Source organism: Glutamicibacter sp. NPDC088483 (genome assembly GCF_044753145.1).
In the GTDB taxonomy this organism is placed as follows: domain Bacteria; phylum Actinomycetota; class Actinomycetes; order Actinomycetales; family Micrococcaceae; genus Glutamicibacter.
This window is the reverse complement of record NZ_JBIVMP010000001.1, coordinates 513,303-625,959: the sequence shown is the minus strand read 5'-3', so window position 1 is coordinate 625,959 and position 112,657 is coordinate 513,303. Positions and strand designations below refer to the sequence as shown.

General features: G+C 58.8%; 119 protein-coding genes, 5 tRNA genes, 1 pseudogene and 1 riboswitch (2 of these 126 only partly in view). Of the genes and pseudogenes, 88 read left to right on the top strand and 37 right to left on the bottom strand.

The genetic code is table 11. The annotated features are described in order from the left end of the window. The 3 genes in view from ACIP6G_RS03055 to ACIP6G_RS03045 are tightly spaced (at most 18 nt apart) and all read right to left on the bottom strand, a layout consistent with a single transcriptional unit that may run on beyond the window. Positions 1-231 carry the 5' end (the start) of an HIT family protein gene (locus tag ACIP6G_RS03055; protein ID WP_332730741.1) on the bottom strand. 282 nt of this gene lie to the left of the window's left edge, so only the first 231 of its 513 coding nucleotides appear in the window; it begins with the start codon at positions 229-231; the stop codon falls past the left edge of the window. Then, entirely contained in the window at positions 231-665 is a 435-nt protein-coding gene (locus ACIP6G_RS03050; RefSeq protein WP_105656905.1) for a hypothetical protein, read from the bottom strand. Before ACIP6G_RS03050 ends, ACIP6G_RS03055 begins: the two co-directional genes overlap by 1 nt. Before the next feature lie 18 nt (positions 666-683). Continuing rightward, the gene (locus ACIP6G_RS03045; RefSeq protein ID WP_400288577.1) at positions 684-2,087 is read right to left on the bottom strand and encodes a PucR family transcriptional regulator; all 1,404 of its coding nucleotides are present in this window, start codon (positions 2,085-2,087) and stop codon (positions 684-686) included. Between the two features lie 114 nt (positions 2,088-2,201). Between ACIP6G_RS03045 and ACIP6G_RS03040 the strand changes: the two genes are divergently transcribed. The 3 genes from ACIP6G_RS03040 to gabT all read left to right on the top strand — a co-directional run bounded on the left by ACIP6G_RS03040 (position 2,202) and on the right by gabT (position 5,505). After that, entirely contained in the window at positions 2,202-3,809 is a 1,608-nt protein-coding gene (locus ACIP6G_RS03040) for a sodium-dependent transporter (protein ID WP_400288575.1), read from the top strand. A gap of 2 nt (positions 3,810-3,811) precedes the next feature. Next, on the top strand, positions 3,812-3,955 hold the full coding sequence (locus ACIP6G_RS03035) for a methionine/alanine import family NSS transporter small subunit (RefSeq protein WP_332487043.1): 144 nt from the start codon (positions 3,812-3,814) through the stop codon (positions 3,953-3,955). 206 nt (positions 3,956-4,161) lie between these two features. Continuing rightward, positions 4,162-5,505, top strand: a complete 1,344-nt coding sequence (gene gabT, locus ACIP6G_RS03030) for a 4-aminobutyrate--2-oxoglutarate transaminase (RefSeq protein WP_332727360.1) — start codon at positions 4,162-4,164, stop codon at positions 5,503-5,505. Between the two features lie 94 nt (positions 5,506-5,599). Here the strand turns inward: gabT and rarD are convergent, their stop codons facing one another. Continuing rightward, the gene (rarD, locus tag ACIP6G_RS03025) at positions 5,600-6,538 is read right to left on the bottom strand and encodes an EamA family transporter RarD (protein ID WP_400288572.1); all 939 of its coding nucleotides are present in this window, start codon (positions 6,536-6,538) and stop codon (positions 5,600-5,602) included. Between the two features lie 238 nt (positions 6,539-6,776). Here rarD and htpX point away from each other — a divergent pair, with 238 nt between their 5' ends. Then, positions 6,777-7,655 (top strand): zinc metalloprotease HtpX, encoded by an 879-nt coding sequence (gene htpX, locus ACIP6G_RS03020; protein WP_400288569.1) that lies wholly within the window; start codon positions 6,777-6,779, stop codon positions 7,653-7,655. Positions 7,656-8,121: 466 nt separating this feature from the next. Next, positions 8,122-8,469 carry a hypothetical protein gene (locus tag ACIP6G_RS03015; protein ID WP_400288567.1) on the top strand — a complete coding sequence of 116 codons (348 nt, stop codon included), beginning with the start codon at positions 8,122-8,124 and terminating at the stop codon, positions 8,467-8,469. A gap of 114 nt (positions 8,470-8,583) precedes the next feature. Here the strand turns inward: ACIP6G_RS03015 and ACIP6G_RS03010 are convergent, their stop codons facing one another. Continuing rightward, the gene (locus ACIP6G_RS03010) at positions 8,584-9,072 is read right to left on the bottom strand and encodes a YajQ family cyclic di-GMP-binding protein (protein WP_105656897.1); all 489 of its coding nucleotides are present in this window, start codon (positions 9,070-9,072) and stop codon (positions 8,584-8,586) included. Positions 9,073-9,254: 182 nt separating this feature from the next. Here ACIP6G_RS03010 and ACIP6G_RS03005 point away from each other — a divergent pair. Then, positions 9,255-9,336 (top strand) — tRNA-Tyr (locus tag ACIP6G_RS03005). 141 nt (positions 9,337-9,477) lie between these two features. Continuing rightward, positions 9,478-9,852, top strand: coding sequence for a thioredoxin (gene trxA / locus ACIP6G_RS03000; RefSeq protein ID WP_105656896.1), 375 nt, complete (start codon positions 9,478-9,480; stop codon positions 9,850-9,852). Positions 9,853-9,876: 24 nt separating this feature from the next. Here the strand turns inward: trxA and ACIP6G_RS02995 are convergent, their stop codons facing one another. Then, on the bottom strand, positions 9,877-10,839 hold the full coding sequence (locus ACIP6G_RS02995; protein WP_400288564.1) for a DNA-3-methyladenine glycosylase family protein: 963 nt from the start codon (positions 10,837-10,839) through the stop codon (positions 9,877-9,879). A 139-nt stretch (positions 10,840-10,978) separates the two neighbouring features. Between ACIP6G_RS02995 and ACIP6G_RS02990 the strand changes: the two genes are divergently transcribed. Then, positions 10,979-12,343 carry a pyridoxal-phosphate dependent enzyme gene (locus ACIP6G_RS02990; protein ID WP_400288562.1) on the top strand — a complete coding sequence of 455 codons (1,365 nt, stop codon included), beginning with the start codon at positions 10,979-10,981 and terminating at the stop codon, positions 12,341-12,343. Between the two features lie 27 nt (positions 12,344-12,370). Then, positions 12,371-13,528 (top strand): cystathionine gamma-synthase, encoded by a 1,158-nt coding sequence (locus ACIP6G_RS02985; protein WP_332487056.1) that lies wholly within the window; start codon positions 12,371-12,373, stop codon positions 13,526-13,528. 88 nt (positions 13,529-13,616) lie between these two features. Here the strand turns inward: ACIP6G_RS02985 and ACIP6G_RS02980 are convergent, their stop codons facing one another. After that, complete coding sequence (locus ACIP6G_RS02980; protein WP_133833604.1) at positions 13,617-14,033, bottom strand: hypothetical protein; 417 nt, start codon at positions 14,031-14,033, stop codon at positions 13,617-13,619. A 308-nt stretch (positions 14,034-14,341) separates the two neighbouring features. On the opposite strand from ACIP6G_RS02980, the gene ACIP6G_RS02975 reads away from it, so the two are divergent. Further along, positions 14,342-16,261 carry a DEAD/DEAH box helicase gene (locus tag ACIP6G_RS02975; protein WP_105662540.1) on the top strand — a complete coding sequence of 640 codons (1,920 nt, stop codon included), beginning with the start codon at positions 14,342-14,344 and terminating at the stop codon, positions 16,259-16,261. Between the two features lie 92 nt (positions 16,262-16,353). Here the strand turns inward: ACIP6G_RS02975 and thiC are convergent, their stop codons facing one another. Both thiC and ACIP6G_RS02965 read right to left on the bottom strand, forming a co-directional pair. Next, on the bottom strand, positions 16,354-18,096 hold the full coding sequence (thiC, locus tag ACIP6G_RS02970) for a phosphomethylpyrimidine synthase ThiC (RefSeq protein WP_365946137.1): 1,743 nt from the start codon (positions 18,094-18,096) through the stop codon (positions 16,354-16,356). Next, positions 18,093-18,200: riboswitch (TPP riboswitch) on the bottom strand. (Overlaps the previous gene by 4 nt.) Before the next feature lie 272 nt (positions 18,201-18,472). Beyond that, a tRNA-Thr gene (locus ACIP6G_RS02965) sits at positions 18,473-18,544 on the bottom strand. 533 nt (positions 18,545-19,077) lie between these two features. Between ACIP6G_RS02965 and ACIP6G_RS02960 the strand changes: the two genes are divergently transcribed. Both ACIP6G_RS02960 and ACIP6G_RS02955 read left to right on the top strand, forming a co-directional pair. Continuing rightward, positions 19,078-19,149: transfer RNA gene (locus tag ACIP6G_RS02960), tRNA-Thr, on the top strand. A gap of 47 nt (positions 19,150-19,196) precedes the next feature. Next, positions 19,197-19,273 (top strand) — tRNA-Met (locus tag ACIP6G_RS02955). An 82-nt stretch (positions 19,274-19,355) separates the two neighbouring features. Here the strand turns inward: ACIP6G_RS02955 and ACIP6G_RS02950 are convergent. After that, positions 19,356-20,132 (bottom strand): GTP pyrophosphokinase family protein, encoded by a 777-nt coding sequence (locus ACIP6G_RS02950; protein WP_286134123.1) that lies wholly within the window; start codon positions 20,130-20,132, stop codon positions 19,356-19,358. Positions 20,133-20,373: 241 nt separating this feature from the next. Between ACIP6G_RS02950 and ACIP6G_RS02945 the strand changes: the two genes are divergently transcribed. From ACIP6G_RS02945 to ACIP6G_RS02910, 8 genes are all read left to right on the top strand, one after another. Continuing rightward, positions 20,374-21,315, top strand: coding sequence for a DUF2797 domain-containing protein (locus ACIP6G_RS02945; protein ID WP_365946136.1), 942 nt, complete (start codon positions 20,374-20,376; stop codon positions 21,313-21,315). An 87-nt stretch (positions 21,316-21,402) separates the two neighbouring features. Further along, complete coding sequence (locus ACIP6G_RS02940) at positions 21,403-21,678, top strand: hypothetical protein (RefSeq protein WP_332487064.1); 276 nt, start codon at positions 21,403-21,405, stop codon at positions 21,676-21,678. Between the two features lie 101 nt (positions 21,679-21,779). Next, a complete protein-coding gene (locus tag ACIP6G_RS02935; RefSeq protein WP_105656888.1) occupies positions 21,780-22,226 on the top strand; it encodes a MaoC family dehydratase N-terminal domain-containing protein in 447 nt (148 codons plus the stop codon). Positions 22,227-22,228: 2 nt separating this feature from the next. Beyond that, entirely contained in the window at positions 22,229-22,669 is a 441-nt protein-coding gene (locus ACIP6G_RS02930; RefSeq protein WP_133833607.1) for a MaoC family dehydratase, read from the top strand. A 2-nt stretch (positions 22,670-22,671) separates the two neighbouring features. After that, positions 22,672-23,871 carry an MFS transporter gene (locus tag ACIP6G_RS02925; RefSeq protein WP_105656886.1) on the top strand — a complete coding sequence of 400 codons (1,200 nt, stop codon included), beginning with the start codon at positions 22,672-22,674 and terminating at the stop codon, positions 23,869-23,871. A 52-nt stretch (positions 23,872-23,923) separates the two neighbouring features. Further along, the gene (locus ACIP6G_RS02920; RefSeq protein ID WP_365946135.1) at positions 23,924-24,985 is read left to right on the top strand and encodes a UDP-N-acetylmuramate dehydrogenase; all 1,062 of its coding nucleotides are present in this window, start codon (positions 23,924-23,926) and stop codon (positions 24,983-24,985) included. 46 nt (positions 24,986-25,031) lie between these two features. Further along, positions 25,032-25,226, top strand: coding sequence for a hypothetical protein (locus tag ACIP6G_RS02915; protein ID WP_365946141.1), 195 nt, complete (start codon positions 25,032-25,034; stop codon positions 25,224-25,226). Next, positions 25,133-25,507, top strand: a complete 375-nt coding sequence (locus ACIP6G_RS02910) for a GNAT family protein (RefSeq protein WP_365946140.1) — start codon at positions 25,133-25,135, stop codon at positions 25,505-25,507. The genes ACIP6G_RS02915 and ACIP6G_RS02910 overlap by 94 nt, the downstream gene beginning before the upstream one ends. Positions 25,508-25,631: 124 nt before the next feature. On the opposite strand, the gene asd is transcribed toward ACIP6G_RS02910, so the two are convergent. The 9 genes from asd to ACIP6G_RS02865 all read right to left on the bottom strand — a co-directional run bounded on the left by asd (position 25,632) and on the right by ACIP6G_RS02865 (position 34,043). Beyond that, positions 25,632-26,750 (bottom strand): aspartate-semialdehyde dehydrogenase, encoded by a 1,119-nt coding sequence (gene asd / locus ACIP6G_RS02905; RefSeq protein WP_332594903.1) that lies wholly within the window; start codon positions 26,748-26,750, stop codon positions 25,632-25,634. Positions 26,751-26,862: 112 nt separating this feature from the next. Next, a complete protein-coding gene (locus tag ACIP6G_RS02900) occupies positions 26,863-27,090 on the bottom strand; it encodes an NF038396 family protein (RefSeq protein WP_105656882.1) in 228 nt (75 codons plus the stop codon). A 7-nt stretch (positions 27,091-27,097) separates the two neighbouring features. After that, the gene (locus ACIP6G_RS02895; RefSeq protein WP_365946134.1) at positions 27,098-27,673 is read right to left on the bottom strand and encodes a dihydrofolate reductase; all 576 of its coding nucleotides are present in this window, start codon (positions 27,671-27,673) and stop codon (positions 27,098-27,100) included. After that, the gene (locus tag ACIP6G_RS02890) at positions 27,670-28,479 is read right to left on the bottom strand and encodes a thymidylate synthase (protein WP_365946139.1); all 810 of its coding nucleotides are present in this window, start codon (positions 28,477-28,479) and stop codon (positions 27,670-27,672) included. Before ACIP6G_RS02890 ends, ACIP6G_RS02895 begins: the two co-directional genes overlap by 4 nt. A gap of 109 nt (positions 28,480-28,588) precedes the next feature. After that, positions 28,589-28,918 (bottom strand): GNAT family N-acetyltransferase, encoded by a 330-nt coding sequence (locus tag ACIP6G_RS02885; protein WP_332594902.1) that lies wholly within the window; start codon positions 28,916-28,918, stop codon positions 28,589-28,591. A 139-nt stretch (positions 28,919-29,057) separates the two neighbouring features. Next, positions 29,058-30,065 carry an NUDIX hydrolase gene (locus ACIP6G_RS02880; protein WP_332502983.1) on the bottom strand — a complete coding sequence of 336 codons (1,008 nt, stop codon included), beginning with the start codon at positions 30,063-30,065 and terminating at the stop codon, positions 29,058-29,060. Then, positions 30,065-32,281 (bottom strand): RNA degradosome polyphosphate kinase, encoded by a 2,217-nt coding sequence (locus ACIP6G_RS02875; protein ID WP_365946133.1) that lies wholly within the window; start codon positions 32,279-32,281, stop codon positions 30,065-30,067. Before ACIP6G_RS02875 ends, ACIP6G_RS02880 begins: the two co-directional genes overlap by 1 nt. A gap of 84 nt (positions 32,282-32,365) precedes the next feature. Beyond that, a complete protein-coding gene (gene mshD, locus ACIP6G_RS02870) occupies positions 32,366-33,322 on the bottom strand; it encodes a mycothiol synthase (protein WP_365946132.1) in 957 nt (318 codons plus the stop codon). Between the two features lie 52 nt (positions 33,323-33,374). Next, positions 33,375-34,043: a response regulator transcription factor gene (locus ACIP6G_RS02865; RefSeq protein WP_332487083.1), complete on the bottom strand. Its 669-nt coding sequence runs from the start codon at positions 34,041-34,043 to the stop codon at positions 33,375-33,377. Between the two features lie 126 nt (positions 34,044-34,169). Here ACIP6G_RS02865 and ACIP6G_RS02860 point away from each other — a divergent pair, with 126 nt between their 5' ends. The 3 genes from ACIP6G_RS02860 to ACIP6G_RS02850 all read left to right on the top strand — a co-directional run bounded on the left by ACIP6G_RS02860 (position 34,170) and on the right by ACIP6G_RS02850 (position 36,876). Then, positions 34,170-34,910: a hypothetical protein gene (locus ACIP6G_RS02860; protein WP_105656875.1), complete on the top strand. Its 741-nt coding sequence runs from the start codon at positions 34,170-34,172 to the stop codon at positions 34,908-34,910. Between the two features lie 266 nt (positions 34,911-35,176). Continuing rightward, positions 35,177-35,791 (top strand): FABP family protein, encoded by a 615-nt coding sequence (locus tag ACIP6G_RS02855; RefSeq protein WP_365946129.1) that lies wholly within the window; start codon positions 35,177-35,179, stop codon positions 35,789-35,791. 2 nt (positions 35,792-35,793) lie between these two features. Then, entirely contained in the window at positions 35,794-36,876 is a 1,083-nt protein-coding gene (locus ACIP6G_RS02850; RefSeq protein ID WP_133833615.1) for a folate-binding protein YgfZ, read from the top strand. Between the two features lie 74 nt (positions 36,877-36,950). On the opposite strand, the gene ACIP6G_RS02845 is transcribed toward ACIP6G_RS02850, so the two are convergent. The 4 genes from ACIP6G_RS02845 to ACIP6G_RS02830 all read right to left on the bottom strand — a co-directional run bounded on the left by ACIP6G_RS02845 (position 36,951) and on the right by ACIP6G_RS02830 (position 40,095). After that, positions 36,951-37,979: a 6-phosphofructokinase gene (locus ACIP6G_RS02845; protein ID WP_400288553.1), complete on the bottom strand. Its 1,029-nt coding sequence runs from the start codon at positions 37,977-37,979 to the stop codon at positions 36,951-36,953. A gap of 254 nt (positions 37,980-38,233) precedes the next feature. Beyond that, positions 38,234-38,476, bottom strand: a complete 243-nt coding sequence (locus tag ACIP6G_RS02840) for a PspC domain-containing protein (protein WP_105656871.1) — start codon at positions 38,474-38,476, stop codon at positions 38,234-38,236. Positions 38,477-38,511: 35 nt separating this feature from the next. Continuing rightward, on the bottom strand, positions 38,512-38,760 hold the full coding sequence (locus ACIP6G_RS02835; RefSeq protein WP_400288551.1) for a hypothetical protein: 249 nt from the start codon (positions 38,758-38,760) through the stop codon (positions 38,512-38,514). A 12-nt stretch (positions 38,761-38,772) separates the two neighbouring features. Continuing rightward, positions 38,773-40,095 carry a PspC domain-containing protein gene (locus ACIP6G_RS02830; RefSeq protein ID WP_400288549.1) on the bottom strand — a complete coding sequence of 441 codons (1,323 nt, stop codon included), beginning with the start codon at positions 40,093-40,095 and terminating at the stop codon, positions 38,773-38,775. Between the two features lie 126 nt (positions 40,096-40,221). Here ACIP6G_RS02830 and ACIP6G_RS02825 point away from each other — a divergent pair, with 126 nt between their 5' ends. Together ACIP6G_RS02825 and ACIP6G_RS02820 are read left to right on the top strand one after the other, a co-directional pair. Continuing rightward, the gene (locus ACIP6G_RS02825; RefSeq protein ID WP_400288547.1) at positions 40,222-41,475 is read left to right on the top strand and encodes a PspC domain-containing protein; all 1,254 of its coding nucleotides are present in this window, start codon (positions 40,222-40,224) and stop codon (positions 41,473-41,475) included. 4 nt (positions 41,476-41,479) lie between these two features. Further along, positions 41,480-42,148: a response regulator transcription factor gene (locus ACIP6G_RS02820; protein WP_133833619.1), complete on the top strand. Its 669-nt coding sequence runs from the start codon at positions 41,480-41,482 to the stop codon at positions 42,146-42,148. Between the two features lie 74 nt (positions 42,149-42,222). On the opposite strand, the gene ACIP6G_RS02815 is transcribed toward ACIP6G_RS02820, so the two are convergent. Continuing rightward, the gene (locus ACIP6G_RS02815) at positions 42,223-43,422 is read right to left on the bottom strand and encodes a pyridoxal phosphate-dependent aminotransferase (RefSeq protein ID WP_400288545.1); all 1,200 of its coding nucleotides are present in this window, start codon (positions 43,420-43,422) and stop codon (positions 42,223-42,225) included. Between the two features lie 268 nt (positions 43,423-43,690). Here ACIP6G_RS02815 and ACIP6G_RS02810 point away from each other — a divergent pair. The 8 genes from ACIP6G_RS02810 (at position 43,691) to ACIP6G_RS02775 (ending at position 49,314) form a co-directional block, all read left to right on the top strand. Beyond that, positions 43,691-43,763, top strand: a tRNA-Trp gene (locus ACIP6G_RS02810). Between the two features lie 114 nt (positions 43,764-43,877). After that, positions 43,878-44,126: a preprotein translocase subunit SecE gene (gene secE, locus ACIP6G_RS02805; RefSeq protein ID WP_038992215.1), complete on the top strand. Its 249-nt coding sequence runs from the start codon at positions 43,878-43,880 to the stop codon at positions 44,124-44,126. Between the two features lie 72 nt (positions 44,127-44,198). Beyond that, complete coding sequence (gene nusG / locus ACIP6G_RS02800) at positions 44,199-45,068, top strand: transcription termination/antitermination protein NusG (protein ID WP_332487099.1); 870 nt, start codon at positions 44,199-44,201, stop codon at positions 45,066-45,068. A gap of 130 nt (positions 45,069-45,198) precedes the next feature. Next, entirely contained in the window at positions 45,199-45,630 is a 432-nt protein-coding gene (gene rplK, locus ACIP6G_RS02795) for a 50S ribosomal protein L11 (RefSeq protein WP_105657674.1), read from the top strand. Positions 45,631-45,765: 135 nt separating this feature from the next. After that, the gene (rplA, locus tag ACIP6G_RS02790) at positions 45,766-46,470 is read left to right on the top strand and encodes a 50S ribosomal protein L1 (protein ID WP_105661540.1); all 705 of its coding nucleotides are present in this window, start codon (positions 45,766-45,768) and stop codon (positions 46,468-46,470) included. Between the two features lie 557 nt (positions 46,471-47,027). Beyond that, positions 47,028-47,549: a 50S ribosomal protein L10 gene (gene rplJ / locus ACIP6G_RS02785; RefSeq protein WP_105657672.1), complete on the top strand. Its 522-nt coding sequence runs from the start codon at positions 47,028-47,030 to the stop codon at positions 47,547-47,549. A 73-nt stretch (positions 47,550-47,622) separates the two neighbouring features. Continuing rightward, positions 47,623-47,997 carry a 50S ribosomal protein L7/L12 gene (gene rplL, locus ACIP6G_RS02780; RefSeq protein WP_133833621.1) on the top strand — a complete coding sequence of 125 codons (375 nt, stop codon included), beginning with the start codon at positions 47,623-47,625 and terminating at the stop codon, positions 47,995-47,997. 147 nt (positions 47,998-48,144) lie between these two features. Further along, entirely contained in the window at positions 48,145-49,314 is a 1,170-nt protein-coding gene (locus ACIP6G_RS02775; protein WP_400288541.1) for an acyltransferase family protein, read from the top strand. Here the strand turns inward: ACIP6G_RS02775 and ACIP6G_RS02770 are convergent. Next, the gene (locus ACIP6G_RS02770) at positions 49,268-49,765 is read right to left on the bottom strand and encodes an aminoacyl-tRNA deacylase (RefSeq protein ID WP_105657669.1); all 498 of its coding nucleotides are present in this window, start codon (positions 49,763-49,765) and stop codon (positions 49,268-49,270) included. The genes ACIP6G_RS02775 and ACIP6G_RS02770 overlap by 47 nt on opposite strands. A 614-nt stretch (positions 49,766-50,379) precedes the next feature. On the opposite strand from ACIP6G_RS02770, the gene ACIP6G_RS02765 reads away from it, so the two are divergent. From ACIP6G_RS02765 to ACIP6G_RS02670, 20 genes are all read left to right on the top strand, one after another. Further along, positions 50,380-53,886 (top strand): DNA-directed RNA polymerase subunit beta, encoded by a 3,507-nt coding sequence (locus ACIP6G_RS02765; RefSeq protein ID WP_400288538.1) that lies wholly within the window; start codon positions 50,380-50,382, stop codon positions 53,884-53,886. A 97-nt stretch (positions 53,887-53,983) separates the two neighbouring features. Next, on the top strand, positions 53,984-57,874 hold the full coding sequence (locus tag ACIP6G_RS02760) for a DNA-directed RNA polymerase subunit beta' (protein ID WP_400288537.1): 3,891 nt from the start codon (positions 53,984-53,986) through the stop codon (positions 57,872-57,874). A 269-nt stretch (positions 57,875-58,143) separates the two neighbouring features. Then, positions 58,144-59,361: a phosphatidylserine/phosphatidylglycerophosphate/cardiolipin synthase family protein gene (locus ACIP6G_RS02755; protein WP_400288535.1), complete on the top strand. Its 1,218-nt coding sequence runs from the start codon at positions 58,144-58,146 to the stop codon at positions 59,359-59,361. A 461-nt stretch (positions 59,362-59,822) separates the two neighbouring features. Next, positions 59,823-60,197 carry a 30S ribosomal protein S12 gene (gene rpsL, locus ACIP6G_RS02750; RefSeq protein WP_013349694.1) on the top strand — a complete coding sequence of 125 codons (375 nt, stop codon included), beginning with the start codon at positions 59,823-59,825 and terminating at the stop codon, positions 60,195-60,197. Then, the gene (gene rpsG / locus ACIP6G_RS02745; RefSeq protein ID WP_096256908.1) at positions 60,197-60,667 is read left to right on the top strand and encodes a 30S ribosomal protein S7; all 471 of its coding nucleotides are present in this window, start codon (positions 60,197-60,199) and stop codon (positions 60,665-60,667) included. Before rpsL ends, rpsG begins: the two co-directional genes overlap by 1 nt. Positions 60,668-60,736: 69 nt before the next feature. Beyond that, on the top strand, positions 60,737-62,851 hold the full coding sequence (fusA, locus tag ACIP6G_RS02740) for an elongation factor G (protein ID WP_105657667.1): 2,115 nt from the start codon (positions 60,737-60,739) through the stop codon (positions 62,849-62,851). Positions 62,852-63,093: 242 nt separating this feature from the next. Continuing rightward, positions 63,094-64,284, top strand: a complete 1,191-nt coding sequence (gene tuf, locus ACIP6G_RS02735) for an elongation factor Tu (protein ID WP_105657666.1) — start codon at positions 63,094-63,096, stop codon at positions 64,282-64,284. Between the two features lie 163 nt (positions 64,285-64,447). Continuing rightward, positions 64,448-68,185 carry a hypothetical protein gene (locus ACIP6G_RS02730; protein WP_400288531.1) on the top strand — a complete coding sequence of 1,246 codons (3,738 nt, stop codon included), beginning with the start codon at positions 64,448-64,450 and terminating at the stop codon, positions 68,183-68,185. A 398-nt stretch (positions 68,186-68,583) separates the two neighbouring features. Next, a complete protein-coding gene (gene rpsJ, locus ACIP6G_RS02725; protein WP_013349689.1) occupies positions 68,584-68,892 on the top strand; it encodes a 30S ribosomal protein S10 in 309 nt (102 codons plus the stop codon). 20 nt (positions 68,893-68,912) lie between these two features. Next, positions 68,913-69,563 carry a 50S ribosomal protein L3 gene (gene rplC, locus ACIP6G_RS02720; RefSeq protein WP_013349688.1) on the top strand — a complete coding sequence of 217 codons (651 nt, stop codon included), beginning with the start codon at positions 68,913-68,915 and terminating at the stop codon, positions 69,561-69,563. A 4-nt stretch (positions 69,564-69,567) separates the two neighbouring features. Next, positions 69,568-70,170: a 50S ribosomal protein L4 gene (gene rplD / locus ACIP6G_RS02715; RefSeq protein ID WP_105657664.1), complete on the top strand. Its 603-nt coding sequence runs from the start codon at positions 69,568-69,570 to the stop codon at positions 70,168-70,170. Then, a complete protein-coding gene (gene rplW / locus ACIP6G_RS02710) occupies positions 70,167-70,469 on the top strand; it encodes a 50S ribosomal protein L23 (protein WP_013349686.1) in 303 nt (100 codons plus the stop codon). The genes rplD and rplW overlap by 4 nt, the downstream gene beginning before the upstream one ends. A gap of 31 nt (positions 70,470-70,500) precedes the next feature. Next, complete coding sequence (gene rplB, locus ACIP6G_RS02705) at positions 70,501-71,340, top strand: 50S ribosomal protein L2 (protein WP_105657663.1); 840 nt, start codon at positions 70,501-70,503, stop codon at positions 71,338-71,340. 12 nt (positions 71,341-71,352) lie between these two features. Further along, positions 71,353-71,634, top strand: a complete 282-nt coding sequence (gene rpsS, locus ACIP6G_RS02700) for a 30S ribosomal protein S19 (protein ID WP_013349684.1) — start codon at positions 71,353-71,355, stop codon at positions 71,632-71,634. 59 nt (positions 71,635-71,693) lie between these two features. Beyond that, positions 71,694-72,059 carry a 50S ribosomal protein L22 gene (gene rplV, locus ACIP6G_RS02695; protein WP_013349683.1) on the top strand — a complete coding sequence of 122 codons (366 nt, stop codon included), beginning with the start codon at positions 71,694-71,696 and terminating at the stop codon, positions 72,057-72,059. Beyond that, the gene (gene rpsC / locus ACIP6G_RS02690) at positions 72,060-72,842 is read left to right on the top strand and encodes a 30S ribosomal protein S3 (protein WP_013349682.1); all 783 of its coding nucleotides are present in this window, start codon (positions 72,060-72,062) and stop codon (positions 72,840-72,842) included. It begins immediately after the preceding gene. Further along, positions 72,843-73,259, top strand: coding sequence for a 50S ribosomal protein L16 (gene rplP, locus ACIP6G_RS02685; RefSeq protein ID WP_105657662.1), 417 nt, complete (start codon positions 72,843-72,845; stop codon positions 73,257-73,259). Between the two features lie 2 nt (positions 73,260-73,261). Next, entirely contained in the window at positions 73,262-73,525 is a 264-nt protein-coding gene (gene rpmC, locus ACIP6G_RS02680) for a 50S ribosomal protein L29 (protein WP_105657661.1), read from the top strand. Continuing rightward, positions 73,525-73,812 carry a 30S ribosomal protein S17 gene (gene rpsQ, locus ACIP6G_RS02675; protein ID WP_105657660.1) on the top strand — a complete coding sequence of 96 codons (288 nt, stop codon included), beginning with the start codon at positions 73,525-73,527 and terminating at the stop codon, positions 73,810-73,812. The genes rpmC and rpsQ overlap by 1 nt, the downstream gene beginning before the upstream one ends. Positions 73,813-73,911: 99 nt before the next feature. Further along, complete coding sequence (locus ACIP6G_RS02670; protein ID WP_400288524.1) at positions 73,912-74,331, top strand: RidA family protein; 420 nt, start codon at positions 73,912-73,914, stop codon at positions 74,329-74,331. Here ACIP6G_RS02670 and ACIP6G_RS02665 read toward each other — a convergent pair. Then, entirely contained in the window at positions 74,328-75,116 is a 789-nt protein-coding gene (locus ACIP6G_RS02665) for a helix-turn-helix domain-containing protein (RefSeq protein ID WP_400288522.1), read from the bottom strand. The genes ACIP6G_RS02670 and ACIP6G_RS02665 overlap by 4 nt on opposite strands. Before the next feature lie 72 nt (positions 75,117-75,188). Here ACIP6G_RS02665 and ACIP6G_RS02660 point away from each other — a divergent pair, with 72 nt between their 5' ends. The 20 genes and pseudogenes from ACIP6G_RS02660 to rplQ form a co-directional block, all read left to right on the top strand. Continuing rightward, complete coding sequence (locus ACIP6G_RS02660; RefSeq protein WP_332730658.1) at positions 75,189-75,695, top strand: VOC family protein; 507 nt, start codon at positions 75,189-75,191, stop codon at positions 75,693-75,695. Positions 75,696-75,837: 142 nt separating this feature from the next. Further along, positions 75,838-76,755, top strand: coding sequence for an endonuclease/exonuclease/phosphatase family protein (locus ACIP6G_RS02655; protein WP_400288520.1), 918 nt, complete (start codon positions 75,838-75,840; stop codon positions 76,753-76,755). A 512-nt stretch (positions 76,756-77,267) separates the two neighbouring features. After that, positions 77,268-77,639 (top strand): 50S ribosomal protein L14, encoded by a 372-nt coding sequence (rplN, locus tag ACIP6G_RS02650; protein WP_013349674.1) that lies wholly within the window; start codon positions 77,268-77,270, stop codon positions 77,637-77,639. A gap of 2 nt (positions 77,640-77,641) precedes the next feature. Beyond that, on the top strand, positions 77,642-77,986 hold the full coding sequence (rplX, locus tag ACIP6G_RS02645) for a 50S ribosomal protein L24 (RefSeq protein WP_013349673.1): 345 nt from the start codon (positions 77,642-77,644) through the stop codon (positions 77,984-77,986). After that, a complete protein-coding gene (rplE, locus tag ACIP6G_RS02640) occupies positions 77,986-78,555 on the top strand; it encodes a 50S ribosomal protein L5 (protein ID WP_038992189.1) in 570 nt (189 codons plus the stop codon). The genes rplX and rplE overlap by 1 nt, the downstream gene beginning before the upstream one ends. 57 nt (positions 78,556-78,612) lie before the next feature. Next, complete coding sequence (gene rpsH, locus ACIP6G_RS02635; RefSeq protein WP_013349671.1) at positions 78,613-79,011, top strand: 30S ribosomal protein S8; 399 nt, start codon at positions 78,613-78,615, stop codon at positions 79,009-79,011. A 20-nt stretch (positions 79,012-79,031) separates the two neighbouring features. Continuing rightward, on the top strand, positions 79,032-79,568 hold the full coding sequence (gene rplF, locus ACIP6G_RS02630) for a 50S ribosomal protein L6 (RefSeq protein WP_105657655.1): 537 nt from the start codon (positions 79,032-79,034) through the stop codon (positions 79,566-79,568). Between the two features lie 2 nt (positions 79,569-79,570). Next, positions 79,571-79,942 carry a 50S ribosomal protein L18 gene (rplR, locus tag ACIP6G_RS02625; protein WP_105657654.1) on the top strand — a complete coding sequence of 124 codons (372 nt, stop codon included), beginning with the start codon at positions 79,571-79,573 and terminating at the stop codon, positions 79,940-79,942. Between the two features lie 29 nt (positions 79,943-79,971). Beyond that, positions 79,972-80,649 (top strand): 30S ribosomal protein S5, encoded by a 678-nt coding sequence (rpsE, locus tag ACIP6G_RS02620; protein ID WP_181148849.1) that lies wholly within the window; start codon positions 79,972-79,974, stop codon positions 80,647-80,649. A 3-nt stretch (positions 80,650-80,652) separates the two neighbouring features. Next, positions 80,653-80,859: a 50S ribosomal protein L30 gene (rpmD, locus tag ACIP6G_RS02615; RefSeq protein WP_073705901.1), complete on the top strand. Its 207-nt coding sequence runs from the start codon at positions 80,653-80,655 to the stop codon at positions 80,857-80,859. A gap of 2 nt (positions 80,860-80,861) precedes the next feature. Beyond that, complete coding sequence (gene rplO / locus ACIP6G_RS02610) at positions 80,862-81,314, top strand: 50S ribosomal protein L15 (RefSeq protein WP_105657652.1); 453 nt, start codon at positions 80,862-80,864, stop codon at positions 81,312-81,314. A gap of 256 nt (positions 81,315-81,570) precedes the next feature. After that, a complete protein-coding gene (gene secY / locus ACIP6G_RS02605; protein ID WP_105657651.1) occupies positions 81,571-82,875 on the top strand; it encodes a preprotein translocase subunit SecY in 1,305 nt (434 codons plus the stop codon). Beyond that, positions 82,872-83,444: an adenylate kinase gene (locus tag ACIP6G_RS02600; protein WP_105657650.1), complete on the top strand. Its 573-nt coding sequence runs from the start codon at positions 82,872-82,874 to the stop codon at positions 83,442-83,444. Before secY ends, ACIP6G_RS02600 begins: the two co-directional genes overlap by 4 nt. Before the next feature lie 145 nt (positions 83,445-83,589). After that, positions 83,590-84,423, top strand: coding sequence for a type I methionyl aminopeptidase (gene map, locus ACIP6G_RS02595; protein WP_105657649.1), 834 nt, complete (start codon positions 83,590-83,592; stop codon positions 84,421-84,423). Positions 84,424-84,653: 230 nt separating this feature from the next. Next, positions 84,654-84,875, top strand: a complete 222-nt coding sequence (gene infA, locus ACIP6G_RS02590) for a translation initiation factor IF-1 (RefSeq protein WP_013349662.1) — start codon at positions 84,654-84,656, stop codon at positions 84,873-84,875. Between the two features lie 125 nt (positions 84,876-85,000). Beyond that, positions 85,001-85,114, top strand: coding sequence for a 50S ribosomal protein L36 (gene rpmJ / locus ACIP6G_RS02585; RefSeq protein ID WP_013349661.1), 114 nt, complete (start codon positions 85,001-85,003; stop codon positions 85,112-85,114). Between the two features lie 148 nt (positions 85,115-85,262). Continuing rightward, positions 85,263-85,637 carry a 30S ribosomal protein S13 gene (gene rpsM, locus ACIP6G_RS02580; protein ID WP_105657648.1) on the top strand — a complete coding sequence of 125 codons (375 nt, stop codon included), beginning with the start codon at positions 85,263-85,265 and terminating at the stop codon, positions 85,635-85,637. 43 nt (positions 85,638-85,680) lie between these two features. After that, positions 85,681-86,082: a 30S ribosomal protein S11 gene (gene rpsK / locus ACIP6G_RS02575; protein WP_038992179.1), complete on the top strand. Its 402-nt coding sequence runs from the start codon at positions 85,681-85,683 to the stop codon at positions 86,080-86,082. A 170-nt stretch (positions 86,083-86,252) separates the two neighbouring features. Next, on the top strand, positions 86,253-87,254 hold the full coding sequence (locus ACIP6G_RS02570) for a DNA-directed RNA polymerase subunit alpha (protein WP_105657647.1): 1,002 nt from the start codon (positions 86,253-86,255) through the stop codon (positions 87,252-87,254). Positions 87,255-87,336: 82 nt separating this feature from the next. Further along, positions 87,337-87,777, top strand: a pseudogene (rplQ, locus tag ACIP6G_RS02565) (50S ribosomal protein L17); the annotation flags it as partial. Positions 87,778-87,943: 166 nt separating this feature from the next. Here the strand turns inward: rplQ and ACIP6G_RS02560 are convergent. Further along, the gene (locus ACIP6G_RS02560) at positions 87,944-88,384 is read right to left on the bottom strand and encodes a hypothetical protein (protein WP_400288514.1); all 441 of its coding nucleotides are present in this window, start codon (positions 88,382-88,384) and stop codon (positions 87,944-87,946) included. Positions 88,385-88,511: 127 nt separating this feature from the next. Continuing rightward, a complete protein-coding gene (locus ACIP6G_RS02555; protein ID WP_400288511.1) occupies positions 88,512-88,964 on the bottom strand; it encodes a hypothetical protein in 453 nt (150 codons plus the stop codon). A gap of 168 nt (positions 88,965-89,132) precedes the next feature. Here ACIP6G_RS02555 and truA point away from each other — a divergent pair, with 168 nt between their 5' ends. The 6 genes from truA (at position 89,133) to ACIP6G_RS02525 (ending at position 95,180) form a co-directional block, all read left to right on the top strand. Next, positions 89,133-90,068 carry a tRNA pseudouridine(38-40) synthase TruA gene (gene truA / locus ACIP6G_RS02550; RefSeq protein WP_286134203.1) on the top strand — a complete coding sequence of 312 codons (936 nt, stop codon included), beginning with the start codon at positions 89,133-89,135 and terminating at the stop codon, positions 90,066-90,068. Between the two features lie 325 nt (positions 90,069-90,393). Beyond that, entirely contained in the window at positions 90,394-90,837 is a 444-nt protein-coding gene (rplM, locus tag ACIP6G_RS02545; protein ID WP_400288508.1) for a 50S ribosomal protein L13, read from the top strand. A gap of 38 nt (positions 90,838-90,875) precedes the next feature. After that, positions 90,876-91,376, top strand: a complete 501-nt coding sequence (gene rpsI, locus ACIP6G_RS02540) for a 30S ribosomal protein S9 (RefSeq protein WP_060702200.1) — start codon at positions 90,876-90,878, stop codon at positions 91,374-91,376. Positions 91,377-91,545: 169 nt separating this feature from the next. After that, positions 91,546-92,892: a phosphoglucosamine mutase gene (gene glmM, locus ACIP6G_RS02535; protein WP_105657641.1), complete on the top strand. Its 1,347-nt coding sequence runs from the start codon at positions 91,546-91,548 to the stop codon at positions 92,890-92,892. Positions 92,893-93,040: 148 nt separating this feature from the next. Next, positions 93,041-94,414: a UDP-glucose dehydrogenase family protein gene (locus ACIP6G_RS02530; protein WP_400288504.1), complete on the top strand. Its 1,374-nt coding sequence runs from the start codon at positions 93,041-93,043 to the stop codon at positions 94,412-94,414. Positions 94,415-94,460: 46 nt separating this feature from the next. Next, positions 94,461-95,180 carry an SDR family NAD(P)-dependent oxidoreductase gene (locus ACIP6G_RS02525; RefSeq protein WP_400288501.1) on the top strand — a complete coding sequence of 240 codons (720 nt, stop codon included), beginning with the start codon at positions 94,461-94,463 and terminating at the stop codon, positions 95,178-95,180. Positions 95,181-95,193: 13 nt separating this feature from the next. Here ACIP6G_RS02525 and ACIP6G_RS02520 read toward each other — a convergent pair whose 3' ends face one another. The 3 genes from ACIP6G_RS02520 to glmS form a co-directional block, all read right to left on the bottom strand. Then, on the bottom strand, positions 95,194-96,642 hold the full coding sequence (locus tag ACIP6G_RS02520) for an NAD(P)H-hydrate dehydratase (RefSeq protein ID WP_400288499.1): 1,449 nt from the start codon (positions 96,640-96,642) through the stop codon (positions 95,194-95,196). 161 nt (positions 96,643-96,803) lie between these two features. Next, positions 96,804-97,154, bottom strand: a complete 351-nt coding sequence (locus tag ACIP6G_RS02515; protein WP_105657637.1) for a holo-ACP synthase — start codon at positions 97,152-97,154, stop codon at positions 96,804-96,806. Positions 97,155-97,241: 87 nt separating this feature from the next. Beyond that, positions 97,242-99,113 (bottom strand): glutamine--fructose-6-phosphate transaminase (isomerizing), encoded by a 1,872-nt coding sequence (gene glmS / locus ACIP6G_RS02510; RefSeq protein ID WP_332487181.1) that lies wholly within the window; start codon positions 99,111-99,113, stop codon positions 97,242-97,244. A 167-nt stretch (positions 99,114-99,280) separates the two neighbouring features. Between glmS and coaA the strand changes: the two genes are divergently transcribed. The 7 genes from coaA to tsaD all read left to right on the top strand — a co-directional run bounded on the left by coaA (position 99,281) and on the right by tsaD (position 104,898). After that, positions 99,281-100,240, top strand: coding sequence for a type I pantothenate kinase (coaA, locus tag ACIP6G_RS02505; protein ID WP_105657688.1), 960 nt, complete (start codon positions 99,281-99,283; stop codon positions 100,238-100,240). Positions 100,241-100,350: 110 nt separating this feature from the next. Beyond that, positions 100,351-100,749, top strand: coding sequence for a large conductance mechanosensitive channel protein MscL (gene mscL / locus ACIP6G_RS02500; protein ID WP_105657635.1), 399 nt, complete (start codon positions 100,351-100,353; stop codon positions 100,747-100,749). A gap of 144 nt (positions 100,750-100,893) precedes the next feature. Further along, positions 100,894-102,093, top strand: coding sequence for an alanine racemase (gene alr, locus ACIP6G_RS02495; RefSeq protein ID WP_133833636.1), 1,200 nt, complete (start codon positions 100,894-100,896; stop codon positions 102,091-102,093). Continuing rightward, positions 102,086-102,664 carry a tRNA (adenosine(37)-N6)-threonylcarbamoyltransferase complex ATPase subunit type 1 TsaE gene (gene tsaE / locus ACIP6G_RS02490; protein WP_105657687.1) on the top strand — a complete coding sequence of 193 codons (579 nt, stop codon included), beginning with the start codon at positions 102,086-102,088 and terminating at the stop codon, positions 102,662-102,664. Before alr ends, tsaE begins: the two co-directional genes overlap by 8 nt. Then, complete coding sequence (gene tsaB, locus ACIP6G_RS02485) at positions 102,657-103,331, top strand: tRNA (adenosine(37)-N6)-threonylcarbamoyltransferase complex dimerization subunit type 1 TsaB (protein WP_400288497.1); 675 nt, start codon at positions 102,657-102,659, stop codon at positions 103,329-103,331. The genes tsaE and tsaB overlap by 8 nt, the downstream gene beginning before the upstream one ends. Then, positions 103,331-103,822 (top strand): ribosomal protein S18-alanine N-acetyltransferase, encoded by a 492-nt coding sequence (gene rimI, locus ACIP6G_RS02480; protein ID WP_400288495.1) that lies wholly within the window; start codon positions 103,331-103,333, stop codon positions 103,820-103,822. Before tsaB ends, rimI begins: the two co-directional genes overlap by 1 nt. Next, positions 103,819-104,898: a tRNA (adenosine(37)-N6)-threonylcarbamoyltransferase complex transferase subunit TsaD gene (gene tsaD / locus ACIP6G_RS02475; RefSeq protein ID WP_400288494.1), complete on the top strand. Its 1,080-nt coding sequence runs from the start codon at positions 103,819-103,821 to the stop codon at positions 104,896-104,898. The genes rimI and tsaD overlap by 4 nt, the downstream gene beginning before the upstream one ends. Before the next feature lie 397 nt (positions 104,899-105,295). Here the strand turns inward: tsaD and ACIP6G_RS02470 are convergent, their stop codons facing one another. From ACIP6G_RS02470 to ACIP6G_RS02445, 6 genes are all read right to left on the bottom strand, one after another. After that, the gene (locus ACIP6G_RS02470) at positions 105,296-105,490 is read right to left on the bottom strand and encodes a hypothetical protein (protein WP_105657631.1); all 195 of its coding nucleotides are present in this window, start codon (positions 105,488-105,490) and stop codon (positions 105,296-105,298) included. A gap of 28 nt (positions 105,491-105,518) precedes the next feature. Further along, a complete protein-coding gene (locus ACIP6G_RS02465; protein ID WP_400288492.1) occupies positions 105,519-105,923 on the bottom strand; it encodes a hypothetical protein in 405 nt (134 codons plus the stop codon). 200 nt (positions 105,924-106,123) lie between these two features. Then, complete coding sequence (locus tag ACIP6G_RS02460) at positions 106,124-107,119, bottom strand: metallophosphoesterase family protein (protein ID WP_400288491.1); 996 nt, start codon at positions 107,117-107,119, stop codon at positions 106,124-106,126. Positions 107,120-107,353: 234 nt separating this feature from the next. Next, positions 107,354-108,652: an MFS transporter gene (locus ACIP6G_RS02455; RefSeq protein WP_133833644.1), complete on the bottom strand. Its 1,299-nt coding sequence runs from the start codon at positions 108,650-108,652 to the stop codon at positions 107,354-107,356. Between the two features lie 39 nt (positions 108,653-108,691). Further along, positions 108,692-109,597 (bottom strand): carbohydrate kinase, encoded by a 906-nt coding sequence (locus ACIP6G_RS02450; protein WP_400288489.1) that lies wholly within the window; start codon positions 109,595-109,597, stop codon positions 108,692-108,694. Continuing rightward, positions 109,594-111,066, bottom strand: coding sequence for a GH32 C-terminal domain-containing protein (locus ACIP6G_RS02445; RefSeq protein WP_400288487.1), 1,473 nt, complete (start codon positions 111,064-111,066; stop codon positions 109,594-109,596). The genes ACIP6G_RS02450 and ACIP6G_RS02445 overlap by 4 nt, the downstream gene beginning before the upstream one ends. A gap of 122 nt (positions 111,067-111,188) precedes the next feature. Between ACIP6G_RS02445 and ACIP6G_RS02440 the strand changes: the two genes are divergently transcribed. Together ACIP6G_RS02440 and ACIP6G_RS02435 are read left to right on the top strand one after the other, a co-directional pair. Next, positions 111,189-112,217, top strand: a complete 1,029-nt coding sequence (locus ACIP6G_RS02440; protein ID WP_400288486.1) for a LacI family DNA-binding transcriptional regulator — start codon at positions 111,189-111,191, stop codon at positions 112,215-112,217. A gap of 370 nt (positions 112,218-112,587) precedes the next feature. After that, a protein-coding gene (locus ACIP6G_RS02435; RefSeq protein WP_105657624.1) for a LacI family DNA-binding transcriptional regulator crosses the window boundary here: on the top strand, positions 112,588-112,657 show its start. It continues 956 nt past the right edge of the window; only the first 70 of its 1,026 coding nucleotides appear in the window; the start codon lies at positions 112,588-112,590; its stop codon lies beyond the right edge, outside the window.

Genomic DNA, 112,657 nt, shown 5'->3' with positions numbered 1-112,657 from the left:
GCCGGTCTGCTCGTCCAGATCGTAGAGCGCTTCCAGATGCGCGGTCGGAATGATCATCACGTGCCCGCCGTAATTGCCGAACCCATCACAAGCCATGATTGCTGCCACCAGATCTGTCTGGTAGATCAGATCCGTGGGCGCGCACAAGTTGTCCTGGCTGAAAGGCTGGTCGTTGACCAGCTCGCAGAAGGGACACTGGTAGTTGGCTGGTTCATGGGAACGGTGGAGCACTAGTCCTCCAATTCGGCGGCCAGCTCTTCAAACACCCAGGTGTACATGTCCAGGGTGAATTCGCTGAAGGTGCCTTCCTCGCTGGTCCATTTTCCCTTGGCATTGCTGCGGCGGTAGACGATTGGATCCGGAACATCGAGCTGGGATGCCTTGAAGCCCCACACGAACTTCTCTTCCTCATCTTCCAGGAACAGGAGGTAGCCGTCTTCGATTTCCAGTTCTTCAGGGTCGAAGAAGTAGTGGTAGGCCTCCATGAAATCCTCATTGTTGCCCAGAGCACGATAGAACTCTTCAAGGACAAATGGAATTGAAACCTCGGACTGCGCCAGCCCTTCGCGCAATTCTTCGGCGCTCAAGCCATCGGCTTCGTTCCACTGGTCTTCCAAGTACTTGGGAACCAGGGAACAGAACTTCTCTAGAAACATGTCTGCCATGTCTTTATCCTATCGAGATTAGCCCAGCTCAAGGGCACTCAACGCGATCCAGAGCTGGACTCGGTCGCTAGTCACATTAGGGTCGTAGCCAGAAAGATCGGAAATCTGCTGGATCCGGTAGCGCACCGTATTGCGGTGCAGGCCCAAGGACTCGGCCACTGCCCCCACCGAGCCATCGCGGTTGAGGTATTCACGCAAGGTCAGCAATAGGTCAGAATCGTGGGAGGCGTCGAATTCCTGCAACGGTCCCAGGGCTTCGATGGCCAAATCCTGCAGCGGAACATCGTGGGCGGCGAGCAAGAGCGAGGTGAGAGAAAGCTTGGTGGGTTCGTTGACCCGCTCTCCGTGGCGCAGGGACTCCAGGGCCTCGAAGTAGCTCCAGCGGATGCCGGTGGTATTCGGGTAGCGCCCGCCGTAGCCCACCCGAGCCGGAAGGCCGGCCGCGAGCAGATACTCATCGAGGTGCTTGATGGACAGCTGCAGCTTGCTGTGCGCGACAATGATCGCCAAGCGGCCATCTATGATGGCTGAGACCTGCGAGGACAGATCTGCGGGCAGTGGCAGAGTTTGCAAACGCTCGACCTGTGATGGAGCCTGCACCAGGATGACCGAGTGCTCACGCTGGGTATTCAAGCCAAGTGCCCCAAGGCGGCCAGCGGCATCGGCGCCAACCAGGGCGCCAGTGGCGAGGTCCTCGAGCACCTGGCCGTTGGCATGGCGCTGCGAGGCGCGCAGGCGGGATTTATTGGCCAGTTCCAGCCCGATCAGCGACTGCGCGTAATCGACTACTGGATGGTGGGCATAGGGTTCTGCAATATGCAGGGTGCACTTATCACGCAGGCCCGTGGCCACTGGGCGCTCATTCCAGGAACGTGCAGGGTCATAGTCCCCGCTGATCACTTCGCCGTGCAGGGTCAGCGCTACCTGGTTGCCGAGCATTCGCTCGAGTTCCTCGAGCATGCTGTCCAGATCCGAGGAAAGCAGTGTCTGGGCCAGCTTCTGGTGGGATTTCAGCAGACTTTCAACACGCTTGAGGTGGTCGGAATTCAGCGCTTCGGCGATCAGCCGGGTAATTGCGGCAAAGGGTATCTGATAGGGCACCTCGAAGACAGGAAGCCCTACTTCGCGGGCGGCTTCAACGGTCGCTTGCGGTACTGAAGCGTGTTCCAGACCTGTACCGAAACCCAAAGCGACGGCATCGTTGGCCGCAAGGACTTTGACGAACTGCCGCTGTGCGGCTTTTGTCTTCTGGCGCACGCCGGTGGTCAACACAATTTCTCGCCCGGTCAGGAACTGCGACGGGTCAAGCAGCTCGGTCACCGCGCCCCAGGTGATGACCATGCCATCGCGGTGGGTGTGTTCAGTCAGCGGTCGAAGATCGAGCTCGTCATGTTCCAGAAGACCGCGTAAACTAATTGCCATATAGCCATTCTAGAGGGATGGCGAAAAGTTCCCGATTTAGCAATATGCTCAAAATGTGGACACGCGACCCCTAGAAATGACCACAATGTGAAAGTTTTGCAGTAGCTTAGACACATGAGCACTCCATCTTCATCACAGGGCGCTCCACTCGCAACCGAGAAGCGTGAGACTTTCAGCTCCCGAAAGTTGTTCATCCTTTCAGCGATTGGTTCGGCCGTTGGTCTGGGAAACATCTGGCGTTTCCCTTACGTCGCCTACGAAAACGGTGGCGGCGCATTCTTGATCCCATACCTGGTCGCAATTCTCTGCGCCGGTATTCCGTTGCTGTTCCTCGACTACTCCATCGGCCACCGCTACCGCGGCTCTGCTCCGCTGGCGTACCGCCGGGCTAACCGCAAGGCCGAGGTCCTGGGCTGGTGGCAGGTACTGATCTGCTTCATCATCGCCATCTACTACGCGGCCATCATTGCGTGGGCGGCCATGTACTGCTGGTTCTCCATCACCAAGGCTTGGGACAAGAACGCCGACGGCGCCGCCGGGTTCTTCATGAACGACTTCCTCAAGGTCTCGGAAAACGTCAACGTCGGCTTCGACTTCGTCGGCAACATCTTCATCCCGATGTTCTTCGTTTGGCTGGTGACCATCGTGATCATGGTCGCCGGTGTGAACAAGGGTATTTCCCGGGCAAACGCCGTCTTCATGCCGCTGCTTATCGTCATGTTCCTGATCCTCGTGATCCAGTCGGTCTTCCTGCCAGGTGCTGTGGACGGCTTGAATACCTTCTTCACGCCGAACTTCGAGGCGCTGTCGAACCCTGCGGTGTGGGCTGCGGCCTTCGGGCACATCTTCTTCTCGCTGTCCGTGGCTTTCGGCATCATGGTGACGTACTCGTCGTACATGAAGCGCAAGAGCGATCTGACCGGTTCGGGCTACGTTGTTGCTTTCGCCAACTCCAGCTTCGAACTGCTTGCAGGTATCGGCGTCTTCGCGGCGCTTGGCTTCATGGCGTACAACGCCGGCAGCTCCGTCGACGAAGTGGCAACCAGCGGAATCGGCCTGGCCTTCATCGCCTTCCCGACCATCGTTTCGCAGGCTCCCTTGGGCGGCGTCATCGGCGTGCTGTTCTTCGGTTCGCTGGTCTTTGCCGGCATTACCTCGTTGATCTCGATCCTCGAGGTGATTGTTGCGGCTTTCCAGGACAAGCTGGGCTGGAAGCGCCAGTCGGCCACCCTGGTTGTTGTCGTTCCGGTGGCATTGATCTCCATGATCTTGTTCCCAACCACCACTGGATTGTATTTGCTGGACACCATGGATGCGTTCGTGAACCAGTTCGGCATCCTCGCTTGCGCACTGGTGATTGTGATCGTCTTCGGTGCAGGCCTGGGCATGCTGCCTAAGCTGGCCAAGCACTTGAACCGCCACAGCTCCATCAAGCTGGGTACCGGCTGGATGGTCCTGGTCGGCGGCGTGGGCCCAGCTGTCTTGGGCTACATGCTGATCAATGAAATCCAGACCAAGCTTGCAACTCCCTATGAGGACTACCCTGTTTGGTTCCTCGGGATCTTCGGTTGGGGCATGGCCGGGGCATTGATTGTCGGCGCGGTTCTGCTGTCCCTGGTCCCTTGGAGCAAGAACTCCAAGAAAAACGACCCCGAGTTCGATCAGCATCGTGCGAACGTCGAGGCAGAAGAAGTCCCTGAAGTGTCCAGGAAGGAATACTAGCCATGAGTCCTATAGCGATTGTCTTCATGATTATCTCCATGCTGACCATTTGGGGAGGCCTGGCCATCGCCTTGATCAGCCTGAATCGCCATCCTGAAAAGCACGATGACGATGTGATCGAGCCAGCTGGCTCGGCAGGCAACTAGAACCTGCAAGCAGCATCTGGATCGAAGGCCTCTTCGTTTCAAGCCCCGGCTTGGAATGAAGAGGCCTTTTCCTGTGCAAATGCACTATGCGACACGAAACGTGTTGTGCCGATCCGCGTAGTGGCCGGGCAGCCGGGAGAATACTCTCTAGTTATAGAGACAATAGGGCCAGTGAGCTCACGAATAAGTTCTGGAAGGACAATCACATGGACGTTACCTACCGCATTGACCAGAAGCGCAAGATCAACGGTCCGTTCCCCGGCCCGAAGTCGCAGGAACTGACCGCACGCCGAGCCAAAGCAGTTGCTGCCGGCGTAGCTTCCAGCCTGCCGGTGTACGCGGCAGAGGTTGATGGCGGCATCATTGTCGATGTCGATGGCAACCAGCTGATTGACCTGGGCTCCGGCATCGCCGTAACGACCATTGGCGCCTCGAATCAGGCAGTAGCCAAAGCCGTCGCCGAACAGGCCGCGCGCTTCACCCACACCTGCTTCATGGTCGCTCCGTACGAGAACTACATCGAGCTGGCCGAGAAGCTGGCTGCCATCACTCCGGGCAACTTCGAGAAGCGTGCAGTCTTCTTCAACTCCGGTGCCGAAGCGGTAGAGAACGCCATCAAGGTAGCCCGCATTGCCACCGGCCGCCAGGCAGTAGTCGCCTTCGACCACGCCTACCACGGCCGCACCAACCTCACCATGGGCTTGACCGCCAAGGCCGCCCCATACAAGCGCGGCTTCGGCCCACTGGCACCGGAGATCTACCGCATGCCAATGAGCTACCCATACCGCGAAGAGAACCCGAACATCTCCGGCAAGGAAGCAGCCGAGCGCGCGATCCTGGCCATGGAAAAGCAGATCGGCGGCGACCAGATCGCTGCGATCATCATCGAGCCGATCCAGGGCGAGGGCGGCTTCATCGTTCCGGCCACCGGCTTCCTGCCGCGCATCGCCGAATGGGCCAAGGAAAACGGCATTGTCTTCGTTGCTGACGAAGTCCAGGCAGGCTTCGCACGCTCCGGTGCTTGGTTCGCCTCGGACATCGAAGGCATTGAGCCTGACATCATCACCCTGGCCAAGGGCATCGCCGGCGGCATGCCGCTGTCTGGCATTATCGGCCGTGCCGAACTGCTGGATTCGGTGCACGGTGGCGGCCTGGGCGGCACCTACGGCGGCAACCCGGTTGCTGTGGCCGCGGCTCTGGAATCCATCAAGTTCATGGAAGAGCAGGACTTGGCGGGTCGCGCCCGCGAGATCGAAGAGAAGTTCTTCACCCGCTTCGGTGCGCTGCAGAAGGACATCAAGGAACTGGGCGACATCCGTGGCCGTGGCGGCATGGTTGCAATGGAATTCGTCAAGGCTGGTGGCAAGCAGCCGGACGCCGAGCTGACCAAGGCCATCGCAGCCGAATGCCTGGCCCAGGGCGTCTTGATCCTCACCTGCGGCACCTACGGCAACGTGGTTCGCCTCTTGCCTCCGCTGGTGATCGGCGACGAGCTGCTCGAGGATGCATTCAACGTATTGGAAGATGCGATCCGCAAGGCTGTCGCCTAAGTAGCTCAAAACTGGTCCTAAACAGCGAATGCCTCGAACCTCCCACGGGAGATTCGAGGCATTCGCTGTATCGGCGGTGAGTGCAACCGGGCGTTCAGACCAACTTTTTCGGTTCGGGCATGGAGCCAATGCGTGGAATTCGCATCATGTCCACGAGCACGAAGAGCACCGCAACCCATACCAAGGCGAAACCAACCCAGCGTTCGAATGGCATGTGCTCGCCAAAGACCAGCAGGCCCAGGATGAACTGCAAGAGCGGGGCGAGGAATTGCAATGAGCCCAGGGTGCTCAAAGGCAGGCGGCGAGCTGCACCCCCGAAGAGCAGGAGCGGTACTGCGGTGATGATGCCGCTCGCTGCCAAAAGCGAGAGGCCAGGAACATCAGCCGAGAACAGCGCAGACTTCCCGTCAACGGCCAGCCAAACCAGATAGCCGATGGCCAACGGGGTCAGCAAGACGGTTTCAATGGTCAAGGACCCCAGCGCAGTTCCGCTTTGGCCCACTTTGTTCTTCACCAGGCCATAGAAGCCAAAGGAGAAAGCCAAGCCGAGGGAAATCCAAGGGACCTGTCCCAAGCCGATCGTCAAGACAAGTACAGCAACGGTGGCTATGGCAACAGCGATCCATTGCAGCCGACGCAATTTTTCTTTCAGGACGACGACACCCAGAAGGATTGCCACAATTGGGTTGATGAAGTAGCCCAGCGAGGCTTCCAGCACATGTCCGGTCAAGACCGCCAGTGCGTAGAGAGTCCAGTTGGCTGCAATCAGAACACTAGCCAGTCCCAACTGCCAGATGGTCCTGGAATCCTTGAACATCGCAAGGAACTGCTTGACCTGGCGCGTGAACGCCAGCAGCAACAGGCAGAAAACCAGCGAGAAGATCACGCGAACGCCAACGAATTCGAAGGCCGAGATGTCAGGCAGCAATAGGAAGTAAGCCGGTAGCATGCCCCAAATCAGGTACGCGGCGGTGCCTTGGATCAGTCCGTAGCTATGTTCTGAACGGATCGGTTTAGCGGTACTTACGGACATGCAGGGCGCACACTTTCAGAAACAAAATGGATCAAGGGAGCGGCCCACCGGGAAATAAGTTGTGGAACCGCATCTTAAAACTACAACGTTCCCGCCGTCTGGATATTCCCCTGGGCCGGCGGTGCCTGCCATTCCACACGGCTCTGTGATATTTTCACCGGAACATAAATGGAATTCCAGTCGTTGACTAGACTAGAGAACACCAACTTGGTTTGCTTCATTGAGGGAGTGCATCGCCGTGCATGGACATAACAACGGACTCAAAACCGCCTTTTTGATGGGCGGAATGTTTGCCCTGCTGCTGGCCATTGGCTCGCTGATATCCGCGGGCACCGGCCATTCAATGTTCATTTGGATATTTGCCTTGATAGGCCTCGGAACTACTGCCTACAGCTATTGGAATAGCGACAAGCTGGCTCTGCGCTCGATGCATGCCTACCCGGTCAGCGAAGCGGAACAGCCGGGAATGTACCGAATCGTGCGTGAGCTGTCGATGAACGCGCAGCAGCCGATGCCGCGACTGTACGTTTCGCCAACCACTTCGCCGAACGCCTTTGCCACCGGCCGCAACCCGCAGAATTCGGCGGTGTGCTGCACCGAAGGCATCCTGCAGTTGCTGAACGAACGCGAATTGCGCGGGGTGCTGGGCCACGAGCTGATGCATGTCTACAACCGGGACATCCTCACTTCTTCGGTCGCCGCCGCGGTTGCGGGCGTTATCACCTCCGTTGCCCAGTTCCTGATGTTCTTCGGCGGCGGCAACAGCAATGACAACCGCGGGGTGAATCCGATCGCCTTGATTGCCCTTTCCCTGCTGGCGCCACTGGCAGCGTCGATCATCCAGATGGCCGTGAGCCGCACCCGCGAATATGATGCAGACGAGGACGGAGCCAAGCTGACCAATGACCCGCTGGCGTTGGCGAGCGCGCTTCGGAAACTGGAATCAGGGATTACGCAGGCTCCGCTGGCTTCCAACGACCAGAAGCTGGTCAACAGCTCGCACCTGATGATCGCCAATCCATTCGGCTCGCGCCTCAAGCGCATGTTCTCCACCCACCCGCCAATGGAGGATCGCATCGCACGGCTTGAAGCGATGGCTGGCGGACGCGGATACTAAGTGCAAAGCAGCTCCTGGGCTAAAGGCCGCATCTCATATGGAGATGCGGCCTTTAGCTTGTTTTGGGCCTTTACCGTTGAACTAATAGTTACTTCCCCTCCTACTAAAGGATGAGGCGATATTCTTCGTCTTCCCTAGTCAATCGAGGATGGGCTGATCGTAGCGGCACCGAAAAGAAGACCCTCTGCCGTCTGATGATGGAGCAAGGAACAAGGATGCGAGACGACGACGCGGCACTTCTGCCCAGGCTTGGGGATGCCATAGCCGGTCAACTGGCCACCGGAACGGTCAAAGGATTGGCTTGCCTGCTTGCGGCCTGGATTTGCTCATCATGGATTGCCCTCCACACTGCTTTCGGCACATTCGCTATCACGCTGGCGATCTCGTATCTCCTCTCGGAAATCCTCGGCGCCATCATCGTTCGACCGATTGTCCTGAAAGAACGCCGTCCCAACCCCGGGGGGGAGTGCTGTACGTCGTCCTTCCATTCGTGGTGTCCATCATGGTCAGCTTTGCTGCGGCCTATGCAGTTACCAGCTCATTGCGTGACAGCAGTTTTGTGACAGTGCTCGTTGCCGCATGCAACGCCGCTGAGATCCTCTGGATCAAACCATGGGTGCCGGGACCTTCGCCGGAAGAGATGGCCGCGAAGTTCAATGAATTCAAAGCCATGACCAAGGACCACTTCGCTGATGATGTGGCCGAGGTCAAGCGGCGGGCCAGGGAAAGGACTCGCGAACAGTACTACGCGAAGAAGGCCCGCGAAGAAGCAAAGAGGCTGAAGAAGCAGAAGCGCGACGAGGATCAGCGCTGATCCTTCCCGGGTCCATGATCCAGTGGTGCGCAGATGGCAGCGAGGGCTGTTTCCCATGGTGAATGGGAAACAGCCCTCGCTGTGTATCACGTGATTTCTAACGCTGGGTCAGTCCTAGCGGAAGTTCACGAACTGCAGATCCGCTTCTTCGAAGTCGCGCAGCAGAGCCATCGTGGCCTGCAGGTCATCGCGGGACTTGGAAGAGACGCGAAGCTCGTCACCCTGAATGGTTGACTTGATGCCCTTAGGCGCCTCATCGCGAATCAGCTTGTTGATCTTCTTAGCGACATCCTGGGCGATGCCCTCCTTGATGCTTGCTTCGATGCGGTATTCCTTGCCGGATGCAAATGGCTCGCCGGCATCCAATGACTTCAGGGAAATGCCGCGCTTGACCAGCTTGGACTGGAAAACATCCAGTACTGCGTTGACGCGCTCTTCCGAGTTGGCCTTCATCAGGATCTTCTCACCGCTGAAATCAACTTCAGCGCCAACGCCCTTGAAGTCGTAGCGCTGGGCAATTTCCTTCTGGGCCTGGTTCATCGCGTTGGCGACTTCCTGGCTATCAACCTTGCTTACGACGTCGAATGTGGAATCACTAGCCATGTGAATACTCCTAGTTGAAACGGGTCTGATTCGCTTCATAGCCTACCGGTTTTGCCCCCTGGATTTGGGGTGTGATCAGGCTTACAGCAAAAATGCCCCTCTCGATTTCACAACATCGAAAAACTCCTGTAGAGTTATTTCTCGTTCCGACAAGAGCAAATGTTCTTGAAGCGAACGTACTCGGCAGATTACCCGAGTGGCCAAAGGGGGCTGACTGTAAATCAGCTGGCAACGCCTTCACTGGTTCGAATCCAGTATCTGCCACAAAATAACTCCCGGATCCCAGGATCCGGGAGTTTTTTGCATGCGGAAGGAATGCACGGCAACCCGGATCTTTCCTATTCCCGGTTCCGAACAAGATCACCTTTCTACGTATTTCAAATAAGGATCGGCTACCGTATAACCATGGCAACGAAAAATGTGAGCGAAGACGACTTCGCGAAGTTGATTGAAGACAACGACATCGTCCTCGTGGACTTCTGGGCCGACTGGTGCGGGCCGTGCAAGCAGTTTGCACCGGTTTACGACCAGACCTCGGACAAGTTCAGCGACGTCGTTTTTGCCAAGGTGGATACCGAAGCTGAGCAGGGCCTGGCACGTGCAGCTAACGTGACCTCGATTCCTACCATCATGGCGTTCCGCGAACAGGTCCTCGTGTTCTCGCAGGCTGGTGCGTTGAACCAGACCCAGCTCGAAGATCTAGTCACTGCGGTCAAGGGCATTGACATGAGCGAAGTGCACAAGCAGATCGCCGAGGAAGCCGCGCAGGCTGATTCCTAAGAACCATTAGAGGCTTCGGGCTCCTTACCTCCGCCGGTGATCCAGCGGTGCGTAACGGGGCCCGAAGCTTTGTTTTTTCTGCCCCGAAAGCACCAGCAAGCGCACTACGCGTTGACGGTGCGGGGCGTATGGCGCCAATAGCTCCAGCATCTGCCCATCGCTGATTCGGGAACCGGTAAGCACCTGGCCCACGAAATCAGCCAGATGGAAATCTCCCACCGAAATATGGTCACTGGATCCGTGGGAGCGCTGCAGGGTTTCGGCAATTGTCCAGGGACCAATGCCCGGCACCGAACCCAAGGCGGCTTCCAAGGTGCCCGGAGCCTTGGCGGTGGGCCGTGCATGGTCCATTGGCTTCTCTGCCCACCACTGCAAACTGCCGGCAACCTGCAGCAGGCGTGCCATGGTGTTAGCCCGCTGTCCTTCAACGCGCGCCTTTTGCCAGTCCCAGCGCCTCATCGAGGCTAGCTTTTGCGATCCGGGGAAAATCATCAGGCCCTCGGGAGCCGGACCCGGAGCCCGCTGTCCCAAATGGCGGATCAGCCAGCGCCAGGCATAATTCGCTTCAATCCCGGTCACCCGCTGTTCCAAGATCGCCCCAGCGGCGTGCTCAAAGATCCTGCCGGTGCTGGGCAGAACGAAGTCCGGATGCAACGAGCGGGTGCGCGCGATAATTTCGGGGAACTGCCCTTCTTTGATCCTCGCGTCGAAATCGCTCCAGTCATCGAGCGCCCCTAGAAGGTTCGGAGCTGAGCCGATGGCCCAGTGGGCTCCGGGACCCCATGCTCGAAACGTTGCCGGGGCGGTGGGCGCGGGCTTGCTGATTTGCAGCGTGGCATCTCCGAACGGTGTTCCAAAGGCCAGCCATGCTTCGCTCTGGGACAGGCGGATGGTCGGATCTCCCAGTCCCCGGCGCAGGATTCCCAAAGTCTTGAGCAAGGACACGGGGCGGTGCGGATCGTAATCGGCGCTCAACGGCTTCTCCATGAATCGCATCCTATAGCCTCGTGCCTGCAGTAGCTTGCGGCAGGCTTGCCTAGCACTGATGAAAAGTGCCCGTCCACTGCGTGACGTTTCGCTACGTGCCGGAACGACATGTATGACAACCGCCGGTAAAGTTCTTGACATGAAGTATGCGTCCACAGTCCTAGATCTGATCGGCAATACCCCTTTGGTGAAGCTCAATCGAGTCACCGAGGGGATCAAAGCCACTGTATTGGTGAAGCTTGAATACTTGAATCCGGGTGGTTCCATCAAGGACCGCATCGCATTGAAGATGGTCGAGCGCGCCGAAGAATCCGGCCAGCTCAAGCCCGGCGGAACCATCGTGGAACCAACCAGCGGCAACACCGGTGTCGGCTTGGCCATGGTGGGCCAGCTCAAGGGCTACAACACCATCTTCGTCACCCCGGATAAGGTCGGCGAGGAAAAGCGCGACGTACTGCGCGCCTACGGTGCCAAGGTAGTAGTCACCCCAACCGCGGTGGCCCCGGATTCCCCTCAGTCCTACTACGGCGTATCGGACCGCCTGGTTACCGAGATCGACGGCGCCTACAAGCCCGACCAGTTCGCCAACCCGGCAGCACCCGACAGCCACTTCGAAACCACCGGACCGGAAATCTGGAACGACACCGACGGCAAGCTGACCCATGCGGTCATCAGCGCAGGAACCGGCGGCACCATCACCGGCACCGGACGCTACCTCAAACAGGTTTCCGCCGGCCGCGCCTCGGGCCCGGTCAAGATCATTGCCGCAGACCCGGATGGCTCGGTCTACTCCGGTGGCACCGGACGCCCATACTTCGTCGAGGGCGTCGGTGAAGATATGTGGCCAGGGAACTACGACCCATCCGTGCCGGATGCCGTGGAACCAGTCACCGACGCTGAGGCTTTTGAAATGACCCGCCGGTTGGCCAAGGAAGAAGGCCTGCTGCTGGGCGGTTCTTCGGGCATGGCAGTGGTCGCCGCGCTGCGTGCAGCCAAGGACCTGGGCGAAGACGACGTAGTTGTCGTGATCGCCCCGGATGGCGGCCGCGGCTACCTGGCCAAGATCTTCAACGACCAGTGGATGCTGGACCAGGGCTTCACCACTGATGAATACTCCGCCTTGGACTTCATCGGCGCGGCACTTGCCAAGCAGGGCACCACCACGGTGGCTTTGGATACCACCCTGGCCGAAGCGGCCAAGGCACTGCGCGAGCAGGGCGATGACGCGTTGGTCGTGTCGACCTCGCCGCTGCCAGCGCGTATCGGCGAGATCCGCGGTGTCATTGGCGCGGGGGACATCACCGACGCACTGCTGGCTGGCGCAGAACCAACCAGTACGCTCGCAGACCTGGGCGACTTGGCCAAGCCATTCATCGGCACCGCAGACACCCCGGAACATGCACAGGAACTGCTCAGGAGCCACCCGGCCGTACTGCTGACCAAGGGCGGCGAAGTGATCGCCGCGGCTACCGCAGCCGATCTCTTGGCCTACTCCACCCGCTAGAGACAACACCTCAAAGGATTGATATCGATGACTGAAAACCATCAGGGAGCAAACACCCGCTTTGTCCATGCGGGCCAGGAATTCGAACCGGTCACCGGCGCGGTAGTTCCGCCGCTGCATTTCTCCTCGACCTACGCGCAGGACGGCATTGGCGGCCTGCGCAACGGCTACGAGTACGGCCGCGGCACCAACCCGACCCGCGACGCGCTGCAGGCGCAGCTGGCCGGCGCAGAATTCGGCACCCACGCCTTCTCCTTCAGCTCCGGCCTGGCCGCCGAGGACTCGCTGATCCGTGCGATCCTGCGTCCGGGCGACCACATTGTGCTGGGCAACGACGCCTACGGTGGAACCTTCCGCCTGATTGACCGCGTGCTGGGCGACTGGGGCATCGGCAACACCCCGGTGAACATGGCTGACGAAGCAGCGCTGGCTGCCGCCATCGAAAAGAACAAGGCAAAGCTGGTGTGGGTTGAGACCCCTTCGAACCCGATGATGACCATCACCGACATCGCCAAGGTCGCTGAAATCGCCCATGCTGCCGGCGCATTGCTGGTCGTGGACAACACCTTCGCCAGCCCATTCCTGCAGCAGCCGCTGACCCTGGGTGCTGACATCGTGGTCCACTCGACCACCAAGTACATCGGCGGCCACTCCGATGTGGTGGGCGGTGCGGTGATCGTCAAGGATGCGCAGCTGGCAGAAAAGATCGGCTTCATCCAGTTCGCTGTGGGCGCCGTCTCGGGCCCGATGGACGCCTTCTTGACCACCCGCGGCCTGAAGACCCTGGGCGTTCGCATGCGCGCCCACTCGGAGAACGCTGCACAGGTTGCCGGGTGGCTGCGTGAGCGCAGCGAAGTCGAGCGCGTGCTCTACCCGGGCTTCGAAGACCACCCGGGCCACGAGATTGCCAAGAAGCAGATGTCCGGCTTCGGCGGCATGGTGTCCGTCCAGTTCACCGGCGGTGAAGCGGCGGCCCGCAAGATTGCCGAGAGCACCAAGCTATTCACCCTGGCAGAATCCCTGGGCGGCATCGAATCGCTGATGAACTACCCGTCGGAGATGACCCACGCTTCGGTGAAGGGTACCGAGCTGGCGGTTCCGGTGAACCTGTTGCGCCTGTCCGTTGGCATCGAAGACCCTGCGGATTTGATTGAAGACCTGGATAAGGCCTTCGCCAACCTGTAAGAACCAAGCGCAAAGGACCTGGGTTCCGCTGCCCGCAAAGGGCAACGGAACCCAGGTCCTTGGTGCTTTGAACGAAGTTCCGGATCGGCTACCGGCGGCGCTTGGCCGGTTTGGGATCCACGATCTTGAAATACCTGTTGCTCGCTGGCATCCACATCAAGGCCACGCTGAACATGATGATGGCCGCCAGCAGCGAATAGCGGCCGAATCGCAGCAACAGCGGCAGCGCGGTAATCAGGCCCAACCAGGACAGCTGGGCGCGCGCGGCCCGGTCCCCGGTGAATAAGCGGTAACCCAGCACACAGCAGGCAAGGCCGGCAGCGGCGAAAAAGATCATCAGCGCAATGGCTCCGAAATCCAGCGCGGAATCCTGGATATGCTCGTAAGCCAGGAAGCCTCCGAAGCCGAGAAAAAGCACTCCGGCTAGGAGCCATAGCATTTGGGCGATGAACAATCCGCCTGGGGTGGGCTCATCTGGACGTCGCGGAAAAAGTGGTTTCTTCACGTTCTCAACCCTACGTGCTTTGGTGCGGTGCCCGATCTCACACGCTCTCGACACTGACAATAGTGGCCTGTTCAAGCTAGCATTAAGTGTTCGCGAACATCAGGGTATCCCTCTCGCATCCAGCCCAATTTTTGAGGCCGGAGCCTTCTCGTGTTGTATTTTCCGCAAAGTGTGTGCGGGTCTTTATGTCATAGGGGAGCGCTTGATGAGCGTGACTTGTATCTGACTGTGCAGCCTATACGTCGTTTCTTTGGGGACGGCCAAGGCCTATCCCCTAACGAATGAGGTAATTCTTCGTGTCTTCTGACATGCCCGTAAACACCGACGACAACCAGACCCCGGAAGAGCCAACCGTGCTCTTCTCCGAACTTGGCCTGGATGCCCGCGTGCTTGCATCGCTTGCCGACCTTGGCTACGAAAAGCCATCGCCAATCCAGGCAGCGACCATTCCACTGCTTCTCGAAGGCCGCGACGTTGTCGGCCTGGCCCAGACCGGTACCGGCAAGACCGCTGCTTTCGCGCTTCCTGCCCTGTCCCGCATGGCAGAGCTGGCTGACACCAATGGTCCAGCCAAGACCCCGCAGATCCTGGTTCTGGCTCCAACCCGCGAGCTGGCCCTCCAGGTCGCCGAAGCCTTCACTTCCTACGCCAAGTACCTGCCGAACTTCACCGTTCTGCCAGTGTACGGCGGCTCGCCATACGGCCCGCAGCTCAACGGCTTGCGCCGTGGCGCCCAGGTAGTCGTTGGTACCCCAGGTCGCGTTATCGACCACATCAACAAGGGTTCCTTGGACCTGTCGAACCTGCAGTACGTTGTCCTTGATGAGGCCGACGAAATGCTGCGCATGGGCTTCGCCGAAGAGGTCGACAAGATCTTGGAAGCTACCCCAGAGGACAAGCAGGTTGCCCTGTTCTCGGCAACCATGCCACGCACCATCCGCCGCATCGCTTCGGAATACCTGCGCAACCCGCAGGAAGTTGCCGTGAAGTCCAAGCAGTCCACCGGCACCAACATCACCCAGCGCTACCTGCAGGTCATGGGCGCCCACAAGCTGGACGCCATGACCCGCATCCTGGAATCCGAGTCGTTCGAAGGCGTTATCACCTTCGTCCGCACCAAGATGGCTACCGAGGACCTGGCCGACAAGCTGAAGGCCCGCGGCTTCACCGCGGCTGCCATCAACGGCGACATCCCTCAGCAGCAGCGTGAGCGCACCGTTGAGAACCTGCGCTCGGGCAAGATCGACATCCTGGTTGCTACCGACGTGGCAGCTCGTGGCTTGGACGTTGAGCGTATTTCGCACGTTATCAACTTCGACATCCCGCATGACACCGAGTCCTACGTGCACCGCATTGGCCGTACCGGCCGTGCCGGCCGCTCGGGCGACGCGATCCTGTTCATGACCCCGCGCGAGAAGTACTTGCTGCGTGCCATCGAGAAGGCTACCCGCCAGCCGGTGACCCAGATGCAGCTGCCTTCGCTGGATTCGGTCAACGACCGTCGTATCCAGAAGTTCACCGATCGCATCGACAAGACCATCAGCGGCCAGGACCTGACCACCTTCCGCGAAATCGTGGAGAAGTTCGCTTCCGAGCACGAAGACCTGGACCAGCTGGAAATTGCAGCTGCACTGGCTCTGATGGCCCAGGGCGGCCGCCCGCTGCTGATGACCGAACCAGTCATGTCCCCTTCGAAGAAGGCACGCATGGATCGCCCAGAGCGCGGCGAGCGTAGCGAACGCGGTGACCGTGGCGATCGCGGTCCACGTGCCCGCAAGACCGCTGCCGAAGGCAACGCCATGTACCGTCTGGCCGTAGGCCGACGCAACCGCGTGCAGCCGGGCTCGATCGTTGGCGCACTGGCCAACGAGGGCGGCTTCGATTCTTCGGAAATCGGCGGCATCGAGATCCGTTCGGACCACACCCTGGTCGAGTTGCCAGCAGAGCTGAGCAAGGACCAGTGGCGTGCACTGTCCAAGACCCGCATCGGCGGCGAAGCCATCGAGCTCGAGCTCGACAATGGCCGCAGCCCGCGCCGTGACGACGAAGGCGACCGCGGTGGCTTCCGTGGCGGCCGTGGTGGTGGCTTCGGCGGCGGACGCAGTGGCGGCCGTGGCGGTTTCGGTGGCGGACGCGGCGGCGGACGTGGCGGCTTCGGCGGTGGCGGACGCGGCGGCAAGGATCGCTTCAGCGACTCGGGCCGCAGCGGTGGACGTCGCGACTACTAAGCCAGCCGCACGCAGCTGAACAGCATTGAATAACGCCCTTGGGGCAAGCCGAAAGCTTGCCCCAAGGGCGTTTTTCGTGCGCCGCAGGCTATTTACGGAGCAGGAGTTCCCACCGGGATCCCGTCCCCGAGATAGACCGTGCCGCCGCTTTCCAGGAACTGCCTGCTTTTCTGCGCCATCCCGGCCAGGGCGGCTTGCGCCTCGGCCGAGCCGTACTCGTCGCGGATATCCTGGGAGATGCGCATGGAGCAGAACTTCGGCCCGCACATGGAGCAGAAGTGGGCGGTCTTGGCCGGCTCGGCCGGCAAGGTCTCATCATGGAATTCCTGTGCGGTGACCGGGTCAAGGGACAACGCGAACTGGTCATTCCAGCGGAATTCGAAGCGCGCCTTGCTCAGCGCATCATCCCGCGCTGTGGCGCCCGGGTGGCCCTTGGCCAGATCGGCGGCGTGCGCAGCGATCTTGTAGGTGATCACCCCGGTCTTCACATCATCCCGGTTGGGCAGTCCCAGATGCTCCTTGGGAGTGACGTAGCAGAGCATCGCGGTCCCGTACCGTGCGATCTCCGTGGCGCCAATGGCGCTGGTGATGTGGTCGTAGCCCGGGGCGATGTCGGTGACCAGCGGGCCCAGGGTATAGAACGGCGCCCCATCGCACAGCTGCTGTTGGCGTTCCACATTCTCGCGCACCAGATGGAACGGGATATGCCCCGGGCCTTCGACCATCACCTGCACATCGTACTTCCAGGCGCGCTTGGTCAGCTCGGCCAGGGTGTCCAGCTCGGCGAACTGGGCGGCGTCGTTCGCATCTGCGATGGAACCCGGGCGCAGCCCGTCGCCCAGCGAGAAGGCCACGTCGTACTGCGCGAAGATCTCGCACAGCTGATCGAAGTGGGTGTAGAGGAAATTCTCCTGGTGGTGCGCCAAGCACCAGCCGGCCATGATGGACCCGCCACGCGAGACCATGCCGGTGACCCGGTTGGCAGTCAGCGGGATGTAGCGCAGCAGCACCCCGGCGTGGATGGTCATGTAGTCCACGCCCTGCTCGCACTGCTCAATGACGGTGTCGCGGAAGATCTCCCAGGTCAGTTCGTTGGCTTCGCCGTTGACCTTCTCCAACGCCTGGTAGATCGGCACGGTGCCGATGGGGACCGGGGAGTTGCGGATGATCCACTCGCGGGTGGTGTGGATGTCATCTCCGGTGGACAGGTCCATAACCGTGTCCGCGCCCCATTTGGCCGCCCACTGGAGCTTGGAGACTTCTTCTGCGATGGAGCTGGTCACCGCCGAGTTGCCGATATTCGCATTGATCTTGACCAGGAACGCCTTGCCGATGATCATCGGCTCGGATTCCGGGTGGTTGATGTTCGCCGGGATGATGGCTCGCCCGGCCGCGAGCTCGCTGCGCACCAGCTCGACATCGCATTCCTCGCGCAGGGCCACATAGCGCATTTCCGGGGTGATGATCCCGGCACGCGCATAGTGCATTTGCGTCACGCGGGCTCCGTCAACGGCCTGCAGCGGCGGGGCTGAGCGTCCGGCCCATTCCGCGCTGGCCGTGCCGCGGCGGACCGCTGAGCGTCCGTCGTCGTGCAGGTTGCGTTCGCGGCCTGCATAGGTTTCCACGTCCCCGCGTTCCAGGATCCACCGCTCGCGGAAGGGTTGCAGGCCTTGGGTGGGCTCGCTTCCCGGTCCGCTGGTGCGATATACAGCCAGCGGCTCGTTGGACTGTCCATTGGGGGAGTCTGCCAATTGGATCTGCGTGACGGGAACAGAAATTCCCGCAGATTCACGGTAGGCAAGGGTGTGGGCAGGGTGCTGTTCAATTTGTTCCACTGGGGAAACTCACTTCCTTCGCCGGCATTACCCGGACAGGTTCAACGGTCGCGGACGGCGATAGCCCGATCTCAGCCCTTGCCAGGGCACCCGTGTGGTCGCGAACAACTTAGCACGCTTGCGAGGGTTAAACGCAAACCCAGTGGTCAGGGCCTGACATCAAGGAAGTGGGAAGGGCCGGCTGTGGCGGGCCAAGATGCTTTTCATTGGCCGGAGACTCTTGCCGGGGGCACCTGGAATCCGGGGCGCAAGAAGCAGCCGGTAGCCGGTGCTGCAGCTTGGGTGTGCCCTGGGCCATGCTCGCAGTGGCTACACGGCATCTGCGGGATAAACGAAAAGAGAGGCAATCTGGAACCAGATTGCCTCTCTTATTTCGAGCCCCCTGCCGGAATCGATCCGGCGACCTCGTTCTTACCAAGAACGCGCTCTACCACTGAGCTAAGGGGGCAACAGGTAAATACTTTACACAGGTTTTTGAGGTTTGCAAAATCCGTCGGGAATTTGTTGCTGAGGTCACAATATTCCTACTCAAGACCGGAATGGGCGGCAAGGAGCTGTTGCCTTCCTGGCGGTTTCCAGCACCCCGGTTCGCGGCCTGGGATCCAACTGCCGGCCGCTGGAGCCGTGCCTGCGTGCCAGGGTGGATCGGGTGTTGCCCAAGTGCCGCTCGGTCACGGGTTCTGGAGCGGGAAAAGGTGGCAGCGTTCCGAAATTCCAAGCGGAGTAATTCGATGCTTGGCCACCGGGAAGAATCCGCGGGATTCTATCCTGCGCACCCGGGCAAATCCGCGATTGACCACGAGGAGCACTCCCGTGAGCATCGTCACCAGGGCACTTTTTGTCCCACCCTTCGTCCCCGGGGTGGCGAGTGAGGGGATAAATAGCCATTGACTAGTGGTTTTACAGAATTTTCCGGGTCTTTTCCGGGGTGATCCGCCGATTTTTCTTTGCCGGGAAATCCGTGTAGAGTATTTACTCGTTGCCCCCTTAGCTCAGTGGTAGAGCGCGTTCTTGGTAAGAACGAGGTCGCCGGATCGATTCCGGCAGGGGGCTCTGAGTGAGAAGCATTCTTGGCTTCTACTGGATTGCTTCTCACTTGTGGCGGCGTAGCTCAGCTGGTTAGAGCGCACGACTCATAATCGTGAGGTCCCGGGATCGAGTCCCGGCGCCGCTACCAAATCAAAGATCCTCGGCCTCGGCCGAGGATCTTTTTTGGTTTCCGGCCCCGAAGCAGCATTGTCCTTCGAGGGCATGAACGGCTAGTGATCCAAGTCCTTCTCCTGGTTCCCGTCCTTGGCTTGCTGAGCCAGCGACAGCAGCCCCTGGATCGCTGTCGTATCGAAATCCGCCTCTTGGCTCGGTGCCTGATTGGCATCATGGCCGTGGACTTCGGTATGCAAGCGCTGCATCTGCATGTCGAGTTTCGTCGCCATGGCCGCCGCGTCGGCAAGCTCTTGCACTAGATGTTCTGGAACTTCGCCCTCGTACTTGTAGAAGATCTTATGTTCCAGGCTTGCCCAGAAATCCTGGGCAATGGTACGGATCTGCAGCTCCACCACGACATCGACCGGGCCATCGGATAAGTAGACCGGGATCTGCACGATCGCATGGACACTTTTATAGCCGTTGGGCTTCGGGTTCTTGATGTAGTCCTTGATTTGGAGGACCTTCAGGTCATTCTGCGAGGTTAGCGTGTTCAGAACCTTGTAGATGTCCTTGACGAAACTGCAGGTAATGCGCACGCCGGCAATGTCGCTGATGTTCTCGCGAATGGCAGGCAGGGACGGGGAGATGTTCCGGCGGGAGACCTTGCGCATGATGCTCTCCGGAGTTTTCACCCGGGAAGTGACGTGCTCAATTGGATTGTAATTGTGCAAATACAAGAACTCTTCACGCAAGATCGAGACCTTGGTCAGCACCTCGTCCACCGCAAACTGGTACTCCATCATGAAACGCTGGAAATCATGGCGGAAAGCCTGCGTCAATCGCTGCAGCTCGGCCGGCGAAGGGGCGGTCTCGGCAGCTGCGATGGCCACTGCACGAGTCTTGTCATCAAATGGGACAGAAATCCTGGATCACCTCAGCAGATCATGGCCCGGCCCGCGGTACGGTTCCGGTGCAGTTCCAGCTTAAGGGCATCTCCTAGGAATTAGGCCAGAACGAATCGGGAATTCGTCCAGCAAACTTTCGGGCTGCAGGCGCCGGCCAACCTGCCTTGCAGGAGCTAGCCATGTCCGGTGAACTATCGTTAAAGAGGTAACTTCGAGGAAGGCATCGATGGAATTCGCCAGCGACCACCGGCAGCTCTGCCACGGCATCAGCTTCTCAGAGCATGAATGCGCCCCCATGCTCCGGCTTCGGCAAGCGGAAAAATGGAGCACCGAATACCTGGAAGCCAACCGTTCACTAAGCCTGCGCATCGGCGAACTGAAATTCTGCCTGGGCTACATCACGATGAACAGCGATGGCTCTCGCAACACCTTGCCTTGCCCGAAGAACAAAGCGCTGCGTACCGGAACCCAGTGCGAACGCTGCCGCCGGCTGGATCATTCAAAGTTCATGCATCATTTCCACAAGACCGGCGAAGCCCCGGAGGGCATGCGCAAGTACCTGGAGCAGCCGCACTTCTTGTATGTCGCAAGCTTCGCCCATGGGGCGACCAAGGTCGGTACCACCTCGACCCATAGCAAATGGACTCGCTTGGCGCAGCAGGGAGCGGTCATTGCCCGCTATGTTGCCCGCGCCGCTGATGGCGCCGCTATTCGAGTGCTCGAAGACCTGGTCACTGAACACGTGGGCCTGAGCCAGCAAGTCCGGCAGAAGTCCAAGATCAAGGGACTGGCCAGCTGGGAACTGGACTACGCCCAGCTGGACCAGATCAACTCCGAAGCGGCAAGCCGGACCCGGGTCTTCCTTGGCGCCCAGCGGGGCCTGGAGACCTACGGCGTGCAGCTGCGCGACGAGCTATGGAAACAACCGGCCTTCGCCCGCCCGGTCGTTGACGCCTGGGATACCCATGCGCTGCATGCCTGGAATGCGGCACTGGGCGGGAACACCGTGAATCTGCGCATCCGCGGCGTGCTGGGGCAAAGCATCCTCGCAGACAGCGGCGAAGGCACCACCGTGCGCCTGCTGGATGCCGCCGAGTTGAAGACCCGCGAGGTCGCCATCGTGGAGAACTTCGGAGATTTCAGGGAAGAGCAATCCGCCCTGTTCTGAATCAGGCCCAGCGTTGTCGGGGGAGTCACGGGGAAATGCCCCGGCCTCAATGAGCGGACACAGCCGGAGCTGAACTAGACTTGAACCATGACCAACACTCCTTGGGAATCGGCCTCATCACGCTATAAGAAGCTCGTCTTCGCTGCCATGGGCATCATGGGCGCAGGCATCATCTTGGCCATCATCGGCGCCAACATTCCATCGCTGCCAACGGTCTACACAGCAATCGGCATCATGGTCATCGGCATGCTCTGCCACATCGCCGGACTGGTTGTCCGCGCCAGGGATGCGCGCCAGTGGCGTATTGCCAATGGCCTGGCGGCCCCTCGAGCCAAGAAGCGCCCGGCGGACGGGCAGGACTAGGGCTCCGCAAGAATTCCACCGTGTGACCGCTTGGCTGCGCCCGGGTCCCGTATCCGGCGGCAGCCTCGCCTGGCCACTTCCAACAACGTTCAGGAGAATCCATGGGCATCAACCCCGACCTGGTAGGGCGCATCTACCCTGCCGGCGAGTCCTACCAGGTAGGCCGCGAAAAGATCCGCGAATTCGCCAAGGCCACCAAGGCCGCCAACCAGGCGCACTACGATGTGCAGGCCGCTCGCGAGCTGGGCTATAGCGATGTCGTTGCCCCTCCGACCTTCGCGATCATCATCGCCCAGCGCGCTGACGCGCAGCTGATTGCCGACCCGGCCAGTGGCATCGACTTCTCCCGCGTGGTGCACGCCGACCAGCGCTTCACCCATCACCGTCCAATCGTTGCCGGCGATGAACTGCTTGCCGAGCTCTACGTGGACCAGGTCCGTGAAATGGGTGCCGGTGCCATGATCACCACCCGCGCGGAAATAACCACCGTGGCTGGCGAGAAGATCGCAACCACCGTTTCATCGCTACTTGTACGAGCTGAGGACTAAGCATGATTGAATTCGAAAGCCTCGAAAAGGGCCAGGTCATTGGCTCGCACACGGTGCAGGTCAACCGCGCGGACCTCGTCCGCTATGCAGGTGCCTCGGGCGACTTCAACCCGATTCACTGGAATGAGCGCTTCGCCAAGGAAGTGGAACTGCCATCGGTGATCGCCCACGGCATGTTCACCATGGGATCGGTCATCGACCTGGTCTCCCAGTGGGTCGGCAACCCGGGAGCCATCATCGACTACCAGACCCGCTTCACCAAGCCGGTAGTCGTCGAAGATCCCGAAGGAACCAACCCGGCGAATCACGAAGGTACCACCATTTCGGTGGAGGGCAAGGTCGGCGCCTTGGACTCCGAAGCCCGCACCGCCCGCATCGATTTGGCAGTCTCGGCCCATGACAGCAAGGTACTGCTCAAGTGCCAAGCCGTGGTGCAGCTCTAGGCATGCAACTTCCCGGTGAAGCGCAGAGGCCTGTAACCCAGTGGCGCAACGCGCTGATGGCCGCCTACCTGGCCAGCGGCCTGCTGATCTCGGCCCTGGTTTCGCGCTTGCCCGCAGTGCGTGATGCCCTGCAGCTGGACCACGCCAGCGTTGGACTGCTGCTGCTGTGCATGAGTGCAGGATCCTTCCTGTCCGTCTCGGTCTCAGGACAACTGGTTCTGCGCCTTGGGGCCACCCGCGTCATGCGCATCGCCGCGACAATAGCCGGCTGTTCACTCATTCTTGTAGGCGTGGGCGCAGGAATCTTTGGCAGCGCCCTGATCTGCGGCATCTTCCTCTTCGCCCAGGGCCTGGGGACCGCATCATGGAATGTCGCCTCCAATGTCCAAGGTGCGGCCATGGAACGCGCCTTGGGCAAGAGCATCATGCCCGCCCTGCACGGTTTCTTCTCCATCGGCACCGTGATCGGTGCCGGCGCTGGTGCGCTAGGTGCCCGACTGCAGATCCCGTTGCAGTACCACTACGGCTTCATGGGCCTGGTTATCGTCTTCACCGTGCTCTACAGTGCCCGATTCTACGGAGAAGACTACAGCCGGACCCCGCGCACCAGCAGCGGGACCTCGCTGAAGAAGGCATGGACCGAACCGCAGACCGTCCTCTTGGGCGTTCTGGTTCTGGGCATGGCCCTGGCTGAAGGCGCAGCCGGCGACTGGGTGGCCATGGCACTGGTGGATGGATACCACACGAAGGAAGGCGTCGGAGCCATCGGCTACGGCGTCTTCGTTACCGCCATGACACTGACCCGGCTGCTGTCCGGCGATCTGATCTTGCGCCTGGGCCGTGTCGTCATGATCCGGGCCAGCGCCATCAGCGCCCTGGTCGGGGTACTGCTCTTCGCCTTTGGCAACAACCTGCCGCTGGCCTTCGTGGCCTTGGCCATCTGGGGCATGGGCGTGGCCCTGACCTTCCCGCTGGCCATGAGCGCGGCATCGGATGATCCTGTTCATGCCGCGACCCGCGTCTCGGTAGTGTCCACCATCGGCTACGGCGCCTTCCTCGGTGGCCCGCCGCTTTTGGGACTGCTGGCTGAAGTCATCGGCCTGCTACCTGCTTTGGGTTCCATTTCCATCCTGGTGGTCGTGGCCTTCTGCTTGTCCTCCAATGCCGCCGGAAACCGTACCGGCGGCGCAGGCAAAGCGTAGAACGCCGGCCGGCCGCACCTATTCGTTCCCATACGGAAAGTAAACTGAAGCAATGCTGAAGAATCTGACCACGACCCACGTTGGTGGGCCAGCCCAGCAATTGGTGACCGCTACCAGCGAAGCTGAACTGGCTCAAGCCGTTGCGGCAGCAGACACCGCAGGGCACGACGTTCTGCTCATTGGCGGGGGTTCCAACCTGGTGATCTCCGACGAGGGGTACCCGGGCGTCGCAGTGCAGATCGCCACCCGCGGACTGCACCTGGACGAGCAGCCTAATGGCAAGGTGCTGCTGCGCGCTGCCGCCGGCGAGAACTGGGACACGACCGTTGAATACAGCCTGGCTGAGGGCCTGAGCGGACTGGAAGCGCTCTCGGGCATCCCCGGGTGCACCGGTGCCACTCCGGTGCAGAACGTCGGGGCCTACGGGGCAGACATTTCCCAGACCCTGGCGTGGCTGCGTGCCTACGACCGCCAGAGCAACCAGGTACTCAAGCTGGATAACTCCGAGCTTGGTTTCGCCTACCGCGATTCGGTCATCAAGCGCACGAGCACCAACGGATCCCCACGCTACGTGGTCCTGGAAGTGGCCTTCCTGCTGACCCGTGAAAATGAATCGGCTCCTATCCGCTATGCAGAGCTGGCCCGCCGGCTCGGAGTTGAAGCTGGCGAACGCGCCGACGCGCTCGAAGTGCGCCAGACCGTTCTGGACTTGCGTCGTTCCAAGGGCATGGTCTTTGATGCCAGGGATGCCGACTCGCACTCCACGGGTTCCTTCTTCACCAACCCCATCGTTGAATCCAGCGTCATGGGCAAGCTTCCCGAGAACGCTCCGAGCTACCCGGCGGAACAAGCTGGCTTCCTCAAGCTGTCCGCCGCGTGGCTCATCGACCAGGCCGGTTTCGGCAAGGGCTACGGCTTGGAGGGGACCGAGGGGTTCGCGCTCGCTGGCGGCCGAGCGTCCCTGTCCACCAAGCACACACTGGCCATCACCAACCGCGGGGAAGCCACCGCCCAGGACATTGTGGCCATTGCGCGGGCAGTTCGTGCCGGCGTGCAGCAGCGTTTTGGCATTGAACTGGTCAATGAGCCGTTGCTGATCGGCCTAGCTCTCTAAGCGAGCAGCATGCCAGCCATCGCCGGAACACGGGAGGAAAACAAGGGTGCACTTGTCATTGCGAAAGCTCGGGCTGGAGGATATCGACCTGCTGGAAGCGAACTTCCAATCCGTGCAGGGTGCCGGTGAAGCCCAGTGGTTCGGCTTCTGGGATACGAACAAGCTGCGCGCCCGTGTCGGCCAGGACCAGTTGATCGGCAACGCCGATGGCGCGCTGGCAGTCTGCTTGGGGGGCAAATAATCGGCAAAGTCGATTGGTTCACCGTTTCGTCGTGGGGCCGGGCCAACACCTCGGCCTGCTGGGAAGTCGCCATCGGCATCTTTGCCCAGTACCGCGGCCAGGGCCATGGCACGCAGGCGCAGAAGATGCTCGTCGACTACTTGTTCACCCACTACCCCCGTCATCGGATCCAGGCTACGACAGCCGCAGAAAATGCGGCTGAGCAGAAGTGCCTGGAGAAGCTGGGGTTCACCCGCGAGGGTGTCATCCGCCAAGCGCAGTGGCGCCGGTGCGTGGCATGACCAGCTGATCTATTCGGTACTCCGGGATGAGTGGGCCCACTAGAGCTCATCTGCAAGGGAAATGGCCAAGCCCAGAACAGAAATTTCTGTTCTGGGCTTGGCCGTGGCTTTGCCTCGGAGGTGCCTAGAGGCGGCCCTGGGCGATAGCGAGCATGCGGCGCAGCGGCTCGGCAGCGCCCCACAGCAGCTGGTCTCCAACGGTAAAGGCCGAGATGTACTCAGGACCCATTTCCAGCTTGCGGATACGGCCGACCGGGATATCCAAGGTACCGGACGCCGCGACCGGAGTCAGCTGGTCCATGGTGGCTTCCTTCTCGTTGGGAACGACTTTGGCCCACTGGTTGTCTGCTGAGAGCAGCGACTCGATTTCGGAGACCGGCAGGTCTTCCTTCAGCTTCAGCGTCAGTGCCTGCGAGTGCGAGCGCATGGCACCGATGCGGACGCACAGGCCGTCCATGATGATCTGCTTGTCGCCGGGGGTCTGCAGGATCTTGTTGGTCTCCACGCCTGCCTTCCACTCTTCGCGGGACTGGCCGTTGCCCAAATCAGCGTCGATCCATGGGATCAGCGAGCCGCCCAGTGGTACGCCGAATTGCGCGGCATCCAGGTTTCCGCGCTGGGTTTCCAGGACCTTGCGGTCGATTTCCAGGATGGCGCTGGCTGGATCAGCCAACTCGCTGCCCACCGACGCATTGATGTCGCCGAACTGGGTGAGCAGTTCGCGCATATGGCGTGCGCCGCCGCCGGAAGCGGCCTGGTAGGTCATCGCGGTGCCCCACTCGACCAAGTTGTTCTTGAATAGCCCGCCCAAGCCCATGAGCATGCAAGAGACGGTGCAGTTGCCGCCGATGTAGTCCTTGACGCCAGAGGCCAGGGATTCATCGATCACGGCTCGGTTGACCGGGTCCAAAACGATGACCGAATCATCATTCATGCGCAGCGAGGACGCCGCATCGATCCACAGGCCGTCCCAGCCGGACTTGCGAAGCTCGGTGTGGACCTTGGTCGTGTAGTCCCCGCCCTGGGCAGTGACGATGATCGGCAACTTGGACAGCGTTTCAATATCGAACGCGTCCTGCAGCGGCCCAGCACCCTCAGCGAATGCCGGGGCGTTGCCGCCGGCATTGGAAGTCGAGAAAAATACCGGGTCAATCTGGGCGAAATCGCCCTCGTCGAGCATGCGCTGCATCAGCACGGAACCAACCATGCCTCGGTAACCTACAAAACCAACAGATGAAGTCATGTATCCATGGTAGGGGCGTTTATCCGGCAGAGCCCGGTTCGTTACACCAGTTAAAGCAGAATCACACCCAAGCCCCAGCAGGGTTCAGGTGTGACTCGGTGCAGCGAAAGTTTTACTTTTCCTCAAGCAGCAGCTTGCGGTTCTTGATCGCCCACATGGCGGAGAAGATAAAGATCTGCGTCGGGACCAGCAGCATGATCAGGCCGAATACCTTGTGGCCGCCGAGAACCATGAAGAAGCCGAGTACGGCCACCACCAAGGCCAGCAGCGGGAAGAGCATGTATCCGAGAATGAAGAGTGCTTCGGGGTGCTGCTTGAGCTCTCCGATGTATTTTTTCATGGTCGTTCTAATCCTTTTGGCGAAGCCAGGTTTCAAAGCGGTAGCGGGTACCGGTGGAGGAAGTGTGCCAGTGGGCAGCTTCCGAATCTAGGGACGGATCGGATGCGCCCAGAGCGAAGTCAGCGGTGAGCTTCGGTGCGGAGGTATCTCCAGCAGGGGAGGCATCGAGCTTGGTAATCACCGCGACGTCCAGCAGCGCCAGTGCCTGGGCATAGACCTTTCCGCCGCCAATGATCCATACTTCTTCGCCGCCGGCGCTGCGCTGTGCCAACGCGATGGCTTCTTCCAAGCTGGAGACGGGGAGTGCGCCATCCTTGCGCAGCTGCGCGTGGGCATCAGCCTGCGTGGTCAGTACGATGTTGGTGCGTCCTGGCAATGGACGGAACTTCGCCGGGAAGGAATGCCATGTGGCACGACCCATGATCACTGGATGGCCAGCGGTCGTGCGCTTGAAATGGGCCAGGTCCTCGGGAACGTGCCATGGCATGGCGCCGTCAGCGCCAATAATGCCGTTCTCGGCTTGGGCCCAAATGGCGCCAATCAGCGGTTCAACGTCGTGTGCGTGGCGAGGCTTGGGAGTCATACCGCTACGGCTCCCTTGATCGTCGGGTGGTGCTGGTAGTGGTTGATGCTGAAATCTTCCAGCGTGTAGTCGAAGATCGACTCGGGCTTGGAATTGAAGCTGAGCGTCGGGTATGGGTAAGGATCGCGGGAGAGCTGCTCCTTGACCTGTTCCAAGTGGTTGGTGTAGATATGCACGTCGCCACCAGTCCAGATGAACTCGCCTGGCTCCAGATCGAGCTGGTGGGCAAGCATGCGCGTGAGCAGTGCGTAGGAAGCGATGTTGAACGGTACGCCCAGGAACATGTCTGCACTGCGCTGGTAGAGCTGGCAGGAGAGCTTGCCCTCGGCCACGTAGAACTGGAAGAACACGTGGCATGGAGGCAACGCCATATTCTGGATCTCTGCGACATTCCACGCCGAGACGATGTGGCGGCGGGAGTCCGGATTGTTCCGCAGCGAGTCGACCAGCTGGGAGATCTGGTCAATGTGGCCGCCATCGGGAGTTGGCCAGCTGCGCCACTGGACACCATAGACCGGTCCGAGTTCGCCGGCTTCGTCAGCCCATTCATTCCAGATACGCACGCCCTGGTCCTGCAGCCACTTCACATTGGATTCGCCGCGCAGGAACCACAAGAGTTCTGCTGCCACGGATTTGAAGTGCACGCGTTTGGTGGTGACCAGCGGGAAAGAATCCTTCAGATCGAAGCGGATCTGGCGGCCGAATACCGACAGCGTTCCAGTTCCGGTGCGGTCTTCCTTGGAGGCGCCGTTCTCCAGCACGTCTCGAAGCAGATCTTCATAAGGGGTTGCGATTGGAGTCGTCATCATACCTGTCGTGCTGGTGGTCGGCGCTGGCATATTCACACGTCCCAGTTTAGATCAAACGGAAAGTTCCTGGAACTAAGCGCATTGATGATGCTGCTCGCACTCGAGCCTAGCTCGCAGCCACCATGTCGTTATACTCCGGGTAGCGGCGCAGGTAGTCCTGGACGTAGCTGCACTCCGGAACGATCTTCAGCCCCTTGTCGCGGAACTTGTCCAGGACCAAGGTCACCAGCGCGCGGGCGTATCCACGACGGCCAAATTCCTCATTGACTATGGTGTGCTGGATGGTGGCGATGCCATCTTCTTCGTAGTAGCCGAGGAAACCGACAAAAGTGGAACCGTGCCACAGCGAATAGCGGCCGCGGCTGGCATCGTGATCCAAACGCAGTCCATGGTGCACAATCTTCTCGACTGGCTGGTTCGGTTGCTGGGCAGTCATGGCATTACCTCATTCTTGGCTGTGACGTGTCTCCTATTCATAGTCTCATCCCTAACCGGAGGCAGATGCAACGGCTGGTGCCACGCCCTGAGAGAACACTGAAGCCCGGCATGCAATGCCGGGCTTCATCCGCATCAGACTAGTCGTGATACGGCGTATGAATCTCAAAGGAAACAATTCGCGGGCTGCCGGATTGGACCTGCTGCGCAATGATCAGGGACCCCGGTTCCAAATAGGGATCCTGGTCCGGCAGGGCCTTGGCCAGTTCATCAGTGGAGTTCTGGGCAAGAACCTCCAGCACGAAGGGCAGCACCGGGCGATGGGTGCAAATCACCTGGGAACGGTACTTGTCGAAGAGCTTCTGCACGGCCTTGCGTGCCCGCTCCGGATTGCGTGTCGCCGCATGTTCGGTCAGGGCCTTAACGCTCTTGAGCTTCAACGCGTGCAAGGCGGCATAGGGCGTGATCGTCTGGACGCATCGCATCCACGGAGAAGAGGCCACGTGCATCGGCTTCCAGGCTTCGAGCATCCGGGAAACTGCCTGCGCCTGGCGTCGTCCCGTCGCCGCCAGCGGGCGGTCTCCTTCGGCACGAGTCCAGTTGCCGCGAGGCTTGGCCTTTGCATGGCGGACAATGAGCACCGGGTGCGTATCGAGCACACCGGCTTCATAAGCCAGGACCAGATCGGCCAGCGGCTGGTTGTCCGTGGCAATGGACAGCATTTTGGCAGCCTTCTTGGGACTGGTCCAAAGAGCCTCGTCGCATTCTGCGCCATCAGGCTCAATTACCGTCTGCGCATCGGTCTTGGCTGCCCAATAGTAGACAACCTTGGTTTTCTGGCCCACGGAGTAGGCGGTGGCTGAAAGCGGGATGCCCAAGGTGATGCGCAACCCGATTTCCTCGCGGACCTCGCGCAGCGCACACTCGGCGATGGATTCACCCTGATCCAGTTTGCCCTTGGGCCAGGACCAGTCATCGTACTTTGGGCGGTGGATCAGGAGAACTTGGAGTTTGCCGTCCTTCACGCGCCAGGGGATTGCCCCGGCGGCCACGATGTCGTATTCGCCAAGGCGGATTTCCTCGGCATCTGCAGAACGGATGATGTCACGAGCCCTGGTGCGGGTATCGCGCAGCTCTGGTTCGGTCACTAGCTATTACGTCCACTGTTTCGTCGGCGGGCATGTTCTTCAACTAACCAGAACTGGACGTCCGAGAGCGCCTTGCCATCCTCGTCCTGGTAATGGCGAATCCAGTCGCCATCGGAGTTCAGGTGCCACGAAGCGGTCTTGTCGTCCATGTAGCGGGCCAGCAGGGTGATCATGCGATCAATGTCCTCCTGGTTGCGCAGCGAGACCAGGGCTTCCACGCGACGATCCAGGTTGCGGTGCATCATGTCGGCGGAGCCGATGTACACCAGTGGATCTCCGCCGTTTTCAAACATGAACACGCGGCTGTGCTCAAGGAACCGGCCCAAGATGGAACGTACTTCGATGTTCTCGCTCAGTCCCGGCACTCCCGGGCGCAGGGCGCAGATGCCGCGAACGATGACTTCCACCTTGACCCTTGCCTGGCTGGCCCGGTACAGCGCATCGATGATGGCTTCATCCACGATGGAATTGACCTTGATGACGACCTTTGCCGGCTTGCCGGCCGCGGCGTTGGCTATTTCCTTCTCGATATGCGCCAGCAAGCCGGTGCGTACCGAGCGCGGAGCAACCAGCAGGCGGTTGTAGGTCGAGCGCGGGGCGTAGCCCGAAAGCTGGTTGAACAGCTTGGAGATATCCTCGCCAACTTCGTCGTCGCAGGTGAGCAGGCCGAAGTCTTCGTAATACCGCGCGGTGCGCGGGTGGTAGTTGCCGGTGCCGATGTGGCAATAGCGGCGCAGCTTGTCGCCTTCGCGGCGAACCACCAAGGAGAGCTTGGAGTGGGTTTTCAGGCCCACGATGCCGTAGACCACGTGCACGCCCGCCTGTTCCAGCTTGCGCGCCCAAGAGATGTTGGCCTGCTCGTCGAAGCGGGCCTTGATTTCTACCAGGGCCAGAACCTGCTTGCCAGCTTCGGCCGCATCAATCAGCGCATCGACGATGGGCGAGTCGCCGCTGGTGCGGTACAGGGTCTGCTTGATGGCCATGACCTTCGGATCAGCTGCGGCCTGTTCCAGGAAGGCCTGCACGCTGGTGGAGAAGGAATCATAGGGATGGTGAAGCAGGATGTCGCGGCGCCGAACGGCCGCGAACACATTGGCGGCTTTGGCAGTTTCTGATTCGTTCAGGTAATTCGAGGTATGGCCAACATGCTTGGTGTAGTGAAGCTCTGAACGGTCCAGCGACGCGATAACGCCCAAACCGCGCAGGTCCAATGGGGTGGGAAGCTTGAAAACCTCGTCCTCTTCAACACCGAGCTCGCGGGTGAGCAGCTCCATGATTTCAGGGTTGATGTCATTGGCGACTTCCAGGCGAACGGGAGGACCGAAGCGGCGGCGCAGCAATTCCTTCTCCAGCGCCTGCAGCAGGTTCTCTGCATCGTCCTCTTCAACTTCCAGGTCCTCGTTGCGGGTGACACGGAAGAAGTGGTGCTCGACGATTTCCATCCCCGGGAACAACAGCTCCAGGTGCACCGCAATAAGTGCTTCGAGCGGGATGAACCGGGCCGTGCGCAACGAAGAGTGCGCCGCGCGGTTGCCGTCGATGCTGATCAGGCGGGCGATGGTGTCTGGCACCTTCAAGCGGGCAAAGAGTTCCTTGCCGGTCAGCGGGTTGCGGACCACCACAGCCAGATTCAGCGACAGCCCGGAGATGTACGGGAATGGGTGAGCAGGGTCAACCGCCAGCGGAGTGAGTACCGGGAATACCTGGGAAACGAACCACTTGGAAAGCAGGTCACGCTCGGATGCCGAGAGGTCTTCCCAGGTGGTGATGCGGATACCCTGCTCGGCCAAATCGGGGTATACCGAGTCGGCGAAGACTTTGGCATGGCGGGTCTGCAGCGCGTGGGCCGAGGATAGCAGCAACTCCAACTGGTCTACCGGGTTCATTCCGTTAGCCGCCGGCACCGCCAGTCCAGCGTGGATGCGGCGCTTCAGCCCGGCAACGCGAACCATGAAGAACTCATCAAGGTTCGAGGCGAAGATGGACAGGAAGTTCACCCGTTCAAGCAAGGGCAGATCGGTGTCTTCGGCCAGCTCCAGAACGCGGGCGTTGAAATGCAGCCAGCTGAGCTCACGGTCAAGGAAACGCTCATTTTTGAATCCGCCATCGGGATGCAGATCCGGTAGCGAATCTGCTGGCTCTATACGATCTTCATTGACCTTCGAGGAAGGAACATCACGTAGCTGAGTACCAGTTTCCTTGGGGTAGCTATTCATCGGCTGAACTCACTTCTTTCCTGCAAGTGGACGCTAAAGACACCGCTGGCGGCAGTCCCGATAAATCAGGGACTGCCGGTACCCCTAGTCTATCTTCTGCGGACCGTACATAATGTCCGCATCCCAAAGTGTGAAGCCCAGCGAGCGGTAGAGCTTAACTGCAGCTTCATTATCGGCATCCACGTACAAGATCACCGCATCGACGCCCAATTCCAGCAGGTAGTTGATGCCGGTGGTGGTCAAGGACCGGCCCAGGCCTAGTCCCTGCGCCTCGGGAACGACGCCGACAACGTAAACCTCGCCGGTGGGGCGGACCGCGTCTGCGGTAGCAGGATGGATCTTGGTCCAATGGTAGGCGAGCAGATTCTCCTCCGCGTCAAAGGCCAGGAAGAAGCCGGATGGGTCGAACCAGTCCTCGGACATGCGCGCTTCGAGGTCATTGAGGGTCAGCGAACCTTGCTCGGGATGATGCGCGAAGGACTTGGCGTTAGCTTCCAGCCATTGCGGCTCGTCCTCGCCAACACGGAAGGTGCGGACCGTAATCCGGCGATCAATCGCAGGCTCTTCAAGGTAATCGGTGCCTTCGCGGCGCATCCGGAACAGCTCGCGTACGCGGTCCAGGCCCACACCTGCGGCCAGCTTCTTGGCTGCATCGTGGTCGCCGTGCGCCCACGCCTGGATCTTCGAGAGATCCAGCAGCTCACCGAGCTTGCCCAGCAGGGTCCGGCCAATGCCAGCGCGGCGATGCTCGGGGTGGACTACCAGTTCCAGGACCCAAGGCTGATCCGGGGATTCCCGAACCGCGATGGCAACGCCGGCCAACGTCGACTCCGCGCCTTCGCCGGCTTCAGCCAGCAGGGCAAGCAGATTCTGGCTAGGCTCATCGGCTGCCAATGCCACCAGGGTCTGGTCGCTCAACGGCGGGTTGCCATCGGCTTTCTGCGCATCGAGGGCTAGCTGGCGCACGTCGGATAGCGCCCGTTCATCAAGCTCACCGGGGACGTGCTGGATGGAAACAGTGTTCTGTGGCAGTTCGCTCATGCATTTCACGATAGTCGTAAAATGTGCGAAGTGGGTAGGAGTTATCTGAAAGTTATGATTCGGTGTGGAAGCGGTAGCCGACGTTGCGCACCGTTCCGATGAGCTGTTCATGATCGGTGCCGAGTTTCGCGCGCAAACGTCGCACATGCACGTCTACGGTACGGGTGCCTCCGTAGTAGTCGTATCCCCACACTTCATGCAGCAGCTGTTCGCGGGTGAAGACTCGGCCGGGGAACTGTGCCAGGTACTTGAGCAGTTCGAACTCTTTGTATGTCAGGTCCAGCATGCGGTTATCGATACGGGCGGTGTAGCTCAACTCATCGATGCGCAGGCCCGAAGTGCTTTCAGTGGCCACCGGTGCGGGGGCGGGAACCGTGGCTCCGGAGAGCATCAGGCGGATGCGTGCATCAAGCTCGGCAGGGATGGCGGAAGGCAACAGGAAATCAGTCGCAAACCAATCCGAGTTCAAAATGCCCAGTGCGCCTTCGCTGACAACCAGCAGCAAGGGCAGATTCAAATTGGCGTGCAATAACTGCGCCAGGGAGCGCGCCGGAATGAGATCTGTACGGGCATCGAGGATGACCGCGTCGCACTCAGGGATTTGGCTCAGCGACTCCGTTGTTGCAGGGAAGAAAGAAATCTCGTGCAATAACAGTTCGAGTGCCGGAAGAACTTCAGCGGCATTTTCGGCATGATTACTTAATAGCAGTAGGTGAGCCAATCGGTCTTCCTCCTGCCAGATAGTTGCGAAAAAATCACTTTTACGTGTCACATTATAAGGAATGAATCAGTTGAAGCACGCATGTGAACACGCAAGTGCGGACACATTACCGTCAGGAATCAGAATTTGAGAATCAAGGTTTTATTCAGTGGACTCGTTGCAGCGGCACTGCTTGTCGTTGTTGCAAGTCTGGATTCGATGAGCTGGCTGATGGGTGTGCTCACCGCGGTCTTGCAGCTGATTTTCGCCTATACCTGGCCACGAATGGTCCGCTCCGATGCGCCTTGGCCGATCACCATCATCTTGGCGTTGTGCTCTTTGGCGGCTACGGCTTCGACCATGTTCATGCCAGGCGGGTCGGTGATGTCACATAGTGTCGAAGCAATCGCCGTTGGCGTGCTTCTGGTATTTATCAGCCAGGTATTGCGCGGGGCAGAAGCCGAAGGCCGGCTGGCCGGTGTGGTTTCTGGCGTGACCGGCATAGTCCTGGGCGTGCTGGGTTCCGCCTGGGCCGCTAGTGCTTATGTGCCCTACGGCTTTGGGCTGGCCGTCACAACCGTGGTCGCTCTGCTTGGGGCTGGTGCGGTTGCCGTTACCCGCCTGCCAAACCGGATGACCATGATCCTGGCGCCTGTGGTCGCTGCCGCATTGGGCGCGGCCTCCAGCGCGCTGCCAATCGATATGCTCTGGTACCAAGGGGCGACCCTGGGACTGCTGACCGGCTTGCTGGTGGGTTCATTACGGGCATTGGCCTTGGTCAGCCGCAGCGTACGAAACATGAGTGGAATCCTTGGCCTTGCCTGCGCCATCTTGCTGATGAGCGGTGCGGTCAGCTGGTACGCGATGGAAGTGCTGGCTTTCATTTAGCGGTGAGCGGTTCAAATATGATGCTAGCTGCGTCACGCGTGTCGAAGTTCTCCTGCCTCCCGCGCTAAGATGAAGCCATGAATGAAAATTACCTTGCAATCGAAATTTTCTTCCAGGCACTTGTAGTGATCGCCGGTCTCGGAATGGCTGGGTTCGCAGGCTTGGTAGTGAAGCGCCTCTTCCAGGGCCAGAAGTAGAAACAGCGCACACAACAACGTGTGCGCTGTTTTCATTTCATCACTAACTGACTTAGGAGCGAGTAGTCCATGGCTTTTGACCTACCTACGGACCTCACCCCGGAACTTGTACCTTTCGCATGGCTCATCGGCACCTGGGAAGGTGCTGGCCGTCTTGGCGAAGGCGAAGCCGAGGACGAGTTTTTCTGGCAGCAAGTCACCTTCCGTGACGTTTGCGGGCCGTACCTTGAATACCGCAGTGAAGCCTGGCTGACCGAAGCCGATGGCACGAAGCTGCGGATCCTAGCCGTTGAAACCGGCTTCTGGTCCTTGGACCGTGAACAGCAGGAAGCCGATGCCGGTCCTGGCATGGAGCCCGGTGACATCTTCCCGGTACTGCGTTCGGCCGACGATGTGCAGAAGCTGCATACCGAAGACGGCTTCAAGATCCAGGCGCAAATTGTCCGACCAGACGGCATCTCAGAGCTGTATTACGGCCTGATTAATGGACCACGCATTCAGCTGGCCACCGAGAGCTTGCTGCGCAGCAAGAACGCCCAAGCTTACGCGTCCTCAACCCGGATCTACGGTCTGGTCAATGGCGAGCTGTTCTGGCGCTGGGATGTTTCCAAGGGCAATATGGATCTTCAAGCGCACGCCTCGGCGGCGCTCAAGCGTGTCACCTCGGAAGGCACGGTGCACTAATCATGGCCACTGAATACCGTTCGGTCCTGCTGGACCGTGCTGCTGCAGTGGAAGCTGGCGGCGTAGATGCCGGCGTCGCAGCCCACTACGGCGCTCCTACCCGCGAAGCTCGCAAACTCGCTGAGGGCCAGGCAATTGCCGATCTGAGCCACTTCGATGTTGTGGAGATCCGCGGCGAAGACCGCCAGAGTTGGCTCGATACGCTCAGCAGCCAGCGCATTTCCAGCCTGAAGCCAGGAGACAGCACCCAAACGCTGCTGCTTTCGGTTCAAGGACGCATTGAGCACGAAATGAAGGTGCTGGCCACCGCAGATCGCTTGCTGCTGATCGTTGAACCTGGTGCCGGAGCAGCGTTGGCGCAGTTCCTGAACTCAATGCGCTTCATGCTGCGCGTTGAGGTCAATGATCTTTCCGAGAGCTACGGCGTATTGGCGGCTACCCGCAAGATTGGCACTGCCGGGAGCCTGGTCTGGGAGAACCCATGGCCCGGAATCACCGACGGTGGTTGGGCCTATTCCCGTGAGGATCACCCGGGCAAGGAACGTCCGTGGTTCTTGCATATCGTGGAGTTGGAGCAGCTTGCCGTCGCAGTAGCTGACGAAGAGCTGTCAGGCATGATGGCTGTCGAGGCCTTGCGTATCGCCGCGTGGGAGCCGCGCTTCGGTGCCGAGATAGACGACAAGACCATTCCCCACGAGTTGGATTGGCTGCGTACCGCGGTGCACATGGACAAGGGCTGCTATAAAGGCCAGGAAACAATTGCCCGGGTGCACAACATCGGCCACCCGCCTCGTCGCATGGTTTTCTTGGACCTCGACGGTTCCATGCACACGCTGCCTGCCACCGGCGCCGAAGTGAAGCTGGGGGAGCGCACGGTTGGCCGGATCACTTCCGCGACTTTGCACTATGAAGCCGGGCCAATCGCCTTGGCCGTGGTCAAGCGCAACGTTGACCCGGAAGCGGTTCTGTCCGTGGTGGACGGCGAAACGAGCTACCCGGCAACGCAGGAAGTCATTGTGGCGACCGACGCCGGCCAGGTCGCTGGGCGCTTTACCGGGTTCCTGAGAACCCCGCCGCAAGGCTAAAGGCCAAAGAGAAGGGCGTGGGTTGGAATGCTGTGAACAGCATTCCAACCCACGCCCTTGGTGTATCTCCAGGCCTAGCCGAAGAGCACGGCGGCCTCTTCGTAGCGTTCCATGGGGACACGCTTGAGGTTGTTCAGTGCGGCACGCAGCGGTACGCGCAGCACCTTGGTGCCGTGCAACGCCACCATGGTGCCCCACGCCTCGGCATGGATGGAATCCACCGCAGCCATTCCCAAACGGGTGGCCAGGACACGGTCAAAAGCGGTGGGGACGCCGCCGCGCTGAATATGTCCCAGCACGGTTGCACGCGTTTCGATGCCGGTACGTTCCTCAATGACCGGGGCGAGCATCTCCCCGATGCCGCCAAGGCGGGCGCGTCCGAAGGAATCGAGACCACGTACCGAGAACGCTTCTTCCATGCCTTCTGGCACAAAGCCTTCGGCCACAACCACCAACGGGGCGCGTCCGCGCTCATGGGCTTCGTTCACCCACTGGCAGATCTGCTCCATGGTGGTGGAAACCTCCGGGATGAGCACCGCGTGCGCACCGGATGCCATCCCCGCGTGCAGTGCAATCCAGCCTACGTGGCGGCCCATTACCTCGGCCACCATGCAGCGGTGGTGGGAATCGCCGGTGGTGCGCAGGCGGTCAATGGCTTCGACCGCAATCTGGTTAGCGGTATCGAAACCGAAGGTGTAATCCGTGGCGTCCAAGTCATTATCGATGGTCTTGGGAACGCCAACGATAGGAAGGCCGGCTTCGCATAGGCGCTGGGCGCCAGCTAAGGTGCCTTCCCCGCCGATGGCAATCAGCGCATCGATGCTAGTGGATTTGAGAACCTTGGAAATGTTCTCCGCGCCACCAAGTTCCCCTTCAAACGCATTGGTGCGTGAGGTGCCCAAAATGGTGCCGCCTTGCTTGGCGATGCCACGCACAGCGGTTCGCGGAAGGTCGAAGAAGTCGCCTTCCTTGACGCCGCGCCAGCCGTCGCGGAAACCGACGAATTCGTCGTCGTAGCTTTTGATGCCATTCAGTACCGCACCGCGGATGACGGCGTTCAGACCGGGGCAGTCGCCGCCTGAGGTCATGATTCCAATGCGCATTGGCCCTCGCTTAGTAATGGGAAAGCCTTGTGCGACAGCTGGAGCGTGCAGGCCCCGTGATAACGCTGTAACAGCAAAGAGTTCCATTCGGATTTCAGTCAATATCCGCGCGCCATTGAGCATCTACTCTGCGTGCCATTGTACGTGCTTAAAGCCACTAGGGCGAGTCTCATGTCACGGAAGTGCACGAGCCTCGCCCTAGCCGGATAGCGATGCCAAGCATCGTTCCCGAGCAGGCCAGCCGGGAACGGTATTTAGAATTTGCGAAGCCAGTTCTGCAAGATGATGGTGTTGTCCTGCGCTGGGATCAGGATCCACGCCAGGATATATGCAGCAACACCCATTACCGGAAGCAAGAACGAAAGCAGTAGGGCGATACGCACCAAGGTGACATCCCACCCGAACTTGTCGGCGATGCCCCCGGCGACGCCACCGGCCAATCGGCCTGGCCCGCGACGAAGCGGCATGGAACGAAGCGAGTTGAAGAATGCGTCCATCAGAGAACTCCTAATTGTTGGAAAAGCTTGGAGGCTTAGAGATTGGGGTCGGTGGGAACCGGTGCTTCGGCTTCGGATTTGCGGGCCTTGCCGGCCGATGCCAATCCGGAGAAGATCATGGCTACGCCGGCCAAGGCGACGATAGCGATGAAGAACAGCGGCATGTCAAAGCTCCACTGCAAGACCAGACGGCTGAGCGATGCCAGGGCGACAACGATCAGAATCAGGCCGAAGACCAAGGTTCCGGTAGGGAATTTCCTAGCGGGAGTAGAAGAAGTATTCATGGGGCTCAGTCCTTAGAAATCCGTGTTGCTGGGGTTCAGGATGCTGGGATCATCCACGGTCGTGGAGAACGAGGAAAAAACTCCGTCTACTTGAATGGTCAGCATTGGTGCATTTCCCGGCAAGGACCGCCGGTCCTGCGGCAGTTCCATATCCATTCCGGAAAGGAATGCGCCGTCGGTCTCGATCTTCACCGGAACATTGTCCGGCAGCAGCAGATCCATTCTGGAGAAGACCGAATCGATCTCCACCGTGGTGGGTTTGGTGATACTGCCCAGATGGGTCAGGTCAACCGTTGAGCTGCTGAAAACAGCGCTGTATTGGCTGTCGCTGCCGGTAGCCGATCGAACGAACCCGCGGGCAGATTCCTCGAAAGACGTAGCAGAGAAGATCACCGTCAGGACCAGCAATGGAATGGCCAAACCCAACAGGCCTCCACTGGTTCGCCCGGAGAGGGCCGCTAGGACAATGGTGATGCCAACAAGCAACAGGCCGCAAGCCAAGGCCACGGTCCAGCCCGAACCAGGCAAGGCCACGATATCCAGGTAGTCGGCCAGCATGACCACGGCGACCACCAGCACGGTAACGCCGAAGACGGTGGTGCCAAGCCAACCCGGAATCGGGCGGCTGATCGGCTTGCGATTCGCCTTGGCACTGTAGGCCTTCGTGTATGCGGGATCCGGCGAATAGCTATTTTCGTACTGGCCCGCTGGACCAGAATCACCTGAATTCATGGGGTGCTCCTTCATCGGCGCATCCGGGTAGTTCGTCCCGAACCCGCTAGCTACGCTCGCATTGAAACTCTGGGTGCCGTCCTCACGCCAAGGATGCTCCAACGCGGTGCTCTTCTCGGCAGCCCTTGGCGAGGCAGCAGAGCTGTCACCGGTCGCTGCCGGATTGCGGGCTTGGTCCGGACGCGCAAACCGGGTGTTCTTCCTGCTGAAGATAATGAATGCGATAGCCGCAACAATAGCCAGGGGCCACAGGACCGGTGCCAGCGAATCCAAGAACCAGGGAGCAGGGAAGATGCCCAGCGCAAAGATGATCACCGCGCCAGTCATGCCGCTGGTCCAGTTCCGGTTCACGGCACTTTCCAGATGCATTTTGCCTCCCGCATCAGGAAGCAACGCCCAAGCCAGTCCATAGAGCACCATGCCCAAGCCGCCTAGGACACCGAGCACCACGAAGATGCCGCGGATCAGCACTACATCGACCTTGAAATATTCGGCGACACCAGTTGCAACGCCACCGAGCCACTGCGAGTCCTGGCGAGTGATCGGTGATTTGCGCAGCTGGTCGTAAAAGCCGCGACGACGTTGAGAGCCTTCGTTGTTCATAGTCCAATGTTCTCGTGTGGCAGGGGTCCCGCGCTATGAGGGGATACCCTGAACTTCCCCTAGGGGTGCCCCTAGATCCGGTGATCAACCGGGAAGAAACGACAAGAACGTGCTTGACTTAGAACTATGGAAAGTCCTGAACGGCGTTTGATGGTGCGCAGCGAGAACCGGCTAATCGCCGGCGTCTGCGGCGGCCTCGCGGAGCACCTGGGCATCCCGCTGGGGTACGTGCGTATTGGGTTCCTGGGATTGTCCGCACTGGGCGGCATCGGCATTCTGCTCTACGCGTGGCTTTGGGCATTCGTCCCGAGCGCCGAAGAGGCGCACGCTGACGAGCTTCGCTCCTGGGGCACCAGATCACGCAGCCTTGCTGAAGAAATGAACCGGGTGCAGCAAGGCATCTTCCGTCCACGCGAAGGTTGGGAAAGGAACTCCACCTGGCGTGACACGCTGATCGGTGCGGGCCTGCTGGCGCTCGCCGTCCTGGCTTATGGACAGTGGACCGGCTGGAATATCCGCTGGGATCTGATCTGGCCTACCTTGGGCGTGATTGCCGGTATTGTGCTGGCTTGGATCCAGTTCGATGAAGGTATCACCGAGCACAAGAAGCGCCCGTCATTGCCTTTCTTGCTGCGCCTGGCTTTTGGCCTGGTCCTGGTCATCGGCGGTCTGCTGGCCCTGCTGGGCAATACTGTCGGAGCCACAGACCTGCTCGGCGGCTTGTGGGCGGCCTTGGCGATCATTGTCGGCGCAGTCGTGGTGTTGCTTCCCTGGGGCACTCGGCTTTGGCGCGATTTCATCGCTGAACGGAGCTCGCGCCAGGCGGCGGCCCAACGTGCAGAGTTCGCGGCCCACCTGCACGACTCGGTCTTGCAGACCTTGGCAGTGATTCAAAAACGCAGTGAAGACCCAGCGGCGGTGAGAACCTTGGCACGCGTCCAAGAGCGTGAACTGCGCCAATGGCTGTACGGCAACCATGACCTTGATGATGAAGATGTAATCGTTGAGATCCAGCACGAGGCAAGCCACATCGAACAGCTGCTACTGCGTGATGTAGAAGTCATATCCGTAGGCAATGCTCAGGGCTTTGCCGGGCAGCAGGCACTGGTGGCCGCTAGCCGCGAGGCGATGATGAACGCAGCGAAGCATGCCGAGGGCAAGATTTCGGTATTCATCGAATGCTCGGCCGAACAAGTAGAAGTGTATGTGCGTGACCGCGGCACCGGTTTTGAAGTAGATGGAATACCGGCGGACCGGCACGGCGTCAGGGAATCAATCATTGGCCGCATGCAACGCGCAGGCGGCATGGCGCATATCCGGAGCGGTGAATCCGGAACCGAGGTGCAGCTGAGCATGCCACTGAACATGGAGGAAGAATAGAAACATGAACGCTGAGAACACCACCGAGAACTACCGTGTAGTGCTGGTGGATGACCACGCCATCTTCCGTTCCGGTTTACGTGCCGATTTGGCCCAGGACATCCAGATTGTCGGGGAAGCTGGCACCGTGGAAGGAGCCATCGAGGTGATCACCGAACAGCAACCGGATGTGGTGCTCCTGGATGTGCACCTGCCCGGTGGCCGCGGCGGGGGCGGGGCCGAAGTGCTCAAGGGGTGCACCGGGCTGCTGGGATCCACGCGTTTCCTGGCATTGAGCGTTTCCGACGCAGCACAGGACGTAGTGACGGTCATCCGTGCCGGTGCTCGCGGGTATGTCACCAAGAGCATTTCCGGGGCCGAAATTTCCGATGCAGTACGTCGCGTGGCCGGGGGAGATGCCGTGTTCTCGCCACGCTTGGCCGGGTTCGTCCTGGACGCCTTTGGCAGCAGCGGTCCGGTGGCAGAAATTGATGAAGAGCTGGATTTGCTCTCTGACCGCGAATTGCAAGTCATGCGTTTGATTGCCCGGGGATATAGCTATAAGGAAGTAGCCAAGGAACTGTTCATCTCGGTAAAGACCGTGGAATCGCATGTGTCCAATGTGCTGCGCAAGCTCCAGCTATCCAACCGCCACGAACTTACCCGTTGGGCTGTGGACCGCAAGATCCTCTAAACGGCACTGCGGCAAAGCACAGAAGCCGGGCAGTCCATCATGGACTGCCCGGCTTCTTTAGCGGCGCGGTTTTTCTACTTGGCTTCGCCCAGCAGCTTGGCCATCCGTGCGACGCCTTCTTCGAGATCAGCATCACCCAGTGCATATGACATGCGGATATAGCCGGAAGGGCCGAATGCTTCACCTGGAACGACGGCAACTTCTGACTGTTCCAGGATGAAAGCAGCAAGTTCTGCACTGGTGTTGTTCACAACGCCGCGGATTTCGCGACCCAGCAGGCCTCGAACATCCGAATACGCGTAGAACGCGCCTTCCGGAGTAGGGCAGTGCAGGCCGTCAATCGCGTTCAGTGATTCGACGATGGCCAAGCGGCGACGGTTGAAGGCAACCTTCATGTCGTTCACGGCATCCAGCGGCCCGGCAACAGCAGCCAGGGCGGCTCGCTGCGATACGTTGGAAACGTTCGAGGTGGCGTGGGACTGCAGGTTGGTGGCGGCCTTGATGACATCCAGCGGACCTGCCATCCAACCCACGCGCCAGCCGGTCATTGCGTAGGTCTTTGCCACGCCGTTGAGGATGACAACTCGGTCTTCGAGCTCTGGGACCAAGGTCGCGATGGAGCTGAAAGTTGCATCGCCGTAGGTCAAGTGCTCGTAGATCTCATCGGTAACAACCCACAGCCCCTTGGAAGCAGCCCACTGGCCGATCTCGCGGACCTGCTCCGGGGTGTATACGGAACCGGTGGGGTTCGAAGGAGAAACGAACAGCAGCACCTTGGTGCGTTCGGTCAGTACGGATTCGAGCTGTTCGACGGTAACCTTGTAGCCCTGCTCCGGGCCGGCAAAGACCGATACGGCCTTGCCTCCGGCGAGCTGGATGGCTTCGGGATAGGTGGTCCAGTACGGAGCCGGAACGATGACCTCGTCACCTGGATCAAGCAGGGTTGCGAAGGTGTTGTACACCGCCTGCTTGCCGCCATTGGTGACCAGAACCTGGTTGGCCTTGAGCTCGTAGCCCGAATCGCGCATGGTTTTGGCGGCGATTGCTTCGCGCAGCTCGGGAAGGCCGGCTGCAGGGGAGTAGCGGTGGTTCTTTGGATCCTGGGCCGCCTTGACTGCTGCTTCGACAATGTAGCCAGGGGTTGGGAAGTCGGGTTCACCGGCCCCGAAACCGATTACTGGTCGACCTGCTGCTTTAAGAGCCTTCGCCTTGGCATCTACTGCGAGAGTCGCGGATTCGGAAATTGCGCCGATGCGGCGAGAAATGCGAGACATTGGGGATTCGTCCTGAAGTCTATGGGGACAGCTGTTACACCTCAGTTTAGTTCGCAACCTTGCACTTCAGCATCACAATTTTGAAAATGACACAATAAGGTGCGCAACGGGGCGCGGGAATGCGTTCTGCGCCACACCGGAGGTTGTTAGTTCGACATTTCCGATTTCGTTGCGTAAAGTTATTTCTCGTTGCCGAGACATCGCAACGGACGAAGCTGAATGTTTTATCCGCTAAGATGTTCTAGGTGCGAGCGGTAAAAAGCTCCGAAGGGTAGTGGCGCAATTGGTAGCGCAGCGGTCTCCAAAACCGCAGGTTGCAGGTTCGAGTCCTGTCTGCCCTGCGCAATAGCGATTTATCGCTTAGCGAATTATCTCATCACGGTGTGTTGCAGTCGAATAGACTATGGCACACCGTGATTGTTTCAACTGGCCAAATTTTTGAAACGAGGAAGAACATGACCGAATCTGCTCTCAGCTCCGGTAAGGGTGGACAGAAGTTGGGTTTCTTTGCCCGGATCTTCTTGTTTTTCCGCCAGGTAATCGCAGAACTTAAGAAGGTCGTCACCCCGACCCGCAGTGAACTAGTGAATTATTTCCTGGTTGTTGTCGGTTTCGTGGTCGTGGTGATGCTGATCGTGACGGCCCTGGACTTCGTCTTTGGGCAGGGTTCGATCCTCCTGTTCACCAACAAGGTCGAACAGTAATTTTGTTGCCTCGGAGGTATGATTACCCCGAGGCAATTTAGTGTCATTCAGTCAAAGAAAGCAGGAGCTGCAGTGTCCGACAAGGAACTCGAACCGCAGATTAATGACGAGGTCGAAAACGAGTTCGTTGAAGCCGCCGGCGATCAGGTTGAGCCAGCTGTAGAAGCTGACGTCGACCCAACCGAAGCACCAGCACAGGACGCTGAAGACGCTCAGGTAATCGAAGGCGCAGCTGAAGAAGCTGAAGGCGAAGACAACGAAGCCGAAGCTGAAGAAGCCGAGGGCGAAGACAACGAAGCCGACGCTGAAGAAGCCGAGGGCGAAGACAACGTAGCCAAGCTCAAGGAAGAATTCCGCGCTAAGCTCCGTCGTCTTCCAGGTGACTGGTTTGTCATTCACACCTACGCTGGTTACGAAAACCGCGTGAAGGTCAATCTTGAGACCCGTATCCAGACCCAGGACATGGATGAGTTCATCTTCGATATCCAGGTTCCAATGGAAGAGGTCGTCGAGGTCAAGAACACTCAGCGCAAGATCGTTCGCCGCGTGCGCATCCCGGGCTATGTCCTGGTCCGCATGGAGCTGACTGACGCGTCGTGGGGTGTTGTTCGACACACTCCAGGTGTCACTGGATTCGTTGGCAACGCCCACGATCCAAACCCACTGAGCCTTGACGAAGTGTTCTCCATGCTTGAGCACACCATCGTTGATCCAGTAGAGCAGCCATCGGCGTCCAAGCCAGGCCGTGCTCCAATTACTGAGGTCACCGTGGACTTCGAAGTCGGCGAATCGGTTATCGTCAATGACGGACCGTTCGAAACGATGCCGGCAACCATCTCGGAGATCAAGCTGGATGCCGCACAGCTGGTAGTACTGGTTTCGATCTTCGAACGTGAAACCCCAGTGACCCTGAACTTCAACCAGGTCACCAAGATCCAGTAGTATTAAGTCTTCGTGCCCCGCATCGGTCGCTTATCGATGCGAGGGTACGCTTGGCTGTCGCGCCACGATAGCCAGATCCCCGTGCCACGCTCCTGTGCCACGGGAAACGCAAGAGTAAGAAGGACCCGACATGGCCCCAAAGAAAAAGGTCACCGGACTCATCAAGCTGCAGATCCAGGCAGGTGCTGCTAACCCAGCTCCTCCAATCGGTCCAGCCCTTGGTCAGCACGGCGTCAACATCATGGAATTCTGCAAGGCTTACAACGCAGCGACCGAGTCGCAGCGCGGTAACGTTGTTCCAGTTGAGATCACCGTATACGAAGACCGTTCGTTCACTTTCATCACCAAGACTCCTCCTGCAGCTGAGCTGATCAAGAAGGCAGCTGGCATTGCAAAGGGTTCGGGTGTTCCGCACACCGACAAGGTTGCTAACCTGACCCAGGCTCAGGTTGAGGAAATCGCCACCACCAAGATGGCTGACCTGAACGCAAATGACCTGGCTGCTGCAGCCAAGATCATCGCCGGCACCGCCCGCTCCATGGGCGTGACCGTAGAAGGCTAATCCCGCCTTCCGCTGTTCACACGCTGGATAGCACTCAAGAATTCAATCTAAGGCGAAACGGTCATCTGATCGATTCGCCCGTGGCAGGACCCCGCGCGGTCCATATGACCACGACTGCATAAGGAGAAAACGCAGATGGCAAAGCGCAGCAAAGCATACGTAGCCGCCGCGGCTAAGATCGATGCCGACAACAACGTCTACGCTCCAGCCGAGGCAATTGCCCTGGCTAAGGAGACCGCAGGCGATAAGACCAACTCGACCGTTGAGGTTGCTTTCCGCCTGGGTGTTGACCCACGTAAGGCTGACCAGATGGTTCGCGGTACCGTAAACCTTCCACACGGCACCGGCAAGACCGCCCGCGTGGTTGTTTTCGCTAACGGTGACAAGGCAGAAGCAGCTCGCGAAGCTGGCGCCGACTTCGTTGGCTCGGACGACCTGATCGAAAAGATCCAGGGCGGCTGGACCGACTTCGACGCAGCAGTTGCAACCCCTGACCTGATGGGCAAGGTTGGCCGCTTGGGTAAGGTACTGGGTCCTCGTAACCTGATGCCAAACCCTAAGACCGGCACCGTGACCATGGATGTGGCCAAGGCTGTAACCGACATCAAGGGCGGCAAGATCGACTTCCGCGTCGACAAGCACTCGAACCTGCACTTCATCATTGGCAAGGTTTCGTTCGACGCAAAGCAGCTGACCGAGAACTACGCAGCAGCTCTGGAAGAGGTTATGCGCCTGAAGCCTTCGGCTTCGAAGGGTCGCTACATCTCGAAGGCAACCATCGCTACCACCTTCGGTCCAGGTATTCCTGTTGACGCGAACGTAACCCGCGTTGAGGCCTAAGTCTAGTAGCTAACTAGCTTGGGGGAGCATGCCGATAATCGGCATGCTCCCTTCCTTTTTAAGCGAGGAATCTGCGCGATGGCCACGGCTGCTGGAAAGCGTATTCATGTTTCGTACCAGCCGGTAGCCGATGATAAGCTTTGACTACCGAGTATCTCGGTCATCCGCGTATGGATCCCCCAAGGCCCTACGCGGATGAGATACGAAAGTTTCCCCAAAACTTTTGTATCGGCGGGACTTACTACTAGCGTTCCCCAAGCGTTGGTAAATGAGTCCCGCCATTCTAATTTAATTCCCCTAGTGACCAGGATCATGAGATTGGCTCCGGCTTCGATTTGCTGTGGGCTGGAGTGCTCCTATAAACTAGAAATACCGAAGACCGTCGGTCGAGCATTTGGTTTCCAACTGCTCCTAAAGATCCGCAAGGATGACCAACGCAGGTTACATAGATTTTTTGACTTTGAATAAGTTGAAACGCCCTGTGCTCCTGCGCGGGGCTATTTTTATGGCCTCGCCGGTTTTGAAACGGTACCGAACAAATCCCCGGAAGGAGTGTTATGGCAACCCCAAGCAAGACTGCAGCGATTGAAGAAATCACCGCGGAATTCAATGATTCGTCGGCGGCTGTCTTGACCGAATACCGTGGGCTTACCGTTGCACAGCTCAAGGATCTGCGCCGCTCGCTTGGTCAGGAGACCAAGTACGCAGTCGTAAAGAACACCTTGACCGCAATCGCAGCGAAGAACGCTGGCATCGATGCTTTCGATGAACAGCTTTCTGGTCCAACCGCAATCGCCTTCATTAAGGGCGATGCAGTTGCTGCCGCTAAGAGCCTCACGGAATTCGCCAAGACTAACGAAAAGCTGGTCATCAAGACCGGTTGGTTCGAAGGTAAGGCACTGGACCAGAGCGGCATCGCTGCTTTGGCTGCGCTGGAATCCCGCGAAACTCAGCTCGCCCGCGTTGCAGCAGTGCTGCTGGCTCCAGCTTCCGCTGCTGCCCGCGCTGTCGAAGCTCTGCGTGCAAAGCTCGACGAGAACGGTGGCGAAGCTGCCGAGGAAGCTCCGGCAGAAGCCTAAGCTTTCGAGTTCTCTCGCAACGTAAACCCAAATTCATCGGCCCTCAAGGCCAAAAACCGAAAGGACGCCCACCATGGCGAAGCTCAGCAACGAAGAGCTGCTTTCCGCATTCAAGGAAATGACCATCATCGAACTGTCCGAGTTCGTTAAGGAATTCGAAGAGACCTTCGACGTAACCGCTGCTGCTGTTGCAGTTGCTGGTCCAGCTGCAGGCGGCGAAGCTGCTGCTGAAGAGAAGACCGAATTCGACGTAGTCCTCGAGTCGGCCGGCGACAAGAAGATCGCAGTTATCAAGGAAGTTCGCGCACTGACTTCCCTGGGCCTGAAGGAAGCTAAGGAGCTCGTTGACGCTGCTCCAAAGGCTCTGCTTGAGGGTGTTGCAAAGGACGCTGCCGAGAAGGCTAAGGAAGCTCTGGAAGCTGCCGGCGCTACCGTCACCGTTAAGTAAGTACAGCGGTCACTCGCAACTTATTGCCAAAGGTCCACAGACGAAAGTCTGTGGGCCTTTGGTCGTTAAGCTGGGAAGTCCATAGCAATTGTTTTATAACGTTTCTATTAACAGCGTTTATTCAAGTTCATTGTTTACAGTGAAAATGTGTCAAAAACCGTAGCTACCCAGAACCAGAAACCAGCACCGCGGCTAGGGCTCCTAGACGCATTGAGGATTACAGCTGCGCTAATTGTCGTCCTGTACCACTACACCGCATGGGGACATGATCACTGGGGGAGGCAGGCCGCAGAGTTCTGGCCAGTACTCTCCGAATTCACCCGCTACGGACAGCTGGGTGTGCAGTTGTTCTTCCTCATATCGGGCTTCGTAATCCTGATGTCCCTCCAGGGAAAGAACGTCATTGGTTTCATCGGCTCGCGTGTGGGCCGCCTCTACCCGGCCTACTGGCTCGCGGTACTCGCAGCAACAGTACTCTCGCTTGGGATCTGGCCCTCCGGCAACGAGGGACGCTCGGCCAGTGATATTCTGCCCAACCTGAGCATGATGCAGGCTGGATTCGGCGTCACCGATATGGACGGTGTCTATTGGACGTTATGGGTCGAGTTGCGTTTCTACGTGTTGCTCGCAGTGCTCTTGTCCATGGGCTTCGTGAAGAACAAGCACATCCTCTTGCTCTCTGCCATTTGGCCCGCTCTGGGCCTGTATCTGCATTTCACAAGCTTGGACAAGCTGCAGGAATGGATTGCCGGGCAGTATGCGGCCCTGTTCGCAGCCGGCATGGTGCTCTTCTTGATCTATCAAAGCGGCCACAGCATTCTGCGGTGGTCCATGGTCGCAGGCAATACTGCCATCGCCGCATTTTTCACCGGCATCAAGGGGCGCAGTGACGCGGACTTGCTCTCCGGGATGGATATCCCGGCCTGGCATTTCCAGCTGCTGACCGTCCTGTGCGTAGTTCTGCTGGCGGTGTGCACCCTGACTCCGCTCAAGAACGTCCAGGGCAAATGGCTGGCTGTGGCCGGTTCATTGACTTACCCGGTGTACCTGGTGCACCAGTTGTGGGGTTGGTGGCTAATCAACCAGCTGCACGGTTTCGTGAACAAGTACGTGCTGCTGGCCGGTTTGCTGGTGCTGATGCTAGGAATTGCCTACCTGGTGGCACGCTTCGTCGAGCAGCCGCTGGGTCTGCTGCTGCGCAACGCGACGATCAAGGGATTGACCAAGTCGCAGGCCTGGGCCAAGAAGGCATTGGCTAAGCCAGGGCTGGTTATTCCGGAGTCGAAATATCAGCAATCGTGGCATCAAATCCGCTAACCAAATCCTTGGCGCGAACCAGCAGTCCATGGGCTCGGTCCCCGCTGCCCAGTCCTATCTGTTCCGATACGGGCTCTTCGAAGACGCTGGCATCGATGTAGACAGGCAGTACCGTGTGCGAGCCAAAAGGCGTAATGGTTCCGCTCTCGTAGTGCGTGACATCCCAAGCGATATCTGAAGATGGCAGGGAGAGCTTATTGACGCCCATGACTCCGCGCAGCTTCGCCCAGTCCAGTTTCCGCCCGCCGGGGATCAGCGCGAAGACAAAGGTGCCGTCTGTGCGTTTGATAACCAGCGTCTTGAGCAAGGCCGAGGCCGAGATTCCCAAGGCGTCCGCAGCCTCTTCCAGCGAGCGGACCTTGTCGCGCGGCACAATCTCGATTGGGATGTTCCGGCGCGAGGCGTCCAGGGTAACTCGGGTCAGTGCTTCATCTGACTGCAGCTTATTCACTTCGTCTCCTAACCGTGGATGTTTGCTCGATCATAGCTAGTGGCGAAAGAAGAAGCCACCGGACACACGAGGTCGCAAAGGCTTATATCTGCTGGGGGAGCGTGTAGCTTCAAGCCTCCCGGATACCCGGAAAAAAATCTCCAAGAACGTTCGCCATGCGGCTGAAGCGGAGAAAAATTGGGGTTTCTGATGCCTGCTGAGGAGAATGTGACAGAAAGCATAACGTTGCCTGATGCCCGGAATCCGGAGACTGCGTTCAGCGGGCCGAGACCTTTGGCAATTCGCAAGAATCCGCGAAAACAAGGGCATCAGTTGGGAAAATGCATGCACTTTTCGGTGCGCGGTACGACCGGGTTGCGCGCTGGCGCGGTGCTTGGAAACCTGAGTGGCAGCCCGCGCGAAAGTGGGGGCGAAAACTATAGCACGAATTTCTGCACCGAGTATCGACAACCGGATTTTCCTCCGGTAGAGTAGAAATTTGCGCCTTACTGTTTGCGCGCGCGGCCTTCATATAGCGGTGGGTTCGTGCGGACGAAAAAAGAGGAACTGTCCTATGGCGGGAACCTTAGCACGGTAAGCGTTCGGAAACCTGACGGTCTTTGGAAGGATCCATCTTGGTCGCCTCGAGCAACCCTAACAACCAAACCGCTAGTTCGGCTCGCGATGCTGCATACGCTGGCCGACTTTCTTTTGCAAAGATTCACGAACCCCTTGAAGTGCCTAACCTGCTGGCATTGCAGACCGAGAGCTTTGACCGCCTCGTCGGCAACCAGAACTGGGTAGAGCGCCTGGCCAAGGCAGAAGCCGCTGGTGACTTCAGCGTGCCCAACACCTCGGGCCTGGCAGAAATCTTCGAGGAAATCTCCCCAATCGAGGACTTCCAGGACACCATGTCCTTGAGCTTCTCGGATCCGGAGTTCGCTGATCCTAAGTACTCGATCGCAGAGTGCAAGGACCGCGACGCCACCTACGCGGCACCGCTGTATGTCAAGGCCGAATTCATGAACAATGAAACCGGCGAAATCAAGCAGCAGACCGTGTTCATGGGCGATTTCCCGCTGATGAGCGAAAAGGGCACCTTCATTATCAACGGCACCGAGCGTGTCGTTGTGTCCCAGCTGGTTCGCTCCCCAGGTGCGTACTTCGAGTCCACGCCGGACAAGACCAGTGACAAGACGATCTTCTCGGCACGTATCATCCCATCGCGTGGTGCATGGTTCGAGCTGGAAATCGACAAGCGCGACCAGATCGGCGTACGCCTTGATCGCAAGCGCAAGCAGTCGGTCACCGTCTTGCTCAAGGCCCTTGGCTGGAGCGAAGAGCAGATCCTGTCCGAGTTCGGCCAGTACGATTCGATGCGCGCAACCTTGGAAAAGGACAGCATCAGGGATCAGAACGAAGCCTTGCTGGACATCTACCGCAAGCTGCGTCCAGGCGAGCCTCCTACGGTTGAGGCCGCCCAGGCACTGCTGAAGAACATGTACTTCGAGCCTAAGCGCTACGACCTGGCAAAGGTTGGCCGCTACAAGATCAACCGCAAGCTGGGCGTGGAGACTCCGGTCAACGCCGAGAACGCTTCGGTGCTCTCGCTGGACGACCTGGTAGCGATGATCCGCTACCTCGTTGCGCTGCACGCAGGCGAGAAGACTGTTCAGGGCACCCGCAAGGGCGAGATCGTTGACGTTCCCGTTAACGTCGACGACATCGACCACTTCGGCAACCGCCGCATCCGCGCCGTGGGCGAACTGATCGAGAACCAGGTCCGCACCGGCCTGTCCCGCATGGAGCGTGTTGTGCGCGAGCGCATGACCACCCAGGACGTCGAGGCGATCACCCCGCAGACCCTGATTAACATCCGCCCTGTCGTGGCTGCCATCAAGGAGTTCTTCGGAACCTCGCAGCTTTCGCAGTTCATGGACCAGAACAACCCGCTGGCCGGCCTGACCCACAAGCGCCGCTTGTCGGCTCTGGGCCCAGGCGGCCTGTCCCGTGACCGCGCAGGCATGGAAGTACGAGACGTCCACCCGTCCCACTACGGACGCATGTGCCCAATTGAAACCCCTGAAGGCCCGAACATCGGCCTGATCGGTTCGTTGGCTACCTACGGACGCATCAACTCCTTCGGCTTCATCGAAACCCCGTACCGCCGCGTCGCCAATGGCGTCGTGTCCAACGAGGTCGACTACCTGACCGCCGATGACGAGCTGCAGCACTACATCGCACAGGCCAACGCGCCACTGGATGAGAACGGCCGCTTCGTTGAAGAGACCGTTCTGGTTCGCGAAAAGGGCGGTGGCGGCGAGCCTGTTATCGTCGACTCCGATGAAGTGACCTTCATGGACGTTTCGCCGCGCCAGATGGTTTCGGTGGCAACCGCGCTGATTCCATTCCTCGAGCACGACGATGCCAACCGCGCACTGATGGGCGCCAACATGCAGCGCCAGGCTGTGCCGCTGCTGAAGTCCGAGCGTCCGCTGGTGGGTACCGGCATGGAGAAGTTCGCCGCGGTTGACGCCGGCGACTCCGTTGTCGCCGCCAAGCCAGGCGTGGTCACCGAGGTATCCGCTGACCTGGTTGTCGTCATGAACGATGACGGCACCGAGTCGATGTACCCGATCATGAAGTTCGCCCGCTCGAACCAGGGCAACGCCTACAACCAGCGCGTTCGCGTGTCCGAAGGCGACCGCCTGGAATACCAGTCGATCATCGCTGACGGTCCTTCGACCGACTCCGGCGAGCTCTCGCTGGGCAAGAACCTGCTCGTGGCATTCATGTCCTGGGAAGGCTACAACTACGAGGATGCGATCATCCTCTCCCAGCGCATGATCTTCGACGACGTGCTCACCTCGATTCACATCGAAGAGCACGAAGTCGACGCCCGCGACACCAAGCTCGGTGCCGAGGAAATCACCCGCGACATCCCGAATGTCTCGGAAGACATCCTCTCCCAGCTCGATGACCGCGGCATCGTCTACATCGGTGCCGAGGTCGAGGCCGGCGACGTGCTGGTAGGCCGTGTCACCCCTAAGGGCGAGACCGAACTGACCCCGGAAGAGCGCCTGCTGCGTGCCATCTTCGGTGAGAAGTCGCGCGAAGTGCGCGACACCTCGCTGAAGGTTCCGCACGGCGAGTCCGGCACCGTCATTGGTGTTCGCATCTTCGACCGCGACAACGACGATGACCTTTCCCCTGGTGTCAACCAGCTGGTCCGCGTCTACGTTGCCCAGAAGCGCAAGATCTCGATCGGCGACAAGCTCGCAGGTCGCCACGGTAACAAGGGTGTCATCTCGCGCATCATGCCGCTGGAAGACATGCCATTCCTGGAAGACGGCACCCCGCTGGATGTCATCCTGAACCCGCTAGGTGTGCCAGGTCGTATGAACGTCGGCCAGGTTATGGAAATCCACCTGGGTTGGGCTGCCAAGCAGGGCTGGAAGATCGAAGGCGAGCCTGAATGGGTCCGCGATCTGCCGAACCTGCCACGCGAGTCCGGTTCCACCACCGTGGCAACCCCGGTCTTCGATGGCGCTTCCGAAGAGGAAATCCGCGGCATCCTGGATTCGACCAGCAAGACCCGTGACGGTGTGCGCCTGATTGGCAACTCCGGCAAGGCGAAGCTGTTCGACGGCCGCTCCGGCGACCCGCTGCCGGATCCGGTTTCCGTGGGCTACATGTACATCTTGAAGCTCCACCACCTGGTGGACGACAAGATCCACGCCCGTTCCACCGGTCCATACTCCATGATCACCCAGCAGCCACTGGGCGGTAAGGCCCAGTTCGGTGGCCAGCGCTTCGGCGAGATGGAAGTTTGGGCACTGGAAGCATACGGTGCCGCTTACACGCTGCAGGAAATCCTGACCATCAAGTCGGATGATATCCACGGCCGCGTGAAGGTCTACGAAGCTATCGTCAAGGGCGAGAACGTTCCAGAGCCTGGTGTTCCAGAATCGTTCAAGGTGCTCATCAAGGAAATGCAGTCGCTGTGCTTGAACGTCGAGGTACTCGGTACCGACGGCAACACTATCGAAATGCGTGAGTCGGACGAGGAATCGTTCCGCGCCGCTGAAGAGCTGGGCATCGACCTTTCACGGTCGGAGCCGAACTCCGTAGAGGAAGTGTAATCTGGCGCCCTGCCTGCAGGACCTGCAGGCAGCGGCGGCAAATTCCCACCCTCATTCGTATCGACTTCAGACACCACAGAAGAGAGAAAAGGACCATATGTCCAGCGATTCCTCATTCGGCCTCATGCGAATCAACCTTGCCACCGCGGATGAAATCCGTGGATGGAGCTACGGCGAGGTCAAGAAGCCGGAAACCATTAACTACCGCACCCTGAAGCCGGAGAAGGACGGTCTTTTCTGCGAAAAGATCTTCGGCCCTTCCCGCGACTGGGAATGCTACTGCGGCAAGTACAAGCGCGTGCGCTTCAAGGGCATCATCTGCGAGCGTTGCGGCGTCGAGGTGACCCGCGCGAACGTACGCCGTGAGCGCATGGGCCACATCGAGCTGGCAGCTCCTGTGACCCACATCTGGTACTTCAAGGGCGTTCCATCGCGCTTGGGCTACCTGCTCGATCTGGCTCCGAAGGACCTCGAAAAGGTCATCTACTTCGCTGCCTACATGATCACCGGTGTCGACGAAGCACGCCGCCACGCCGAAATGCCTAACCTGCAGGCCCAGCACGACCTGGAACTGCGCAACCTTGCGAACAACTCGGAAGCTGACAAGAAGGCTGTTGCAGCCGACCTGGAAGCCGAGCTGGAGCGCATGGAAGCTGACGGCGCCAAGAATGCCGAGCTGAACAAGGCCCGCACCTTGGCCGAGAAGACTGTTCTGCAGATCGACAAGCGCGCCAAGGCCGAAGCCGAGCGCCTGCGTGCGGTCTGGGAGCGCTTCAAGAACCTGAAGGTCGCCGACCTCGAAGGCGACGAAGGCCTGTACCGCACCATGCGTGAGAAGTACGGACTGTTCTTCGAAGGCTCCATGGGTGCAGAAGCTATCCAGAAGCGCCTTGAGAACTTCGATCTGGCGGCTGAAGCTGAAGAGCTGAAGACCATCATCGAAAACGGCAAGGGCCAGAAGAAGGCTCGTGCGCTCAAGCGCCTGAAGGTCGTCAACGCGTTCCTTGTCAACGGCAACTCGCCTAAGGGCATGGTCCTTGACGCCGTTCCGGTGATCCCGCCAGAACTGCGCCCGATGGTCCAGCTCGACGGTGGCCGTTTCGCTACCTCGGATCTGAACGACCTGTACCGCCGCGTGATCAACCGCAACAACCGCCTCAAGCGCCTGCTTGATCTCGGTGCGCCAGAGATCATCGTGAACAACGAAAAGCGCATGATGCAGGAAGCTGTTGACTCGCTGTTCGATAACGGCCGTCGTGGCCGTCCGGTGACCGGGCCAGGCAACCGCCCGCTGAAGTCCCTGAGCGACATGCTCAAGGGCAAGCAGGGTCGTTTCCGCCAGAACCTGCTGGGCAAGCGCGTTGACTACTCGGGCCGTTCGGTCATCGTTGTCGGCCCGCAGCTGAAGCTGCACCAGTGCGGTCTGCCAAAGCAGATGGCCCTGGAGCTGTTCAAGCCTTTCGTGATGAAGCGCCTGGTTGACCTCAACCACGCACAGAACATCAAGTCGGCTAAGCGCATGGTCGAGCGTTACCGCCCGCAGGTTTGGGATGTTCTCGAAGAGATCATCACCGAGCACCCGGTACTGCTCAACCGTGCACCTACCCTGCACCGCTTGGGTATCCAGGCCTTCGAACCACAGCTGATCGAAGGCAAGGCCCTGCAGCTGCACCCATTGGTTTGCGGCGCGTTCAACGCTGACTTCGACGGTGACCAGATGGCAGTCCACCTGCCGCTGAGCCCAGAAGCACAGGCTGAAGCCCGTATCTTGATGCTGTCCTCGCACAACATCTTGAAGCCTTCCGATGGCCGCCCAGTGGCACAGCCTTCGCAGGATATGATCATCGGCTTGCACCACTTGACCACCAAGCGTGCAACCGAAAAGGGCGCCGGCCGCGTGTTCGCTACCGTATCCGAGGCCATCATGGCCAAGGATCTGGGCGAACTGCACCTGAACGCACCGATCAAGGTCCGCGTGGAGAACTTCGTTCCTTCCGCAGACCAGCCAGCCCCTGAGGGCTGGGAGCCAGGTACCCCGGCATTGCTGGATACCTCGCTTGGCCAGGTGCTGTTCAACGACACCCTGCCTGCGGACTACCCATGGGTAGCCACCGTAGCGGGCAAGGATGCGCTCTCGGAGATCGTCAACGATCTGGCAGAGCGCTACCCGAAGATCATTGCCGCAGCTACCCTGGATAACCTGAAGGACGCCGGTTTCTACTGGTCGACCCGCTCGGGTGTCACCGTGGCGATCTCGGACATTACCTCGAACATGGATAAGGCAGCCATCTTGGCTCCTTACGAGGTAAAGGCCGCCAAGGTCCAGGCTTCCTACGACAAGGGCCTGATTGCAGATACCGAGCGCCGCCAGGACCTGATCGACATCTGGACCAAGGCTACCGACGAGGTTGCCGAGGCAATGAAGAACGGCATGGAAGAGCTGAACACCATTAACCGAATGGTGACTTCCAAGGCTCGTGGTAACTACCTGCAATTGCGTCAGATCGCGGGTATCCGTGGTCTGGTGTCCAACCCTAAGGGTGAAATTATTCCTCGCCCGATCAAGTCTTCCTACCGTGAAGGCCTGTCGGTTCTGGAGTACTTCATCGCGACCCACGGTGCCCGTAAGGGCCTGGCGGATACCGCGCTGAAGACCGCTAACTCGGGTTACCTGACCCGTCGTCTGGTGGACGTTTCGCAGGATGTTATCGTTCGCGAAGAGGACTGCGGCACCAAGCGCGGCTTGACCGTTGCCATTGCAGATAACTCTGCCGGCATCCGCGTCAAGCACGAGACCGTGGAGAACTCGGCGTACACCCGTACGCTGGCTACCGACGTCAAGAACACTGAAGGCACCGTGCTGGCTACCGCCGGTTCGGATGTCGGCGACGTGCTGATCGACGAGCTGTACGCTGCAGGCGTGGATGAAATCCGCGTTCGCTCCGTGCTGACCTGCGACTCGGCTGTTGGAACCTGTGCTCTGTGCTACGGCCGTTCGCTGGCCAGCGGCAAGACCGTGGACATCGGCGAGGCTGTTGGCATTATCGCCGCGCAGTCCATCGGCGAGCCTGGTACCCAGCTGACCATGCGTACCTTCCACACCGGTGGTGTAGCGTCGGCTGACGATATCACCCAGGGTCTGCCTCGTATCCAGGAACTGTTCGAAGCCCGTACCCCTAAGGGTGTGGCTCCGATGTCCGAGGTTTCCGGTCGCGTGTCGATCGAAGACGACGAGAAGCAGCTGCGTGTTGTAGTGACTCCGGACAACGGCGACGAGAAGCAGGCCTACCCGGTTCTGCGTCGTGCTCGCCTGTTGGTTGAAGAGGGCGAAAGCATCGTTGCCGGTACCCAGCTCACCAGCGGTACCTTGGATCCGAAGCAGGTTCTTCGAGTCCTCGGCCCACGTGAGGCACAGAAGTTCCTGGTCCGCGAGGTCCAGGATGTGTACCAGTCCCAGGGTGTGGGCATCCACGATAAGCACGTGGAAGTCATCGTCCGCCAGATGCTGCGCCGCGTCACTGTCATCGAGTCGGGCGAGACCGACTTGCTGCCAGGCGAGTTGGCCGATCGTTCGCGCTTCACCGCGGCGAACCGCAAGGCTGTCTCGGAAGGCAAGCGTCCAGCTGCCGGCCGTGACGAGCTGATGGGCATCACCAAGGCATCGCTGGCCACCGATTCGTGGCTGTCGGCTGCTTCCTTCCAGGAAACCACTCGCGTCCTGACCCAGGCTGCGATGGAAGGCAAGGAAGATCCACTGCGCGGTCTGAAGGAAAACGTGATCATCGGTAAGCTGATCCCGGCCGGTACCGGTCTGGATCGCTACACCCAGGTCAACGTCGAGCCAACCGATGAAGCAAAGGCAACTTTGTTCACCGGCACCTCGGCCTTCTCCTCGGGCCTGTACGACGATGCGCTGGAAGGCGGGCTGTCGCCTGAATTCCGTGCCATCTCGATGGATGACTACGATCACGGCTCGGACTTCCGCTAAACCGGAGAAGCCCGAATCGAGCAGTAGCTAGCCGGCAGGGCCCGTTGCACGCAGATGCGTGCAACGGGCCCTGCCGCATTTAAGCTGTTTCGCTTCTGTTCACCCTCGGGACACGCAATTATCACCGGTGCATGAAAAAGTTCAGTTGCCGGAGCGATGCGTTCCATGGGACGCCTTCCACCCATGCGGCGCGGCCGAGCCGGCCAGACCTCGGGGACATCAGCAAATTCCGCTCCCGTCGCCGATTGATGCCAGAAAAAGGTGAGAAGTTGAGTAAAACATTGAAAGCCGCTGCAACCGGCGCCATGATCCTCGCGCTGCTGTTCAATTCCATGCCGGCCCATGCCACGCAGCGGATCGAAACTGGCAAGCAGCCCGAGACCCCCTGCGCGGCAGCGCCGTTGGCCAAGGTTGAAACCGGAGCGGTCTTCTCCGATCCGCTAGAAGGCCGGGCCGGAGCAGTGTCCGAGCGCCTGTGCTCGTACTTCAAGCAGGCCTATGCAGGATCAACCATTAAGCTGGCGGCTTTCGTGATTTCGGGGGAGAGCGGCGAAGACTACGTGGACCAGTTGCTCGCAGCACATGCGCGCGGGGTAGAAATACAGGTGGTCATCGACGGGTGGCAAATCTCCAAGGCTCCGGCAGCGAGGCTCATCAATACGCTGGGCACAGATATGAGCTCAGGATCGTGGGTAGCGGTGTGCTCCCACCAGTCGCCTGAGGGAAACACCAGTTCTTGCCAGGGAACCAAAGGCATGCACAACAAGTTCGTGCTGTTCTCAGCGCTGGGTGGGCAGGAAAATGTTGTAGTGCAGGCTTCTGCCAATGTCACCGACGTGAATCACACCAGCTACTGGAACAACGCGCTGACCGTGACCGGCGATGATGGTTTGTACGATGCCTATCGGTCCTACCATGCCGATTTGGCGCGCATGGAACAGTCGCCAGACTACAACAAGACAGTGGCTTCGCGCGGCCCGGCTGGGGCATCGGTAGTCCGGTTCTTCCCAGCTGCCGCCGATGATCCGGTAGCGCAGCGGCTCGCGCGGCTGGAGTGCAAAAACAGGAACAGCTCGGCGGCAGTGGTCATGAGCGAATGGGACGATACACGCACCGCCATCGCTGAGGAACTGGCCCGGCTGAAAACCCAAGGCTGCGCTGTCTCAGTAGCTGCTGGGCCGGTCGGGGCGCAGGTTGCCAATATCCTGGATGCCGCAGGGATCAGCCGTCGCTCAGTAGAGGACAGCTCGACTACAGGGCGCATTCATTCGAAGTATCTGGTGGTTTCCGGCCTTCGGGAGGTGGCTTCTTCGGAAGGCTGCCGCGGGGATGCGTCTTTCGTCTTCACCGGTAGCCATAACTACAACTCCACCAGCCTGCGCCGCAATGACGAAGCCATCCTGGAACTGCATAACCGGAATGTCGTGAAAGACTACCATGCTAATGCCCAGCGTCTGATGCAGATTGGCGTGCCTGCCGCCGGCTAGTAGAGCCGGTTTAGGGTGATTTGTCCTCTGGGCGATGAAACATCTGGTGTGACGTGGCTACGGCCACAACACGCCATTGGCGGCGGCTGTGGATTCAGGTGGTTTTCATCTGGCGGTCCCGTGGCGTTCAGCTGGGGTCGATAGCGTAGTCACTACCCAAACCGTCTCGATGGCGGCGGGGGCCAAGAGTTGCCAGGTCGGTGAGATAGCTTACTGTACATGGTGGCTCGGTGGATTAATGCTAGACTGGGATCAATTGTTTTATGTGTGGCAAAATGGACTCCGTCCGGGTTGCGGGTAGGTTGCGCAACGAATGCCACACTTTCGCACGCCTAGGGACTTTTGATTCTGAGTGCGCGGTAAAGCAAGCAGCTAGCTACATTGCGAAGCGCTAAAACTTTTCTAGGCTTAGGCGTTTTCGTCGTGTTGCCGAAGAACTTAGACAATGGAAGGACACGAAAGTGCCTACTATTCAGCAGCTGGTCCGCAAGGGCCGCTCGCCTAAGGTCGTCAAGACCAAGGCCCCTGCCCTTAAGGGCAACCCAATGCGCCGTGGCGTGTGCACCCGTGTGTACACCACCACCCCGAAGAAGCCAAACTCGGCTCTGCGTAAGGTCGCACGTGTGCGCCTTGCCGGTGGCGTCGAAGTGACCGCTTACATTCCAGGTGTCGGACACAACCTGCAGGAACACTCCATCGTGCTCGTTCGCGGTGGTCGTGTAAAGGACCTTCCAGGTGTTCGCTACAAGATTGTTCGTGGTGCTCTGGATACCCAGGGTGTGAAGGATCGTAAGCAGGCTCGTTCCCGCTACGGTGCAAAGAAGGATGGTAAGTAATGCCTCGTAAGGGTCCGGCGCCAAAGCGCCCACTAGTTTCTGATCCAGTCTTCGAATCCCCATTGGTCACCCAGCTGATCAACAAGGTTCTCGTAGACGGCAAGAAGTCCACTGCAGAGCGCATTGTTTACGGTGCACTCGAAGGTGCCGCAGCAAAGTCCGGCGCCGACGCTGTTTCGACCCTCAAGAAGGCTATGGACAACATCCGTCCAGCCCTCGAGGTTCGTTCCCGCCGCGTCGGTGGCGCTACCTACCAGGTTCCTGTTGAGGTCAAGCCAGGCCGTGCAACCGCACTGGCTCTGCGCTGGCTGGTTGGCTACTCGAAGGCTCGCCGCGAGAAGACCATGATCGAGCGTTTGATGAACGAGATCCTGGACGCATCGAACGGTCTGGGTGCCGCTGTGAAGCGTCGCGAAGACACTCACAAGATGGCCGAGTCCAACAAGGCCTTCGCACACTACCGCTGGTAAGAACCGCTCGGAAAAGCTGGGCATCAACCGATGCCCAGCAATTCCGGCCTCACCTTATAGGGAGACAACGTGGCACAGGACGTGCTTACTGACCTTAACAAGGTCCGCAATATCGGCATCATGGCTCACATCGATGCCGGTAAGACCACTACTACTGAGCGCATCCTTTTCTACACGGGTGTGAACCACAAGCTCGGTGAAACCCACGACGGTGCTTCGACCACCGACTGGATGGAACAGGAAAAAGAGCGCGGTATCACCATTACCTCCGCTGCTGTTACCTGCTTCTGGAACAAGAACCAGATCAACATCATCGACACCCCGGGCCACGTTGACTTCACCGTTGAGGTGGAGCGCTCGCTGCGCGTGCTCGATGGCGCCGTTGCCGTCTTCGATGGCAAGGAAGGCGTTGAGCCTCAGTCCGAGACCGTTTGGCGCCAGGCTGACAAGTACGACGTTCCACGTATCTGCTTCGTCAACAAGATGGACAAGCTGGGCGCTGACTTCTACTTCACCGTAGATACCATCATCCAGCGCCTTGGTGCCAAGCCGCTGGTTATGCAGCTGCCAATCGGCTCCGAGTCCGAGTTCACCGGTGTCGTTGACCTGCTGTCCATGAAGGCATTCGTTTGGGAAGGCGACTCCAAGGGTGACGTCACCATGGGCGCTGCTTACGAAACCCGCGAAATCCCTGCCGACTTGGTTGAGCGTGCTGAAGAGTACCGCGCCAAGCTGGTTGAAGATGTCGCTGAGGCATCCGAAGAGCTCATGGAGAAGTACCTCGAAGGTGAAGAAATCTCCGTTGAGGAACTCAAGGCTGGCATCCGCAAGCTGACCGTGAACTCGGAAGCTTACCCAGTATTCTGTGGTTCGGCCTTCAAGAACCGCGGCGTTCAGCCAATGCTGGATGCAGTCATCGACTTCCTGCCGAACCCACTGGACGTTGGCGCCACCATCGGTCACGATCCGAAGGACGAAGAAGTTGAGCTGACCCGCGAGCCTTCGGAGGACGCACCGTTCTCGGCACTTGCGTTCAAGATCGCCGCTCACCCGTTCTTCGGCCAGTTGAACTTCATCCGCGTTTACTCCGGCAAGGCAGAGTCCGGCGCACAGCTGCTGAACTCCACCAAGGGCAAGAAGGAACGCGTAGGCAAGCTCTTCCAGATGCACTCCAACAAGGAGAATCCGGTAGACGAGATCCACGCAGGTCACATCTACGCTGTAATCGGACTGAAGGCCACCACCACCGGTGACACCCTATGTGATCCAGCCCACCCAATCGTTCTCGAGTCGATGAGCTTCCCGGATCCAGTGATCTCTGTGGCCATCGAACCAAAGACCAAGGGTGACCAGGAAAAGCTGTCGACCGCTATCCAGAAGCTGTCGGCGGAAGATCCAACCTTCACCGTGTCCCTGAACGAAGACACCGGCCAGACCGTCATTGGCGGTATGGGTGAGCTTCACCTGGACATTCTGGTTGACCGCATGAAGCGCGAATTCCGTGTGGAAGCAAACGTTGGCAAGCCACAGGTTGCATACCGCGAAACCATCAAGAAGGCTGTGGAGAAGGTTGACTTCACCCACAAGAAGCAGACCGGTGGTTCGGGTCAGTTCGCAAAGGTCCAGGTCTCGTTCGAGCCTCTGGAAGTTGTTGACGGCGTCACCTACGAGTTCAAGAACGCCGTGACCGGTGGTCGTGTTCCTCGTGAGTACATCCCATCCGTTGACGCTGGTATCCAGGACGCAATGCAGTACGGTATCCTCGCAGGCTACCCACTGGTCGGTGTCAAGGCTACCCTCATCGATGGTGCTTACCACGATGTCGACTCCTCGGAAATGGCCTTCAAGATCGCTGGTTCGCAGGTATTCAAGGAAGGCGCACGCCGCGCTAACCCTGTTTTGCTTGAACCGCTGATGGCTGTTGAAGTCCGTACCCCGGAAGAGTACATGGGCGACGTTATCGGCGACCTGAACTCCCGTCGTGGTTCGATCAGCGAGATGTCCGACGCTGCTGGCGTCAAGGTCATCCGCGCTGGTGTGCCACTGTCGGAAATGTTCGGTTACATTGGTGACCTGCGTTCGAAGACCCAGGGTCGCGCAGTTTACTCGATGACCTTCGACAGCTACTCTGAGGTCCCGAAGGCAGTTGCCGACGAGATCATCCAGAAGTCCCGCGGCGAGTAATCGCCTCGGTATAAAAACCTGGCCGTGACCCCCTTAGCGGGGAAGTGGCCGATCGCGGGCCGGTTCCGTTGAAAAACGGAGCCGGCACCGCAAACGGCCAACGAGGGATTTGCATCACAATGCAGGCCCCGCAGAGGACCGGAATTTCCTAAATTATCCAAGCCCCCAGTAGACTATTTCTAGTTCGTTTGCGAACCGCGCAGACGAAGAATGTCTTCTGTAAATGTTTCTAGGAGGAACTTGTGGCAAAGGCAAAGTTCGAGCGCAACAAGCCGCACGTCAACATTGGTACCATCGGTCACGTTGACCACGGTAAGACCACTCTGACCGCGGCAATCTCCAAGGTTCTGGCTGACAAGTACCCAGACCTGAACGAACAGCGCGACTTCGCTAACATCGACTCGGCACCGGAAGAGCGCCAGCGCGGTATTACCATCAACATCTCGCACATCGAGTACCAGACCGAGAAGCGCCACTACGCACACGTAGACGCTCCAGGTCACGCTGACTATGTCAAGAACATGATCACCGGTGCTGCTCAGATGGACGGCGCAATCCTCGTTGTTGCCGCTACCGATGGCCCGATGGCTCAGACCCGTGAGCACGTTCTGCTGGCCCGTCAGGTTGGTGTTCCAACCCTGATGGTTGCACTGAACAAGTCGGACATGGTTGATGACGAAGAGCTGCTCGAGCTCGTGGAGATGGAAGTTCGCGAACTTCTGTCCTCGCAGGGCTTCGATGGCGATGACGCTCCAGTGATCCGCGTTTCGGGCCTGAAGGCTCTGGAAGGCGACGCAAAGTGGGTTGCAGCTATCGAGGAACTGATGGATGCAGCTGACAGCTTCATTCCAGACCCAGTTCGCGACCGCGACAAGCCATTCCTGATGCCAATTGAAGACGTCTTCACCATCACCGGCCGCGGTACCGTTGTTACCGGTCGCGCCGAGCGTGGCACCCTGGCTATCAACTCGGAAGTTGAGATTGTTGGCATCCGCCCAATCCAGAAGACTACCGTTACCGGTATCGAGATGTTCCACAAGCAGCTCGACGAAGCATGGGCTGGCGAGAACTGTGGTCTGCTGCTTCGCGGTCTGAAGCGCGACGATGTTGAGCGTGGCCAGGTTATCGTAGCCCCAGGCTCGATCACCCCACACACCAACTTCGAAGCTAACGTCTACATCCTGTCGAAGGACGAAGGCGGACGTCACAACCCGTTCTACTCGAACTACCGTCCGCAGTTCTACTTCCGCACCACCGACGTAACCGGCGTTATCACCCTCCCAGAGGGCACCGAAATGGTTATGCCTGGCGACAACACCGAAATGTCGGTTGAGCTGATCCAGCCAATCGCCATGGAAGAGGGCCTCGGCTTCGCAATTCGCGAAGGCGGCCGCACCGTTGGTTCGGGCAAGGTAACCACCATCACCAAGTAGTCTCTACTTGATGAGGTAGTTCCCTAGTGAACTGAAAAGAATCCCCCAGCACTTTTGTGCTGGGGGATTTTTTTCGTTAAATACGAGCCTCAGCTAGTGAATATATCTAGAAGGTGGTCTAATTGGAGGGCGCGACAATTCGCTAAGTGGGGGAGTGGCATCAATGATGGGCTGGATCATCGTTTCTATCATCTTGGTCCTATTGGCTTTCGGCCTCGGCCGGCGCCAGGGGAGTCGGGATAAATCGCAAAGCCAGCAGCAGCTTGATGCGCTGGGCGAAGCGTGGCAGCAAGGCTACGACGAGGCAGTGAAGTACCTGGGGCAACCCGGGCCGCCGGGTGCCTCGGCACCGGCTGCTGCCCAAGCGCCGGGGGTCCCCGCACAGCCGCTCGAAGCGCAGCCTGCAAGCCGCAAAGATGCAGCGCCGGCCGCATCGATGGCACCTTCCAGCCAGCCATACCTCCAGCCATCGGCGGCCGGTGCTGCCCCCGCGTACCGCGCGCCGCTCCCCACGGCCACTCTCCAGCCTGCTGCACCGGTTAAGCCAATCAAGGTGCTCACCAAACGCGAGCGCGAACTGCGCAACATCAACATCACGCTGTACGTCGCGGCCCTGATGATCGTTGCCGCCGGCGCACTCTTCCTGAGCTTCGCGCTTCCGCCACTGTCAAAGCTCATCGCCTTATTCCTGCTGTCTGCCGCTTTCTACGGCGGAGGCCTGGTCACCTTCGCAGTGAAACCGTCCTTGCGTCCGGCAGGAGCCGCCTTTGCCGGCACCGGGCTGGCTTTGTTGCCGCTGTGCGCCATCGCTACCTACAGCACGGTGAACATATCCGGCCCGGCGACCTGGCTGGTTTTCTCAGCCATCGGCACATTAGCCGTGGGCTACGCAACACTGACGTTCAAGTCCCGTGTTCTGGCGTGGGTTGCCGTGCTGATTCTGGTCAGCAGCGCCATGGCCGGCGCGGCCGCGATGCAGCGTGGCGTCCTCTACTACATGCTGATCCTGCTGGTGCTCTCAATTGCGCTGATGCTCTTGGCGGTACGCAGCGAAAGGATCCGCCACTCAATCTTCTTCCGGGCCCTGCACGGCACCGCGCAGCTGCTGCCTGCGTTTGTCTTTGCGCTCTCGGTGATCCTCTTGGAGATGCTCGCCAGCCGGGATTTGTTCTGGATCTTCGCGTTGCTCACCGCCCAGTTGCTGCTCAGCGTCAGGCTGTTGCCCAACCTGCGGCTGCTGCGCACCTACGCTGCCCGCGCTGCTTTCATGGCGATGCTCGTGGCCGGCTGCAACTACCTCGGTTTCTCCGCAACGAGCAGCTGGCTGGTGCTCGCCTTCGCCTTCGGGCTCCAAGCCGTAGCGGTATTGCTCTGCTCCACCGGCTACCAGCAGAGGCTGGGATTGGCACGCAGGCACCTGCAAAGTGAACGTGCGGTGCTGTGGTGCTTAGCGGTGGCTTCGGTGATCGGCGCGTTTCTCTACGCGCAGGGCTTCGAGGCCTTCGTGCTCAGCTACATCGCGGTTCCGATCTTCATGGCGCTGGGCATTCCCGGCTTGCTGCGCAGCGCCAAGCTGGAAGTTGGAGTCATCGCGGTTCTTCCCCTGGTGGCGCTGGTAGATATGCAGAACCACAGTTGGCGCCCGCTGGTGGTATTCGCCCTGGCCCTGCTCGGGCTTTCGCTGGCTCAGCGCAACGCCCGGAACCTGCGCAGGGAAATGACGCTCCATGCGCGCTGGGTCGTTACCCTGGTTGGCGCAGGCGTGCTTGGTGCTGCGCTTGATGAGCTCACGGCTGGGGACTATGGAAATCCTGACGGCTCATCCCCGTTGATTGCGGTGCTCTTCGTGCTGTTCATCTTGTGGGCGGCGAATCTGGCGAGCCGTGCCGTGCTGGATTCCGGCATGGCGCAGGGGCACCGGCTGGGACGGGTGGGCGCTTCGGCTTTGCTTGGCGTGGTGCTGCTCTTCAGCCTGCGCCTGCTGACAACCGCTGGCGACTATTCCTACGCCAGCGAAAGCACCGTGGTGTTCCTGGGTATCGGCGGGCTGGCGTGGTTCATCACTGGCCTTGTGCTCGCAGTTGGCCTGGTCATTGCCTCGGGTTGGCGGCTTCGCGATATTCCTGCACAGCGCCCCGAGCTGGAACAGCCGATCAATGTCGTTGCGGCCTGCCTGCTGATGGGGCTTTATGCGCTCAGCTTCGGCAAGGAGATCTGGCCGCTGGCAATCCTCATCGGGGCGGCAACCTTGGGCTATTTCATCTGGAGCTTGCGCCGCAGCACAAATACGCGGTGGAAGATCCTCTATGCAGCGTTGGCCCAAGTGCTCTTCAGTTCCATGGTGTGGTGGATTGCCTACAGCATGGAATTCGACATCCATGGCCGGTTCTGCCTGCTGCTGGTTTCGATAGCCGTCCCGCAGCTGCTCCGCTTGCTGGCTAGCATCCGCGACGGCAAAGCACTGCGCCGGGAATTGCGCTGGATGGCAGTGGGACTGCTGGCTGGCATTCCACTGGCGACGCTGCCCTACGGGCAGTTCGCGGGCGGCATGGATCGGGGAACGATCCTCTTGGCCTGCTTATTCTTCGGGCTGCACGGGCTGGCCGCGTTCAAGGCCGAGACCAGCTTGACGGTGGCCAAGCGACAGCTCTATCTATTTGCCCCGATCCTGGCACTGATCCTGCTGATCAGCATTCCGGCACTGGCCATGGAAGATGCGACCGGATGGGTCCGCTCTACGTGGTGGAGTTCCCAGGTTGCTTGCGCCATGCTGCTGGCCCTGAGCCTGGCGGCACTCGTGCTTGAACGGCGGTTGCGCGCCAACAAGTCGTACTCGATAGCCCTGGGCCTGGCCATCTTCCTTCCGGCGGCGTGGGCCGCCGCGTGGCAGGCGGGGTCGTGGTGGGCAGTGGGTGCGCACCTGCTGCTGGCCCTCGGCTTCATCCTGCTGGTGCACACGCGCAAGAGCGCCTGGTACGCGGCCGGAGCCGCCATCATGCTGTGCGTCGCTATCCTGCGTGCAGTCTTCGAGGTGCGGCAAGCCGGTGGGGCAGTGGTGCTAGCACCGATGGATGCCGCATGGGCGCTGGTTGGCGCGGGCCTCGCGCTGTACCTGCTGGCAATCTTCCATGGGCGAATGAAGGATCCAATTCCCGGCTATCCGGAATCCGGCTACCTCCATGCCGATCCGCCCGGCAGCTCCTCGCGCTTGTACTTCGCGGCAATGCTCCTGGCCCTGTTGCTGGCCGGTGGCATCGCCCATCTGGATGGCGGTGCGATTTGGCAGGTGGCTGGCGGAGCGCTGCTGGTCTTCGGCGTTGCGGTGCTGGTGCGGCTCTTTGAACTTCCGCGGCGGCTGGTGCCCTACGCGGTGGACGGCTTCATCCTCCTGGGCGCGCTGCTGGCGCTGGGCAGCTATGCCCAGATCCTTGGCACACCGCGGGCCAGCAACTTGGCGGCCTACGCCTGCATTGTTGCAGTAGTGCTGGTCGCGTGGCGCAATATCAGGGCCAACGCGCGATTGGAGAGGGCATACCTGCTGGCCGCCTCGGTGGCCGGCAGCCTGGCCTTGCTCGCCGCACTGGTCCAATCCAATGGTGTTGCGCAGGCGATCGGCCTGGTCTTCTTCGGTGGATTGGTGGCCTGGGGCTTGAAGCTGGGGGAGCGGTTGTTCATTTGGTGGGGTGCGGCGGCTATCACCTTGTCCGTCTTGTGGTTCCTGCGCGATTTGGCATTCCTCTGGCTGGTGGTCATTGGCTTGGGGCTGATTGCGGCCGCGGTCTTCAAGCTGGTGAAGGTCGACAAGCAGAATTCGCTGCCGGTGAGGCCGCAAAACCCTGTTGATCCACCGATCCCTGCGGGGCAGGAGCCGTCCGGGCAGGACGGGCCGCGCCAGGTGTGAGGTCAAGATCACGGGCGCGGATAGGCATAAAAGATTTGCGCGATCGTTGCCGACCTGTCAGACTAGATAAGTTGCTTCAATGCAACCCGGTCCCCATTTATGGGGTAACCGGTCTGGTTTGAACGACCGGGATCGACTCTCACGCAGGATAATGCCTGGGGTTCGGGATCGATACGACTGCTTCAAACTATAAGGCCCTTCGATAAAGTGAAAACTTTGTGGGAGTGTTGTGACTGAAAATTTCACGACACGCCCGAGCGCGGGGGTCGGAGCCTCCTGCGGGTGAGGAACCCGGATCTGATCCGGATTCAGCCGCAGAGCAAGGCGTGCCGGTCTGCAAGGACCCGTATATAGGCACAGAAACTTTAGATAGTGCTAACAGAAAGAGGCATGACGCCATGGCGGGACAGAAAATCCGCATCCGGCTGAAGTCGTATGACCACGAGGTCATTGACGTTTCGGCCCGGAAGATCGTTGAGACGGTCACGCGCGCAGGCGCAACCGTAGTCGGCCCAGTGCCGCTGCCAACGGAGAAGAACGTGTACTGCGTTATCCGTTCGCCACACAAGTACAAGGACAGCCGTGAGCACTTCGAAATGCGCACGCACAAGCGTCTGATCGACATCGTCGATCCGACCCCGAAGGCTGTTGATTCGCTGATGCGTCTCGACCTGCCAGCGGATGTCAACATCGAAATCAAGCTTTAAGGGGAGGTGGCGAGAAAACTATGACCGCAACCCGTAATTTCAAGGGCCTGCTGGGCACGAAGCTCGGCATGACCCAGGTTTGGGATTCGAACAACAACCTGATCCCTGTCACCGTCGTGCAGGCTGATAGCAACGTTGTCACCAAGCTCATCAACGAAGAGCGCGATGGCTACACCGCAGTTCAGATCGGCTACGGCCAGATCGATCCTCGCAAGGTCACCAAGCCACTGGCTGGTCACTTCGAGGCTGCTGGCGTCACCCCACGTCGCCACTTGGTAGAACTGCGCACTGCAGACGCTGCCGAGTACACCGCAGGCCAGGAACTTTCCGTAGAGGTCTTCGAAGCCGGCCAGAAGGTCGACGTCGTAGGCACCTCGAAGGGTAAGGGCTTCGCCGGCGTTATGAAGCGTCACAACTTCCACGGTGTTGGCGCATCGCACGGTGCTCACAAGAACCACCGTAAGCCAGGTTCCATCGGCGGCGCATCGACCCCAGGTCGCGTTTTCCGTGGACAGAAGATGGCTGGTCGCATGGGTGCTGAGCGTGTTACCACTCAGAACCTGACCATTCACGCTATCGACGCTGAGAAGAACCTCCTGCTGATCAAGGGTGCCGTTCCAGGCGCCCGCGGCCGCGTCGTTCTCGTACGCAACGCCGTGAAGGGAGCATAAGTAAATGACTAAGGCACTTAACGTCGAACTGCCTGCAGAGATCTTCGACGTACAGACCAACGTCCCGCTGCTGCACCAGGTTGTCGTTGCACAGCTTGCTGCTGCCCGCCAGGGTACCCACAAGACCAAGGACCGCTCCGAGGTTTCGGGTGCAGGTCGCAAGCCGTTCAAGCAGAAGGGTACCGGCCGCGCCCGTCAGGGTTCGATCCGTGCTCCGCACATGACCGGCGGTGGCATTGTCCACGGTCCAACCCCACGTGATTACTCGCAGCGTACCCCGAAGAAGATGAAGGCTGCTGCACTGCGCGGCGCCCTGTCTGATCGCGCACGCTTCGATCGCGTTCACGTGATTGAGAACTTGGTTGCTGGCGAAACGCCTTCGACCAAGGATGCTCTGGCTACCTTGCGTTCGCTCACCGAGCGCAAGAACCTGCTTGTCGTCATCGATCGCGCCAACGATGTTGCAGCCCTTTCGGTTCGCAACCTCGTCAATGTGCACGTTCTGTACGTCGACCAGCTGAACACCTACGATGTTCTGGTTTCGGATGACGTAGTCTTCACCAAGGCTGCCTTCGATGCCCTGGTCCAGAAGGAGGAAGCCAAGTGAGCGCGTTCTCAAAGGCTCCACACGACGTGGTCATCGCACCTGTCGTATCGGAAAAGAGCTACGGTCTGATCGATCAAGGTCAGTACACCTTCGAGGTGGCACCAAGCTCCAACAAGTCGGAAATCAAGTACGCCGTTGAAGCGATCTTCAACGTCAAGGTTGACTCCGTAAACACCATCAACCGAGCTGGTAAGCGCAAGCGCACCCGCTTCGGGTGGGGATCGCGCAAGAGCACCAAGCGCGCCATCATCACCTTGAAGGACGGCTCGATTGACATCTTCGGCGGTCCGCTTTCCTAAGCGGAGACCACTTTAACGAGGAATATTAATAATGGGAATTCGTAAGTACAAGCCGACTACCCCGGGCCTTCGCGGCTCGTCGGTAGCCGACTTCGCAGAAATCACCCGATCGACTCCGGAAAAGTCGTTGGTTCGTCCCCTGACCAAGTCAGGCGGCCGTAACAACACCGGTAAGATCACCACCCGTCACAAGGGTGGCGGACACAAGCGCGCCTACCGTGTTATCGACTTCCGTCGTCACGACAAGGACGGCGTTCCGGCAAAGGTCGCTCACATCGAGTACGACCCGAACCGTACCGCTCGTATCGCACTGCTCCACTACGTGGACGGCACCAAGCGCTACATCATCGCACCGAACAACCTCAAGCAGGGTGACCCAATTGAGGCCGGCGCAAGCGCCGACATCAAGCCAGGCAACAACCTGCCACTGCGTAACATCCCGGTTGGTACCGTGATTCACGCTGTTGAGCTTCGCCCAGGCGGCGGCGCTAAGATGGCTCGTTCCGCTGGTGCATCGATCCAGCTGGTAGCCCGTGAGGGCCGCTACGCCCAGCTGCGTTTGCCTTCGGGTGAAATCCGCAACGTTGATGTGCGCTGCCGCGCAACCATCGGCGAAGTTGGCAACGCTGAGCAGATCAACATCAACTGGGGCAAGGCCGGCCGTATGCGCTGGAAGGGCGTACGCCCAACCGTTCGCGGTGTTGTCATGAACCCAGTTGACCACCCACATGGTGGCGGTGAGGGCAAGACCTCCGGTGGTCGTCACCCGGTCAACCCTAACGGTAAGCGTGAGGGACGCACCCGTCGTCCAAACAAGGAAAGCGACAAGCTCATTGTGCGTCGCCGCAAGACCGGCAAGAACAAGCGATAGGAGCCTGGAAACATGCCACGCAGCCTGAAGAAAGGCCCCTTCGTCGATCAGCACCTGTTCCTAAAGGTCGTTGCTGAAAACGATAAGGGCACCAAGAACGTCATCAAGACGTGGTCCCGCCGTTCGATGATCATCCCGGACATGCTGGGACACACCATCGCCGTACACGACGGTCGCAAGCACATTCCTGTGTTCGTAACCGAATCGATGGTTGGACACAAGCTCGGAGAGTTTGCCCCAACCCGTACGTTCCGTGGCCACGTGAAGGACGACAAGAAGGGCAAGCGCCGCTAGGCCCCGCAAGGGTACTAGTATCGCTTAGCACTTCTTCGATAGACGAGAGAAGGATAGCAATGGAAGCCAAGGCAATTGCGCGTCACATCCGCGTAACGCCTATGAAGGCCCGGCGCGTCGTCAACCTTGTTCGTGGTCTGCAGACCAACGAAGCACTGGCCATCTTGAAGTTTGCCCCACAGGCAGCTTCGGAGCCGGTATACAAGGTTGTCGCATCGGCAGTGGCTAACGCCCGTGCCGCCGCGGACCGCGCAGGTGAAGCATTCAATGAGGACGAGCTGTTTATCAGCGAAGCGTTTGTTGACGAAGGTCCGACCATGAAGCGGTTCCAGCCGCGTGCACAGGGTCGCGCATTCCAGATCAAGAAGCGCACCAGCCACGTGACTGTGGTTGTTTCAACCACGCAGAAGGGTGGGGAGAACTAAATGGGACAGAAGATTAACCCGAACGGTTTCCGTCTCGGCATCACCACCGATCACGTTTCCCACTGGTTCGCTGATTCCAGCAAGCCAGGCCAGCGTTACGCTGACTACGTGAAGGAAGATGTCCAGATCCGCGCCCTGCTGTCTAACGGCATGGATCGCGCTGGCATCGCCCGCGTCGAGATCGAGCGTACCCGTGACCGCGTACGTGTGGATATCCACACTGCACGTCCAGGTATCGTCATTGGTCGTCGCGGTGCAGAAGCTGACCGTATTCGTGGCGAGCTGGAAAAGCTCACCAAGAAGCAGGTTCAGCTGAACATCCTCGAGGTCAAGAACCCTGACATGGAGGCCATGCTGGTCGCCCAGGGCATCGCCGAGCAGCTTGCTTCCCGCGTGGCTTTCCGCCGTGCGATGAAGAAGGCAATGCAGTCGGCAATGCGCGCTGGTGCCAAGGGCATCCGCGTTCAGTGCTCCGGTCGACTTGGCGGCGCAGAAATGTCCCGCAAGGAGTTCTACCGCGAAGGCCGTGTGCCACTGCACACCCTGCGCGCGAACATCGACTTCGGCAAGTTCGAAGCCAAGACCACCTTCGGCCGTATCGGCGTGAAGGTCTGGATCTACAAGGGTGACGTAACCGCCAAGGAACTGGCTGCACAGCAGGCTGCTGCTCCAGCTCGTGGCGGCCGCGGTGGCGGCAACGACCGTCCACGTGGCGGCGAACGCCGTCGTCGTAACGATCGCAAGGGCGCTGCAGCTCCGGCTGCGGAAGGAGGACAGGCTTAAATGCTTATCCCACGTCGTGTGAAGTTCCGCAAGCAGCACCACCCAAAGCGTTCGGGTGCTGCCAAGGGCGGTACCACCGTTGCTTTCGGTGAGTACGGCATCCAGGCGTTGACCCCGGCTTACGTGACTAACCGTCAGATCGAAGCCGCTCGTATCGCCATGACCCGTTACATCAAGCGTGGCGGTAAGGTCTGGATCAACATCTACCCAGACCGTCCGCTTACCAAGAAGCCTGCCGAAACCCGCATGGGTTCCGGTAAGGGTTCGCCGGAGTGGTGGGTCGCCAACGTAAAGCCAGGACGAGTCATGTTTGAACTCGGTGGCGTCAGTGAAGAGGTAGCTAAAGAGGCATTGCGTCTTGCAATCCACAAGCTGCCAATGAAGGCACGCATCGTGCGTCGTGAAGGTGGTGAATAGGGATGTCTATCGGCTCGAAAGACCTTAGCATTGAGTCCCTGGACGGCTTCGATACCGCTCGTTTGAACGAGGAATTGAAGAAGGCCAAGGCAGAACTGTTCAACCTGCGTTTCCAGTCGGCTACCGGCCAGCTGGATTCCCACGGGAACCTGAAGACCATCAAGCGCGATATTGCACGCATTTACACTGTGCTGCGCGAGCGCGAGCTGGGCATTCGTCAGGATGTCGTTGTTCCGGTTGAAGAAACCAAGAAGGATTCCAAGTAATGAGCGAGAAGGAGAACGGTGTGGATAACGCTACCGAGCGTAACGACCGCAAGACCCTCCGTGGTTACGTGGTATCTGACAAGATGCAGAAGACCATCGTCGTAGACGTTGAGGACCGTGTTAAGCACGCCCTTTACGGCAAGGTCATGCGTCGCAACAAGAACGTGAAGGCTCACGACGAGAACAACGACGCCGGCATCGGCGACTTGGTTGTCATCGCTGAGACCCGCCCGCTGTCTGCTGACAAGCGCTGGCGTCTCGTTGAGATCGTGGAGAAGGCTAAGTAAGCTTTCGCTTCGATTTCACGGATCTCGTGATTGAAGAATGCCCCGAACACTTCGCAAGAAGAGTTCGGGGCATTTCTGTCTTAAAAAGCAGTGAATAAAATGCCACACTGGACTATGGAACAGATCAGGAAACTGCGTCCCGCTGGCCTTGTCAACTCCCCAGCTTTCAGCCACGTAGCCATCGTCCAGCCGGGTGCCACGACTATCTATGTTGGCGGGCAGAACGCTGTAGACGGCACAGGGCAGCTGATCGGAGCCGGGGATGCCGCAACGCAGGCGACCAAGGCACTGGGAAACGCCAAGCTCGCACTGGCGGCGGCCAGCGCGGGATTCCAGGATGTTGTGCAGTGGAACGTGCTGCTGGTGGAAGGAACCGACGTCATCAGCGTCTATGGAGCCATAGGCGAACAGTTGGCAGCCACTGAACCACCCCTGGTGTCTGCAGCCTTCGTCGCGAAGCTCGGTGTGCCAGGTGCGCTGGTTGAAATCAGTGCCGTGGCGGCGGTACTGCCGGACTAGGTCCGGCCCTTTCGATAGGTATCAGGGGAGTAGCCCAAGACTTTGCGGAAGTCTGCCGCTAGATGGGCTTGATCCGCATACCCCATTTCCGCTGCGATGCCAGCGATAGAAACTGCAGTGTCTGCGCGCAGCCGATGAGCAGCCTCTTGCAAACGGTACCGCCGAATCACCGCCAGCGGAGCCAGTCCCAAATACCTTTCCGAAATCCGTTGCAGACTGCGTGTACTGAGCGACAAGCGATGGGCCAGTTGGGAGACCCTTACGATTCCGCGCTCCGCTGCGACGGTGTCGAGCAGCTTATTAGCTTGGAGGCCAGAACTTGTGGCTGCTGGAAGGTGAGCGGTGAGCCACGAATCGAAGAGCTCGGCACAGGCCGAACCGGAGTTCCCGTGGCCGGGTTGAGTCTTCATCCTTGTTATCGAGGCCAGCAGCCCAGGTGCGCTGAACTGGATTTCCTGGTCCAGCAACTCTGCGGGGGACACATTGAGAGCCTGCGCAGCCGCTGGGCGCAACAAGGCGGAGACTGCCCAACTGCTCCCGGCCAGGTCGCGGTGCGAAGCGCCGCTGGCCGGGCCGGAAAGCGTAATGCCTCCTGGCTCAATAACCAGATTCATTTGCGGAAAGGGCAGGAGTTCTTGCCGTGAGGTACGTCCGGGCGCGATGTTCCAATCCACCAGCCAAAACCAGGAGACCAATTCCTGCAGTCCTGGACCGGGGGAGAATCGCTCGATTGCCGGTAGCCGGGCAGGATAGAGAACGCCTCGCGGATCCGGTGCTGATTCCATGGCCTCTACCACCCGTGCAGGTTGTCGCATATCTACAAGAACCAGCGTGCCACACAGACTTAGCCTAGGGACATGGAAAATCAAGATGAAGTCACGCAAGGTGTGACGGGAATGCATACAACTGCCGGTGTCCCTCATGGATTCACCAGTCTGACGCCATTCTTGGCTGTGCCCAACGCAAGGGCAGCGCTGGGATTCTATGAAGAAGTATTCGGTGCGACAATGGTAGATTCCACCGAAATGGGAGGCGTTGTCGTGCATGCAGAAATTGCATTCGGCAATGGCCGTTTGCAGATCGGGGAACCTTCGCCGGCCTACGGACTAGTCAGCCCGCCAGCTTCGCCGAATGCCTGCTATTCCTTGGGTTTCTACTGCGAAAACGCAGATGAGGTGGTGGCCAGGGCCGAGGCTGCCGGTTCCAGTATCCGAGAACCACTGGGCAACTTCGTCTCGGGTGACCGCTTCGCTTCGATTCTGGATCCCTTCGGTGTGCGCTGGTCCATCATGTCCAGGGTGGAAGACCTGTCGCTGGAAGAGAGCGCCCAGCGCGTCGCGCAGTGGGCCTCGCAGCAGTCATGAAGAAGCCAAGGGCAGTCGCAATCGCATCGAGCCGCTATCGTACCTAGGCGGAAGTGTCCTTGCCGGAATTATCATCTGCTTCGAATAGGCTCGGATGATGATGACGATGACGCGTGCCCGAAAACCTTCCCTGGGATGGCCTATGGGTTCGCTTCTTGTTGCTTCCCTAGCTATAGGCATACTCCCGTATCTGGGTTTCCCCGGTGCAGGATTGATTCCCAAGCTTCAGGCATTCCAGCCATATCTGTTGCTCTTCCCGGCAGTGGTTCTGGTTATCGGGCTACTGCGCAAGCAATGGCTCATCAGCGGGTTCGTGCTGGTGTTCCTGCTCTGCGGTACACTGCCCAACGTGCAATGGAGCTCTCCCGCTGGCCAGACCGGAAACGGCAGCTCCGAGCTGGTTCTCCTATCGTTCAATGCCCTGAAGGCAGGAGCGAATCCGGCGCAGCTCGCTGAACTGATCAGGGACACGGATCCGCAGATTCTCGTCCTTGTTGAAACCAGCGAACCAATGCACCAGCAACTCGCAGGGCTGGACGCGCTGGATGGATTTGGCTATCGGAGCCAAGAGGCACCCGCCGGGGGAGAACGGGATACCGTGATTTTCTCAAAGTACCCATTGCAGGAACGCTCCACCGATCTGGATTCAGCGGACACCGGTTGGTACTCCTTGCCGGTTGCCGATGTGCAGGCACCCGGTGGGATCGTGCGGGTGGCCGGCATCCATGTCTATCCGCCGGTTGGCGATGCGCAACGATGGAGGCAGGGCTTGGAAGCAGTCATCGACTGGTCGAATCAGCAGCGTGATCATCCCGTTATCCTTGCTGGCGACTTCAACTCAGTTCGCTCCCATCCAGGATTCCGTGCCCTGGGACACGGGTATGCGCAGGCTGATGGAATCTGGCCCCGCGCGACCTGGCCAGCCAGCCGGAGCTTCCCGCCATTGATCGGCATTGACCATATCGTGGCGAGGGGCCTGTCCATCACGGGCTCTTCTTCTCACATCATCGACGGCTCGGATCATCTTGCGGTGAGCGCCACGGTCGAATTCCGTCGCTGAGCAATGATTCCTGCCGGTGACGGCCGGATGCTGGAGCTGCCCAGGGCTGACCGAAAAATAATTTCACTTTTGGCGATTCAGCCGCTTTTTATCTTCTGTGGCGCATGGGCTACCTCGAATGGCACTCTGATGCCACCGCAAGCGACCAGTTGCCCAGCTGGATGGCAGTACCAAAACCCCGAAATTCAGCGAATCTGCGGTGTCCTTGGTGTGACGAACGACGCTCGCTTTTCTCTTACCACACCATTTCGGATTCGCGCCACTCTAGGCTAGACTTAAGAATCTGTGCGCATCATGCCCGGGGACTATCCACCTTCGACATAATGCAGTGCGGTCCAAATCCGTTTGGCCGCGCAAGTGCAGCCTCGATATTTTACGCCTCGGCCCTGCCGGCATTTGGGATCAGCATTCGGTGCGCCCGCGCCAGTGGGGGTAAGCGATACGTATCGTGGAGACCATATCCGTTCCGCAAGGCTCATTCATGAGAACCAGCGAGACGACAGGAGTAAGAAGTGATTCAGCAGGAGTCGCGACTTAAGGTTGCCGATAACACTGGTGCTAAGGAAATCCTTACCATTCGTGTTCTTGGTGGCTCGAAGCGTCGCTACGCAAGCATTGGCGACACCATTGTCGCTACCGTCAAGGATGCAATTCCTGGCGGCAACGTAAAGAAGGGCGACGTCGTAAAGGCAGTCGTCGTTCGCACCAAGAAGGAAATCCGTCGTGCAGACGGTTCCTACATCAAGTTCGACGAGAACGCTGCAGTGATCCTCAAGGGTGACGCTGCCGATCCTCGTGGTACTCGTATTTTCGGCCCAGTGGGCCGCGAGCTTCGTGACAAGAAGTTCATGAAGATCGTTTCGCTGGCTCCGGAGGTGCTGTAACCATGGGCGCAAAGATCAAGAAGGGTGACCTGGTTCAGGTCATCGCTGGCAAGGAACGTGGCTTGCAGGGCAAGGTCCTGAAGGTCATTACCGAGTCCAACCGCGTGCTGGTCGAAGGCGTTAACCGCGTCACCAAGCACACCAAGGCAGGTCAGACCGAATCCGGTTCGACCACCGGCGGCATCGAGGTTGTCGAGGCTCCAGTGCACGTTTCCAACGTTGCAGTGGTTGACCCAGAGACCAAGAAGCCAACCCGCGTCGGCTTCCGCGAGGAAACCGTAGAAAAGAACGGCGTGTCCAAGACTGTACGCGTTCGTTACGCCAAGGCTTCCGGAAAGGATCTGTAATGACTGAAGCAGCCACCAAGATCCAGCCACGTCTGAAGGCTAAGTACGCAGCTGACATCCGCCCTGCCCTGCAGGAGCAGTTCAACTACGCCAACCCAATGCAGGTACCATCCCTGACCAAGGTTGTCGTGAACATGGGTGTTGGCGAAGCAGCCAAGGACTCGAAGCTCATTGAAGGCGCCGTACGCGACCTGACCGCAATTACCGGTCAGAAGCCAGTGGTTACCAAGGCCCGCAAGTCGATCGCACAGTTCAAGCTGCGCGAAGGCATGCCAATCGGTACCCACACCACCCTGCGTAACGATCGCATGTGGGAATTCGTCGACCGCCTGATCACCCTGGCACTGCCTCGTATCCGCGACTTCCGCGGCTTGAGCGACCGCCAGTTCGATGGCAATGGCAACTACACTTTCGGTCTGACCGAACAGTCGATGTTCCATGAAATCGATGTGGACAAGGTTGACCGCGTACGTGGTATGGACATCACTGTCGTTACCACCGCCAAGACTGATGACGAAGGCCGTGCCTTGCTTAAGGCTCTGGGCTTCCCATTCAAGACCAACAACTAATCTCACTACGTTACAGGTCCGCTAAGGAAACCGTAACGAGGAAGGGCTGAAGCCCACATGTCTATGACAGATCCAGTCGCAGATATGCTGACTCGTCTGCGCAACGCCAACTCGGCTTACCACGACACTGTGTCGATGCCGTCGAGCAAGCTGAAAGTGCGCATTGCTAACATCCTCAAGGAACAGGGCTACATCGCCTCGTTCGAGGAAGTAGCAGCAGAAGTCGGCAAGACTCTGACTATCACTTTGAAGTACGGCCCATCGCGCGAGCGTTCGATCGCTGGCGTACGCCGTATCTCCAAGCCAGGTCTTCGCGTTTACGCAAAGTCCACCAACCTGCCTCACGTGCTCGGTGGTCTTGGTATCGCTATCCTGTCCACCTCCTCCGGTCTGCTTACTGACCGTCAGGCTGCAAAGAAGGGCGTGGGTGGGGAAGTCCTCGCCTACGTCTGGTAACGGGAAAGGGGAAACATACAATGTCACGTATTGGACGTCTTCCGATTTCCGTACCTGCCAACGTTGAGTTGAACGTCGACGGCCAGCTGGTCGCCGTCAAGGGTCCTAAGGGTGAACTTTCGATCACCGTTAAGGCTCCAATCACCGTTGCCAAGGACGAGAACACTGTTACCGTCAGCCGCCCGAACGACTCCCGCGAGGCTCGTTCGCTGCACGGTCTGACCCGTACCTTGATCAGCAACATGATCACTGGTGTAACCGATGGTTACGAGAAGAAGCTCGAAATCCACGGTACCGGTTACCGCGTACAGGCTAAGGGTGCCGAGCTGGAGCTTGCTCTGGGCTACTCGCACCCAGTGAAGGTTGCTGCCGTTGAAGGCATCACCTTCTCGGTCGAGGGCAACAACAAGATCACCGTTGCCGGTATCGACAAGCAGCACGTCGGTGAAGTTGCCGCTAACATCCGCAAGCTGCGCAAGACCGAGCCTTACAAGGGCAAGGGCATTCGCTACGCTGGCGAGATCATCCGCCGCAAGGTCGGAAAGGCTGGTAAGTAATCATGGCTATCGGAATCAAGGGCAAGAGCAAGTCCGCTCAGCGCGGTCGTCGTCATCAGCGTTTGCGCAAGCACATCGTTGGTACCTCCGTTCGTCCACGCCTGGTTGTCAACCGCTCGGCTCGTCACATCTTCGTACAGATCGTAGACGACTCGCAGGGTATCACCCTGGCCAGCGCATCGACCATGGAAGCAGATCTTCGCGCAAGCGATGCCGACAAGACCGCAAAGTCCAAGCGCATTGGTGAGCTCGTTGCAGAGCGCGCCAAGGCTGCTGGCATCGAAGCAGTTGTCTTCGACCGCGGTGGCAACAAGTACCACGGTCGCGTGGCTGCTGTTGCTGACGGCGCACGTGAAGGTGGGCTGGCACTGTGAGCGAAGCAACTAACAAGAAGGAAACTCAGGTGTCTGAAGCTACTGAAGCAGTCGAGACTGCATCGGCTCCCGCTACCGAGAACGCAGGATCCCGTCGCGGCGAAGGCCGCGGTCGTGGTGAAGGCCGTGGACGTGGCGAAGGCCGCGGTCGTGGTCGCGACCAGAAGGATAGCCGCAACGAAGACAAGGACAAGTTCCTTGAGCGCGTTGTAGCTATCAACCGCGTCTCCAAGGTCGTCAAGGGTGGTCGTCGCTTCAGCTTCACCGCACTTGTGGTCGTTGGCGACGGCAACGGTATGGTCGGCGTTGGCTACGGTAAGGCCAAGGAAGTTCCTGCTGCTATCGCAAAGGGCGTAGAAGAGGCCAAGAAGTCCTTCTTCCGCGTTCCACGCGTTGGCACCACCATTCCACACCTGGTCAAGGGTGAGGCCGCCGCTGGCGTTGTCTTGCTCCGTCCAGCAGCTCCTGGTACCGGTGTTATCGCCGGTGGCCCAGTGCGCGCCGTGTTGGAATGCGCAGGCATCCACGACATCCTGTCGAAGTCGATGGGTTCGCAGAACCAGATCAACATCGTTCAGGGCACCATTGCTGCACTGAAGGCTCTGGAAGAGCCTGAAGCTGTTGCAGCTCGCCGCGGTCTTCCGCTGGACGAGGTTGCACCAGCAGCAATGCTGCGTCACATCCAGGCCCAGAAGGCAGGTGCTTAATCAATGGCTAAGAACATTGTTCCAAGCGATGCCAAGCTGGCAATCACCCAGGTCAAGTCCATCATTGGTGGAAACCAGAGCCAGCGCGACGTTGTTCGCTCGCTGGGTCTGAAGCGCATCGGTCACACCGTTGTTCGCACCGCCGATCCTGTGACTGTTGGCATGGTCAACAAGGTCCCACACCTGCTGAAGGTCGAGGAGGCGAAGTAGAGATGGCTGAAGAAAAAGCACTTAAGGTTCACCACCTGCGCCCAGCTGAGGGTGCCAAGACCGCTAAGACCCGCGTGGGTCGCGGTGAGGGCTCCAAGGGTAAGACCGCAGGTCGCGGTACCAAGGGTACCAAGGCTCGTTACCAGGTGAAGGCAGGCTTCGCAGGTGGTCAGCTTCCGCTGCACATGCGTCTGCCAAAGCTGCGCGGCTTCAAGAACCCATTCCGCGTCGAGTTCCAGGTTGTAAACCTGGACAAGATCTCGGAACTGTTCCCAGAAGGTGGCGAAGTCACCGTCGAGGCACTGGTTGCCAAGGGCGCCGTTCGCAAGAACCAGCCTGTCAAGGTGCTGGGCACCGGCGACATCACGGTTAAGGTTGACGTGAAGGTTAACGCCTTCTCGACTTCCGCTTCCGAGAAGATCGCTGCTGCTGGCGGCTCGGCAAACACCCTCTAATACAGGGTCAAGCCTTTGAATGGTCCCGGTTCGCGTTGAGCAATCAACGTGAACCGGGACTTTCTTTTTCTCTCGGCGAAACATTCTAAGATTTCTTATAATTGCTTGGCTGATTAGTCGGTTTAGGATCATTCCTGCAAACATTTGTGTGCATTTCGTGTGGCGCATTTGGCAGGATTGCCTAACAGACCGCTAGAATCGTTAGGTCTGGGAAGAATCTCTTCCTCAGGCTCAAGCACTTACTTCAGGAGGACGCTTGTTCAGCGCCATAGCCCGAGTTTTTCGGACGCCTGATCTGCGCAACAAGTTGCTGTTCACGCTTGGGATCATTGCGATCTATCGTGTCGGTGTATTCATTCCCGCTCCGGGCATTGATTACAGCAACGTTCAGCAGTGTCTGGCAATGGGTGAAACCACCGGTGGACTTTATTCATTCGTGAACCTGTTCAGCGGCGGCGCCCTGTTGCAGGTCTCGGTCTTCGCAATGGGAATCATGCCGTACATTACTGCGGCAATTATCGTCCAGTTGCTGCGTGTGGTGATCCCGCACTTCGAGGCCCTGCACAAGGAAGGCCAGGCCGGCCAGGCCAAGATGACGCAGTACACGCGTTACCTGACCATCGCCTTGGCACTGCTTCAGGGAACCACCTTGGTCACCCTGGCCCGTACCGGCAGCCTGTTCCCAAGCTGTACCCTTCCGCTGGTCCCGGATGACTCGTTGATTGTCATCCTGCTGATGATCATCACCCTTACCGCAGGCACCGGCCTGATCATGTGGATGGGCGAGTTGATCACCGAGCGTGGCATCGGCAACGGCATGTCCATCCTGATCTTCATCTCCATCGCTTCGGGTTTCCCATCCTCGATGGGCGCCATCTTCCAGGCGCAGGGCATCATGACCTTCATTGGCGTGCTGCTGGTGGGCTTGTTGATTGTTGCTCTGGTGGTCTTCGTCGAGCAGTCCCAGCGACGTGTTCCGGTGCAGTACGCCAAGCGCACCGTGGGACGCCGCACCGTGGGCGGCACCTCCACCTATATTCCTTTGAAGCTGAATATGGCGAACGTGATCCCAGTGATTTTCGCCAGCTCCATCCTGGCTTTGCCGCAGATGATCGTTCAGTTCAACCAGAACGATGATGGCACCTTGCCCCAGTGGGCGATGTGGCTGCAGGAGCACTCGGCGACTTCATCGCCGTGGTACATGCTGGTGTACACCTTGATGATCATCGGCTTCACCTACTTCTATGTTGCGATTACCTTCAACCCTGAAGAGGTCGCCGACAACATGAAGAAGTACGGCGGATTCATTCCGGGCATTCGTGCTGGTCGTCCGACCGCCGATTACCTGCAGTACGTGATTTCCCGTATTACCTTCCCGGGCGCGTTGTACCTTGCGTTCGTTGCGTTGATCCCGCTGATTGCCTTCGTGCTGTTCAACGCTGACCAAAGCTTCCCATTTGGCGGTACATCGATCCTGATTATGGTTGGTGTGGGTTTGGAAACCGTCAAGCAAATCAATGCTCAAATGCAGCAACGGAACTATGAAGGGCTTCTGCGATGAGTCGACTGCTTATTATTGGACCACCGGGTGCCGGCAAAGGCACCCAGGCCGTAAAGATCTCCGAGCGCTTGGACATTGTCGCCATCTCGACCGGCGACATCTTCCGTGCCAACGTCAAGGGCGGCACCCCGCTGGGTCTCGAAGCCAGCAAGTACATTGACAACGGAGACTTTGTACCTGATTCGGTCACCAACAACATGGTTGAAGACCGCCTGAACCAGGACGATGTCGCCAAGGGCTTCCTGCTCGATGGCTACCCGCGCACCAGTGCGCAGGTGGACGCGCTGGATGCGATGCTGGCCAACAAGGGCATCGCCCTGGACGCAGTGCTGCAGCTGACCGCTGATGACGACGAGCTGGTAGCCCGTCTGCTGAAGCGTGCGCAGATCGAAGGCCGCGCCGATGACACCGAAGAGGTCATCCGCCACCGCCTGGGCCTGTACAACGACGAGACTCGCGTCGTTGTGGAGCGCTACGAGGAACGCGGCATCGTGCGCAAGGTCGACGGCCTGGGCGCTATCGACGAAGTCACCGAGCGTGTTCTTGCAGCGTTGAACGTCAACGCCTAGACACAAGCGTTACAACGCGCAGGGACCGTGCAGCAACAATGGATGTTGCAGCCCGGTCCCTGCGCACTTTTTGCATTGATGGACCTTGCGGTTGCCGGCAGCGGCACGCGGCAAGGACATCACACTTTGAGGCAGGGGAATCACATTGGCTTTAGGACAGCCGAAAATCGAGTACAAATCCAACTCCGAGATCCTGAAGATGCGCCAGGCCGGATTGGTGCTGGCTGAAGCGCTGGACGAAGCCGTTGCGATGGCTCGGCCCGGGGTGCGGACCGAAGAGATCAACCAGGCCTTTGGCAAGGTGCTCGAACGCCACAACGCGACCAGCAACTTCCTTGGCTACCATGGCTTCCCAGCGAACATCTGCGCTTCGGTCAATCACGAGGTAGTCCACGGCTTCCCATCGGACTACGAGCTGAAGGACGGCGACGTGCTGAAGATCGATGGCGGCGCCATTATCGACGGCTGGCACTCCGACTCGGCACGCACCGTGCTGGTGGGCGAGAACATCGACCCAGCTGACCAGCGCCTGAGCGACATCACCGAGCAGGCCATGTGGGCCGGCATCGCCGCGGCGGCCAACGCACGCTTCATCGGCCAGATCGGCCAGGCCATCGATGACTTCGTCACCAGCCAGCCAGGCGACGAGCTGGGCATCCTCGAGGATTACTGCGGCCATGGCATCGGTTCGCAGATGCACATGGCACCGGATGTGCTGAACTACAACTCGGGGCACCGCGGCCCGCGCATCAAGCCGGGCATGTGCTTGGCCATCGAGCCAATGCTGGTTCGCGGTGGCATCGAGACCTCCGTGCTGGAAGACGACTGGACCGTTGTCACCAACGACAAGTCCAACGCCTCGCAGTGGGAGCACACCGTGGCATTCCACATGGGCGGCATCTGGGTATTGACCGCGCACGATGGGGGAGCGGCCGGGCTGGCCCCATTCGGCGTCACCCCATCGCCGATCCAGGGCTAGCACCAGCCGGCAAATCATCGGATCCAGTACGCCACATGGCTGTGGCGTGCTGGATCTAACATTTTAAATGTCAATGAACGATTGGCACTGTGTGGACTAATGCCGTATCGTTGTTTGTTGGTTCCTGATTTAATTGCGCCTAAAACCCTCGGGTTTTCGGTACAGGGATCAAGGACCAGAACCAATTACTTGTTGGTGGAAATTGCCAACAAAAAAAGTTAGCGGGGAAAATGGGCAAGAAGGAAGGCGTCATCCAGGTAGAGGGCACCGTCTCGGAAGCACTGCCGAACGCGATGTTCCGCGTGGAGCTGCCGAATGGACACGTAGTGCTCGCCACTATCTCGGGTAAGATGCGTCAGCACTACATTCGAATCCTCCCAGAGGACCGAGTGCAGGTTGAAATGAGCCCATACGACCTCAACCGAGGTCGCATCGTTTACCGCTACAAGTAAATCTGCAGAATCCAAGACTTTCCCAGCGTGCGAAGCACAATCTTGTGCTACGGCCGCTGAATGATGTTCTTGGACAAAGCTTTTTACTGCTCCACATTTAACTGCAACCGCAAAAGGACAAAGCCTTGAAGGTTAACCCTAGCGTGAAGCCGATCTGCGACAAGTGCAAGGTGATCCGTCGTAACGGCGTGGTCATGGTGATCTGCGAGAACCCACGCCACAAGCAGCGTCAGGGCTAATTCCGTTTTTACGGGATTCCCACGCGTAGTCAATTAGGCAGTATCAGCTAGGACGAAAGTCCTGGTGTACCCCCGGATTCGGAGGCCGGGGCCGTGAGCAATCACGGAAGGTACTGCTCCAGACCTCCGTTCGTTGAAAGGTAGCCACTTGGCTCGTTTAGCAGGCGTGGACATTCCACGCGAGAAGCGCGTAATTATCGCGCTGACTTACATCTACGGCGTGGGCAAGACCCGTGCAGAAGAGACCATCGCAGCGACCGGCATCAGCCCGGACACTCGCGTCAAGGATCTCACCGATGACCAGCTCGTGCAGCTGCGCGACTTCGTCGAAGGCACCTACAAGGTTGAAGGTGACCTGCGCCGTGAGGTTCAGGCTGACATTCGCCGCAAGGTTGAGATCGGATCCTACGAAGGTATTCGTCACCGTAAGGGCCTGCCGGTCCGCGGTCAGCGCACCAAGACCAACGCACGTACCCGTAAGGGCCCGAAGCGTACCGTCGCAGGTAAGAAGAAGACTCGCTAAATCTTAGCGATCTAGTTCAAATACTTTTTTCGTAGGAGAAGAAATGCCCCCAAAGACTCGTGGAGCGGTACGTAAGCCGCGTCGCAAGGACAAAAAGAATATTGCGCAGGGACAGGCGCATATCAAGAGCACCTTCAACAACACCATCGTATCGATCACCGATCCGACTGGCGCTGTTATCTCGTGGGCTTCGGCCGGCGAGGTAGGCATGAAGGGTTCGCGCAAGTCGACCCCATACGCTGCCCAGATGGCTGCTGAGTCCGCTGCAAAGCGCGCTCAGGAGCACGGCATGCGCAAGGTTGACGTTTTCGTCAAGGGCCCAGGCTCGGGACGCGAAACCGCGATCCGTTCGCTGCAGGCTGCTGGCCTTGAGGTTGGATCCATCCAGGATGTTTCCCCAAGCGCTCACAACGGTTGCCGCCCATCGAAGCGTCGCCGCGTCTAATTGATTCGCTAGGCTTAGCCTAAGAAGTCACCGAAGCATTCACTCGTGGGTGCTCCGGTGACTATCTTGGACTTATTAGCCTGCAAAAAGACGAACGGCCACCTCAGGCTACCGTCGTTTCCACCCCCGTGAGGCGTCATATAGCGGACGCTCGCTGAAAGGAAATGTAAGTGCTCATTACGCAGCGCCCAACCCTGACCGAAGAAGTAGTTGCCGAAAACCGCTCCCGGTTCGTTATCGAACCACTGGAGCCAGGCTTTGGCTACACCCTTGGTAACTCGCTCCGCCGTACCCTGCTCTCTTCGATTCCTGGTGCTTCTGTCACCAGTGTTCGAATTGACGGTGTACTGCATGAGTTCACCACCGTAGCCGGTGTCAAGGAAGATGTCACCGAACTGGTCTTGAACATCAAGAACCTGTCGGTATCTTCCGAGCACGACGAGCCAGTCGTTGCCTACCTGCGCAAGCAGGGCCCGGGCATCGTTACTGCAGCGGACATCACCCCTCCAGCAGGTGTGGAGTTCCACAACCCTGATCTGCACATCGCCACCCTCAACGCCAATGGCAAGTTCGACATGGAACTGACCATTGAGCGCGGCCGTGGCTATGTGTCTGCCGCTCAGAACAAGAACATTGATGGCGAGATCGGTCGAATCCCAGTTGATTCGATCTACTCCCCAGTGTTGAAGGTGACCTTCCGCGTGGAAGCAACCCGTGTCGAGCAGCGCACCGACTTCGATCGTTTGATCGTTGACGTGGAGACCAAGGAATCGATCACCCCGCGCGATGCAGTTGCATCCGCAGGTACCACCCTGGTTGAGCTGTTCGGTTTGTTCCGCGAACTGAACACTCAGGCTGAAGGTATCGAAATCGGTCCATCGCCAACCGATGCAGCTATGGCTGCTGACATGGCGCTGCCGATCGAGGATCTGGAACTCACCGTTCGTTCGTACAACTGCTTGAAGCGTGAGGGCATCCACTCTGTGGGTGAACTCGTAACCCGCTCCGAGGCCGACTTGATGGACATCCGCAACTTCGGTGCGAAGTCCATTGACGAAGTCAAGGCCAAGCTGGTTGAACTGGGTCTGGCCCTGAAGGATTCCCCTCCAGGCTTCGATCTGGCCGCTCGTAGCGCCATCGACGATGGCGACGAATACGACGAAGGTCTGTAAGACCCGCGTCTAGCGACACACTACTTCATCCGACTGAACGAAATATTCGTCCAGTACGGGTTATTCATCTAGGAGAACCACAATGCCTACCCCTACCAAGGGTCCGCGTCTCGGCGGCAGTGCAGCACATGAGCGATTGATTTTCGCTAACATGTCGGCACAGCTCTTCGAGAACAAGAAGATCACCACCACCCTGACCCGTGCCAAGCGTCTGCGTCCACACGCAGAGCGCCTGATCACCTTCGCTAAGCGCGGAGACCTGGCTTCGCGTCGCCGCGTCCAGGCCGTCATCGCTTCGCGTTCGCGCACCAACAAGTCGATCGTTCACGAACTGTTCGAGAACATCGCACCAGCAATGGCAAACCGCGAGGGTGGCTACACCCGCATCACCAGGATCGGTAACCGCAAGGGCGACAACGCTCCTATGGCTGTTATCGAGCTCGTGATGGAGCCAGTTTCGCCAAAGCAGGCTGTCGTCAAGGAAGCCACCAAGGCTACCGAGAAGGCTGCTGAGACCGAAGAGGCCTAAGCCCCTTCGAGCTAATGCTCTCTCGCCTGCAAAGGCGAAAAAGATTCCCGTTGGATCCGCAAGGAACCAACGGGAATCTTTTTTTATGCCTGTTTGCGTGAAGACGCGGGTGATCTTGCCCGTCAGTTGGAGGGCAGGGGCATCCGCATCTTGGAATTGCCTAGCTGAACGAATCCATGTCCGGGCAAGCCGTATTCAGGTATTCGGTAGCCTCGGAAGCCTCAGCCGTATCCAGTTCGGCGATCTTCTGCGAAATTTCCATCATGTTGCTGCTGTTGCCCTCAGCCATCAGGCCAGCCATTTTCTTGGTCTGTTCCGATGCCGCATTCAAGGACGTGGCAAGCTTGTTGTCCTTCGTGTTCTCAGCGGCTTCGCCCAGGATGGAATCGAACTCGTTCATGATCTCGGCATAAGCCGATGTATCGCCAGCCAAGAGCTCTGCGCTGGAGTCCTCCGCCTTCTTCTGCAGTCCGCGTTCAGCCACCTGGTCGTTGATGTAAACGCAGGTTTCCTCGGTGGACAGTTTGCCTGCACTGCAACCAGTGAGCATGACAGATGCAAGGGTGAGCGCAGCGGCAGATGCCGCGAACTTTTTCGACATTGAGATCCTTAGACGATGATGATCCGATGGCCCAGCACGTGAGGCACCGATAAGTACCTGTTTATTCTATAATCAGGAGTTATTACAGGCAGTGTATGACATGAGCGGATCGGCAAGCAGCGGTTTCCTAAGAAGCGGACCGATCAGGTTCAGAAGCGGAAGCTGGGCACGTTTCACGCACATAGTCGGTGTATTGATCTTGCAGTCCGCCCTCGGCTGCCTCAACGTCTGACGCGAGCGTTGGATCGTCAAAGGAGCGATTGGCAATGAGGTCAATGAAGTCTTGGTAGTTTTCGATTTCGGACCGCAATGCAGTGCGCAAGTGCCTATCGCCAGTTTGCTCGGAGACTTCCCGGTAGATGCCGATGGCTGTTTCCATAGCCTCAATCGCAGGTTGTGAATTCTGCGCAAGAATTCCCATATATGCCAGCGCCCACTTTTCCTCTATGGAATGCTCTACGGCCAGTTCATTAATGAGGGCGCATGATTGCTTTGTGCTCAGCTGTCCCGAACTGCAACCGCTTAAGCAGAGCGGGACAGCAGCGGATATCGCGATAAAGCTAACTGCATTCCTGAACATGGCGAGTCCTTAGAATGGTGCTGGTGAACCAGCCGCCTGCGTGGCAGGTCCGTGGAATGCACATCGGCTACTTCCGGCAGCAGCTCTCGTTTTGGCGCCTGTGGATAACGGCGTGAAGGCGGGCACTTGATTCGACGGTTGCGCGTCTGCTTACGCATAATTGAATACATGAGTACTCAGCCAGAAAGCATCGATCCAATGGGCACCACCGCATTGGGGGCCACTGCAGCACCAGCATGGATCCGCATGCGCATGGTGCTCGGATACGACGGTGCCGCCTATAGCGGTTGGGCTCGCCAGCCCAATGTCTTGGGCGTGCAGCAGCTGGTTGAAGAGGCCCTGGAAATGATGATCCGGCGCCGCGTGCGCGTGGTTGTTGCCGGACGCACCGATGCAGGTGTGCATGCCCGCCACCAGGTGGTGCACTTCGATTTGACCGAGGAAGAATACGCGGGACTGCCACGCAAGGCGCCCTTGGCTCCCGGTCCTGCGCTCGTACGCCGCATCAACGGCATCCTTGGCCGTCAAGATGGTGCCGTTTGGGTGCATGAAGCCGAACGCGCACCAGAAGGCTTCGATGCCCGCTTCTCCGCGCTGGCCCGCCGCTACTCCTACCGGATTGCCGATGGGCAGCAGCGCTGGGATCCACTGACCCGGCACCTGACGACGTGGCACCGTGAAGAGCTGGATGTCGAGGCGATGAATCGCGAGGCGCAAAGCGTGCTGGGCCGCCACGACTTCTTGACCTACTGCAAGCCCCGTCCGCATGCCACGACCATTCGTACCCTGCAGGAATTCACCTTCACCCGTGGAGCCGACGGCTTGGTACTGGCCCATTTGAAGGCCGATGCCTTCTGCCACAACATGGTCCGTGCGCTAATCGGTGCCGCGATGATGGTGGGGGACGGGCGTGAGCAACCGGGGTTCCTGGCCCAGCGGCTGGAACAGATGGTCCGCGACTCCAAGACCAAGCTTTCGCACCCGCGGGCCCTGGTCCTCGAAGAGGTCTACTACCCAGAGGCTGAAGAACTGGCAGAACGAGCACTCCTGACCCGCGCACGGCGAACCGAAGCTGAGGTTGACGAAGCCTGCATGGAAAGCTGATTAGCCGATAATCCCCGGGATCTTAAGGGTGTTGTTGCTCACGACGTACATGCTTTTTTGGCCGGAAACACTTTAATCCGCTAAACTTTTATGAGTTGTGTATGTCCACGTTCGACACTACACGCCCAAGCGTGACGGCTTAGTTGCATAGTCGCTGGTCTGCTGGGTGTGCGAACAATATATGGACGGCCGGTTATCATCAGTCCTCACCTGGCGTACTGGTCTAAACACAAGAACAACACGACAGTGCCTGTCACTGGGGGATCTCACCGCCTTCAGCCAAGCGACTGTTTGACCAGAAACGAATCAACGTAAGGCAATTACTGTGCGTACGTACACCCCAAAGCCGGCTGACCAGACTCGTCAGTGGTTTGTCATTGACGCCACCGACGTAGTACTCGGCCGTCTCGCCGTCCAGGCCGCAACCCTGCTGCGCGGCAAGCACAAGCCAACCTATGCTGCACACATGGACATGGGCGACCATGTCATCATCATCAATGCAGACAAGGTTGCACTGACCGGTAAGAAGCTGCTGAACAAGCGCGCTTACCGCCACTCCGGTTTCCCAGGTGGCCTGAAGAGCATCAACTACGCAGACCTGCTGGAAAAGAACTCAGTACTGGCTGTTGAGAAGGCCATCAAGGGCATGCTGCCTAAGAACAAGCTTTCCGATGCCCAGCTGTCGAAGCTGAAGGTCTACCGCGGCGCCGAGCACCCACACGCTGCTCAGTCGCCAAAGGCACTGGAAATCACCCAGGTCGCTCAGTAGTCCTGGCCCCGAGAAGAAATACTTAATAGGAGATTATCGTGGCTCAGAACGCTGAAGAAACCACTGAATTCGAAGGCGAGACCCCTTCGACTTACACCACCGAGACCTCTGCTTCGGCTGTAGTTGCCGAAACCGAGCGCGCTCCGCTGACCGTTCCAGGTGCAGCAGTTGGCCGTCGCAAGCAGGCTATCGCCCGCGTTCGCCTGGTACCAGGCACCGGCAAGTGGACCGTTAACGGTCGCACCCTGGAGAACTTCTTCCCTAACAAGCTGCACCAGCAGGACGTCAACGAGCCTTTCAAGATCCTTGGTCTTGAGGGTGCTTACGACGTTATCGCTCGTATCAACGGTGGCGGCATTTCCGGCCAGGCCGGTGCACTGCGTTTGGGTATCGCTCGCTCGCTGAACGAGATCGATCGCGATGCAAACCGCGCAACCCTGAAGAAGGCTGGCTACTTGACCCGTGACGCACGCGTCATCGAGCGCAAGAAGGCTGGTCTGAAGAAGGCACGTAAGGCTTCGCAGTTCTCGAAGCGCTAAACCTTGCTTCAAGGTCTTTCCAAAGGCCCTGGCATCCTGCAAAGGACGCCGGGGCCTTTGGCCTTTTAACGCAGAAGACTGCAAGATCCCATTAATCTTTTTTCATCTCACTGCCAATGCGGGACCTTAAGCCGTTTAAATCAATGCAGAGGGCATATGATTGAAGGCGATGGCAAGGTTATTTGGGACCGATGGGGTCCGAGGAAAAGCAAACGAACTGTTAACTCCCGAGCTCGCGCTGGAACTGGCGCAGGCGGCATCGGTGGTGCTGGGCTTGAGCCAGCCAGAGGACGGCTACAAGCCGGTCGCTGTGGTTGCCAAGGACCCGCGCATCAGTGGTGACTTCCTGTCTGCCGCAATTGAGGCCGGCCTGGCCGCCTCCGGCGTAGACGTCATGGATGCCGGCACGCTGCCGACTCCTGCGGCGGCATTCCTGGTAGGGGACCTGAACGCCGATTTCGGTGTCATGATCTCCGCCTCGCACAACGCGGCTCCGGATAACGGTATTAAGTTCTTGGCCCGTGGCGGCAAGAAGCTGGACGATGCGCTGGAAGATGCCATCGAAGCCTGCTTGAAGATGCCAAAGCCACGCCCAACCGGTGGTGAGGTAGGTCGGGTCTCGCGTTTCGCCGACGCTGAGGACCGCTACATCATGCATCTGCTGCAGGCACTGCCCAACCGGCTGGATGGCATGAAGGTAGTTCTGGACTGCGCCCACGGCGCTGCTTCGGGCTGCTCCCCAGAGGTGTTCAAGGCTGCCGGCGCCGAGATCGTCGTGATTGGCGCAGATCCAGACGGCATCAACATCAATGATGGCTACGGCTCCACCCACCTGGAGAAGCTGCAGGCCGCTGTGCTGGAGCACGGCGCGGACCTGGGCATCGCGCACGACGGCGACGCTGACCGCTGTCTTGCAGTAGACCATGAAGGCACCGTCGTCGACGGTGACCAGATCATGGCCGTGATGGCACTGGACATGAAGGACCGCGGCGAACTCAAGGACAACACCCTGGTTGCCACCGTGATGAGCAACCTCGGCCTGACCCTGGCCATGGAAGCAGCAGGCATCACTGTTAAGCAGACCGGCGTGGGTGACCGCTACGTGCTCGAAGGCATGCGCGAAGGCGATTACTCCCTGGGTGGCGAGCAATCCGGCCACGTGATCTTCTCCAAGCACGCCACCACCGGCGACGGCGTGCTGACCGGCCTGATGATTGCGGCCCGCGTGAAGGCTACCGGCAAGACCCTGAAGGAACTTGCTGCCGTGCTGACCGTCCTGCCACAGGTGCTGATCAACGTACGCGGCGTAGACAAGGCCAGCGTTCCAGAATGCGAACCGCTGCAGCGGGCAATTGCCGCTGCTGAGGCACGCTTGGGCACCACCGGCCGTGTGCTGCTGCGTCCGTCGGGGACCGAGCCAGTAGTTCGCGTCATGGTCGAGGCGGCTACCCACGAGCAGGCCCAGGCCGAAGCCGAAGCTCTGGCAGGATCGGTCAAGGAGCATCTGGCCCTCTAGGCCCAGTAGCTTCCCAGCAACCAACACGTAAATATCAAGAAAACTCACACCCCCGCAGCGCGTTCCACGCCGGAACAGGCTGCGGGGGTGTGGCATGCTAACTAATAGAAACTGATATCGGTTCGCGTTCTCGGAGAGAAGGACTTTCGTGACTTTACGCATCAGCGTGATCGGCACCGGCTACCTCGGTGCAACCCATGCCGCCTGCATGGCTGAACTGGGCTATGAAGTCATTGGACTGGACGTAGACAAAGCCAAGCTGGAAGCACTGGCCGCTGGCGTTCTGCCCTTCCACGAGCCAGGCCTGCCAGAACTGCTGCGCAAGCATGTGGCCTCCGGACGCCTGCGCTTCACCGACAGCTACGCAGAAGTCGCTGCCGGCGCGGATATCCACTTCATCACCGTGGGCACCCCGCAGCGCGCCGACTCGCAATCAGCAGACATGTCCTACGTAGACGGTGCCGTGGATTCGCTGCTGGAGCAAATCACCGGCGAAGCGCTGATTGTCGGCAAGTCCACCGTGCCGGTGGGCACCGCACGCCGGCTGAGCGAGAAAATTGCCCAGGACGCCAAGAACGGAAGCAGCATCGCGCTGGCATGGAATCCAGAGTTCCTTCGCGAAGGCTTCGCCGTCCAGGATACCCTGCGCCCCGATCGCCTCGTCTACGGCCTGGAGCATAAACGCGGACTGGAACTGCTGCGCAAAGTCTATGCACCGATCCTTGCCTTGGATACTCCGGAGATCGCCACGGACCTGGAGACTGCAGAACTGGTCAAGGTTGCAGCCAACGCCTTCCTGGCTACCAAGATTTCTTTCATCAACGCCTTTGCGGAGGTGACTGAAACCGTAGGCGGCGACATCAAGGTCCTTGCCGACGCCATTGGCCACGATAAGCGCATTGGACGCCGTTTCCTGAACGCTGGAGTGGGCTTCGGTGGCGGTTGCCTGCCCAAGGACATTCGAGCCCTCCAAGCACGCGTCAGCGAACTTGGCCTGAGCCAGACCATGGGCTTCTTGGCTGAAGTCGACCAGATCAATTTGCGACGCCGTGACCGCGTGGTCTCGCTGGCCTCGCACATGCTGGGCAATGAGCTGGCAGGCAAGCATGTCTGCGTACTCGGCGTGACTTTCAAGCCGAACAGCGATGATGTGCGGGACTCGCCAGCACTGGATATCGCCGTCCGCCTGTACAACGAGGGCGCTGAAGTCTCGGTCTACGACCCAGAAGGCAACGCCAACGCTGCCGGCCGTTTCCCGCGCTTGAACTACGTTGATTCCTTCAAGGAAGCGGCGAAGGATGCGGACCTGACCTTGGTGCTGACCGAATGGAATGAATTCCGCGAACTGAATCCGTCGGATCTGGCGGATGTAGTGGCCAACAAGCAGCTGATTGACGGGCGCAACGTCCTGGACCGCCCTGAATGGCGGAATCAGGGCTGGACTGTTACCGGTCCGGGTGAATACTTCGAGCTGGGCAACATGGCTCCGGCAACTACCTCGATTCCGGTACAGGCTTCCTGAAGCTAGCTGCGGTACGCGACCGCAACTGCAAGAGAGAGCGAGCCTCATGGCATACACTGTGGTCACCGGCGGTGGTCGTGGCTTAGGAGCCGCGATTGCGGTGCGTCTAGCCACCGACCGCAACTTGATCATCGGCTACAGGCAGGATGAGAAATCGGCGCAGGCAGTGGCAGATAAAGTCCGTGAGCTCGGCGCTATTTGCCATGTCCTGCAGATCGACTGCGCCAATGAAGAATCAGTGGCAAGGTTCTTCGCCCGAGTGAAGGACATTGGTGAACTTGAAGGACTGGTAAACAACGCGGGATCAGCGACGGCCATCGGAAATCTGGCAGACAACGAGTTGACCGATATCGCCGCGGATCTGAACGTGAACCTTCTGGGCCCAATTACCTGCATTAAATATGCGCTGCCCCTGCTCCGGTCACATGGCGGTGGTGCAATCGTGAACATTTCATCGGTGGCGGCTGAATCCGGAAGCCCCTTTACGTACGTGCATTACGCTGCAGCCAAGGCCGGAGTAGAAGCCTTGACAGTGGGACTGTCCAAGGAACTGGCTAAGGACGGCATCCGAGTGAATGCGGTTAGCCCGGGAACGCTTTGGACTGAATTCCATGAGGATCCACAGCGCCCTGCGCAAATCGCCGAGACGATCCCGATGGGACGCGCAGGCAAGCCGACAGAAGTAGCCGGTGCGGTGGCTTGGCTATTGTCTAGCGAAGCCGCCTACACCACCGGCAGCGTTCTCAAAGTTTCTGGCGGCCTCTAGAGGGACCCAGAGCCTAGAAGCCGAACTGCTTCATGACCTTAGGCAGGTTCTCGATCAGGCGCGAAGCATTGACAGTTCCCTCTGAAGCGGTCACCCGGCCCAGGTGGCCATGAATGTAAGCGGCACACGCGGTCAGTTCCATCATGCGGCGGTTAGGCACGGTTCGCAGGCCTTCGGTGCCCGTGAGCGAGCTGTCGGAGAGCATGTAGCCCAGGATGCCGGTCAGGACATCGCCGCTGCCTGCAGTGGCCAATTCTGGTGCCGAGTGGCTCACCATCAGGCTGTCGCCATTGGGGGCCACAATGTAGCTGGTTGGTCCCTTGAGCAGGACCACGGCGTTGTATGCCAGGGCGGCCCACCGGGTCCAGCGAATCGGGTCCTGGGAAATCTCATCGGGAGTGATCTTCACTCCAGCGCGGCTGAGCAGCATGCGCAGTTCCTTGGCATGAGGCGTCAGCACGCGAGGCTGCTCGCTTGGGCCGGCAGGAACGACTTCCAATCCGGACGCGTCAATGACGGCCGGCTGCGGGCTGGTAAAGACATCAGCGATGGCGCCAGTCGGGGGAGTGCGTCCATCCAAGCCCGGGCCAATGGCCCAAGCCTTGATCTTGGCGCCCTTGCCGTGAATCTGACGGCGGGAGGAAGACAGCGCTTCCTTGATCTGCTCATCATCCAGTGGCACGGACTCCGGCACGGCGACGGCCATGAGCGGCTGAATGGATTCTGGCACGTGGGTGCGAAGCAATCCGACGCCGCAGGCTACAGCGGCCTTGGCGGTCAGCTGAGCAGCTCCGGGATAAAGGCCGGAACCGGCGATGAGTCCCAGGACTCCACGCTGGTACTTGTGCCGTCCGGCATCCCGCCAAGAGCGGTGCTGGTCCAGCAGCTCGCGAGTGGCCACCTCGTCCACAAGCTGCGTTCCAGCTTGGACGGAAGAAAAGTCGAATTCGAGATCTGCCACGGTAATGTCACCGGTAACCAGCGGTCCGTCTACAGACAGAAGACCGGATTTCATGGCACCGAAAGTTACCGTGCGTTCTGCGCGAAGAACAGAGTCCTGCGCAACGCCCGTTTCAGGATCCAGGCCTGAAGGAATATCGCAGGCCAACACCCGTGCGCCAGCAGGAAGCTTCGGCAAATCAGAGCCGGCACGGTATCCAAGGCCGTAGATGGCGTCAATAATGAGCGAGGCATTAGCTAATTCGCCTTGACCGTCGGAGAGGTCCAGCACGGTACCGCCGGCAGCTTGATATGCTGCAGCACCTTCGGCATGGATCTGTTCGTGGCACTGCAGAGCCAGAGTGGAAATCTTCTGCAGTTGGAGCTCTGCCAGTGCATACAAGCCATCTCCACCGTTGTTGCCCGGGCCGATAAGCGCCACCACGAAAGCCGGATCGGCGCTGGAATTCTCGATCAGCATGGCGACTGCCGTTGAAGCCAAATGGGCGGCTGCTTGCTTCATTAAGCTGGTCTCGCCCCGCTTGGAGTTCTCCTGGGCTTCAACCGCACGAATTTGCGCAACACTGTAGACAGGAATCATAAGACAAACAATACTCAAGGCACCTGTGCGATGCCCTATTTAATGAGATGCGTGTCGTTATTCTTTCGTCGTGGCGTTGGTGCCTAGCGTTCTGCAACCACCATTGCGATAGCCATATCTCCATCGTGGGACATGGTCAGATGCCATGATTTGATGCCACGCAGCTCGCTGGCAGCGGCCACTGAACCAGTGTTGTGAACCTGGGGATCACCGGCTTCATCTTTGCGGATAGTGCAGTCCTGCCAGTTCATGCCCGCAGGAGCTCCCAGCGCCTTGGCGATGGCTTCCTTGGCCGCGAAGCGGGCCGCCAGGGATCGCAGGGGCAGGCCCCGCTCTTCTTCGGTGAAGAGCCGTTCACGCAAGCGTGGAGTCTTCTCGAGCTGGCGGCCAAAACGCGGCACATCAACGATGTCCACTCCAATTCCTGCAATCATGCCTATCAGTTTATCCAGTGCTTGCAGGGCATAAAAATTGCGGGCATTCTCGGAAAGGGAATGCCCGCAATTCTGGTGCTCGGTGGATTACTCCACGGTCACCGACTTGGCCAAGTTGCGTGGCTGGTCGACATCGAAGCCCTTGGCGGATGCCAGTTCGCAAGCGAAGATCTGCAGTGGCACGGTGGCCAGCAGAGGCATCAGCAGGGTTGGGGTTTCTGGCACGTAGAAGACCCACTCGGAGAAGTCCTTGACCGCAGCATCGCCATCTTCGGCAATAACCAGGGTCTTAGCGCCACGGGCGCGCACTTCCTGGATATTGGAGACAACCTTGGAGTGCAGCGAGTCGCGACCACGAGGGGAAGGAACTACGACGAACACTGGCTGGCCATCGTCGATCAGGGCGATAGGTCCGTGCTTCAGCTCGCCAGCGGCGAAGCCTTCAGCATGGATGTAGGCGATTTCCTTGAGCTTCAAGGCGCCTTCCATTGCTACCGGGTAGCCTACGTGGCGGCCCAGGAACAGCACGGAGTTGGCATCTGACATGTTGCGTGCCAGATCCTTGATCTCTTCCGCGCGGTCCAGGACGTCCTGGATCTTGGAAGGGATCTTGCCCAGGTCGGCAAGGATGTCCTTGATCTGGCCCTGGAACAGGTTGCCGCGCAGCTGCGCCAGGTACAGGCCCAGCAGGTAGGTTGCGGTGATCTGTGCCAGGAATGCCTTGGTGGAAGCCACAGCAATTTCCGGACCAGCGTGGGTGTACAGCACCGCATCCGATTCGCGTGGGATGGTCGATCCGTTGGTGTTGCAGATCGACATGGTCTTGGCGCCCTGCTCCTTGGCGTAACGCACAGCCATCAAGGTGTCCATGGTTTCGCCGGACTGGGAGATCGAAACGATCAGGGTCTTTTCGTCCACGATTGGCTCGCGGTAGCGGAACTCGTGGGAGAGCTCAACTTCTACCGGGATACGGCACCAGGACTCGATAGCGTACTTGGCCACGGAGCCGGCATATGCCGAGGTGCCGCAAGCAAGAACAACAATCTTGGAGATTTCGGCCAGTTCCTCTGGAGCGATACGCAGTTCGTCCAGGGTCAGTCGGCCATCAGCGTCCGAGCGGCCCAGCAGGGTGTCGGCAACAGCTGCAGGCTGGTCGAAGATTTCCTTCTCCATGAAGGATGGGAAGCCGCCCTTTTCAGCGCTGGCTGCATCCCAGTCAACGGTGAATTCCTTGCCTTCGGCCGGGTTGCCGTCGAAGTCGGTGATGGAATGGTTATCCGGGGTGATGGTTACGATCTGGTCCTGGCCCAGTTCTACGGCACGACGGGTGAAGTCGATGAAGCCGGAGACATCCGAACCCAGGAAGTTTTCGCCATCGCCCAGACCGAGAACCAGAGGGGAGTTGCGGCGAGCCGCAACGACAACACCTGGGTGGTCCTGGTGAACTGCCAAGAGGGTGAAAGCACCTTCGAGCTGCTGAACAGCAAGCTGCATGGCGCGGGTCAAATCGCCTTCGGCCTCGGAGCTGTAGAGCTTGCCCAGCAGAGCTGCGGCAACCTCGGTATCGGTATCCGAGAGGAATTCAACGCCCTCGGCTGCCAAGCCGGCCTTGATGCCGGCGAAGTTTTCAATAATTCCGTTGTGGATCATGGCAAGCTTGCCACCATCGGCCAGGTGTGGGTGAGCGTTCTGATCGCTCGGACCACCGTGGGTTGCCCAACGGGTATGCCCAATGCCGGTCATCGACTTAGGCAATGGGGACTCGGCAATTTCATTTTCCAGATTGACCAGCTTGCCGGCCTTCTTACGAGAATGAATTGCGCCATCGGCAACAACAGCGACACCAGCCGAGTCGTAGCCGCGGTATTCCAACCGACGCAAACCTTCAATTAGAACGTCGAGGGCGCCATGATCGGCGACCTGGCTCGAGGTTCCTGCATATCCAACAATTCCGCACATGGGAAAAATCCTACCGGTTCAATGCCCATCGATGGGAATAATCGTGTCGGAGCACTCAAAATTACCTATGTCTTAGATCACCAGTCGGCCGTTTTTTGACTAATCCAATTGCCTTGTTGATGTTGTTAATTGGGATGTGGAGCATATTCTTGGCAGAATTTACCCTCGTGGAACCACACGGAACACTTGAAACGCCTATCTCGCCTTTCGTTGAACTGGAGCGCGAGACATGGGCGCGCCTGTCCAATCAAATGGAACAGCCGCTGAATTATTCGGACATTGAGCGGCTACGCGGCCTCGGCGACCAGCTGGACTTGCAAGAGGTCCGGGACGTCTACCTGCCACTGAGCCGCCTGCTGTCGCTTTATGTTGAGGGTGCCGGCGCGACGCATCAGGCAACCACTACCTTCTTGGGCGAGCAGACCAGCCGCACACCTTTTGTCATCGGCGTCGCCGGCTCGGTTGCCGTGGGAAAGTCCACAACTGCCCGTGTTCTGCAGGAAATGCTGCGCCGCTGGCCGCATACGCCTGATGTCCAGCTCATAACCACTGATGGCTTCTTGTACCCGAATGCCGAGCTTGAGCGCCGCGGGATCATGCACCGCAAGGGGTTCCCCGAATCCTATGACCGGCGGGCGCTGCTGCGCTTTGTCTCGGCGGTAAAGTCTGGTGCCCCAGAAGTAAGTGCTCCGGTCTACTCGCACCTGACCTACGACATCATCCCGGGGGAGCGCAATGTAATCCGCTCACCGCAGGTATTGATTGTCGAGGGACTGAACGTATTGCAGCCTGCTCGAACCCGTTCCGATGGAACCGTGGGCCTGGCCCTGAGCGACTTCTTCGACTTCTCCGTCTATGTGGATGCGCGTACCGCGGATATCGAAGAGTGGTACATCAAGCGGTTCATGCGTCTGCGCTCCGGTGCCTTCTCCGACCCTGCCAGCTACTTCCACCGCTATGCCCAGCTCACTGATGTCGAGGCACGGGAAACTGCTCACGGTATCTGGAAGCGCATTAACGAGCCGAACCTCAGGGAAAACGTCTTGCCTACGCGCGGGCGGGCGCAATTAGTACTGCGCAAGGCGGCGGATCACTCGGTGCGCAGGATGCTATTGAGGAAAATCTAGGCTTCTTCAGCTGATATTTAAGCTAACGATTTCTGTGAGCTTGCCGAACTATTACAGATCGGAGCCCAAATTCGTAGTCGTGCTGTGATTTTCCTGTGTATGCTCTAACCATGCTAAAAGGTTTCCGCGATTTTATTATGAAGGGCAACGTTGTCGATCTGGCCGTTGCTGTTGTTATCGGCGCTGCCTTCGGCGCCGTAGTCACCGCCTTGGTCGATAATGTGCTGATGCCATTGATCGCCGCCCTGGTTGGATCTCCAAACTTCGACAGCTTCTTGTTGCTAACCATTGACGGCGTTGACATCAAGTTCGGTGTCTTCCTGACTGCACTGGTCAACTTCCTGCTGATTGCTGCAGCTGTCTACTTCGCGCTGGTTCTGCCAATGACCAAGCTCAACGAGCGACTGGCTGCACGCCGCGCTGCCGGTGCAGAAGAGCCAGAGGAAGAAGTAGATCCACAGCTGGAGCTGCTCGCCCAGATCCGCGACGAGCTGAAGACTCTGCGCTAAGCCCTGACAAATATCCGTCTCCAAGGGGCGGACCCAGCAACACAGTTGCTTGGGTCCGCCCCTTCCGACTTTAACTCGCACTATGTGCCGAACTGCGCACGGGTGGACAAGGCAAGCGGAACCGAAAAGTGCGAAGATGATTAGGTGAACTCTGAAGCGCTTGAAGAAAGCAACCTGACAAACAGCACCAGCGGTGCACAGGCTATCGGATTTGAACGTCGTGCAGTCATTGACTTGTCGGCCATCCGCAACAACGTCAAGCAGATTTCTGATGTTGTAGCCCCAGCTGCAGTTATGGCCGTCGTCAAAGCAGACGCCTACGGCCATGGAGCTATTCCCGTAGCCAAGGCCGCCTTGGAGGGCGGCGCCCGCTGGATCGGGTGTGCCCATGCCACGGAAGCTCTCGCCCTGCGTGAAGCGGGCATCGATGCTCCCATGATGGCCTGGCTGCACACCGAGGACACCCCATTCGAGGCCGCCATTGATGCCGGTCTTGATCTGGGAGTCTCAGGCTGGGAGCTGGAATACGTTGCCGCCGCAGCACGTGCCGTGCAGACACCGGCACGTATCCACATCAAGGTGGACACAGGACTTGGCCGCAATGGCTCCACTATGGATGCCCTGCCTGATCTGTTGAACCGCGCCAGCGACTTCCAAGAAGAAGGACTGCTGCGCGTAGTTGGCATCTTCTCCCACCTCGCGGTCGCAGATGAGCCAGAGCGGCCCGAAACGGACGAGCAGCTGGAAATCTTCAACAAGGCCATAGAACTGGTAGAAGCAGCCGGCTTCGATCTTGAAGTGCGCCATATCGCCAATACGCCGGGTATCCTTTCGCGACCTGATTCGCACCACGACATGGTGCGCTTGGGGTTGGGCCTGTATGGCCTGAGCCCCTTTGAAACCGACTCGCCAGAAAGTTTCGGCCTGCGTCCAGCCATGACAGTGAAGACCCGCGTGGCTAACGTCAAGAAGGTCCATCCGGGGCAGGGCGTGTCCTACGGCCTTAATTACAAGACTGAAGCGGAGACCTACCTCGGGCTGATCCCCATGGGCTATGCAGACGGTTTGCCGCGCATCGCAACAGGTGCGCCGGTAACAGTTAACGGACGCACCTACCCGGTACGCGGACGCATCGCCATGGACCAGTGCGTCATTGATCTGGGCGCGGACATCAAGCCTGAGGACTTCCTCGGCGCCGAGGCGATTATCTTCGGTAAAGGCGGGCAGTCGGTGAACACTTGGGCCTATGCGGCGAACACCATCAACTACGAAGTGGTAACCCGCATTTCTCCGCGCGTGCCCCGCTACTACATCGAGGGCAGCTGGGGTGAAGCCGGTGAGTAACCCGGTGCGGGAATTCTCCTGCCAACTAGATGACCTCACTGTTACCGAAGCGCTGGGGGAAGCTCTTGGTGCCCAGCTCAAAGCCGGAGACTTGGTGATTCTTACCGGGGCCTTGGGCGCTGGTAAGACGACCCTGACTCAGTCACTGGGCGTGGGACTGAATGTACGCGAGGGAATCATCTCGCCTACATTCGTTTTGGCCCGCCAGCACCCGGCGCTAGGCGATGGCCCCGGACTGATCCACGTGGATGCCTACCGCTTGAAGGGCCACGACGACGTGGACACCCTGGATCTCGAATCAACGCTGGCTGATTCAGTCACCGTTGTGGAGTGGGGGCTGGGCAAGGTGGAACATCTCACGGACTCGCGTCTGGAAATCCAGCTGGACCGCGAAGCCCTGGCCGCACCGAGTGCCAACCCGTGGGAAGAATCGGAGGAAGAGCTGGACGAGCCGCGGTTGTTCAGCCTGAAGGGGATCGGCCCGCGCTGGGACGAGGACACCTTTGCCCAGTTGAAAGACACTTTGCTGTCTGCAGTAACTGCGCAGCACACGGAAGAGAAGCATGCCTAACTACTTAGCTATCGACACCTCCGCCAACGCATCGGTGGCACTGGTTGACAAAGCCACCGGTTTAGTTGTCGACCAGCGGGTTTCATCCAAGGGGAACGACCAGACCGAAACCCTGTCGGCATACGTCAAGGAACTCTTGGACGCTCATGGAAAGAAAGGCCAAGACCTTGCTGGCATTATCGTTGGCGTAGGGCCGGGCCCGTTCACCGGCCTGCGCGTTGGCTTGGTTGCCGCGCGTACCTTCGGCTTCGTATGGCAGGTACCCGTGCATGGTGTGATGTCCTTGCATGCGCTCGCCGAACAGGTGCTGGATGCAGGCGAGGCTCCGGCACAGTTCATTGTGGCTTCCGATGCGCGCCGCAAAGAAGTGTACTGGGCTCGCTACGACCAGGACGGAGCCATGGTTGATGGCCCGCATGTTTCAGCTGCTTCAGCCCTTCCTGCATTCCCGGTCTACGGCATTGGCGCCGGAATCTATGCCGAGCAATTGGAAGAAGCCGGGGCCAAGCCCATGCCTGAGTCCTTTGAATGGATTGCAAACGCTGGCTACCTCGTCCGCCGAGGCATAAGCGATCTGGCTGCGGGCAAGGATCTGTCTGACACTTCGCCGCAGTACCTGCGTGAATCCGATGCACAGGTTCCGGCGTTCATGAAGCAGGCTAAGTGATGAACGAGGCGAACCAGGTCATCCTGCGTCCCATGGTTGCCGAGGATCTGCTGGCCGTCCACGAGCTGGAACAGCAGCTGTTTCCCGAGGATGCATGGCCACTGGCTGGTTTCGAATCCGAGCTAGCGCAGCGCGACACCCGCACCTACTGGGTCTATGAAGACTCTGGTCGAGTTATCGGCTATGCCGGCCTGTGCGTGGTTTTGCCGATTGCCGATGTGCAGACCATCGCCATGCACCCTGATTACCAAGGTCGAGGCCTGGGACGCAAGCTATTGTCCCTGCTGATCAAGACGGCTGGTGAGAAAAATGCACTGGATGTGATGCTCGAAGTCCGCTTTGATAACCCCACTGCTATTGGCCTGTATGAATCCATCGGATTCACCACCATCCACCGCCGCAAGGGGTACTACAAAGGCGGGGTTGATGCACTAATTATGAGACTCCCGCTGGATGCACAGCAAGGACAAGAGGAAGAACGCAACGCATGAGCATCACCGAACCCGTAGTACTAGGCATTGAGTCCTCCTGCGATGAAACCGGCGTGGGCATCGTACGCGGCAACAAGCTTCTGGCTAACGCTGTCTCCAGCTCCATGGATGAGCATGTACGCTTTGGTGGCGTGATTCCCGAGATCGCTGCGCGAGCACATTTGGAAGCCTTCGTGCCTACCTTGCAGTCCGCCTTGGATACCGCGGAGCTGACTCTTGAGGACATTGATGCCATCGCCGTGACCAGCGGTCCCGGCCTGGCCGGCGCCCTCATGGTTGGCGTATCAGCGGCCAAAGCCTTGGCCCTGGCTACCGGCAAACCGCTGTACGGGATCAACCACTTGGTTGCTCACGTAGGTGTTGGCGTTCTCGAAGGAACCGTATTGCCGCCTACTTTCGGGGCACTGCTGGTCTCAGGCGGGCATACCGAAATCTTGAAGGTCACTTCGCTGACTAACGACGTGCAGCTGTTGGGCTCCACAATTGATGATGCAGCCGGTGAAGCCTATGACAAGACTGCTCGTTTGCTGGGTCTTGGGTATCCAGGTGGACCGGCTATCGACAAGGCGGCCAAGGATGGAGACCGAAAGGCATTCCGGTTCCCTCGTGGCTTGTCGCTGCCGAAGTTCGTGGGCAGTGCCGAGAATCCTGGCAAGCACCGCAACAACTTCTCGTTCTCAGGACTGAAGACTGCTGTAGCCCGCTGCGTCGAGCACTTCGAGGCCAACGGAGAAGAAATTCCTGTCGCTGATATTGCTGCGTCATTCCAGGAAGCAGTCGTTGACGTGATCACGTCGAAGGCAGTCCGGGCGATGAAGGAACAGGGACTGAAGACTCTGCTTCTGGGCGGGGGAGTGGCGGCGAATACCCGCTTGCGTGAACTTCTGGCGGCCCGATGTGCCTCTGCGGGCATAGCCTTGGTGGTTCCTCCGTTTAGTTTGTGCACGGACAACGGCGGAATGGTTGCAGCTCTCGGCGCGCAGCTGGTTGCTGATGGCGTTTCTCCGTCTGGGCTGGAATTCGCAACCGACTCTTCGCAGCCGGTAACGAACATCGTTTTGAATTCTCGAAGCTAGACACCTGAGCAACCTCAGTTTGGGGCCACCACGTACAGGCGGTGGACCCCAAACTAATTTCTAGGGTTGTCCATCCTAATCGGCATTCGTAGTCAAGATCTGTCGGTCCAAGACTAAACAAAACTCCTAACGGGGTCATGAGCCACTGAGTGGAAAAGCGAACAGCAAGACCTCTTGCACCTATGTACGTCTATGTGTCTCAGGGTAATGATTCGTCATAGCATCACGTTGCGAAGGCTTCCTAGCCCGATCTTGCAAACCAGTCGCAAGAAGAAAATGAACTATCTCGTCCGGGGCATCCACCTCTAGCTAGGCATTGATTGCCTTTTGCGTCCTTCTCCCGAGGTGTAGGTGATCTTGTCAATAGTCTCGGGAAGACTTGGCGATGAACTGAAATCTATCGGTCCATTTGCAATCGCTTCACGTTGTAACTGCTCGTGTGGTTCGGCGTGCGCATGATCGATTCGACGGCATTGATTTGGTCGTCGTCGCTGATTCCGGTGTCTTCGAATAGCTCGTTGATCTGCTTAATCTGTCCGTCGAAAGTGCGTAGGGTCGTCTCCCGCACAACGCCCGAATCGGCTGCAGTCACCTCTCGATTCCCTTGCCTTGCCCACCCACTAGCTCCAGGTCCTGTGCTTCTTGCACCTCAGGGCATAGTGGGTGAGCGCCGCATCGGAAAGGTCCAAGCTGTTGCCGGTGGCTGTGGTCTGCAGTGCCTTGGCCAGTAGCTTCAGGTAGATCGCGAATTTCTCGATTCGGGTGCTGCCGTAGTCGATGACCTGCGAGAAGAAGTCGTAGGACTTGTTGAAGGCGCCCGCGGTTTTGCGGAATTCGACTGGTTGTTCCGGTTCCAGAGTGTTGTTATCCTGCGTGGCATTCCTGCGGCGGTCGTGGAATACGTCGATGGGAGGTTGCAGGTGTGAGTCCGAGCCCTTGTGGTTGTGTTGGGCTACCCACTTCGTGGCGACCTGGTCCACGTCCTTGTCGCTGTAGCTCCCCATCGAGTCCGGTTTCATGATCATGTCGAAGATGATGCCGAGTTGGATTCCTCGTGGATGGAGGCGTCTTCGTAGAAGGTCTGGAACGCTTTACAAATACGCCGGCCATGGTTTCCAGCTGTTCGATAATTTGCCGTTACCAGTTTCGCTGCGGTAAAAAAGTCTGGGCAAGACGAAATCGCTCATTCGTCGGTCGGTTTCGTCTTGCTCAGAACTTGTCTTGGCTATGGAAGCGGCAGTGGCCCTTCGATCGGTTGTCCCTGAGTACCCATGTCGATACCCAGATCCTTGGAGAACACGGTGCGGGTTCCGGCGTAAACGCTGTTCTTGTTCTCGTCGAGTTCGAAGACCCGGGCGCCGCGTAGGTGATGGTTCTCGGTCCCACCGAGGCCGTAGGTGCCGAAACCGGTACCTGGACCGTAGCCGAGCTCGATGCCGTAGTAGTCACCCATGTAGGTGTTGATGTGGTTGTGCTCCCACAGTGGTATGTGGAAGAACATTAGCGACTGAACCTTGCCGTAGCGGTTTTCGGTGGCTATGGAAGCTTCGCGATACCAAGCGATCTGCTCGGGACGGATCCAGTCGTAGGACATGAGGCCCTCGAAGTCCTGGCCGCCAACAGTCTTTGGAGCGTAGCGGTTCGAATCAAGCAGCCAGATGCCAAAGACAGGTTTGGCGCTCTTCGAGGAAGCGAGCAGCAACTGGGAATTCGATTCGCCAACAATCTTGTCATTCTTCGAGTTGGCATTGAACTCATAGCCTCGGATGAAGTTCAGGATCTTTGCCTCGTCCATGCCTGTGCCATTGGGCATTGAATCTTCATCGTGATTGCCGAAGGTAAGTGCCCAAGGGATACCGCGGGACTCCATCGGCTGCACGACGTTGTTGATAGCCTGCTTGCCTTCGGTAACTGTTTGAGAGGAGCCATTGATTACATCGCCGTTGATCAGGGCGAAGCCGGGCTTCTCGGCATCCAGAACCTTCTCCATCAGCTCAATGGTGCGACGATCGGTGCGCGGTCCATCCTGGGTGTCATTGAACTGAACGATCTTGAACTTGCCATCTGCCGCGAATTTCAGTTTTGGCCTGGGACCCGTTCCCGGATTCTCAGCCGGTGCTGGGGATGCAGTTGCGCTGTTGGCGGCGAAGAGTCCAGTGATAGCGGCTGCGGTGCCGGCAACCAATATCCCGCGACGTGGAACAGAAGACGATGTTTTCATGGAGACCTTTCAAAATGATTCTGTGATTCGCCGTGTAATTATCGTGGCGACAATGTTTAGATCGTAGGAAGCCAGAGTGACGAAATGAAGAAATTAAGTCATCGACAATAGGTGTGCAACATAAATAAACCCAATGCAGAAGTTGCGCATTTTTGACATTCCTTACTCAAACGAGAGCGGGGTGGGATGTCGTCGAATTCGACAACATCCCACCCCGCTTCGCCTAATAGTCAGCTATGAGTTCATGGCAGCTTTTGAATGACGCATGAACGGGTCACCATCTACCTGCTGATCATCTTTTTTGAGAGCGAAGAATCCGTAGATCCCAGCTAATAGCACAACTAGAGAAATCACGATGAAGGTCTGCTGGTAGCCCATACGGTCATGGAGCGCACCGAGGGGAGTGGACAGAATGACGTTGCCAATCTGTGCCGATACTTGGAACCCAACCATGTATAGGGTTGCCGACAGTGCCGGATTGAAGTGCAGCGTGAAGTAACGGAAGATCGGCAAGATGAATAGCGGTGTCTCAATGGCATGCAACATCTTGATTGCCGAGACCAGCACCGGATCGTCAACCAGGGCGCAGCCGATGATGCGGACAAACATGATGGCCACTCCCAGTAGCAATGCTGAACGAATGCCTATCCGGCGCATGACCAGGGGGATGATGCCAAGCATGGCTGCTTCAACGAACACCTGAACTGAGTTCAAGATTCCGTATACCCGCTGTCCGGTCTCGGGTGATTCAAATAGGCCGGTGTAGAACTCGGGGAACATCTGCTGGTCGAAGACGGTGTAGAACGTCCAAGAGAGCATGACGAACAAGATGATCAGCCAGAGACTCGGCAGACGGAATAGCCTGAACATTTCACGAATTGTCGGTGTAGTTGCGGGGGAAAGAATTTTCCTGCCGGAACCGGCGGCGATCACTGGCTGTCTATTGGTACGGCCCAGCACCAGCAGCAGGAGATGGGCCAGGCCCAGAACGGACCCGATCCAGAAGTTCAGCATGGGGTTGATAGTGAACAGGAAGCCGGCCGCCAATGCGACCAGAGCGTAGCCAAAGGACCCCCACATGCGGGCCTGCCCGTATTCAAAGTTGAAACGGCGACTGTAGCGTTCGGTCAAGGCTTCAAATAGCCCAACTCCGGCTAGGAAACCAGTTGACAAGACAATGGCGCCAATGAGCACGCCGGCCATGAACTGGGACTGCAATAGTGGCTGGTAGACCCACGTGCAGAATGGCCCGATCAGGGCGGTCACCGAGGCAAGAATGGTGGCCAGATGCTTTCTGTCGCCAAGCCGATCCTGAATGGCCCCGTAGGCAAACATCAGGATCAGCGTTGCCAGCGAGTTTACCGAGTAGAGCGTGCCGACCTGTGCCCCGGTGAGCCCTAGACCTGCTGATTCGCTGGTGAGCCAGATCTGGAAGAAGGACCACCAAATGCCCCACGATGCGAAGAACAGGAGCATCGAGAAGGAACTCTGGAGGTAAATAGGATTCTTGTAAGTAGTCGTAATGCCAGCCATCTTTGTCCTGGATTCTTTCGTGAACGCTGCGAAGCGTAGTTACTGAGCGATTGCGAGGGAGAAGTCTTTAATCCACGGGGGATTGGCTCCGGCTTGTGCCACTGTCAGTGCAGCTGAGGTTAAGGCCTGACGAAGTGTCTCTTCAACATCTTGAGACTTAGCCGTTGCGCCGTGACGAAGAGCTTGAGCGAATTCTGGATTAGCCAGCACTCCAAAGAGCAGCCCGGACATGAAGGCGTCCCCGGCACCTATGGTGTCCACAAGATTGGTGGGAGAGGCAGCGACATCAAATTGCCGTCCCGAGGAAAGCGCCACGCAACCATCGCCGCCCTGAGTCATCACTGCCAAGGCTGGGCCGAGGCTGGCTACGTGCTTCAGAACCTCCCATGGCTCTAGGCCTGGGTATAGCCACTGACCATCAACGTCGCTGAGCTTCACGATGTGGCTCAGGCCCATCAGCAGCTCAATGCGTTGCAAAGCCGAGTCCCTGTCCTCGATAAGATCCGGACGGAGGTTAGGGTCATAGCTTCGAAGTGAATCGTCTGATGCATTCTTGAAAGCATCGACAATAATTTGACCCGAGGGTTCAATCCAAGCAGCGATGGAACCGGTGTGCAGCAATTCGCTGGAATCATCAGCGGGGACAGCAGGAATCTGCTGGTGGATGTCGAAGTTGTAACGAGCATTGAAGTGCTCATCCATCACTACCTGGGCTACGGACGTGGGATGCCCAGTTACTGAGCCGGCGGCAACATGCACTCCCGCCTGATCCAGGTGCTCCGCAATTTGAATGCCGTAGGAATCCTGACCGAATTCCGTATAGAACTGAACATCATGTCCCAGCCGGGCAAGCCCGACGGCGACATTCAGCGGTGATCCGCCAGGATGCGCAGTTTCTTCAACAACGTCGACGAGGGATTCGCCCATTACGCTAATGCGGCTCATGCCTTGGGCTCCAGTGCGTTATCAGAGAGTTCTTGAACTTTGAAAGACGCATTCGCACCAGTTGCGACGCGCAAGGTCGCGTAGGCCAGCGCTGCCTCACCGGTGAGCTGATCCGTAAGGGAACGTCGACCACCAGCAGCTAGGATTTCGATAGATCCGTGATCCACGAGAACTTTCACATCTAGTTCATCCGAACCAGCGGGCAGAGGCATGCGCTGGTTGGAGGCGTAGAGCTCGTGGTCTACCTTGCCTGCTTCGCGGCGGTGCTGAATCAATTCGGATTCAACGGTGAGTTCGCTGATAAGAGTGTCATCGGCGCGGAATAAGGAAAGGACTGCTGGTTCGGTTGGGCTGGTAGCAAACGTCAGTTCAACCAGAGCGGGGGAGCCCAGCTCAATACGATTTTCGCCAGCGTTGGCCTTGCTTGATGCAACGTCGGCTTTTGGCAATCCGAGAATGCGCTGGCGAATGTCAAACTTGCCGTTGGAGTCTTTCACCAAATCCAGCCGGCGTGCGGCGCTCATGGATCCGCGCCATCCGTCGTGGGGGAGCTCGCGGGCGTAGTCCCAGTTGCTCATCCAGGCAATGAGAGTTTGCTCGTCTAGTGGCAAGCCGTGGAAGCTGACACCTGCATAGAAGTCGCGTCCCCAGTCCAGCCAGTCGCCCTGCTTCAAGGATTCGTATCCGAAGCTATCCCAAGTTTCCTGAGTCTCATCAGGAGTGAAGGTGGTGCCGTTGAATTCACCAATGAAGTACTGGGTACCTGAGCCGCCGGCCACGCCGCCTGGGTTCAGCGAAACAATTAGAACCCACTTCAGCTGGTCTGTGCCGGCAACTGGTAGCTGGAATAGATCTGGGCATTCCCAGATTCCGGCAACAGCAGCCTGGGGTCCGAAGCTGGAGAGCTCGGTCCAGTCCTTGAGGTTCTCAGAACGGTAGATCATCACTCGGCGATCAATGGCTTCAACAGCAACCATGACCCAGAAGGAACCCTGCTCGGATTCGTATCGGATGACCTTTGGGTCGCGGAAGTCCTTGGACCCTCGATCCAGAACTGGATTCTGCCCGTATTTGGTGAAAGTGATTCCACCATCCAGCGAGTAGGCGATGGCTTGGGACTGGTTGGTCTCATCCTTGGCTGCCGCGGTGTAGATGGCAACGACCGGCGCAACCGTGCCGTCGCCGAAGCCGCTGGTATTTTGGTGGTCCACCACGATGGAGCCGGAGAAGATATCAGCCATGTCGCCGTGCAGAATCGCGATAGGAAGTTCTTCCCAGTTCACCAGATCGGTGCTGACCGCGTGGCCCCAAGACATGAATCCGTGGCCTACGCCGTGAGGATTGTGCTGGAAGTACAGGTGGTATTGCTTTCCGTCAAAGAACAATCCATTGGGGTCATTGATCCAGTTTTTCTTCGCAGTGAAATGTAGCTGTGGTCGCTTCACCGCGACCTGTTGAGTTTCGGGCAACGCTGCCATCCTTCGATATGAGTTGGCTAAATGGATTTAGCACAAGACTCTAACAGCGTGGCCGAATCACTGCAATAGGCTAGGGTCGAATAATTGCATTCGAACTGTCTCAAGAGGGAAATGTGGAATCGCCTAAAGCCAAGCGGATAACAATTGCTGACGTTTCAGAAGCTTCGGGGATGTCCAAGGCTGCCGTCAGCATGATCCTGAACAATAAGCCGGGCACGCGACTGTCCGCCGAAGCCACGGAACGAGTGCGCGCGGCCGCCAAGAAACTGGGTTACCGGCCAAATGCGGCAGCCCAATCCTTGCGAAGCGGGAAGACGCGCACCCTGGGGTTCATCTCTGATCAAGTTACCGTGACTCGTTTTGCTTCCGAAATGATCACCGGCATCCTGCGCGCAGCGGAAGAGCGAGACCATACGGTGCTCATTGCTGAGACCTTCGGCAAGCCAGAGCAAATGGCTGAAGCAATAACGCAGATGACCCACCGGGACGTTGACGGGCTGATTCTTGGGTTCATGGATTCTCGCCAACGTGATTTGAAGATCCCGAAAACTGGATTGCCCACCGTGCTGGTCAACGGCATTGACGACAGCCCTTGCGTCGCAGTGCTTCCCAATGAGATGGATTCGGGGGCTAAAGCCGTGCAGAGGGTTATCGAATCCGGGGCGAAGGGTGTTGCGGTCATCGGTGAACTTGAAAACGCCGAAAAGGATCCGCGAACCTATCCAAGTATCTCTCGCCGCTTCGGCTCCCTGCGCAGAGCCTTAGCGGAATCAAACCTCGAAGTACTGGGCCACTGGGTGCTCGACGACTGGAACCCCACCGACGGATATGAAGCAACAATCCGGATGCTAGCCGACGGGTACAACCCTGACGCCATCATTTGCGCCAATGACCGCGTGGCCATGGGTGTCTTCCAAGCGCTCGCCGAAAATGGCCTGAAGCCAGGAACGGACCTGTCCGTGCTGTCTTTCGATGACGAGATCATTGCCAGCTACCTTCGCCCGCAATTGACCTCTATTCGACTTCCATATGAGGGGATGGGTGCTCTGGCCGTTGAGCTTCTGCTCGATGGAAAGCTGGAGCCCGGGGAGCATCAGATCGACATGCCGCTCATTGAGCGCGAGTCCATGAAATCCCGCTGACTCGTGGGCACAACCGAGCCGGCCGGTTCCGCGAACCTGATTTCCACGATTTCCTTTGTGTCCACCAGTGCCATTTCGGGGAATGGCTGCCATGCTTCGGGGTGCTGATTACGCCTCTGCCCTGTGGCATCGTGCCCCATTTGCCCTACTCAGCTGAATGAAGCAAGGGATTCCCATGTCTTGGATCCATGGCCTTGACGGTCAGGAATCGATCCTGTCAATGATTTTCACTGCCGCAAAACTTCTTCCTTGACAGCCGTAAGTGATGTAGGTTACCTTATTTCACAGCGTAGTAACGCGCGTTACTGAATCGTGTTAGCAAACCGTTGGCACGACGCGAAACGCACTGATCTCGAAGGGGAGGAGGGGCATGTCTCAGCAGTCAGTGACCATGGCCGACGTTGCCAAAGCAGCCGGGGTGAGCCGAACAACCGTCTCAT

Coding starts and splice junctions, on each gene's coding strand:
- ACIP6G_RS03050 (WP_105656905.1), bottom strand. CDS start 665: ATGGCAGACATGTTTCTAGAGAAGTTCTGTTCCCTGGTTCCCAAGTAC.
- ACIP6G_RS03045 (WP_400288577.1), bottom strand. CDS start 2,087: ATGGCAATTAGTTTACGCGGTCTTCTGGAACATGACGAGCTCGATCTT.
- ACIP6G_RS03040 (WP_400288575.1), top strand. CDS start 2,202: ATGAGCACTCCATCTTCATCACAGGGCGCTCCACTCGCAACCGAGAAG.
- ACIP6G_RS03035 (WP_332487043.1), top strand. CDS start 3,812: ATGAGTCCTATAGCGATTGTCTTCATGATTATCTCCATGCTGACCATT.
- gabT (WP_332727360.1), top strand. CDS start 4,162: ATGGACGTTACCTACCGCATTGACCAGAAGCGCAAGATCAACGGTCCG.
- rarD (WP_400288572.1), bottom strand. CDS start 6,538: ATGTCCGTAAGTACCGCTAAACCGATCCGTTCAGAACATAGCTACGGA.
- ACIP6G_RS03010 (WP_105656897.1), bottom strand. CDS start 9,072: ATGGCTAGTGATTCCACATTCGACGTCGTAAGCAAGGTTGATAGCCAG.
- trxA (WP_105656896.1), top strand. CDS start 9,478: ATGGCAACGAAAAATGTGAGCGAAGACGACTTCGCGAAGTTGATTGAA.
- ACIP6G_RS02995 (WP_400288564.1), bottom strand. CDS start 10,839: ATGGAGAAGCCGTTGAGCGCCGATTACGATCCGCACCGCCCCGTGTCC.
- ACIP6G_RS02990 (WP_400288562.1), top strand. CDS start 10,979: ATGAAGTATGCGTCCACAGTCCTAGATCTGATCGGCAATACCCCTTTG.
- ACIP6G_RS02985 (WP_332487056.1), top strand. CDS start 12,371: ATGACTGAAAACCATCAGGGAGCAAACACCCGCTTTGTCCATGCGGGC.
- ACIP6G_RS02975 (WP_105662540.1), top strand. CDS start 14,342: ATGCCCGTAAACACCGACGACAACCAGACCCCGGAAGAGCCAACCGTG.
- ACIP6G_RS02945 (WP_365946136.1), top strand. CDS start 20,374: ATGGAATTCGCCAGCGACCACCGGCAGCTCTGCCACGGCATCAGCTTC.
- ACIP6G_RS02940 (WP_332487064.1), top strand. CDS start 21,403: ATGACCAACACTCCTTGGGAATCGGCCTCATCACGCTATAAGAAGCTC.
- ACIP6G_RS02935 (WP_105656888.1), top strand. CDS start 21,780: ATGGGCATCAACCCCGACCTGGTAGGGCGCATCTACCCTGCCGGCGAG.
- ACIP6G_RS02930 (WP_133833607.1), top strand. CDS start 22,229: ATGATTGAATTCGAAAGCCTCGAAAAGGGCCAGGTCATTGGCTCGCAC.
- ACIP6G_RS02925 (WP_105656886.1), top strand. CDS start 22,672: ATGCAACTTCCCGGTGAAGCGCAGAGGCCTGTAACCCAGTGGCGCAAC.
- ACIP6G_RS02920 (WP_365946135.1), top strand. CDS start 23,924: ATGCTGAAGAATCTGACCACGACCCACGTTGGTGGGCCAGCCCAGCAA.
- asd (WP_332594903.1), bottom strand. CDS start 26,750: ATGACTTCATCTGTTGGTTTTGTAGGTTACCGAGGCATGGTTGGTTCC.
- ACIP6G_RS02900 (WP_105656882.1), bottom strand. CDS start 27,090: ATGAAAAAATACATCGGAGAGCTCAAGCAGCACCCCGAAGCACTCTTC.
- ACIP6G_RS02895 (WP_365946134.1), bottom strand. CDS start 27,673: ATGACTCCCAAGCCTCGCCACGCACACGACGTTGAACCGCTGATTGGC.
- ACIP6G_RS02890 (WP_365946139.1), bottom strand. CDS start 28,479: ATGACGACTCCAATCGCAACCCCTTATGAAGATCTGCTTCGAGACGTG.
- ACIP6G_RS02885 (WP_332594902.1), bottom strand. CDS start 28,918: ATGACTGCCCAGCAACCGAACCAGCCAGTCGAGAAGATTGTGCACCAT.
- ACIP6G_RS02875 (WP_365946133.1), bottom strand. CDS start 32,281: ATGAATAGCTACCCCAAGGAAACTGGTACTCAGCTACGTGATGTTCCT.
- mshD (WP_365946132.1), bottom strand. CDS start 33,322: ATGAGCGAACTGCCACAGAACACTGTTTCCATCCAGCACGTCCCCGGT.
- ACIP6G_RS02855 (WP_365946129.1), top strand. CDS start 35,177: ATGGCTTTTGACCTACCTACGGACCTCACCCCGGAACTTGTACCTTTC.
- ACIP6G_RS02850 (WP_133833615.1), top strand. CDS start 35,794: ATGGCCACTGAATACCGTTCGGTCCTGCTGGACCGTGCTGCTGCAGTG.
- ACIP6G_RS02845 (WP_400288553.1), bottom strand. CDS start 37,979: ATGCGCATTGGAATCATGACCTCAGGCGGCGACTGCCCCGGTCTGAAC.
- ACIP6G_RS02840 (WP_105656871.1), bottom strand. CDS start 38,476: ATGGACGCATTCTTCAACTCGCTTCGTTCCATGCCGCTTCGTCGCGGG.
- ACIP6G_RS02835 (WP_400288551.1), bottom strand. CDS start 38,760: ATGAATACTTCTTCTACTCCCGCTAGGAAATTCCCTACCGGAACCTTG.
- ACIP6G_RS02830 (WP_400288549.1), bottom strand. CDS start 40,095: ATGAACAACGAAGGCTCTCAACGTCGTCGCGGCTTTTACGACCAGCTG.
- ACIP6G_RS02825 (WP_400288547.1), top strand. CDS start 40,222: ATGGAAAGTCCTGAACGGCGTTTGATGGTGCGCAGCGAGAACCGGCTA.
- ACIP6G_RS02820 (WP_133833619.1), top strand. CDS start 41,480: ATGAACGCTGAGAACACCACCGAGAACTACCGTGTAGTGCTGGTGGAT.
- ACIP6G_RS02815 (WP_400288545.1), bottom strand. CDS start 43,422: ATGTCTCGCATTTCTCGCCGCATCGGCGCAATTTCCGAATCCGCGACT.
- secE (WP_038992215.1), top strand. CDS start 43,878: ATGACCGAATCTGCTCTCAGCTCCGGTAAGGGTGGACAGAAGTTGGGT.
- rplK (WP_105657674.1), top strand. CDS start 45,199: ATGGCCCCAAAGAAAAAGGTCACCGGACTCATCAAGCTGCAGATCCAG.
- rplA (WP_105661540.1), top strand. CDS start 45,766: ATGGCAAAGCGCAGCAAAGCATACGTAGCCGCCGCGGCTAAGATCGAT.
- rplJ (WP_105657672.1), top strand. CDS start 47,028: ATGGCAACCCCAAGCAAGACTGCAGCGATTGAAGAAATCACCGCGGAA.
- rplL (WP_133833621.1), top strand. CDS start 47,623: ATGGCGAAGCTCAGCAACGAAGAGCTGCTTTCCGCATTCAAGGAAATG.
- ACIP6G_RS02760 (WP_400288537.1), top strand. CDS start 53,984: ATGTCCAGCGATTCCTCATTCGGCCTCATGCGAATCAACCTTGCCACC.
- rpsG (WP_096256908.1), top strand. CDS start 60,197: ATGCCTCGTAAGGGTCCGGCGCCAAAGCGCCCACTAGTTTCTGATCCA.
- ACIP6G_RS02730 (WP_400288531.1), top strand. CDS start 64,448: ATGATGGGCTGGATCATCGTTTCTATCATCTTGGTCCTATTGGCTTTC.
- rpsJ (WP_013349689.1), top strand. CDS start 68,584: ATGGCGGGACAGAAAATCCGCATCCGGCTGAAGTCGTATGACCACGAG.
- rplC (WP_013349688.1), top strand. CDS start 68,913: ATGACCGCAACCCGTAATTTCAAGGGCCTGCTGGGCACGAAGCTCGGC.
- rplD (WP_105657664.1), top strand. CDS start 69,568: ATGACTAAGGCACTTAACGTCGAACTGCCTGCAGAGATCTTCGACGTA.
- rplB (WP_105657663.1), top strand. CDS start 70,501: ATGGGAATTCGTAAGTACAAGCCGACTACCCCGGGCCTTCGCGGCTCG.
- rpsS (WP_013349684.1), top strand. CDS start 71,353: ATGCCACGCAGCCTGAAGAAAGGCCCCTTCGTCGATCAGCACCTGTTC.
- rplV (WP_013349683.1), top strand. CDS start 71,694: ATGGAAGCCAAGGCAATTGCGCGTCACATCCGCGTAACGCCTATGAAG.
- rpsC (WP_013349682.1), top strand. CDS start 72,060: ATGGGACAGAAGATTAACCCGAACGGTTTCCGTCTCGGCATCACCACC.
- rplP (WP_105657662.1), top strand. CDS start 72,843: ATGCTTATCCCACGTCGTGTGAAGTTCCGCAAGCAGCACCACCCAAAG.
- rpmC (WP_105657661.1), top strand. CDS start 73,262: ATGTCTATCGGCTCGAAAGACCTTAGCATTGAGTCCCTGGACGGCTTC.
- rpsQ (WP_105657660.1), top strand. CDS start 73,525: ATGAGCGAGAAGGAGAACGGTGTGGATAACGCTACCGAGCGTAACGAC.
- ACIP6G_RS02670 (WP_400288524.1), top strand. CDS start 73,912: ATGCCACACTGGACTATGGAACAGATCAGGAAACTGCGTCCCGCTGGC.
- ACIP6G_RS02665 (WP_400288522.1), bottom strand. CDS start 75,116: ATGGAATCAGCACCGGATCCGCGAGGCGTTCTCTATCCTGCCCGGCTA.
- ACIP6G_RS02660 (WP_332730658.1), top strand. CDS start 75,189: ATGGAAAATCAAGATGAAGTCACGCAAGGTGTGACGGGAATGCATACA.
- ACIP6G_RS02655 (WP_400288520.1), top strand. CDS start 75,838: ATGGGTTCGCTTCTTGTTGCTTCCCTAGCTATAGGCATACTCCCGTAT.
- rplX (WP_013349673.1), top strand. CDS start 77,642: ATGGGCGCAAAGATCAAGAAGGGTGACCTGGTTCAGGTCATCGCTGGC.
- rplE (WP_038992189.1), top strand. CDS start 77,986: ATGACTGAAGCAGCCACCAAGATCCAGCCACGTCTGAAGGCTAAGTAC.
- rpsH (WP_013349671.1), top strand. CDS start 78,613: ATGTCTATGACAGATCCAGTCGCAGATATGCTGACTCGTCTGCGCAAC.
- rplF (WP_105657655.1), top strand. CDS start 79,032: ATGTCACGTATTGGACGTCTTCCGATTTCCGTACCTGCCAACGTTGAG.
- rplR (WP_105657654.1), top strand. CDS start 79,571: ATGGCTATCGGAATCAAGGGCAAGAGCAAGTCCGCTCAGCGCGGTCGT.
- rpmD (WP_073705901.1), top strand. CDS start 80,653: ATGGCTAAGAACATTGTTCCAAGCGATGCCAAGCTGGCAATCACCCAG.
- rplO (WP_105657652.1), top strand. CDS start 80,862: ATGGCTGAAGAAAAAGCACTTAAGGTTCACCACCTGCGCCCAGCTGAG.
- ACIP6G_RS02600 (WP_105657650.1), top strand. CDS start 82,872: ATGAGTCGACTGCTTATTATTGGACCACCGGGTGCCGGCAAAGGCACC.
- infA (WP_013349662.1), top strand. CDS start 84,654: ATGGGCAAGAAGGAAGGCGTCATCCAGGTAGAGGGCACCGTCTCGGAA.
- rpsK (WP_038992179.1), top strand. CDS start 85,681: ATGCCCCCAAAGACTCGTGGAGCGGTACGTAAGCCGCGTCGCAAGGAC.
- ACIP6G_RS02560 (WP_400288514.1), bottom strand. CDS start 88,384: ATGTCGAAAAAGTTCGCGGCATCTGCCGCTGCGCTCACCCTTGCATCT.
- ACIP6G_RS02555 (WP_400288511.1), bottom strand. CDS start 88,964: ATGTTCAGGAATGCAGTTAGCTTTATCGCGATATCCGCTGCTGTCCCG.
- truA (WP_286134203.1), top strand. CDS start 89,133: ATGAGTACTCAGCCAGAAAGCATCGATCCAATGGGCACCACCGCATTG.
- glmM (WP_105657641.1), top strand. CDS start 91,546: ATGGCAAGGTTATTTGGGACCGATGGGGTCCGAGGAAAAGCAAACGAA.
- ACIP6G_RS02525 (WP_400288501.1), top strand. CDS start 94,461: ATGGCATACACTGTGGTCACCGGCGGTGGTCGTGGCTTAGGAGCCGCG.
- ACIP6G_RS02520 (WP_400288499.1), bottom strand. CDS start 96,642: ATGAAGCAAGCAGCCGCCCATTTGGCTTCAACGGCAGTCGCCATGCTG.
- ACIP6G_RS02515 (WP_105657637.1), bottom strand. CDS start 97,154: ATGATTGCAGGAATTGGAGTGGACATCGTTGATGTGCCGCGTTTTGGC.
- glmS (WP_332487181.1), bottom strand. CDS start 99,113: ATGTGCGGAATTGTTGGATATGCAGGAACCTCGAGCCAGGTCGCCGAT.
- mscL (WP_105657635.1), top strand. CDS start 100,351: ATGCTAAAAGGTTTCCGCGATTTTATTATGAAGGGCAACGTTGTCGAT.
- tsaB (WP_400288497.1), top strand. CDS start 102,657: ATGCCTAACTACTTAGCTATCGACACCTCCGCCAACGCATCGGTGGCA.
- rimI (WP_400288495.1), top strand. CDS start 103,331: ATGAACGAGGCGAACCAGGTCATCCTGCGTCCCATGGTTGCCGAGGAT.
- tsaD (WP_400288494.1), top strand. CDS start 103,819: ATGAGCATCACCGAACCCGTAGTACTAGGCATTGAGTCCTCCTGCGAT.
- ACIP6G_RS02465 (WP_400288492.1), bottom strand. CDS start 105,923: ATGATCATGAAACCGGACTCGATGGGGAGCTACAGCGACAAGGACGTG.
- ACIP6G_RS02460 (WP_400288491.1), bottom strand. CDS start 107,119: ATGAAAACATCGTCTTCTGTTCCACGTCGCGGGATATTGGTTGCCGGC.
- ACIP6G_RS02455 (WP_133833644.1), bottom strand. CDS start 108,652: ATGGCTGGCATTACGACTACTTACAAGAATCCTATTTACCTCCAGAGT.
- ACIP6G_RS02450 (WP_400288489.1), bottom strand. CDS start 109,597: ATGAGCCGCATTAGCGTAATGGGCGAATCCCTCGTCGACGTTGTTGAA.